Source organism: Sulfitobacter sp. M05 (genome assembly GCF_029285175.1).
Classification (GTDB): domain Bacteria; phylum Pseudomonadota; class Alphaproteobacteria; order Rhodobacterales; family Rhodobacteraceae; genus Sulfitobacter.
Genome location: NZ_JABEDH010000001.1, coordinates 399,096 through 512,818, shown reverse-complemented (window position 1 = coordinate 512,818; position 113,723 = coordinate 399,096). Strand labels below are relative to the sequence as shown.

General features: G+C 56.6%; 117 protein-coding genes and 2 tRNA genes (2 of these 119 cut by a window edge). 51 read left to right on the top strand and 68 right to left on the bottom strand.

Going from position 1 to position 113,723, the window contains the following annotated elements; all coding sequences use genetic code 11:
- From HKX44_RS02575 to HKX44_RS02565, 3 genes are all read left to right on the top strand, one after another.
- Positions 1-724 carry the 3' portion of an efflux RND transporter periplasmic adaptor subunit gene (locus HKX44_RS02575; protein WP_276149742.1) on the top strand. The gene continues 524 nt to the left of window position 1, outside the view, so only the last 724 of its 1,248 coding nucleotides appear in the window; the start codon falls outside the window, past its left edge; its stop codon occupies positions 722-724.
- A complete protein-coding gene (locus tag HKX44_RS02570; protein ID WP_276149741.1) occupies positions 721-4,599 on the top strand; it encodes an efflux RND transporter permease subunit in 3,879 nt (1,292 codons plus the stop codon). The genes HKX44_RS02575 and HKX44_RS02570 overlap by 4 nt, the downstream gene beginning before the upstream one ends.
- An 88-nt stretch (positions 4,600-4,687) precedes the next feature.
- On the top strand, positions 4,688-5,143 hold the full coding sequence (locus HKX44_RS02565) for a DUF302 domain-containing protein (RefSeq protein WP_276149740.1): 456 nt from the start codon (positions 4,688-4,690) through the stop codon (positions 5,141-5,143).
- Between the two features lie 240 nt (positions 5,144-5,383).
- Here HKX44_RS02565 and HKX44_RS02560 read toward each other — a convergent pair whose 3' ends face one another.
- Positions 5,384-7,210, bottom strand: a complete 1,827-nt coding sequence (locus HKX44_RS02560) for an ABC transporter ATP-binding protein/permease (RefSeq protein ID WP_276150783.1) — start codon at positions 7,208-7,210, stop codon at positions 5,384-5,386.
- Between the two features lie 114 nt (positions 7,211-7,324).
- Complete coding sequence (locus HKX44_RS02555) at positions 7,325-8,701, bottom strand: LysM peptidoglycan-binding domain-containing protein (protein WP_276149739.1); 1,377 nt, start codon at positions 8,699-8,701, stop codon at positions 7,325-7,327.
- Positions 8,702-8,804: 103 nt separating this feature from the next.
- On the opposite strand from HKX44_RS02555, the gene HKX44_RS02550 reads away from it, so the two are divergent.
- On the top strand, positions 8,805-9,371 hold the full coding sequence (locus HKX44_RS02550; protein ID WP_276149738.1) for a TIGR00730 family Rossman fold protein: 567 nt from the start codon (positions 8,805-8,807) through the stop codon (positions 9,369-9,371).
- Between the two features lie 224 nt (positions 9,372-9,595).
- Here HKX44_RS02550 and HKX44_RS02545 read toward each other — a convergent pair whose 3' ends face one another.
- From HKX44_RS02545 to HKX44_RS02510, 8 genes are all read right to left on the bottom strand, one after another.
- The gene (locus HKX44_RS02545) at positions 9,596-10,051 is read right to left on the bottom strand and encodes a host attachment family protein (RefSeq protein ID WP_276149737.1); all 456 of its coding nucleotides are present in this window, start codon (positions 10,049-10,051) and stop codon (positions 9,596-9,598) included.
- On the bottom strand, positions 10,048-10,257 hold the full coding sequence (locus HKX44_RS02540) for a hypothetical protein (RefSeq protein WP_276149736.1): 210 nt from the start codon (positions 10,255-10,257) through the stop codon (positions 10,048-10,050). The genes HKX44_RS02545 and HKX44_RS02540 overlap by 4 nt, the downstream gene beginning before the upstream one ends.
- 211 nt (positions 10,258-10,468) lie before the next feature.
- Positions 10,469-11,068 (bottom strand): superoxide dismutase, encoded by a 600-nt coding sequence (locus tag HKX44_RS02535; RefSeq protein ID WP_276149735.1) that lies wholly within the window; start codon positions 11,066-11,068, stop codon positions 10,469-10,471.
- 208 nt (positions 11,069-11,276) lie between these two features.
- Positions 11,277-11,687: a hypothetical protein gene (locus HKX44_RS02530; RefSeq protein WP_276149734.1), complete on the bottom strand. Its 411-nt coding sequence runs from the start codon at positions 11,685-11,687 to the stop codon at positions 11,277-11,279.
- A gap of 17 nt (positions 11,688-11,704) precedes the next feature.
- The gene (locus HKX44_RS02525; RefSeq protein WP_276149733.1) at positions 11,705-12,106 is read right to left on the bottom strand and encodes a hypothetical protein; all 402 of its coding nucleotides are present in this window, start codon (positions 12,104-12,106) and stop codon (positions 11,705-11,707) included.
- A gap of 111 nt (positions 12,107-12,217) precedes the next feature.
- A complete protein-coding gene (locus HKX44_RS02520) occupies positions 12,218-12,787 on the bottom strand; it encodes a sarcosine oxidase subunit gamma family protein (protein ID WP_276149732.1) in 570 nt (189 codons plus the stop codon).
- Positions 12,780-15,797 carry a sarcosine oxidase subunit alpha family protein gene (locus tag HKX44_RS02515; RefSeq protein ID WP_276149731.1) on the bottom strand — a complete coding sequence of 1,006 codons (3,018 nt, stop codon included), beginning with the start codon at positions 15,795-15,797 and terminating at the stop codon, positions 12,780-12,782. Before HKX44_RS02515 ends, HKX44_RS02520 begins: the two co-directional genes overlap by 8 nt.
- A gap of 64 nt (positions 15,798-15,861) precedes the next feature.
- Complete coding sequence (locus HKX44_RS02510) at positions 15,862-16,194, bottom strand: sarcosine oxidase subunit delta (RefSeq protein WP_276149730.1); 333 nt, start codon at positions 16,192-16,194, stop codon at positions 15,862-15,864.
- A gap of 50 nt (positions 16,195-16,244) precedes the next feature.
- On the opposite strand from HKX44_RS02510, the gene HKX44_RS02505 reads away from it, so the two are divergent.
- Positions 16,245-16,445, top strand: coding sequence for a hypothetical protein (locus HKX44_RS02505; protein WP_276149729.1), 201 nt, complete (start codon positions 16,245-16,247; stop codon positions 16,443-16,445).
- Between the two features lie 20 nt (positions 16,446-16,465).
- Here HKX44_RS02505 and HKX44_RS02500 read toward each other — a convergent pair whose 3' ends face one another.
- Complete coding sequence (locus tag HKX44_RS02500) at positions 16,466-17,710, bottom strand: sarcosine oxidase subunit beta family protein (protein ID WP_276149728.1); 1,245 nt, start codon at positions 17,708-17,710, stop codon at positions 16,466-16,468.
- A 259-nt stretch (positions 17,711-17,969) separates the two neighbouring features.
- Between HKX44_RS02500 and ccmI the strand changes: the two genes are divergently transcribed.
- From ccmI to HKX44_RS02485, 3 genes are read left to right on the top strand one after another with little or no spacing between them, the layout of a single operon-like run.
- Positions 17,970-19,196 carry a c-type cytochrome biogenesis protein CcmI gene (gene ccmI, locus HKX44_RS02495; RefSeq protein ID WP_276149727.1) on the top strand — a complete coding sequence of 409 codons (1,227 nt, stop codon included), beginning with the start codon at positions 17,970-17,972 and terminating at the stop codon, positions 19,194-19,196.
- Positions 19,193-19,693 (top strand): Holliday junction resolvase RuvX, encoded by a 501-nt coding sequence (ruvX, locus tag HKX44_RS02490; protein ID WP_276149726.1) that lies wholly within the window; start codon positions 19,193-19,195, stop codon positions 19,691-19,693. Before ccmI ends, ruvX begins: the two co-directional genes overlap by 4 nt.
- Positions 19,690-19,923: a DUF1289 domain-containing protein gene (locus HKX44_RS02485; protein ID WP_276149725.1), complete on the top strand. Its 234-nt coding sequence runs from the start codon at positions 19,690-19,692 to the stop codon at positions 19,921-19,923. The genes ruvX and HKX44_RS02485 overlap by 4 nt, the downstream gene beginning before the upstream one ends.
- Before the next feature lie 3 nt (positions 19,924-19,926).
- Here HKX44_RS02485 and HKX44_RS02480 read toward each other — a convergent pair whose 3' ends face one another.
- The 4 genes from HKX44_RS02480 to dusA all read right to left on the bottom strand — a co-directional run bounded on the left by HKX44_RS02480 (position 19,927) and on the right by dusA (position 22,869).
- Positions 19,927-20,163 carry a hypothetical protein gene (locus HKX44_RS02480; RefSeq protein ID WP_276149724.1) on the bottom strand — a complete coding sequence of 79 codons (237 nt, stop codon included), beginning with the start codon at positions 20,161-20,163 and terminating at the stop codon, positions 19,927-19,929.
- A gap of 102 nt (positions 20,164-20,265) precedes the next feature.
- On the bottom strand, positions 20,266-21,006 hold the full coding sequence (locus HKX44_RS02475; protein WP_276149723.1) for a hypothetical protein: 741 nt from the start codon (positions 21,004-21,006) through the stop codon (positions 20,266-20,268).
- Positions 21,006-21,824 carry a sulfite exporter TauE/SafE family protein gene (locus HKX44_RS02470; protein ID WP_276149722.1) on the bottom strand — a complete coding sequence of 273 codons (819 nt, stop codon included), beginning with the start codon at positions 21,822-21,824 and terminating at the stop codon, positions 21,006-21,008. Before HKX44_RS02470 ends, HKX44_RS02475 begins: the two co-directional genes overlap by 1 nt.
- Positions 21,825-21,852: 28 nt before the next feature.
- Entirely contained in the window at positions 21,853-22,869 is a 1,017-nt protein-coding gene (gene dusA, locus HKX44_RS02465; protein WP_346348172.1) for a tRNA dihydrouridine(20/20a) synthase DusA, read from the bottom strand.
- Positions 22,870-22,988: 119 nt separating this feature from the next.
- Between dusA and HKX44_RS02460 the strand changes: the two genes are divergently transcribed.
- On the top strand, positions 22,989-24,068 hold the full coding sequence (locus tag HKX44_RS02460) for a tyrosine-type recombinase/integrase (protein ID WP_276149720.1): 1,080 nt from the start codon (positions 22,989-22,991) through the stop codon (positions 24,066-24,068).
- 133 nt (positions 24,069-24,201) lie between these two features.
- On the opposite strand, the gene HKX44_RS02455 is transcribed toward HKX44_RS02460, so the two are convergent.
- Both HKX44_RS02455 and HKX44_RS02450 read right to left on the bottom strand, forming a co-directional pair.
- Complete coding sequence (locus HKX44_RS02455) at positions 24,202-24,702, bottom strand: hypothetical protein (RefSeq protein ID WP_276149719.1); 501 nt, start codon at positions 24,700-24,702, stop codon at positions 24,202-24,204.
- A gap of 111 nt (positions 24,703-24,813) precedes the next feature.
- The gene (locus HKX44_RS02450) at positions 24,814-25,023 is read right to left on the bottom strand and encodes a hypothetical protein (protein WP_276149718.1); all 210 of its coding nucleotides are present in this window, start codon (positions 25,021-25,023) and stop codon (positions 24,814-24,816) included.
- 214 nt (positions 25,024-25,237) lie between these two features.
- Between HKX44_RS02450 and HKX44_RS02445 the strand changes: the two genes are divergently transcribed.
- The 3 genes from HKX44_RS02445 to HKX44_RS02435 are packed head-to-tail and all read left to right on the top strand — an operon-like array spanning position 25,238 to position 27,581.
- A complete protein-coding gene (locus tag HKX44_RS02445) occupies positions 25,238-26,158 on the top strand; it encodes an IS1595 family transposase (RefSeq protein WP_276150782.1) in 921 nt (306 codons plus the stop codon).
- Positions 26,151-27,146, top strand: coding sequence for a P63C domain-containing protein (locus HKX44_RS02440; RefSeq protein WP_276149717.1), 996 nt, complete (start codon positions 26,151-26,153; stop codon positions 27,144-27,146). Before HKX44_RS02445 ends, HKX44_RS02440 begins: the two co-directional genes overlap by 8 nt.
- An 18-nt stretch (positions 27,147-27,164) precedes the next feature.
- Entirely contained in the window at positions 27,165-27,581 is a 417-nt protein-coding gene (locus tag HKX44_RS02435) for a type II toxin-antitoxin system PemK/MazF family toxin (RefSeq protein WP_276149716.1), read from the top strand.
- Between the two features lie 363 nt (positions 27,582-27,944).
- Here the strand turns inward: HKX44_RS02435 and HKX44_RS02430 are convergent, their stop codons facing one another.
- The 36 genes from HKX44_RS02430 to HKX44_RS02255 form a co-directional block, all read right to left on the bottom strand.
- A complete protein-coding gene (locus HKX44_RS02430) occupies positions 27,945-28,136 on the bottom strand; it encodes a hypothetical protein (protein WP_276149715.1) in 192 nt (63 codons plus the stop codon).
- Between the two features lie 49 nt (positions 28,137-28,185).
- Complete coding sequence (locus tag HKX44_RS02425; RefSeq protein WP_276149714.1) at positions 28,186-28,548, bottom strand: hypothetical protein; 363 nt, start codon at positions 28,546-28,548, stop codon at positions 28,186-28,188.
- Positions 28,545-28,808 carry a hypothetical protein gene (locus HKX44_RS02420; protein WP_276149713.1) on the bottom strand — a complete coding sequence of 88 codons (264 nt, stop codon included), beginning with the start codon at positions 28,806-28,808 and terminating at the stop codon, positions 28,545-28,547. The genes HKX44_RS02425 and HKX44_RS02420 overlap by 4 nt, the downstream gene beginning before the upstream one ends.
- 3 nt (positions 28,809-28,811) lie before the next feature.
- A complete protein-coding gene (locus tag HKX44_RS02415; protein WP_276149712.1) occupies positions 28,812-29,507 on the bottom strand; it encodes a peptidoglycan-binding protein in 696 nt (231 codons plus the stop codon).
- 61 nt (positions 29,508-29,568) lie between these two features.
- Entirely contained in the window at positions 29,569-30,018 is a 450-nt protein-coding gene (locus HKX44_RS02410) for a hypothetical protein (protein ID WP_276149711.1), read from the bottom strand.
- Positions 30,015-30,239: a hypothetical protein gene (locus tag HKX44_RS02405; RefSeq protein WP_276149710.1), complete on the bottom strand. Its 225-nt coding sequence runs from the start codon at positions 30,237-30,239 to the stop codon at positions 30,015-30,017. Before HKX44_RS02405 ends, HKX44_RS02410 begins: the two co-directional genes overlap by 4 nt.
- On the bottom strand, positions 30,236-30,655 hold the full coding sequence (locus HKX44_RS02400) for a DUF1353 domain-containing protein (protein ID WP_276149709.1): 420 nt from the start codon (positions 30,653-30,655) through the stop codon (positions 30,236-30,238). Before HKX44_RS02400 ends, HKX44_RS02405 begins: the two co-directional genes overlap by 4 nt.
- Positions 30,652-31,176, bottom strand: a complete 525-nt coding sequence (locus tag HKX44_RS02395) for a hypothetical protein (RefSeq protein ID WP_276149708.1) — start codon at positions 31,174-31,176, stop codon at positions 30,652-30,654. The genes HKX44_RS02400 and HKX44_RS02395 overlap by 4 nt, the downstream gene beginning before the upstream one ends.
- A gap of 1 nt (position 31,177) precedes the next feature.
- Positions 31,178-31,723 carry a hypothetical protein gene (locus HKX44_RS02390; RefSeq protein ID WP_276149707.1) on the bottom strand — a complete coding sequence of 182 codons (546 nt, stop codon included), beginning with the start codon at positions 31,721-31,723 and terminating at the stop codon, positions 31,178-31,180.
- Complete coding sequence (locus HKX44_RS02385; protein ID WP_276149706.1) at positions 31,720-33,186, bottom strand: hypothetical protein; 1,467 nt, start codon at positions 33,184-33,186, stop codon at positions 31,720-31,722. Before HKX44_RS02385 ends, HKX44_RS02390 begins: the two co-directional genes overlap by 4 nt.
- Positions 33,183-34,112, bottom strand: coding sequence for a hypothetical protein (locus tag HKX44_RS02380; protein ID WP_276153181.1), 930 nt, complete (start codon positions 34,110-34,112; stop codon positions 33,183-33,185). The genes HKX44_RS02385 and HKX44_RS02380 overlap by 4 nt, the downstream gene beginning before the upstream one ends.
- Position 34,113: 1 nt before the next feature.
- Complete coding sequence (locus HKX44_RS02375; protein WP_276149704.1) at positions 34,114-38,100, bottom strand: hypothetical protein; 3,987 nt, start codon at positions 38,098-38,100, stop codon at positions 34,114-34,116.
- Positions 38,090-38,338, bottom strand: coding sequence for a hypothetical protein (locus HKX44_RS02370; protein ID WP_276149703.1), 249 nt, complete (start codon positions 38,336-38,338; stop codon positions 38,090-38,092). Before HKX44_RS02370 ends, HKX44_RS02375 begins: the two co-directional genes overlap by 11 nt.
- A gap of 68 nt (positions 38,339-38,406) precedes the next feature.
- Positions 38,407-38,751 (bottom strand): hypothetical protein, encoded by a 345-nt coding sequence (locus HKX44_RS02365; RefSeq protein ID WP_276149702.1) that lies wholly within the window; start codon positions 38,749-38,751, stop codon positions 38,407-38,409.
- A 3-nt stretch (positions 38,752-38,754) separates the two neighbouring features.
- The gene (locus tag HKX44_RS02360; protein ID WP_276149701.1) at positions 38,755-39,201 is read right to left on the bottom strand and encodes a phage tail tube protein; all 447 of its coding nucleotides are present in this window, start codon (positions 39,199-39,201) and stop codon (positions 38,755-38,757) included.
- A 39-nt stretch (positions 39,202-39,240) separates the two neighbouring features.
- Positions 39,241-39,594, bottom strand: coding sequence for a hypothetical protein (locus HKX44_RS02355; RefSeq protein WP_276149700.1), 354 nt, complete (start codon positions 39,592-39,594; stop codon positions 39,241-39,243).
- Positions 39,594-39,845 (bottom strand): hypothetical protein, encoded by a 252-nt coding sequence (locus tag HKX44_RS02350; RefSeq protein WP_276149699.1) that lies wholly within the window; start codon positions 39,843-39,845, stop codon positions 39,594-39,596. The genes HKX44_RS02355 and HKX44_RS02350 overlap by 1 nt, the downstream gene beginning before the upstream one ends.
- 9 nt (positions 39,846-39,854) lie before the next feature.
- Positions 39,855-40,226, bottom strand: a complete 372-nt coding sequence (locus HKX44_RS02345; RefSeq protein ID WP_276149698.1) for a hypothetical protein — start codon at positions 40,224-40,226, stop codon at positions 39,855-39,857.
- Positions 40,227-40,667: 441 nt separating this feature from the next.
- A complete protein-coding gene (locus HKX44_RS02340) occupies positions 40,668-41,243 on the bottom strand; it encodes a hypothetical protein (protein ID WP_276149697.1) in 576 nt (191 codons plus the stop codon).
- Between the two features lie 26 nt (positions 41,244-41,269).
- The gene (locus HKX44_RS02335; RefSeq protein WP_276149696.1) at positions 41,270-41,743 is read right to left on the bottom strand and encodes a hypothetical protein; all 474 of its coding nucleotides are present in this window, start codon (positions 41,741-41,743) and stop codon (positions 41,270-41,272) included.
- A gap of 62 nt (positions 41,744-41,805) precedes the next feature.
- Positions 41,806-42,255 carry a hypothetical protein gene (locus HKX44_RS02330; protein WP_276149695.1) on the bottom strand — a complete coding sequence of 150 codons (450 nt, stop codon included), beginning with the start codon at positions 42,253-42,255 and terminating at the stop codon, positions 41,806-41,808.
- An 89-nt stretch (positions 42,256-42,344) separates the two neighbouring features.
- A complete protein-coding gene (locus tag HKX44_RS02325; protein ID WP_276149694.1) occupies positions 42,345-43,580 on the bottom strand; it encodes a phage major capsid protein in 1,236 nt (411 codons plus the stop codon).
- Between the two features lie 105 nt (positions 43,581-43,685).
- Positions 43,686-44,282, bottom strand: coding sequence for an HK97 family phage prohead protease (locus tag HKX44_RS02320; RefSeq protein WP_276149693.1), 597 nt, complete (start codon positions 44,280-44,282; stop codon positions 43,686-43,688).
- Positions 44,275-45,564 carry a phage portal protein gene (locus tag HKX44_RS02315; protein ID WP_276149692.1) on the bottom strand — a complete coding sequence of 430 codons (1,290 nt, stop codon included), beginning with the start codon at positions 45,562-45,564 and terminating at the stop codon, positions 44,275-44,277. Before HKX44_RS02315 ends, HKX44_RS02320 begins: the two co-directional genes overlap by 8 nt.
- Positions 45,565-45,614: 50 nt before the next feature.
- Entirely contained in the window at positions 45,615-45,794 is a 180-nt protein-coding gene (locus HKX44_RS02310; RefSeq protein WP_276149691.1) for a hypothetical protein, read from the bottom strand.
- On the bottom strand, positions 45,791-47,467 hold the full coding sequence (locus tag HKX44_RS02305) for a terminase TerL endonuclease subunit (RefSeq protein ID WP_276149690.1): 1,677 nt from the start codon (positions 47,465-47,467) through the stop codon (positions 45,791-45,793). Before HKX44_RS02305 ends, HKX44_RS02310 begins: the two co-directional genes overlap by 4 nt.
- A gap of 4 nt (positions 47,468-47,471) precedes the next feature.
- Complete coding sequence (locus tag HKX44_RS02300) at positions 47,472-47,927, bottom strand: phage terminase small subunit P27 family (RefSeq protein ID WP_276149689.1); 456 nt, start codon at positions 47,925-47,927, stop codon at positions 47,472-47,474.
- A 661-nt stretch (positions 47,928-48,588) separates the two neighbouring features.
- Positions 48,589-48,987 carry a hypothetical protein gene (locus tag HKX44_RS02295; RefSeq protein ID WP_276149687.1) on the bottom strand — a complete coding sequence of 133 codons (399 nt, stop codon included), beginning with the start codon at positions 48,985-48,987 and terminating at the stop codon, positions 48,589-48,591.
- Positions 48,988-49,264: 277 nt separating this feature from the next.
- On the bottom strand, positions 49,265-50,143 hold the full coding sequence (locus HKX44_RS02290) for a transcription termination/antitermination NusG family protein (protein ID WP_276149686.1): 879 nt from the start codon (positions 50,141-50,143) through the stop codon (positions 49,265-49,267).
- Positions 50,140-50,751 carry a hypothetical protein gene (locus HKX44_RS02285; protein ID WP_276149685.1) on the bottom strand — a complete coding sequence of 204 codons (612 nt, stop codon included), beginning with the start codon at positions 50,749-50,751 and terminating at the stop codon, positions 50,140-50,142. Before HKX44_RS02285 ends, HKX44_RS02290 begins: the two co-directional genes overlap by 4 nt.
- A 206-nt stretch (positions 50,752-50,957) precedes the next feature.
- A complete protein-coding gene (locus HKX44_RS02280) occupies positions 50,958-51,575 on the bottom strand; it encodes a hypothetical protein (protein WP_276149684.1) in 618 nt (205 codons plus the stop codon).
- The gene (locus HKX44_RS02275; RefSeq protein WP_276149683.1) at positions 51,575-51,961 is read right to left on the bottom strand and encodes a hypothetical protein; all 387 of its coding nucleotides are present in this window, start codon (positions 51,959-51,961) and stop codon (positions 51,575-51,577) included. The genes HKX44_RS02280 and HKX44_RS02275 overlap by 1 nt, the downstream gene beginning before the upstream one ends.
- On the bottom strand, positions 51,958-52,677 hold the full coding sequence (locus HKX44_RS02270; RefSeq protein WP_276149682.1) for a site-specific DNA-methyltransferase: 720 nt from the start codon (positions 52,675-52,677) through the stop codon (positions 51,958-51,960). Before HKX44_RS02270 ends, HKX44_RS02275 begins: the two co-directional genes overlap by 4 nt.
- A complete protein-coding gene (locus HKX44_RS02265) occupies positions 52,677-52,949 on the bottom strand; it encodes a hypothetical protein (RefSeq protein WP_276149681.1) in 273 nt (90 codons plus the stop codon). The genes HKX44_RS02270 and HKX44_RS02265 overlap by 1 nt, the downstream gene beginning before the upstream one ends.
- On the bottom strand, positions 52,939-53,280 hold the full coding sequence (locus HKX44_RS02260; RefSeq protein WP_276149680.1) for a hypothetical protein: 342 nt from the start codon (positions 53,278-53,280) through the stop codon (positions 52,939-52,941). Before HKX44_RS02260 ends, HKX44_RS02265 begins: the two co-directional genes overlap by 11 nt.
- Positions 53,277-53,690, bottom strand: a complete 414-nt coding sequence (locus tag HKX44_RS02255) for a hypothetical protein (protein WP_276149679.1) — start codon at positions 53,688-53,690, stop codon at positions 53,277-53,279. Before HKX44_RS02255 ends, HKX44_RS02260 begins: the two co-directional genes overlap by 4 nt.
- Positions 53,691-54,039: 349 nt before the next feature.
- On the opposite strand from HKX44_RS02255, the gene HKX44_RS02250 reads away from it, so the two are divergent.
- From HKX44_RS02250 to HKX44_RS02185, 14 genes are all read left to right on the top strand, one after another.
- A complete protein-coding gene (locus HKX44_RS02250) occupies positions 54,040-54,381 on the top strand; it encodes a helix-turn-helix transcriptional regulator (protein ID WP_276149677.1) in 342 nt (113 codons plus the stop codon).
- Positions 54,382-54,695: 314 nt separating this feature from the next.
- Positions 54,696-55,001 carry a hypothetical protein gene (locus HKX44_RS02245; RefSeq protein ID WP_276149676.1) on the top strand — a complete coding sequence of 102 codons (306 nt, stop codon included), beginning with the start codon at positions 54,696-54,698 and terminating at the stop codon, positions 54,999-55,001.
- A gap of 122 nt (positions 55,002-55,123) precedes the next feature.
- A complete protein-coding gene (locus HKX44_RS02240; protein ID WP_276149675.1) occupies positions 55,124-55,438 on the top strand; it encodes a hypothetical protein in 315 nt (104 codons plus the stop codon).
- Positions 55,435-55,614: a hypothetical protein gene (locus tag HKX44_RS02235; protein WP_276149674.1), complete on the top strand. Its 180-nt coding sequence runs from the start codon at positions 55,435-55,437 to the stop codon at positions 55,612-55,614. Before HKX44_RS02240 ends, HKX44_RS02235 begins: the two co-directional genes overlap by 4 nt.
- A 36-nt stretch (positions 55,615-55,650) precedes the next feature.
- Positions 55,651-55,866: a hypothetical protein gene (locus tag HKX44_RS02230; RefSeq protein ID WP_276149673.1), complete on the top strand. Its 216-nt coding sequence runs from the start codon at positions 55,651-55,653 to the stop codon at positions 55,864-55,866.
- Complete coding sequence (locus tag HKX44_RS02225) at positions 55,863-56,324, top strand: hypothetical protein (protein WP_276149672.1); 462 nt, start codon at positions 55,863-55,865, stop codon at positions 56,322-56,324. Before HKX44_RS02230 ends, HKX44_RS02225 begins: the two co-directional genes overlap by 4 nt.
- Positions 56,321-56,596 carry a hypothetical protein gene (locus HKX44_RS02220; protein WP_276149671.1) on the top strand — a complete coding sequence of 92 codons (276 nt, stop codon included), beginning with the start codon at positions 56,321-56,323 and terminating at the stop codon, positions 56,594-56,596. The genes HKX44_RS02225 and HKX44_RS02220 overlap by 4 nt, the downstream gene beginning before the upstream one ends.
- A 16-nt stretch (positions 56,597-56,612) precedes the next feature.
- Positions 56,613-56,948 (top strand): hypothetical protein, encoded by a 336-nt coding sequence (locus tag HKX44_RS02215; protein ID WP_276149670.1) that lies wholly within the window; start codon positions 56,613-56,615, stop codon positions 56,946-56,948.
- A 38-nt stretch (positions 56,949-56,986) separates the two neighbouring features.
- The gene (locus HKX44_RS02210; RefSeq protein ID WP_276149669.1) at positions 56,987-57,802 is read left to right on the top strand and encodes a DUF2303 family protein; all 816 of its coding nucleotides are present in this window, start codon (positions 56,987-56,989) and stop codon (positions 57,800-57,802) included.
- A 59-nt stretch (positions 57,803-57,861) separates the two neighbouring features.
- Complete coding sequence (locus HKX44_RS02205) at positions 57,862-58,122, top strand: pyocin activator PrtN family protein (RefSeq protein ID WP_276149668.1); 261 nt, start codon at positions 57,862-57,864, stop codon at positions 58,120-58,122.
- Between the two features lie 28 nt (positions 58,123-58,150).
- The gene (locus HKX44_RS02200) at positions 58,151-58,342 is read left to right on the top strand and encodes a hypothetical protein (protein WP_276149667.1); all 192 of its coding nucleotides are present in this window, start codon (positions 58,151-58,153) and stop codon (positions 58,340-58,342) included.
- A gap of 278 nt (positions 58,343-58,620) precedes the next feature.
- Entirely contained in the window at positions 58,621-59,697 is a 1,077-nt protein-coding gene (locus HKX44_RS02195) for a DNA cytosine methyltransferase (RefSeq protein WP_276153179.1), read from the top strand.
- 32 nt (positions 59,698-59,729) lie between these two features.
- Positions 59,730-60,002 carry a hypothetical protein gene (locus HKX44_RS02190; protein ID WP_276149665.1) on the top strand — a complete coding sequence of 91 codons (273 nt, stop codon included), beginning with the start codon at positions 59,730-59,732 and terminating at the stop codon, positions 60,000-60,002.
- Positions 60,003-60,015: 13 nt separating this feature from the next.
- Positions 60,016-60,258 (top strand): hypothetical protein, encoded by a 243-nt coding sequence (locus HKX44_RS02185; protein WP_276149664.1) that lies wholly within the window; start codon positions 60,016-60,018, stop codon positions 60,256-60,258.
- Between the two features lie 629 nt (positions 60,259-60,887).
- Here HKX44_RS02185 and HKX44_RS02180 read toward each other — a convergent pair.
- The 8 genes from HKX44_RS02180 to HKX44_RS02145 all read right to left on the bottom strand — a co-directional run bounded on the left by HKX44_RS02180 (position 60,888) and on the right by HKX44_RS02145 (position 68,326).
- Positions 60,888-61,625 carry an ATP-grasp domain-containing protein gene (locus tag HKX44_RS02180; protein ID WP_276149663.1) on the bottom strand — a complete coding sequence of 246 codons (738 nt, stop codon included), beginning with the start codon at positions 61,623-61,625 and terminating at the stop codon, positions 60,888-60,890.
- A gap of 2 nt (positions 61,626-61,627) precedes the next feature.
- A complete protein-coding gene (locus HKX44_RS02175; protein WP_276149662.1) occupies positions 61,628-62,146 on the bottom strand; it encodes an SMI1/KNR4 family protein in 519 nt (172 codons plus the stop codon).
- A gap of 9 nt (positions 62,147-62,155) precedes the next feature.
- Complete coding sequence (locus HKX44_RS02170; protein WP_276153178.1) at positions 62,156-63,058, bottom strand: HNH endonuclease; 903 nt, start codon at positions 63,056-63,058, stop codon at positions 62,156-62,158.
- A gap of 8 nt (positions 63,059-63,066) precedes the next feature.
- Positions 63,067-63,486, bottom strand: a complete 420-nt coding sequence (locus HKX44_RS02165) for a hypothetical protein (protein WP_276149660.1) — start codon at positions 63,484-63,486, stop codon at positions 63,067-63,069.
- Between the two features lie 406 nt (positions 63,487-63,892).
- Positions 63,893-65,056 (bottom strand): M20 aminoacylase family protein, encoded by a 1,164-nt coding sequence (locus tag HKX44_RS02160; protein ID WP_276149659.1) that lies wholly within the window; start codon positions 65,054-65,056, stop codon positions 63,893-63,895.
- A gap of 24 nt (positions 65,057-65,080) precedes the next feature.
- On the bottom strand, positions 65,081-66,481 hold the full coding sequence (locus HKX44_RS02155) for a TRAP transporter large permease (protein WP_276149658.1): 1,401 nt from the start codon (positions 66,479-66,481) through the stop codon (positions 65,081-65,083).
- A 99-nt stretch (positions 66,482-66,580) separates the two neighbouring features.
- On the bottom strand, positions 66,581-67,210 hold the full coding sequence (locus tag HKX44_RS02150) for a TRAP transporter small permease (RefSeq protein WP_276149657.1): 630 nt from the start codon (positions 67,208-67,210) through the stop codon (positions 66,581-66,583).
- 99 nt (positions 67,211-67,309) lie between these two features.
- On the bottom strand, positions 67,310-68,326 hold the full coding sequence (locus tag HKX44_RS02145) for a C4-dicarboxylate TRAP transporter substrate-binding protein (protein ID WP_276149656.1): 1,017 nt from the start codon (positions 68,324-68,326) through the stop codon (positions 67,310-67,312).
- Positions 68,327-68,801: 475 nt separating this feature from the next.
- Here HKX44_RS02145 and acs point away from each other — a divergent pair, with 475 nt between their 5' ends.
- A complete protein-coding gene (gene acs / locus HKX44_RS02140) occupies positions 68,802-70,760 on the top strand; it encodes an acetate--CoA ligase (RefSeq protein WP_276149655.1) in 1,959 nt (652 codons plus the stop codon).
- A gap of 104 nt (positions 70,761-70,864) precedes the next feature.
- Positions 70,865-71,419, top strand: coding sequence for a flavin reductase family protein (locus HKX44_RS02135; RefSeq protein ID WP_276149654.1), 555 nt, complete (start codon positions 70,865-70,867; stop codon positions 71,417-71,419).
- Positions 71,420-71,425: 6 nt separating this feature from the next.
- Here HKX44_RS02135 and HKX44_RS02130 read toward each other — a convergent pair whose 3' ends face one another.
- From HKX44_RS02130 to HKX44_RS02115, 4 genes are all read right to left on the bottom strand, one after another.
- On the bottom strand, positions 71,426-75,223 hold the full coding sequence (locus HKX44_RS02130) for a translocation/assembly module TamB domain-containing protein (RefSeq protein ID WP_276149653.1): 3,798 nt from the start codon (positions 75,221-75,223) through the stop codon (positions 71,426-71,428).
- Positions 75,223-77,022, bottom strand: a complete 1,800-nt coding sequence (locus tag HKX44_RS02125) for a BamA/TamA family outer membrane protein (protein ID WP_276149652.1) — start codon at positions 77,020-77,022, stop codon at positions 75,223-75,225. Before HKX44_RS02125 ends, HKX44_RS02130 begins: the two co-directional genes overlap by 1 nt.
- 190 nt (positions 77,023-77,212) lie before the next feature.
- Positions 77,213-77,566 carry a VOC family protein gene (locus HKX44_RS02120; RefSeq protein WP_276149651.1) on the bottom strand — a complete coding sequence of 118 codons (354 nt, stop codon included), beginning with the start codon at positions 77,564-77,566 and terminating at the stop codon, positions 77,213-77,215.
- A 24-nt stretch (positions 77,567-77,590) separates the two neighbouring features.
- Positions 77,591-78,433 (bottom strand): DMT family transporter, encoded by an 843-nt coding sequence (locus tag HKX44_RS02115; protein WP_276149650.1) that lies wholly within the window; start codon positions 78,431-78,433, stop codon positions 77,591-77,593.
- Between the two features lie 471 nt (positions 78,434-78,904).
- Here HKX44_RS02115 and HKX44_RS02110 point away from each other — a divergent pair, with 471 nt between their 5' ends.
- From HKX44_RS02110 to HKX44_RS02050, 13 genes are all read left to right on the top strand, one after another.
- A complete protein-coding gene (locus HKX44_RS02110) occupies positions 78,905-80,458 on the top strand; it encodes an alkaline phosphatase family protein (RefSeq protein ID WP_276149649.1) in 1,554 nt (517 codons plus the stop codon).
- 294 nt (positions 80,459-80,752) lie between these two features.
- Positions 80,753-82,792, top strand: coding sequence for an ABC transporter substrate-binding protein (locus tag HKX44_RS02105; protein ID WP_276149648.1), 2,040 nt, complete (start codon positions 80,753-80,755; stop codon positions 82,790-82,792).
- 109 nt (positions 82,793-82,901) lie between these two features.
- Positions 82,902-83,906 (top strand): ABC transporter permease, encoded by a 1,005-nt coding sequence (locus HKX44_RS02100; RefSeq protein ID WP_276149647.1) that lies wholly within the window; start codon positions 82,902-82,904, stop codon positions 83,904-83,906.
- Between the two features lie 4 nt (positions 83,907-83,910).
- A complete protein-coding gene (locus HKX44_RS02095) occupies positions 83,911-85,053 on the top strand; it encodes an ABC transporter permease (RefSeq protein WP_276149646.1) in 1,143 nt (380 codons plus the stop codon).
- Positions 85,050-86,051, top strand: a complete 1,002-nt coding sequence (locus HKX44_RS02090) for an ABC transporter ATP-binding protein (protein ID WP_276149645.1) — start codon at positions 85,050-85,052, stop codon at positions 86,049-86,051. Before HKX44_RS02095 ends, HKX44_RS02090 begins: the two co-directional genes overlap by 4 nt.
- Entirely contained in the window at positions 86,048-87,043 is a 996-nt protein-coding gene (locus tag HKX44_RS02085; RefSeq protein ID WP_276149644.1) for an oligopeptide/dipeptide ABC transporter ATP-binding protein, read from the top strand. Before HKX44_RS02090 ends, HKX44_RS02085 begins: the two co-directional genes overlap by 4 nt.
- 61 nt (positions 87,044-87,104) lie before the next feature.
- Entirely contained in the window at positions 87,105-88,496 is a 1,392-nt protein-coding gene (gene selA, locus HKX44_RS02080) for an L-seryl-tRNA(Sec) selenium transferase (protein ID WP_276149643.1), read from the top strand.
- A complete protein-coding gene (gene selB, locus HKX44_RS02075) occupies positions 88,493-90,397 on the top strand; it encodes a selenocysteine-specific translation elongation factor (protein WP_276149642.1) in 1,905 nt (634 codons plus the stop codon). The genes selA and selB overlap by 4 nt, the downstream gene beginning before the upstream one ends.
- 13 nt (positions 90,398-90,410) lie before the next feature.
- Positions 90,411-90,504: transfer RNA gene (locus tag HKX44_RS02070), tRNA-Sec, on the top strand.
- A gap of 369 nt (positions 90,505-90,873) precedes the next feature.
- Positions 90,874-92,436, top strand: coding sequence for a TlpA disulfide reductase family protein (locus HKX44_RS02065; RefSeq protein ID WP_276149641.1), 1,563 nt, complete (start codon positions 90,874-90,876; stop codon positions 92,434-92,436).
- Between the two features lie 24 nt (positions 92,437-92,460).
- Positions 92,461-92,982 (top strand): UGSC family (seleno)protein, encoded by a 522-nt coding sequence (locus HKX44_RS02060; protein WP_276149640.1) that lies wholly within the window; start codon positions 92,461-92,463, stop codon positions 92,980-92,982.
- Positions 92,983-93,260: 278 nt separating this feature from the next.
- Positions 93,261-96,824, top strand: a complete 3,564-nt coding sequence (locus HKX44_RS02055; protein ID WP_276149639.1) for a DUF4214 domain-containing protein — start codon at positions 93,261-93,263, stop codon at positions 96,822-96,824.
- Positions 96,825-96,960: 136 nt separating this feature from the next.
- Complete coding sequence (locus HKX44_RS02050; RefSeq protein ID WP_276149638.1) at positions 96,961-98,496, top strand: AMP-binding protein; 1,536 nt, start codon at positions 96,961-96,963, stop codon at positions 98,494-98,496.
- Between the two features lie 79 nt (positions 98,497-98,575).
- Here HKX44_RS02050 and HKX44_RS02045 read toward each other — a convergent pair whose 3' ends face one another.
- Positions 98,576-99,385, bottom strand: a complete 810-nt coding sequence (locus HKX44_RS02045; RefSeq protein ID WP_276149637.1) for an IclR family transcriptional regulator — start codon at positions 99,383-99,385, stop codon at positions 98,576-98,578.
- 146 nt (positions 99,386-99,531) lie between these two features.
- Here HKX44_RS02045 and HKX44_RS02040 point away from each other — a divergent pair, with 146 nt between their 5' ends.
- From HKX44_RS02040 to HKX44_RS02005, 8 genes are all read left to right on the top strand, one after another.
- Positions 99,532-101,046 (top strand): ABC transporter substrate-binding protein, encoded by a 1,515-nt coding sequence (locus tag HKX44_RS02040; protein WP_276149636.1) that lies wholly within the window; start codon positions 99,532-99,534, stop codon positions 101,044-101,046.
- Positions 101,047-101,136: 90 nt separating this feature from the next.
- Positions 101,137-102,054 (top strand): ABC transporter permease, encoded by a 918-nt coding sequence (locus HKX44_RS02035; protein WP_276149635.1) that lies wholly within the window; start codon positions 101,137-101,139, stop codon positions 102,052-102,054.
- 16 nt (positions 102,055-102,070) lie between these two features.
- Positions 102,071-102,967 (top strand): ABC transporter permease, encoded by an 897-nt coding sequence (locus HKX44_RS02030; RefSeq protein ID WP_276150781.1) that lies wholly within the window; start codon positions 102,071-102,073, stop codon positions 102,965-102,967.
- A complete protein-coding gene (locus HKX44_RS02025) occupies positions 102,967-103,983 on the top strand; it encodes an ABC transporter ATP-binding protein (RefSeq protein WP_276149634.1) in 1,017 nt (338 codons plus the stop codon). The genes HKX44_RS02030 and HKX44_RS02025 overlap by 1 nt, the downstream gene beginning before the upstream one ends.
- The gene (locus tag HKX44_RS02020; protein ID WP_276149633.1) at positions 103,980-104,984 is read left to right on the top strand and encodes an oligopeptide/dipeptide ABC transporter ATP-binding protein; all 1,005 of its coding nucleotides are present in this window, start codon (positions 103,980-103,982) and stop codon (positions 104,982-104,984) included. Before HKX44_RS02025 ends, HKX44_RS02020 begins: the two co-directional genes overlap by 4 nt.
- Before the next feature lie 20 nt (positions 104,985-105,004).
- Positions 105,005-106,561, top strand: a complete 1,557-nt coding sequence (locus tag HKX44_RS02015; RefSeq protein ID WP_276150780.1) for a gamma-glutamyltransferase — start codon at positions 105,005-105,007, stop codon at positions 106,559-106,561.
- Positions 106,558-107,943, top strand: a complete 1,386-nt coding sequence (locus tag HKX44_RS02010; protein ID WP_276149632.1) for a M20 family metallopeptidase — start codon at positions 106,558-106,560, stop codon at positions 107,941-107,943. Before HKX44_RS02015 ends, HKX44_RS02010 begins: the two co-directional genes overlap by 4 nt.
- Before the next feature lie 107 nt (positions 107,944-108,050).
- Positions 108,051-110,240: an NADP-dependent isocitrate dehydrogenase gene (locus HKX44_RS02005; protein ID WP_276149631.1), complete on the top strand. Its 2,190-nt coding sequence runs from the start codon at positions 108,051-108,053 to the stop codon at positions 110,238-110,240.
- A 476-nt stretch (positions 110,241-110,716) separates the two neighbouring features.
- Here the strand turns inward: HKX44_RS02005 and HKX44_RS02000 are convergent.
- Both HKX44_RS02000 and HKX44_RS01995 read right to left on the bottom strand, forming a co-directional pair.
- Positions 110,717-110,802 (bottom strand) — tRNA-Leu (locus tag HKX44_RS02000).
- Positions 110,803-110,922: 120 nt separating this feature from the next.
- The gene (locus tag HKX44_RS01995) at positions 110,923-112,239 is read right to left on the bottom strand and encodes a peptidoglycan-binding domain-containing protein (RefSeq protein WP_276149630.1); all 1,317 of its coding nucleotides are present in this window, start codon (positions 112,237-112,239) and stop codon (positions 110,923-110,925) included.
- Between the two features lie 170 nt (positions 112,240-112,409).
- Here HKX44_RS01995 and HKX44_RS01990 point away from each other — a divergent pair, with 170 nt between their 5' ends.
- Positions 112,410-113,084, top strand: coding sequence for a DsbA family oxidoreductase (locus tag HKX44_RS01990; RefSeq protein ID WP_276149629.1), 675 nt, complete (start codon positions 112,410-112,412; stop codon positions 113,082-113,084).
- A 137-nt stretch (positions 113,085-113,221) separates the two neighbouring features.
- Positions 113,222-113,723, top strand: the 5' portion of a protein-coding gene (lipB, locus tag HKX44_RS01985; protein ID WP_276149628.1) for a lipoyl(octanoyl) transferase LipB. 170 nt of this gene lie beyond the right edge of the window; 502 of the gene's 672 nt are visible here — the first part of the coding sequence; its start codon is at positions 113,222-113,224; its stop codon lies beyond the right edge, outside the window.

The window sequence follows — 113,723 nt, the reverse complement described above, 5'->3', positions numbered from 1 at the left end:
CCAGACACGCGTCGCCGGTGCAGATGCTGCAACTGCCGCCGCCAAAGCCGGTGTAACCAGCGCCACCGCCGGCCTCTCCGCTGCCCGTTCCGGCATCGAAGCAGCAACCGCTTCAGTCGCCAAAGCCGAAAAAGAAATCGAACGTCTGGTTATCGCGGCCCCCTTCAGCGGCCTGCTGGAAAGTGACACGGCAGAGTTGGGCAGCCTTTTGCAGCCCGGTGCCCTGTGTGCCACCGTGATCCAGCTTGATCCGATCAAACTGATCGGATTTGTCCCCGAAACAGAGGTAAACCGCGTCAAACTGGGCGCGCAGGCAGGGGCGCGACTGGCCGCAGGCGGGCGCGAGGTCGTTGGTGATGTGACCTTCCTGTCGCGCTCGGCTGATACGCAAACCCGCACCTTCCGCGTCGAAATCGAAGTCCCGAACGCCGATCTAAGCATCCGTGACGGACAGACCGTCGAAATCATCATCGCATCTGCCGGGGTAAAGGCGCATCTGATACCACAATCAGCCTTGACCCTGAACGATGAGGGCAACCTTGGGGTTCGGCTGGTTGATGCAGAGGCGGTCGTCGCCTTTGCACCAGTGGACATCATGCGCGACACTGCCAAGGGGGTCTGGGTCACCGGCCTGCCGGAAACAGCGGATGTGATTGTCGTCGGACAGGAATACGTCACCGCAGGGGTAACCGTAGCGCCGACATGGGCAGAGGTGTCACAGTGACTGGTATCGTTGATTGGGCCGCATCGCGGGCCCGCATGGTTGTCGCGTTTATCCTGCTCAGCCTTGTCGTTGGCGGATATGCCTATTCCACTCTGCCCAAAGAGGGCGAACCGGACATCGAAATTCCGGCTCTGTTTGTCTCGGTGCAATTCCCGGGCATTTCGGCAGCCGACAGTGAAACCCTGTTGGTCAAACCGATGGAAACAGAACTGTCCGATCTGGACGGGCTGAAAAAGATGTCCAGCACAGCCGCAGAAAACTATGCCGGTGTGGCGCTGGAGTTCGAATTCGGCTGGGACAAAACAAAAATCATGGCGGATGTGCGCGACTCGATGTCGACCGCCGAGAACCTGTTTCCCGACGGTTATGAAAAGTACTCGATCAACGAGATCAACTTTTCCGAGTTTCCCATCATCATCGTGAACCTGACCGGCCCAGTGCCAGAACGTACAATGGCACGTGTGGCGCGTGATTTGCAGGACGACCTTGAAGGGCTGGATTCCGTGCTTGAGGCCGGGCTTGCGGGGGACCGTGACGAGATGCTGGAAGTGATCATCGATCCGTTGCGGCTGGAAGCCTACAACGTCACAGCGGGCGAATTAATCAATGTTGTTCAGAACAACAACCAGCTGATCGCGGCAGGTGAAATCGAGAACTCCCAAGGGGCCTTTGCGGTGAAAATCCCGTCGTCCTTTAACGAGCCCCGCGATGTGTATGCCCTGCCGGTCAAGACCAACGGAGATCGAGTGGTGACCTTGGGTGATCTGGCCCAGATCAACCTGACCTTCGAAGACCGCAAAGGCACGGCGCGTTTTAATGGCGAAAAGACGCTCGCCCTTCAGGTGGTGAAACGCAAAGGATACAACCTGATCGATACCTCGAAACAGGTGAAAGAGATCGTCGAGGAACGCTCTGCCAATTGGCCAGACGGTTTGCAGGCGGCGGTGACCGTTGGCACGTCAAATGACCAAAGCCGGATCGTGGACTCCATGGTGCAGCAGCTGTTGGGCTCTGTCTTTACCGCCATTGCTCTGGTGATGATCGTGGTTCTGGCCGCCCTTGGTATCCGCGCCGCTTTGCTGGTCGGCTTTGCCATTCCGACATCCTTCCTGTTGTGTTTTGCCTTCCTCGCCCTGATGGGCATTTCCGTGTCCAACATTGTCATGTTCGGTCTGATTTTGGCCGTGGGCATGTTGGTTGATGGCGCGATCGTGGTGGTTGAATACGCCGATGCCCGCCAACAACAGGGTGACGGCCCGATGCAGGCCTATACAGAAGCGGCCAAGCGCATGTTCTGGCCGATTATCTCGTCCACGGCGACGACGCTTTGTGCCTTTTTGCCAATGCTGTTCTGGCCGGGTGTACCGGGGCAATTCATGGGTATGCTGCCTGTCACCCTGATCTTCGTTCTGTCGGCATCGCTGGTGGTGGCGCTGATCTATTTGCCGGTCATGGGCGGGGTCACGGGCCGGCTCGAACGCTGGATGGCTGACAACATGGAGGCGATTGCCGGTCTGCGCTGGTTCTTGCACCTGCTGCTGTTTCCAGTCGCCATTGCAATGGTCATGCTGCCGATGTCGCTGATGCCACCGCTGTTCGGTGTTATCTCGGCACAGTTTGCCGCCATGGACGGGCTGAACGTGCTGGGCTCGGTGATCCCGACGTTTGCCACTGTTTTCATTTGCGTGGTCGCATTGGCCGCCCTGATCACAACCGGTCTGGCGGGGGGGATGTTGGCCCTGTTGGCCTTTTTCGGCGTATTCACCCGGGCCGGACGTGGTGGTCGTTGGGTGACTTCGAAATTGTTCCGCACCACGCCTGACCGGATCGAGGCAGGCTATAGGCGCAACGGCTTTGGCCGGGTGATGGCCGCACTTGTCGGCAATCCCGCAATGCCATTGGTAACGGCAGGTGTGGTCTTTGTCTTTGTCGGCACGGTGATGATCTTTTTCGGCAACAACTCCAAGGGGGTTGAGTTCTTTGTGGAATCCGAACCGGAACAGGCCATTGTCTATGTCTTGGCACGTGGCAACCTGTCGCTGGACGAAAAGGATGATCTGCTGAAACAGGCCGAAGAGATCGTATTGCAACACCCCGGCATCCAGACCGCATTTGCCTTTGCTGGTGAGGGCGGCTTGGATAGTAACACCGGCGGCGCGCAATCACCAAAAGACACCATTGGACGCATTCAGCTTGAGACGATCCCGTGGGAAGATCGGCCAGAAAAAGTGACGCCATTGCTTACCGTGCCGCTGCTTGGGTTTGATATCAACCGCACCACGCAGGATCCGGCCTATGACGGTGATGTCATCATCGCAGAGCTGAGCGAACAACTCGCGGCATTGCCAGGGATCAGAACCGAAACCCTGAACCTGGCGATGGGCCCCGCTTCTGGCAAACCGGTGCACCTGCGGATCAAATCAGACAGTTTCGCCGATTTGATGTCTGCGACCGCGCAGGCACGGGCACAGTTCGAAGAGGTTCCTGGCCTGACCTTGATCGAAGACACCCGCCCCCTGCCCGGCATCGATTGGCAGATCGACGTGGATGTTGAGAAAGCGGGCCGCTACGGCGCGGATGTGATCACCGTGGGCGCAATGGTGCAATTGGTCACCCGTGGCCTGCTGCTGGACACAATGCGGGTCGATAGTTCAGACGAGGAAATCGAAATCCGCGTGCGCCTGCCCGAGGATGACCGCGTCCTCAGCACGCTGGACACGCTCAAGGTCCGCACCGCAGACGGGCTTATCCCGCTAAGCAATTTCATCACCCGCACCCCGGTCCCCAAGCTGGCCGAAATTAACCGTGTGGATCAGAAACGCTACCTCGACGTGAAAGCCGATGTGGCACCGGGGCTGATGAAGGTTGTGCAAACCACCCGTGTGGATGGTGTGGACGTGGACACGACGCTGGCCACCCTGCGCCCTGCTGGCAATGACGCGGATATCACCGCGCTTGACGGGACTGCATTCAAGATCACCCAGCAAACAGAAGACGCACGTGGGTTGGACCTTGCTGCAGGGATCAAGGACGGAACCCTGCGGATGATGCCGATCAATCCAAACGAGCGGATTGCCGAGATCACAAAATGGCTCGACGAAAAACCCCTGCCCTTTGGTGTGACAACGGAATGGACCGGCGACCAAGAGGATCAGGCCGAATCACAGGCCTTCCTCAGTTCGGCCTTTACCGCGGCACTGGGGCTGATGTTCATCATCCTGCTTGCCCAGTTCAATTCCTTCTACAACTCCATACTGGTGCTGCTTGCTGTGGTGCTGTCCACGACAGGGGTGTTGATCGGCATGTTGGTGATGGAACAAACGTTCTCGATCATCATGACAGGCACCGGGATTGTCGCCCTTGCCGGCATTGTAGTGAACAACAACATTATCCTGATCGACACCTATCAGGAATACGAACGCTATATGCCGCGGATCGAAGCGATCATTCGCACCGCACAGGCCCGGATTCGCCCGGTCTTGCTGACCACCATTACCACCATGGCAGGGCTGGCCCCGATGATGTTCGGGTTGAGCCTCGATTTTGCCGAAGGTGGCTATACCATCGACAGCCCGACCGCCCTGTGGTGGAAACAGCTGGCGACGGCAGTGGTGTTTGGACTTGGCATCGCGACTGTGCTGACCCTGTTGGTCACCCCCTCGATGCTGGCCATCCGGGTCTGGGCGACAACCTATATCCGCTGGATTGCACGGCTCTTGGCAAAGATGTCGATGGGCCGAGCCAGCAAGGCTGCCCGCGACTGGGCCCTGCAACGCGATACCCGGCGCAATAAGGCCGCAGAGATCATCTGGGACGCCGATATGTCCGCGACAACCACACGCGCTGTACCACCGTCCACTGCACCGGCTGAATAACGCTGATCAAACAGAAATGAGGGGCCTGCCCCCTCACTTCTGTCCGCGCTTTTGCTAGGGTGAGTAAACTCTATCAAAGGAACGCACCATGATCCGCAAAACCGTAATCTCAGCCATCGCAGGAGCCATAATGTCCCTCCCCGCCCATGCCGCCGATCTGATGCACAAGGTCAGCCCCCATTCCGTCACCGTGACCATTGACCGGCTTGCTGCCGCCGTGGAAGGTGCCGGCGCTACGGTATTCGCTCGCATAGATCATTCGGCGGGGGCCATGGATGTCGATCTGGTGATGCGCCCGACCGAGTTGTTGATTTTTGGCAATCCAAAGTTTGGCGCACCCGCAATGCTGGACGCGCAGACGGCAGGGCTTGATCTGCCGCTGCGGGTGCTGGCCTATGCAGATGCCGAAGGGGTGGTCCATGTCACCTACCACGCGCCTGCGGCTTTACTTGCCCCACATGGCTTGCAGGCGGATGCCCCCTATGTCCAGACAATGACCGCGGCGATGGATAAACTGACATCAAAGGCGATTGCTCAGGACTAAAGCTTATCGAGTTTAAGCTGAAACATCACGCACCCTTTTCCCATTCGAGCAAAGGGAAAAGGGTGCGAACAGGTGATTCACGTTTTACTTGAAACGCGGTCAGCGAAAACCACCCGATGCTAGGGTCCTGACCCTAGAAAACGCGCGCGCCCTCCCCTTCATCTTGCCAATAAACTCAAAAACACCCACAGCCGCGCAGGCGACGCTGGCGTCTGTGGGTCATGAAATCATCCGCCCCGGCTATACCTGATCCTCTGATTGCTGACGGTGCCACAGCTGCGCATACCGCCCGTCTTTTGCCAACAGATATTCATGGGTGCCCTGCTCAACAATCCGGCCTTGTTCCAGCACCACAATCCGGTCCGCATCCGCAATGGTGCTTAAACGGTGGGCAATGGTCAGCACTGTGCGTCCCTGCCCTGCACGGTTCAACGCATCCTGAATCTCATGTTCTGTTTCACTATCCAGTGCTGAGGTTGCCTCGTCCAGCAACAGGATTGGCGGATCTTTCAGCAAGGTGCGTGCAATGCCGACCCGCTGCTTTTCGCCCCCCGACAGCTTGAGGCCGCGCTCCCCCACCGTCGTATCATAACCATCCGGCAGACCCACAATGAAATCGTGGATTTGCGCATCCCGCGCGGCCTGCTCGATCTCGGCCTGACTGGCCCCCGCACGCCCATAGGCAATATTGTAGCCAATGGTATCATTGAACAAGACCGTGTCCTGCGGCACCACACCAATCGCCTTGTGCAGGCTGAGCTGGGTCACATCACGCAGGTCCTGACCGTCGATCTTCAACGCTCCTGCGCCGACATCATAAAACCGGAAAAGCAAACGCCCGATGGTCGATTTTCCCGATCCGGTCGAGCCCACAATCGCCACGGTCTCGCCCGGTTTCGCCTCAAGGGTCACCCCCTTCAAAATGGCCCGCTCGGCGTCATAGCCAAAATGTACATTCTCCAGCGTGACCTGACCGCCGGTCACCTCCAACTCAGACGCATCGTCTTTGTCGGAAATCTCGGCCGGTTGTTCCAGCAGGCCAAACATCTGTCCCATATCCACCAGCGCCTGACGTATTTCGCGATAGACCGTGCCAAGGAAATTCAACGGCACAGTGATCTGCACCATATAGGCGTTGACCATGACAAAATCCCCGACGCTCAGCGTGCCGTTTTGCACCCCGATCGCCGCCATGATCATCACCGCCACCAAACCGGCGGTGATGATCAGCGACTGGCCAAAATTCAGAAAAGCCAGTGACAGGCTGGTCTTGATTGCCGCGTCTTCATATCCGGCCATCGCGCGATCATAACGTGCCGCCTCACGGCCCTCTGCGCCAAAGTACTTCACGGTTTCATAATTCAACAGGCTATCGACGGCTTTTTGATTGGCATCCGTATCCGCCGCGTTCATCTGCCGGCGCTGCTTGACGCGCCATTCCGTGACCGAAAAGGTAAACCAGACATAAAGCGCAATCGTCACGGCCACGACCAAAAGGTAGGTCCAGTCAAACAAATAGGTCAGCACCGCCCCAATCATCAGCAGCTCAAGGATCAGTGGCCCGATGTTGAACAGCAAGAAACGCAGCAGAAACTCCACCCCTTTCACCCCGCGCTCAATGATCCGGCTTAACCCGCCGGTCTTGCGGGTGATGTGATAGCGCATCGAGAGGCGGTGAATATGTTCAAAGGTTTCAAGCGCCAACATGCGCAGCGCGCGCTGGCCGACACGGGCAAAAATCGCATCGCGTAGCTGCTGGAACCCCACCGTCATCAGGCGGGCAACCCCGTAAGCCACCGTCAGGCCAATTGCACCAATTGCCACCATTGGCACCCCTTCACCGGCCAACGCGTCCACCGCATCGCGGTAAAACAGCGGCGTGATCACCGATACCAGCTTGGACACAAACAGCGCCACCATGGCCCATACAACGCGCCGTTTGACCCATGGCATATCCGCCGGCCACAGATAGGGCGCGACCTTGCGCAGCACAAGAAAGCCGGACTGGCGTTCTTCCGCTTCGATGTTGGGTTTTTGTTGCGGTGGCTTGGCTGTCGCGTGAGGCATGGCTGAGGTCGTATCGCTGGGCATAGAGGTTCCTGTCTCTTTGCCCTTTACATAGGCTTAGGCGGCACCGGTTGCCAGCCGCCGTGTTGATTTCGACCAAATCATGGCCTGACCCTAGTCAGGCAGATCGAAAACCTGCCCCGGATAAATCAGATCGGGGTCGCGGATGGCCTTGGTGTTGGCCTCGAACACCCGCACATAGAGCGCCCCATCTCCATAGCGGTCGCGGGCAATGGCCCAAAGTGTTGCGCCCTCTTGCACGGTAATGGCAGAAATCGGGCTGTTGTCCTTGGGCGCAGCTGCCAAAAGTACCTCAGCGGATTCGCGTTTAAATGGCGTCTCAACGCGGCTGGTCACCTTGCCCACTTGCGAAACCTCATCCACCCGCAGCGTGTAAATGCCTGCGTCCACGTCCGGCAAGGCTCCGCGCCAGCGGCCTTTGTCATCCACCGGCAGGCTAACCACAGACCGGTTGTCCAGATAGACCCGGACCGAGGCCGTCTCGTTCTGGGCGCGCCCTGCCAGTTCCACCTCTCCTCCCTCGGAATAGCTGATGGTGTCGAGGGCAACGGTTGTCATCGCCTCAGGTTTTGGCGTGTTCAGCAATTCAACACCTGCGGCAGTGGATTTTAACACTGCCACTGTTGCCGGCTTTGTCGCATCAGTTGCGCGCGCGGTATCCGTTGTGCTGTCGACCTGCGCCGGTGCGACCCTATCGTTATCCTGGGGGGCGTCACCAGATGCTGGAGGTTTGGGGCTGTTGGTCGCCGGGTCAGAGGATGCGGTCACAATCTCTGGCGTTTTGGCATCAGCCGCTTGCGCGTTTTCAACTGCCGGTGCGTTATCTGAAGGTGCCACCTCAACCGCAGCCGTGTCCATCTCGGTCTCCGTCTCTGCCTGCGCCGAAACGGACGCGGTGCTATTGTCACCCTCCACCGCAGCCGTGTCGGATGGAGCCAGCTGTTCGGCGACCGAGGCGGACGGAAGGGTCGGTGCCAGAATAATCTCATCCGCTGAAGGGACCGCTTGCCCGTTCACCTCTGCCGTCAGGCTTAGGACATGGCCGCGCCCGTCCGGTGGAACTTTTGCAAGGGTGGCGAATTTTCCCGCGCCGTCCGCCTTGGTGCTGGCAATCACATCCCCGTTTTGCAGGATATCGACCTGAGCATCGGGCATGGCACGCCCTGCGATCACCGTCACACCGTCGCCGGCACGGCGCACCTCGTCAAAGACCGGTGCCGCAGGATCGGCCTGCGGCTCTTGCGATGCGGATATGGTTTGTGGTGTGCCTGCCTTTGCCACGGATTCTGCTGCTGTCCCTTCTGGTTCCACGGCGACCGGCAGATCGGCAATTGCAACAGTCTGCGGGGCGGTATCCACGCCGTTGCGCGCGGATTGCACGAGATAGCCCGCAACAATCAATCCGCCCGCTACCAAAGCTGCCAACGCCCCGCACGACGCGCCGCCGAACTTCGCAAAAAATTTGCCCATGTCACACCATCCCGAAAGGTTGAGCCCCGCCCACAAGCAGGCTAACAGAGATCAAAACACGTCCCGCGCTGCTGCACAATTTATTAACCGGAAGGCCCGCGTCATGTCTCAAAAATCTGTCTGCGTTTTCTGCGGTTCCCGCGCCGGTAACGACCCCGCTTATGCCCGTGATGCCGAGGAACTGGGCAAGGGTATCGCAGCCGCCGAGTTACGGCTGGTTTATGGCGCAGGGGATGTCGGGCTGATGGGCACGGTGGCGCGCAGCGTTCAAGCGGCAGGTGGAGATACCTTTGGCGTGATCCCCCAACACCTTGTCGACTGGGAGGTCGGCAAGACCGATTTGACCCGCTATGTGGTGACGGAAACCATGCATGAACGGAAAAAGGTTATGTTCATGAACTGCGACGCTGTGGTGGTTTTGCCGGGTGGCGCGGGATCACTGGACGAACTGTTTGAGGTGCTGACCTGGCGCCAGCTTGGCCTACATGCCAAGCCGATTTACGTTATTAATACAAATGGTTATTGGTCAAAGTTGATGGATACAATCACGCATGTCGTCGACAACGGATTTGCCGATGCATCACTTTTGGACTTTATCACTGTGGTCGACTCAGCGCAGGATTGCCTGTCGGGACTGCAAAAGGCCTTTACCTCGCAGCCGACCTCATAACCGAACGCATCATCGCGACAGGATGGCCCATGCGAGTGTTCGAAAAAACGGGCATTCAGGGGCGACAACACAGCCTCCCAACACCAACCTCGGCAAAGGGTCGGCGCGCCAAGAGTGAAATGCCGGGAATATTTCTAAACCGCCTCCCGCCCTGACAGAGGGGGCGAAAGGCTATTATCTTGGGATGGACCTATGTGGCAAATTCGCCACATAAATTGCCAGACTTATGCCGCCTGAAGCTCCTTCACCACGATCTTTTCGATGTCTTCAAGCGCGTGGTTGGTCAGCGTTTTGTCGATCTCGCCGATCACCTTGCCTTTAACCTCTTGGTGCAACTGCGTGCGTAACTCTCCCAAGGTGCCGGGCGGGGCGACCAGCACGATGTCATCGAAAGCGCCGGCGTGGACCTTTTTATACAGGATATCCGCCAGCTCGGCAGCGAACCGGTCTTTCGCCAATTGGTGCCAGTCGGTGTCATCAACTGCGGAGCGGTGTACAGATGGACCATCGTTAAAACGTCCGGGCCGATTGGCCGCCTGCGCGCGGTTGGGCGGGTTTTCCTGCTGTTCTTCGCGGAACACTTCCAAAAACGGATCTTCTCCGTCGGTCCGATTTTCCAGAAACAGGGCTTTCTCGCCGTCAGCGATCAAGACCCATGTGCCATTCTTCAACTTGGTCATGCGCTTTCTCCGTGGTTGCGTTTGCTTTCACCGGTGACGCGGGTAATGCCTGCGAATTGTTCGCCGGCGCGTTTTAACGCGTCCTGAGTGGCGATGTCGCGTTGCAGGTTACCCCCTGCCCGCCCTTGCTGGGATGCACCAGCCGGCCCGGATGCCAGCGCTTCGCTGTCCTTGTCGGCTTTTTCGATACCATGTGTCTTGGTCATGTCGGCCTCCTTGTTCGTCGGTTGCTTCGATAGAAAAACCGGGACAAGGCGAGGTGGTTCCAAAGAAAAACCCCACAGCGGAAATGCTGCGGGGTTCTTTGGGTTGGGACAGTGATGCCACGATGACGGGCTTGGCCCATCCCTTTGTGGTTTTAACCATCTCAGCGCGCCGCCATTAAAGACGGGGCCGATCAACCGGCCTGTTTTATAGTCACAGACGTGATGCGACGTTTTCCCAGTTCACAAGGTTGTCGAGGAAGTTCGACAGGTAGTCCGGACGCGCATTGCGGAAATCAATGTAATAGGAATGCTCCCAGACGTCACAACCCAAAAGCGTGGTCTGGCCAAAGCACAGTGGGTTCACGCCGTTTTCGGTCTTGGTGACTTTCAAACCGCCATCGGTATCTTTGACCAGCCAAGCCCAACCTGAGCCGAACTGTCCGGCACCGGCTGCTTTGAATTCGTCTTTCATCTTGTCGACGGAACCAAAGCTTTCGACGATAGCCTTTTCCAGTTCACCCGGCATGGCATTATCGCCCGGGCCCATCATCTCCCAGAACTGATTATGGTTCCACAGCTGGCTGATGTTGTTGAAAATGCCGTTCTGCGCCACGGCAGAGGCATCATAGGTGCCCTTAATGATCTCTTCGAGAGATTTTCCAGCCCATTCAGTGCCTTCAATCGCCTTGTTACCATTGGTGACATAGGCGTTGTGATGCTTGTCGTGGTGAAACTCCAGCGTCTCGGCGCTCATGCCTTTGGCAGCAAGGGCGTCGTGGGCATAGGGAAGATCGGGAAGTTCAAAAGCCATTTCTGGGCCTCCTTGAAGTTTAAATCCTTGCCCTCAAATGAAGGGCGCAAGGGGGGTTCGTCAAGGTCAGCCCGCGGGAAACCTGCCAATTAACGCAGTTCGACGGAAGCGTGATACAATGAGCTTTACCCAAGGCGTTGATATCTTTGATTTCAGCGAGTGTCAGGTGATGCAAGTTTTTCGCAACACATTGCAGCGCGGTTTCATCTTATTGTGAGCGCTTGATACAGGTGCCCACACCGCGCAGACCGGCATCAAAGGTGCGCGGCCCTGCTGTCAATTCCATTTGCCCCGAAGATTTGGCAATTGAAACGCGATAATCAAAATTTGCAAAGCTGCGCCCCGAATCCGCCCGCACATTGCGCAAGGTCCATTTCACGATCAGCCGCCGGTCATTGTCACGCAGGACCGTTCCCTGAACCGGTTCAGAGGCAAAAGTCATGGTCAGGGCATCGACAATGGTGACCCCGCCAGTTGCTGGCAGGATGATGGCGATTTTGGGAGAGACCCAGCCGCGCGCCCGTTCAATGTCATGCATGTCGCATTCATATAGATACCCCGGAGCGGACAATGCCAATGACGGCAGGCCCAGCATCAGGGCAGTCAGAAAATTTCTCATAAGAACTATGCGCCCCGTCAATCCATCAGCTGGCAGGAGCCGTTGCCGCTGATCACATTATTATATCCGTGAAGCCGTCCCTTAACTGCGAAACGTCCCGTCTCGGTGTCCAAGAGCAGGCTTTGGCTCAGCACATTGGAACCGCCCTCTTTGGTTTCCACATTGCGCAGCTTCCAGCCCAATGTGAACACTGTCGCGCTGTTTTGCTCAAGCGTTACGGCGATAGGCCCATTGTGACGTTGATTGATAAACGTATCGTAAGCAGAGGCGCTGCCGGCCTGCCGATCAATCTGGACGAAAATCTGTTCGGCAACCCATCCGCCGGAACCGCGGTCCTCGGCTGTACAGGCGTAAGTCCCGCTAAGCGCCTGAATCGGCAAGACGGCCAGCGCCATGCCGCATAAACAAAAACGTGTCATTGAAATGGCTCCACATCGTAATGTGGGCAAGCCTAGCAGGCTGCGGGTATCCGGCAAGCTACATTAGGCGGCAACGCGGGTGCAGGACCAGTTCCCCCACCCGCGAATTGATTAAAATACGCCCACTTCCGAGCCGTCCTGTGCCGCCATGTTCAACACGTCAAAGACGTATTGCGCAACGGAGCGGAAACAGATGATCTGGACCGTGTCACCGTCGGGCATCCAGAACGCCGCAGGTACCTGCGCGATCCGCGTGCGGCGGAACATGGTGCCGTTGAACTGGTCCGGGTGCATATCGACCGGTGCCAGCTTGGCGATCACCTCGCGGGCATATGGGCCGGTGACCTGAAACACCGCACGCGCGTCAGAGACGTTGACCGCCAATGCATGATGTTTGGCCAGTTTGCTGTGCAGATCGGCGATCCGGTCGGAAACTGTGGCGTAGTCGCACAGGATCAACAGTTCGTCCGGTGACATCCATGCGATGCCGCCTTTGCCTTCGGTGGCGCAATGCCCCCGTTCTGGCAGGGTCACCCCACCCGCCGCCACAGCTGCTTTGACCACAGGTTTTGCCGTCAGGTCGCCCCGCAGGGTGATCATGCCGCGCGGCCCCAATTCGGTAACCGTGGCAATGCCGGATGTATCGCTGGCCCCTTTAAGGGCGGTCATTGGCTCAGACATTCTGCTTCTCCCCGTCCGCATCATAAAAGACCGGATTCACGATCTTGGCCTTATAATCCTTTCCGTCAGTCCCCGGGAAGGTCACGACCTCTCCCATACGGTCGGGTCCGTTGTGGATCAGCCCCATCGCAATGCCTTTGCCCAGCGTCGGCGAATGATAGGTCGAGGTTACCCGCCCTTGCGTATTGCGCTGGCCATTTTCATTGGTGCCTTCGGCCACCGCATAGGCCCCGTCCGGCAAGGTTGAACCATCCACGGTTTCCAGCCCCACCAGTTTCCAGCGGTTCGGATCGGTCATATGCGAACGCTCTTGCGCACGCTTGCCCAGATAATCCTCTTTCTTTTTCGAGATCGCCCAGCCCAACCCCAGATCCTGCGGGATCACGGTGCCGTCGGTTTCGTCCCCGATCATGATAAAACCCTTCTCGGCCCGCAGAATGTGCAGACATTCAGTGCCGTAAGGCATTGCGCCCAAGTCCGCACCGACAGCCATCAGCGCATCCCAGAAGGCCCGCCCGTGGCTGGCATCAACCGCAATTTCATAGCTGAGTTCACCGGAGAACGAGATCCGGTAAATCCGCACGTTAAACCCGCCAAGGGTGCCATCGACCCATTCCATAAAGCCAAGCGCCTCTTTCGAGACATCCATGCCGCCCAGTTTTTCCAGCGCCTTGCGTGCATTCGGACCAACAACGGCAACCTGTGCGTATTGCTCGGTGACATTGGCGACATAGACCTGCCAGTCCCACCATTCGGTCTGCAACCATTCTTCCATATGGGCGTGAATGGTTTCGGCACCGCCGGTGGTGGTGTGGCACAGCCATGTGTCCTCATCGATCCGGGCAACAACACCGTCGTCGATCAGGAAACCGTTTTCATTACACATCAAACCATAGCGGCACTTTCCCGGCTTCAGCGTCGACATCATGTTGGTGTACATCATATCGAGGAACTTCCCCGCGTCCGGGCCTTTGACAATCAGCTTGCCCAAGGTCGAGGCATCCAACAGCCCCAGTTTCTCGCGGGTGTTTGTGACTTCTCGCATTACCGCGTCATGTGTGGTCTCCGAGCCACGCTTGAACGCATAGGGCCTGCGCCAATGGCCGACGGGTTCGTATTCTGCCCCGTTGGCATCATGCCAGTCCTGCAAAGGCGTACGCCGGATCGGCTGGAACACGTGATCCTTGGCTTCGCCGGCAATCGAAGCCAGCGAAATCGGGTGGTAAGGCGGGCGGAATGTGGTGGTGCCGACGGATGGAATATCCTTGTCCATGGCACCGGCCAATGTGGCCAAGCCGTTGATGTTGCTCAACTTACCCTGATCGGTCGCCATGCCAAGGGTGGTATACCGTTTGGCGTGTTCGACGCTGACGAAACCTTCTTGTGCTGCCAGACGCACATCGGAAACCTTGACGTCGTTCTGATAGTCCAGCCAGCTCTTTTCGCGCAGCTTGGCGCTTGCCCCCTGAGGCATCATCCAGACCGCCGCCATCGGCGATTCCTCGCGCCGTTCGGCGACCGGGGCGCTTACCCCCTTGGGCAGTTTCATGTCCAGACAGGTAACCACACCTTCAGCGGCCGCATGGGCATCATGCAGCACGTCATCCAGCGCAAACATACCAGAAGCCGCACCCGCAGGGGTGACAAAACCCATGCCGTCAGCGCCTTTTGGCGGGTTGTCTACGTCGGGCGAGAAACAGGCGTGGGTGGTATCCCAACGCAGCTTACCACCGCAATGAGACCACAGGTGAACAACCGGAGACCAGCCGCCCGACATCGCCACTGCGTCGCAGGCGATCTCTTCCAATACCGCGCCTTCACCGGCTTGGGCACAGATATTGACACCGGTGACACGTTTGCCCCCCTTCACAGAGGAAATGGCGTGGCCCATCATCACCCGGATGCCAAGCGCCTTGGCTTGTTCCACCAGTCCGCGGTCCTCTGGCAACACACGGGCGTCCAGAATAACCGGCACATCCAGCCCTGCATGTTTCAGGGCAATCGCCGTGAGATAGGCATTGTCGTTATTGGTCACCACGACCGTGCGGTCCCCGATGGAAACCCCGTAGTTCACCACATAATCGCGCACAGCAGAGGCCAGCATGACACCAGGAATGTCGTTGCCTGCAAAGCTAAGCGGGCGTTCAATCGCGCCGGTTGCGGTGATGATCTGCGCGGCGCGCACCCGCCACAGACGGTGACGCGGACCTGCGGCCCCGGGGGTGTGGTCGCTCAGACGCTCATAGCCAAGGGCATAGCCGTGATCATAGACCCCCGCCCCCATGATGCGCAGTCGCATTTCGACGTTGTCCATAGACTTCAACGCCGCAAGGGTTTCCTCGACGTATTGATCCACAGGGCCGCCATTGATGATGCCGCCGTCAACCGGCGCGCGCCCGCCCCAATGGTCGCTTTGTTCAAACAGGATCACCCGGGCACCGGCACGCGCAGCGGTCAGCGCCGCCTGCAATCCGGCAACACCGCCCCCCACAACCAGAACATCGCAGAAGGAATAGAAATGTTCATAGGTGTCTTCATCGCGGGCCTTGGGGGCTTTGCCCAGACCAGCGGAATGGCGGATCACCGGCTCATAGACATGCTTCCAGAAAGCGCGCGGATACATGAACATCTTGTAATAAAAGCCTGCCGGCAGGAAGCGGCTGAGGTGTTTATTGATCGCACCAACGTCGAACTCCAGCGTTGGCCAGTGGTTCTGGCTTGCCGCCGTGAGGCCCTCGAACAGCTCGGTTGTGGTGACCCGCTGGTTCGGTTCGAACCGGCCTTCCTCGCCAAGGTTCACCAACGCGTTGGGCTCTTCCGGACCAGAGGCCACGATGCCGCGCGGACGGTGGTATTTGAACGAACGCCCCACCAGCATCTGGTCATTGGCGAGCAGCGCCGAAGCCAGCGTGTCCCCCGCGTAGCCGCGCATGGTTTTGCCGTTGAAGCTGAAATTCAGCGGTTTGCTTTGGTCGGTGAGACGACCGGGTGTTGCGAGACGGGTACTCATGTTCGATTCCCTTTGCGCAGGAGGTGAGTGCAGACAGTATTTAAGGCCAAAAAGAGGGGGCAGTTCATGGTGCGGGTGCCTCTGCTGACCAATCCGGACGGCGGTGCTGGATTTTGTCGATGATGTCCTGAGGTGGCACATAGGTTTGCGCCGAGTAGCTGCCGAAAACTTCGAGGGTCATCGTGCAGCGGGCCACGTGGAACCACTTGCCGCAGCCGTTCTGGTGACGCCAGCGTTCAAAATGCACCCCTTTGGGGTTCTTGCGCATGAACAGATAGGATTCGAATTGATCGTCGGTTGACCCCGGGCCAAAGCGCTTCAGATGCGCTTCGCCATGGGCATGGAATTCGGTTTCTTCCGCGGTAACACCGCAGCATGGACAGTGGATATTCAGCATGGCAAGGCTCCGCACTTGAAAAACCGGGGGGGCTGCCCCACTTTGGGGGCATGGAATGGTTGATGTATCTGATCGGTGCCATCGCAATTGGTGGCGTGGCTTTGGCGATTTACGAGCGTTGCAAGCACCTGGCCATTGTCAAAGATGACCCCAAGGCCCCACCGCAACACAGCGATCGGCAGGCGCATAACAGGGCCGAGGCAATCCGCACTGCGCTGCATTTCGGAAACGGGCCGCATGACGGCCAGTGAGCGGCCCGGTTGAACACCCATCAATGCGCCACCCCTGCCGCAACGCTTTCGTCGATAAAGCGCCCTTCCTGAAAACGGTTCAGACCAAAGGCATCGGTCAGCGGCGACTGTCCCTTGGCCATCAGCTCGGCCATGGCCCAACCGGACCCGGGAATGGCCTTAAAACCGCCGGTGCCCCAGCCACAGTTGATAAAGATGCCATCAACCGGCGCTTTGGACAGGATCGGCGAGCGGTCGCCGGTGACATCCACAATTCCGCCCCACTGGCGCAGCATTTTCAAACGCGACAGCATCGGGAAGGTTTCGATCAGCGCGCGCACGGTTTCCTCGATGTGATGGAAAGAGCCGCGCTGGGTGTAGTTGTTATAGCCGTCGGTGCCGCCGCCAATGACCATCTCGCCTTTGTCTGATTGCGACAGATAGCCATGCACGGTGTTGGCCATCACGACAATGTCCATCGCAGGTTTGATCGGCTCGGAGACCAGCGCCTGTAGCGCAACGGATTCGATAGGCAGACGGAAACCCGCCATATCCGCAAGGTGACCGGAATGGCCGGCCACGACCATGCCCAGTTTGTCACAGGCGATATCACCCTTGTTGGTGGAAACCCCGGTGACCTTGCCACCTTCGGATTTGACACCGGTGACTTCGCATTGCTGGATTACATCCATGCCCATGTCGGAACAGGCCCGTGCGTAGCCCCATGCCACCGCGTCGTGACGTGCGGTGCCGCCGCGCGCTTGCCAGAGCCCGCCCAGAACCGGATAACGCGGCCCGTCGATGTTCATGATCGGGCAAAGCTCTTTCACCCGCTGCGGTGTGATCCATTCGGTTGGCACCCCCTGCAAGGCGTTGGCATGGGCGGTACGTTTATACCCGCGCACCTCATGTTCTGTTTGTGCCAGCATGATCACACCACGGGGGCTGAACATAACATTATAGTTCAGATCCTGCGACATGGTCTCGTAGAGCGATCGGGATTTCTCATAAATCGCCGCTGACGGATCCTGAAGATAATTCGAGCGGATGATGGTGGTGTTACGGCCTGTATTGCCGCCGCCGAGCCAACCCTTTTCAAGAATCGCAACATTTGTGATGCCGAAATTCTTGCCGAGGTAATAGGCGGTTGCCAAACCGTGCCCCCCTGCCCCGATGATGATGACATCATATTTCGCCTTGGGCTGGGCATCACGCCACGCGCGGTCCCATCCTGTGTGATGACGCATGGCCTCGCGTGCGACGGCAAAAACGGAGTATTTTTTCATAGCGAACAAATCCTTGAAAGCAGCGCAAAGGCCCGACGGGGTGCGCCAACACCCCCTTGCCTCTCTTCTGGCCGGATCAGCGAAAAAAAGGATACTGGCCACGGCATTTACTATCAATTTTACGACATACCCTGCAATAGCTGTGGCAGGGCGGTGCCTTTGTCGCAGGGGGCGGCGCATTTGCCCCCTTTTGTCGCGGGGGATCAGGGCATAGACACAAGACAACAAGGGAAAGGGCCCGCAAAATGATGGACGTGACATGATTTTCTGGATGATCTGCGCAACCATGTCGGTGCTTGTCGTGGCTTTGATCGGACGCGCGCTTTTGCGCCAGCAGAGCCTGCCCGATCGCGATACGGCAGATTTTGATCTGAGTGTTTATCGGGACCAATTGGCCGATGTTGAGCGAGACGTGGCACGTGGCGTTTTGGGGATGGATGATGCCGAACGCACCCGCGTCGAGATTTCGCGCCGCATTCTGGCCGCCGATGCAGGCCCGCGTGGCACGGTTTCAACTGGCAATGCACCGTCCCGGGCCCTTATTGTCCTGATCGCCCTATGCATGGTTGGCGGGTCACTGGCGCTTTACAAAACGCTGGGTCAGCCAGGGTATGGCGATTTGGCACTGGCGGACCGGATCGCCTTTGCCGACCGTATGCGCGAAAGCCGCCCCAATCAACAGGCCGCAGTGGACAGCCTGCCCGCATTCACACCGCCCGCAGATGTAAGCGACCAATACCGCCAGCTGATGGAACAGCTGCGTGCAACGGTTGCAGAGCGTCCGACGGACATCCAAGGCAACACGCTTTTGGCGGAAAACGAAGCACGGATTGGCAATTTTACGGCTGCGGCATCAGCGCAGCAGCAGGTTCTGCGCATCAAAAGGGATGCCGCATCGGCCCAGGACATTACCGATTATGGCGAACTGCTGGTACTGGCGGCGGGGGGCTATGTTTCGCCCGAGGCTGAAACCGCCTTTCGCGCCGCACTGGCCCGTGACGACACCGAAGAGCGTGCCCGCTACTATCTGGGGTTGATGATGGTCCAGTCAGGGCGGCCCGATATCGGGTTCCGCCTGTGGGATGCCCTGTTGCGGCGTGGCCCGGAAGATGCGCCATGGATTGCACCCATCCTGTCGCAAATCGAAGAGGTCGCTTATCTGGCCGGGGTAAAATACACCGTGCCGACCATTGGCGGCGGCACGGCGCGGGGTCCCTCCGTGGACGACATCGAGGCGGCATCAGAAATGACCACCGAAGAACGCATGGAGATGATTGGCGGCATGGTCGAGGGCCTGTCGAACCGTCTGGCCACCGAAGGCGGGCCACCGCAGGATTGGGCACGGCTGATCACATCGCTTGGCGTGATGGGCAACCCCAATCAAGCTCTTGCGGTATTCAACAACGCAATCGAGGTGTTCGAGGGCGATGCAACCGCACTTGATATCATCCGCGCTGCCGGATCACAGGCAGGAGTCGCAGAATGATCTTTGAAGAGATGAACGATTTCGCCGCCGCCCTGCCGCCGATGCGGGCACTTATCGGGTTGGACCTTGGCGAAAAAACCATCGGCGTGGCGGTAAGCGATAACTTTCTAAGCGTGGCAACCCCGTTGGAAACGGTCCGGCGCAAGAAATTCGGCGTCGATGCGGCCCGACTGATCGAGATCATCACGGCGCGTCAAATCGGTGGGCTCGTGCTTGGCTTGCCGCGCAATATGGACGGGTCCGAAGGGCCACGGTGTCAGTCCACCCGCGCTTTTGCCCGTAATTTCGAAAAGCTGTGCGCTGACCAGAAACTGTCCCTGCCCATTAGCTTTTGGGATGAGCGCCTATCGACCGTTGCGGCAGAACGTGCCCTGCTGGAGGCGGATACATCACGCAAACGTCGCGCCGAGGTGATTGATCACGTGGCCGCAGGGTATATCTTGCAAGGGGTATTGGACCGGTTGGCGGTGCTGCGCAGAGAGGATACCGCAGAATGAGCGATGACGTCTGGAAACGCGACGAGATCGAAAGCCCCTGCATCAAAATCTGTGTGATACATCCCGAGGCCCGGATTTGCACCGGTTGCTTGCGTTCAATTGATGAGATCGGAGGTTGGTCACGGATGACATCCGAAGAACGCCGCGCCATCATGGCGGAGCTGCCAACGCGAACTGGTCAGATTACCAAGCGTCGCGGCGGACGTGCGGCGCGGATGTCACGAAAATAACGCTTAACGCGCGCCCGCGATCCTAAAAAGGAAATCAACACCCGCATCCCAGGAATCGGCCCAATCAAAATTTGATGGCGCGTGGTTGCTATTCGCACCAAAGGCACTGAGGCTTGCAAAGCGTGTCAGATCAGTACGTTGAAAGATGCCGTTAAAGTCGAATGCGCGTTTCACCATAGGGCGGGATACCCCATCAAAATAGGCGATATTGCCTGCTGCGCCTGTCATAATTGCTGCCATTGTCTTCGGTCCTGTTTTGCCGCTTTTGTTGCGTTCACTATCGTTGCGCAGATGGCAACAATGGGGCAGCATAGAGGTCTTTGTGGGGAAAGCGGCTTTTTGTCAGTCGGCCAACAGCCAGCTTTTGGCGCTGAACTGCGGACGGAAATACGCGATCATCCGGCCTTCAGCAGGTGCGGTGGCTTCCGCACTCCAAGGGGCGACACCGTGCAACAAATGCCGATGCATCAGAATGGCGGCCCCCGGTTTGGCGATGACAGGCTGGGGTGTGATGCTGTCAAACACCTGCCGGCGCGCCGCCTGATACCCTTCAGTAAGGTCGACCGTCGCCGGATCCTGCGTGCCGATCATCGTGCGAAACGCCTCGCCCATGATATGATGACTATCCGGCCAAACCATCAGCGGTGCAGCATCGGAATGGTTCAACGGCAAGCCCAAAATGAACGCATGGGGCTCCAGCAAAAACCGCCGTCGCGCCGCGCCAATCGGCAGCAACCCATCCACATGTGCAGCGTGACGCGCAATCCGGTAGCGGTGGTTGGCGTCACTTTCACCGCTATCCTGCTTGGGGTAGCCGGGGTAAACGATTGAAAGTTGCGCCGGATGCCAGCTGGTCGGGGCTGTGATATGGTCCTGCCACGGACCGGCAAGCGGAACGCCCGCGATGCTGCCATCCGATGTATTGGGCAAGGCATCGACCCCGACAAACCACGTATTGCCATGGCGCATGTTTGTCGCCCTAACAACCGGATCAGCAGAGATTTTGCACGCAAGCTTATGCGCCGCTTTGGCCCAGTCTGCCACCCGCGGGTCGGCGTCAAAGACACCGAAACCACCCTGCATCACATCAGCGCCTTGCGCAGCATGTTCAACGCAACCAAGATCAGGAACACCGCAAACACCCGCTTGAGCGGCTTGGGGTCCATCATATGGGCGACTTTCACCCCAATGGGAGCGGTGATCAGGGTCATTGCGATGATGATACCAAACGCCGGCAGGTTCACCAGCCCAAGGGTATAAGGCGGCACGCTGCCCTGCATCGGTACGAACAGAAACCCGATTACGGCAGGCACTGCAATCAACATGCCGAACCCGGCGGCGGTCGCCACGGCACGGTGCATTGGCGTGTTATAAAGGGTCATCACCGGCACCCCGAAACTGCCACCGCCAATGCCCAGCAACACCGATAGAAACCCCAGCACCGGCGACATGACCGCCCGCGCCGCGCCCGTCGGCATCACCTGCCCCAGCCGCCATTCAGAACGTCCAAATCCAAGGTACAGCCCGATTGTAAGCCCCAGCACACCAAACACCATTTGCAGGGTGTCCGAACGCAGCTGCGCCACCATCAGCACGCCCAAGGCGGCCCCGACCACGATCCCCGGGGCCCAGCCGCGCAGGATGTCCCAATCGACGGCCCCTTTCTTGTTGTGGCTCAGAACCGAACGCAGAGAGGTCACAACAATCGTGGCCAGTGACGTGGCCAAACACATCTGCATCAACTGTGGCCCTTCAAATCCAAGCCCATGGAAAGAATAGAAAAAAGCGGGCACCAGCACGATACCACCACCAACCCCGAGCAGCCCTGCCAATACCCCTGCAAAAGCCCCGATGACCAGCAGGAACAGCGTCATCTGGATCAACAACATGGTTTCCGGCATGAAAGACTCCGTAAATGTTTCCCGACAGCTACAGGGCTTCTTGCGCCTCTGCCAGTGTTTCAATACTTGCCAGCGCTTCCAGCACCAGCTCCGGCCCCGCGCCGGGTTTTGACGCGTTTTCCGACAGCATACGTCGCCAGATCCGCGCGCCCGGACGGCCCGTGAACAGGCCCATCATATGGCGGGTGATCTGGTTCAACCTGCCGCCCGCGCTCAAATGCGCCTCGATATAGGGCAGCATGGCACGCACCGCGTCCTCGGCGGTGGTATCTTCGCCCTGCCCGTAAATGCGCCGGTCTGCTGTACTCAGGATGTCGCCCGCTTGATGATAGGCCGCACGCCCGATCATCACCCCGTCCAACCCACTGTCCAACAGCGCAACCGCCTGATCCAATGAGGTGATACCACCGTTGATCGAAATATGCAGGTTTGGAAAATACTGTTTCATCCGCTGCACCAGCGGGTAATCCAATGGCGGGATGTCGCGGTTTTCCTTGGGCGACAGCCCTTTGAGCCAAGCCTTTCGGGCATGGATTTGAACACGAGTACAGCCGGTTGCGATGACCTGTGCCAGAAACTCGGGCAGCACCTCTTCAGGGTCTTGTTCGTCCACGCCAATGCGGCATTTCACCGTCACCTCAACATCGACTGCCGCGCGCATCTCTGCCACGCATTCCGCCACCAGCGCCGGGCGTTCCATCAGCACCGCGCCGAAACAACCCGATTGCACTCGATCCGAAGGGCAGCCAACATTCAGGTTGATTTCGTCATAGCCCGCATCCGCACCCAGCTTGGCCGCCTTGGCCAATTCAACCGGATCAGAACCACCCAATTGCAGGGCAACAGGATGTTCAGAAACGTCGTGATCCAGCAAATGCAGCGCCCCGCCCCGCACAAGAGCCGGTGACGTGACCATTTCGGTATACAGCAGCGTGTTGCGGCTCAGCAGCCGGTGCAGATAGCGACAATGACGGTCAGTCCAGTCCATCATAGGTGCAATTGACAGGCGCGAATGCCAGCAAGTATTTGATTTTGTTAAGTTAATATCCACAACCTCACCCGACACATAGCGCTTATTATATGCTCATTTAACCTTATTTTTGCCTATTCTTTACTATCTGAACAATGCATGTTGTTCAAAATGACCTAAAATGTTGTTCAGGTATGACCCAGATAGTAGAACGCAAACGAAAAGATGGCTCGACGGCCTATGTCGCACAAATCAATGTCAGACGAAATGGCAAATGGGCACACCGCGAATCCAGAACCTTCGACAAACGTGCATCCGCCGCCGCTTGGTACAAGAAACGGATGAAGGAAATCGGCGATGCCGGTGATGACCTGTCAAACATCAAAAGCAAAGGCCGCACGCTCAGCACAGCGATAGATCGGTATATCACCGAAAGTGTCAAAGACATAGGCCGGACCAAAGCCCAGGTTCTACGATCAATCCGAGAATATGACATTGCCGAAATGGCCTGCAATGACATCAAGAGTCACGACATCGTCCAGTTTGCCAAAGACCTTGGCACGACACGAACGCCCGCGACGGTCGGGAACTATTTGTCACACCTTAGCGCAATATTTGCCATCGCCCGACCAGCTTGGGGTATTCCGCTGGACCAACAAGCAATGAAGGACGCATTCGTTGTCTGTAACCGGCTTGGCATCACAGGCAAAGGAGTAAAACGCGGTCGACGACCTACCCTAGACGAGCTAGACGCACTCCTTACCATATTCGAGGACAAGCACCACCGCCGCCCAAATTCAGCACCCTTGCACCGAATTGTCGGCTTCGCCCTCTTTTCCACCCGGCGACAAGAGGAGATCACCAGGGTGTCATGGGAAGGTCTAGACCAAAAGCACAGCAGAGTATTCATCAAGGACATGAAACATCCGGGCGACAAGGTTGGAAATGACGTTTGGTGCGATCTACCAAGTCCCGCCTTGAAAATCGCACTCTCGATGCCAAAACAAGGGGAGTTGGTTTTCCCATACAACAGCAGCTCGATCAGCGCTGCATTTACCCGCACCTGCAAGGTGCTGGGGATTGAGGATCTACGTTTTCACGACCTCAGGCACGAAGGTGTGACGCGCCTATTCGAGATTGGCGAAACGATTCCGCAAGTTGCCGCCGTTTCTGGGCACCGATCCTGGTCTTCTTTGCAGAGATATACCCACATCAAGCAAACCGGCGATAAGTATGAGGGCTGGGAGTGGCTTGAACGCCTTTCGCGGAACTGACGCGAAATCACTCGCTCGCCTCTATTGTCAGCCAGAGAAATAGCCATTGGCGACAAGTACAGCGACAATGATCCCTACCGCTACCGCCGTCCATGTTCCTGCGTTCATTTCATTGCCTCCTTTTTGTCGCACCTCATTGGTGCGGAATTCCGCTGCACAAGTTCTGCTCAATAGGCCCACCGAACAAGATATGGACATCAGAGTGAAAGCCCAACAGAGCGAAAACCCCGATTCCGAAAGGAAGGCCAAAGTTCAAGCTAAACGCTAACCATGAATTCAGCTCTCGGTACTTGGAAAACCTTCTTTCGATATATTCATCAAGACTGGATCGGACATGTTGTTCGAATTCACCCAGTTTGACGAATTCATCTTCTGGGTCGATCTTAGAAAGTTCGTCCCATAAACCAGAGATTCGAAAGCGTACCGCTTGTAAGAAGAACACAACAATCAAATAGAAAAGCGTAACGCGTCCAGCCAATTCGAGTGCAAGCTTTGATACCGCAATCTTCAAAGAGAACACATCGATATGATCAGAGCATAATTCAACAAAATGAAGAGCCATGACAACAGTTGCAGTGATTATCACAGCCCTCCGAGTCTTATCAAAAGTTTCATGATCAAATAAAACTGACACCGGTCACTCCCTTTTGTAGCACCCTACCCGTCCAACTACTTGACGGAAAGAGTCGGATGACGGCTTTGAGCCCTGAGCGGCCGCCATCGAGCTGCGAACAGACTAAGGTTTTTAGAAATTCATACCTGTGAAGTTAGCCCCGCGACCTTCCATTACGCTACGGGCGATAGCAGCGGAGTCATTTCCAGAGTTTGGACTGTGTGGCTGATGTGTTTGTACAGGCTTTTTCTTCTTTGCTCGCAACAACTTGATGATCACAATCACAAAAGCGGCGAATATTAGCATCGGCACCAAGAACGAAGTGATTTGGTTAATTGTCATTGTTTACTCCATTGCCGGATAACTTAGCACACAGACCGTGAGTACTTGCAGAGGATGTCATAATTTTGACGGGTAACAAAGTCCGCACAGCCGACCTTCACGCCTCCTTTTTGTCGTGTCTTAGCTTTGGCACCCATATATCTAACTAGCCAAAAATCACTTGACATCACGAGCCACCTTGGCTAGCTTAATATCAACAAGAGAGATTAGGACCATGTCAGATACACTTAGCACATTCGAATTCTTCCAAAAATTCCCAAACGAAGAAGCGGCCCGCCTCTTTTTCGAAAAGCGCCGCTGGAATGGCGAGCCTGTTTGCGGTCACTGTGGTTGCGTCGATGTATCCGAGTGCAAAGACCACAAGCCAATGGCCTATCGCTGCAAGGGTTGCCGCAAGCATTTCAGCGTTCGCACAGGCACAGTGTTGGCCGAGAGCCGCTTGCCCCTACAAAAGTGGCTTTTGGCTATCTTTATGCTCACAAGCGCTCGCAAGGGCATCCCAAGCACTCAGATGGCACGCGAGTTGGGCGTCACTCAGAAAACCGCATGGTTTCTTGCGCAGCGCATCCGTGAAACTTGGATGGGTGGCGGTTCCGACAAGATGGACGGCCAAGTTCAGGTGGACGAAACTTACGTGGGCGGCAAGGAAAAGAACAAACACGCTGACAAGAAGCTGAAAGCGGGCCGTGGCGCAGTTGGCAAGTTCGCAGTTGTTGGTATGCGTGATGAAAGCGGTCAGGTTCGCGCCATGCCCGCCAAACGCAACGATGCGGCAACGCTTGTTGATTTTGTAGAGGATAACGCCCCAGAGGGTGGCGAGGTCATGACAGACGAATTCCGCGCCTACAACGGTCTTGAGGCCAAAGGCTTCACACACAAAACAGTTCGTCACTCAGCAGGCGAGTATGTTCGTGACATGGCCCATACCAACGGCATCGAAAGCTTTTGGTCACTGCTTAAGCGTGGCTATATCGACGTCTATCACTACATGAGCGAAAAGCATCTGCACCGCCACATCACCGAATACTCATACCACCACAACACGTCCAAGGCTGGCACGATGGACTTCATTCAAATGACAATCGCCCGCATGGACAACAAGCGTCTGACATACAAGGAACTGATCAATGGCTAAGAAGCCAGAAACCACTATACAGCCGATCACAGATGGCACATTTGACGAGGTGGCAGATTCCTTCTTTGATATTCCGGCACCGAAACCCGCTGTTGCGAATATCCTTGCGGGGTCGCCAGAAACGCCACTTGAAATAGGCGGAGTACGAATCGACTGCTACGTTCTGGATGATGAAACGCGAGTTCTTAGCCAGCGTGGAATGTTTAAAGGCTTGGGCATCAAACGTGGTGGTCCACGTAGTGATAAAGAGCCTTCTAACACTGGCGCCGAAATACCCCGTTTTGCGTCCCAAAAGTGGCTTAAACCGTTTATTGACAGCGACTTAGAGTCGGCGCTGAAATCGCCCATTTTGTTCCAGCCCCCAAGCGGCCATCAAGGATATGGATACCCCGCCGAAGTGCTAGTTGATGTTTGTGACGCGATTATTGAGGCACAAAAACAAGGCGCAACTGGCTTACCGCAAGCTAACATGGTTGAGCATGCATGGGCGTTAATCAGGGGTTTTGCCAAAGTCGGTATTATCGCCCTTGTAGACGAAGCGACCGGTTATCAGGAATTGCGCGCAAAGACCGCTCTTGCTGACATACTTGAGGGGTTTCTATCCGATTACCGTCAGCAGTGGACAAAGACGTTCCCAGACGAATTTTACAAACAGATCTATCGTCTAAGGGGCTGGGATTGGGATGGTTCAGCGAAAAGGCCGGGTGCCATCGGCGGCTGGACCAACAACTTTGTGTATGACCGATTGGCCCCAGAACTGACAAAAGAACTACAAGAGCGCAACCCAACTAACAGCAATGGTGAACGCCTTTCCAAACATCATCAATGGTTCAATCCTGAATACGGTCATCCACAGCTAAAAGAGCACATATCAGGCGTGATCGCTCTTATGAGGGCATCGTCTTCATGGGAGGGCTTCATGCGGGCGCTGGATCGCGCATACCCTCGCTATGGGGATACGATTGAAATGCAATTGGACGACATGTAAAAAGAAACGAGCAGCAATTTGGCTATTTCCTACCACCCTCCTCGGGGGGCTATCGTATGCGCTAACTTTGACCAAGGCTTCAAGGTGCCGGAAATGGTTAAGCGCAGGCTATGTGTTGTCATGTCCCCGCCGATTGAAGCTAGGTCAGGCCTTTGCACAGTAGTCCCATTGAGCACAACGGAACCTGAGGCGGTTCAGGCATACCACTACAGGTTCGAAATACCTTTCCAGATGCCTAGAAACTGGGGCAATCAACCGCGTTGGGCGAAATGCGACATGATATGTGCAGTCGGCTTTCATCGGCTTGACCTTTTGCGTCTGGGAAAGAATGCGCAGGGGGTGCGACAATATCAACTTAACCCTTTATCCAGCATACATTTACGTCAAATTAGCAACTGTGTTCTAGCTGGTTTGGGGCTTCCCCCTTTGACATAATCGCAGTCCGCGACTATCTTACCAGTGTGGCGGCGCTGCTTCGGCATCCGCGTTAAGACCCTACCAAGGGCCACTGGCCGATGAAGCGAAAGCAAGTTTCAGGTCAGTGCTGTGAGGCCCCATTGGCGCAAGCCCTTGGGGCTTTTGCTTTTTATGGCTAGTTAGGTATATAGGCCCCAATGCTAGAATACGTAGATGGTCCTCATCGATGTCCGCTATCATTTCAGCCAATCTACTCAGGCCCCTTAGTAATTATCCGAGCGGCATCAACATAAAGGACCGCAGCCTGTGTGAAAACGTAGCTGCGTGGTGTCGGTGTTAGTAGCACCGTCACCCCCGCCAAACGGGGGGGGCGTCGTATGGTTATTGTGCGCCAACCGCCAAGCCGGCTTTCAGATCGTCATACCACCCCGCGCAACTGTCTGTTTGCGCGTGATGCCAAGAAAGCGCCGCGTCTGTGCGCAACAGGGCTGTATCCGCCCTGTCCCCCAAGGCGACGCCACTACGGCGCTTCTCGCGGCAGGTTGGCGGCAAATCCGGCAACTTCACACCCACCGCCACACGCCCCTTGCGCTCAGACGCCTGCTTGAGGCTGGCAAGCGGGCTAGTTTCCCCGCAGCCGACCAAAGATATTGCGACCAACAACGCCGCCCCGGTTGGGATTTTGTGTTTCATAATCCACGATCTCCTGTTCTCGCGCTGCCATATCGGCCTCAACCTCGACGATCCGCCGCGCAAATTGTTTCGCAGCTGCGTCAGCCGCCGCCTGTTGCCGCTTGATTTCCTGAAGTTCTGCCTGTGCGGCGCTCAGTTCGGCCTTGGCGACGTATCCGACAACGGCACTTCGCACGGCGCTGGTCTTATCCAGCGTGTGCCAACCGAACAAAAGGACACCCAGAATCGCGACGGCAGAAAGGCCAGAAGTGAACCGGTTTTTGAACATCGTTCCGACGATGAAAGCTATCATTCGACATCACCATAGTTATCTGGCGGTGCCCACTTACTCTGCGTGCTGGTCCATTCCATGCCGTGTGCAATGGCAAGATTGGCGACGACCAGCGGCAGAGCCAGAGATAGAACCGACGTCGTATTGGGTAGGTCGACCCCCTGCACTTCCCGATGCATCATCCAGCCGAAAGCAACGGCCCAGAGAACAAACAACGCCCACGCCTGTTCTCGTTTACCGGATCTACCGCCGATCACGTAGCGGCCAAATAGTTTCAACATGGTTCAGGCCTCGTTTGTTGTGACTGGCACACCATTGGCATTGAGCAGCACTCGGCGTTTGGTTTGCTTGATGGCCGGATGCCAGCGCGCGCCCAAGAAACGCTTCTTAGAAATCCGCGCAACGTTGACCGTATTTGACTGGTTGCCGCCCAGAATATGGTAGTGGGTCCGATCTTCGCCCCAGTAGAATCCAACGTGGCCCTTCCAGCCTCTTGGACTGCCCCGCCAGAACACCATGACGGCCCCGTACTGAGGCCCGCACTCCGCACCGAATTTCAGCCAATTGCGCGCGCCCAATGGATTGCCAGGCAAATCAATGGATTCATCCCATTGCAGGAAACTGTTACCTACGAATGCACCGCACCACGCAATCGAACGCCAATCATGACGACCAAACGATGCATCAATCCATCGCGCAAGGCGGGGAAGGTCGCGAACCTCATGAATGCCTTTCACCGCGATTGCCTCAGCCATCCACGGCACCAGTGCTTTCTGCTGACCGATCTTGTCACCAAACAGGGCGCGGCGGGTAAGTGGCCCAAGATATGGCCTTGGGCGAAGTCCGATGCTCCGCTTAAATGCGACAATTGCGGCTTCGGTACGGGGGCCTTTCAACCCATCAATCGGACCGGGATCAAAACCAAGTTGAGCAAGGCGTTTCTGAACATTGGTCCAGTCGACGGTGATGTCCATTTTCATAGCGGTATCCAATGCAAAAAAACCGCCCAAAGGCGGCAAGTGTTTCAAAAAGTGGTGTGGGTTAGTGGGTGACGGTGAAATGCACCGGCGGGTACGGAATGCGGGGCGGGCTTATCCGCTGCATCCAATTGCAACGTGGTCGCTCCGTCGCTTGGTAGATTGCTGGACCCTCAGGCATCCCCGCCGGAGTCTCGACAGTCAACGGAAACTCCCTGTGCCCAAGTTGCTTGGGGGAAAGCGCTGGCAACGGCGGTGACGATTGCAGCGTGACAACCACGCCTTCGCTCGTGATGATCTGTCGATCAATAACGATGGGGCATGATTTGAGAATGTCACCAGACCAGATGTATTTCAGGTCAGGACTGTCGATGTACGGCTCGGAGACAAGCCGCACATGGGCATTTTCGAATGTGCCAGACTGATACCACCCCCAGAGAAGGTAGGCGGCGATAGGTAACCAACCCAGCGGAAGGATGACCCAGTTCAGTGCTTTGGAAAGCAAGCGTTTCACTTTTTCGCCCCCAGTATCCAGTCAGCCATGCCGGATCGAAAAGCCGCGATAGCCGTAATGATGATCAAGAGCGCCTGCGCCAATTTACTGAACCGGCCCAGTCTGGAAAAGGCGTTCTTCCAGAACAGCCGGTCTTTGGCTTGGTCAATCATTGCGCTACGAACGTCCGAAGGTAAATCGGCCCAATGCTCAGGCGGTTCAATCGCTTCATTCTTAGTCATTTCTGGCTACTTCCTTCACCCGTTTCATGCGCGATTGCGCTTCTAAATTTCGCCTGCTGAATCGGGTACTTGAACACCGACACGGCCAGCCACATGCAGATTGCAGCGAAAGGCCCAGCCCCCCCTGCCCGCAACGCGTCGTGGAACTCGCCCCCTGCCCGCATCCGCGTCCAGTGGTGGACGTGCAGCAGCTCGTCGTGGATCAGGCCAGCTATTCGGTATTTGGGATTATGAGGGTCAATCAGCCAACGCAGGCCACGTGGGACAGACACGTCAAACGTCTGCCCCGGTTCGATCTTGATGCGAAGCCCCGACAGAGGCGTTCCTACGCCCCAATCTATAGGCTGTGTCAGCCGGTATTTGATCCCGCCCGCAGGCGCGGACCAATCAGCCGGCGTCTTGTAGTCGAGGGTCATTTCGCCGGGCCCTGTTCTCGCAACGCCACGGCCTCAGGTGACAGGTAAATATCGCGCACAAGATCAAGCGTGCTGTTGCCTTCGCCACCCGCGTCCAGACGTTCCTGATAGTGCTGGAACCCGCCAACGTCAGAATCCCGCTGCAAGATGTCCTCGTAGCACATTTCCACCAGACCCTTCTGAGGAGCCGGATCGGGCGCGGTGTCCAGCGCCTCGGCCATGCGGCGCATGATGTATCTGGTTGGGGCCTCTGTCTCCCATTCGGCAGATCGGCCCCTGAAGTTCTCAGGCGTCAATGGGATCGACATTGCGGCGATTTGCGCCTCTGTGGTGCTTGACCGATGCCATTGAAACTTCGCCCGGCAACCGTCCAGTGACGCCCCTGTTGCCGCGCTGACGTGAATGTACAGGATGCCCCGTTCGCCTGCCCATTTGGTCAATTCCTTTGGCGCTGTGAGTTGTTTGGCCGCCGCGATGATCTCTTGGCGGATAGTTTCGATAAGGTTGGCTGATTTGGTCATGTTACACCTCCAATCCGTAGGCCGCTGCCAAAGGTGCCGCCTGCGCCTGCGCCGTCGCGAAAATCGCCGGGTATTCCCTCGGGCTTGACGCATCCGAAAGCGCCTTGTCGGTTGCCAAGAACAGCTTGTTCACCTGATCGGCAATGCCGTGGAAGCGATCCGCGTTAACGATAATGGCGTCAGCGTGTTCAATTGCTGTCCTACCCTTGGCCGCACCCTCTTCAGTCACAATCTGAGTTTGGTAGGCGTCAGCGGTTCCCGCCTTTACCGCCCGCGCCGCCTCCTCTTCAATCGCCCAACGTTTTTGCACCGCGTCAGGGTAGAGGCTAATAGTTTGCGACGTTAGCCCGTTGATCCACTGGACCACAGCCAGCCGCGCTTCGGTGTAACTACTCCAAGGCAGAGGATCAGGAACACGAACAACGGAATATCCAAAATGCTCAGCGAGTTTTTGACTAGGGGCTGCCCCTGAAAATACCACCTCGGGGTGCCGTGCCTTGAATTGTCCAACGGTAACTTGGACGCCGTCCTTTTCGTATTTGATCATAGCACCGCTCCTTCGTAGGTCACACCCTCGTCAACAGTGATCACATCCAGCATCACTGTTGCCCCCATACTTGGGGGCACAAAATTGGGTACGTTGAGATTTACAGGCAAAGCAATTGAGACAACGGCGGTAGAGTAACGGTAAACCTCATCGGATTGTTGATCGACAAGGAACATGTCCCCGCCCCCCGGTGAGAAATCAATCCCATTAGGCTGCCCGATGCCATCGACAGACACGTCGTAAAACACCCCGTTGTATTCCAAGGTCAAAATGTCCTCTGGGGTGGTGAGGTCCAATTCGATCACGCGGTTTAACGTGTCTGAAATTATAAACAGCTTTGAATAGTCCTCATTGAAACAATGGTCATGCACGTACCCGCTCGCAACAATGGCCGACAAATCAAATGTCTTGGTTTTTGACGAGGTGGACGTGTCACCAGCAACCGCCATGGTGAACTCATGAATTTCAGAACCGTCATAGCGGATTAGCCAGTATTTCGTCTCATCGTCGTTGACCCGAATACCGTGACAATTGTTGTTGTGGGAATTCACCGAAAATGATGACGCGTGACTTGGGTTTGCCGTTTCGCTGTCAAAAGGGGCCGAAACAGCATGGCGTCGTACATACCGTTGCCCCGACTGATACCGAACTGTATAGATCGACGTTCCTGCCCGGTTGTAATCAAAACCAATAAGCTGTCCAAGTGCGCCATAGCCCGTATATTCTTTGGTTGTGACATCGTGAGGTGTTGAAAGGGCGTACTGTCGAAGCCTTTGCCCGCTATATTCATTGATGGTCATCATCGTGCCATCGGGGGACAGCCGAATACCATAAGGGACCGGTGCCTGCGCAGATATGTCGCTTTGCGAAAGCAACGCTGCCCCCGCCACGTCATAGCCTGCCACGCTGTTTTTAATAATCACCCGCATTTTATCGACGGGGTTCGGATCAGAAAAAGAGACCGTGACGATAGGCACATCCGCATCAATCGTATGGATGTCCGCCGCGCCAAAATCCACCACCTGAACGGCCCCCGACGTTGACGCCGCGCTTAACGTTGCATCCGCAAAATCGAACCCGTCCTCCGCACTGTTCACGCGCAGCCCCCTACCGGCCATGCCGGAAAGGTCTAGGCCCGCCGCTGCGCCTGCAAGAGCTGCAAAAACCTGCGCCGCGTCCCTTGCGCCGCCTGCCAGCACGGCCTTTTCACCGGCGGTCACCGCCGCCGCCGCCGCCTCCCCCGCCTTCAGGACCGCCTGCGCACGCCCCGCCTCTGTCGCCATGGCGTCAGCGTCGACCGCAGCAGCAACCAGATCAACATAGTCGTTTGAGTCCGCCATGAACTGGACCGCCAATGGTGTGAATTCCACCCAAGCGAATGTCTTAGAGCTGAACAGCTGAGCATCCGCTGCATCGTCAAGCGTCGGGCCATCAACCGCCGCCGGTTTTGTCGGTTTTGTCATTTTACACCTCTGGTCTGAAGATCAAGAATTGCCCCGCCCAAACGACGGCCTGTTGCCTCATCCCACATCACCGTTTCTCGAAAACGCCAGTCGGAGACGTATCCAAAGGTCACTAGATCAAGGACAAATTCATTGGGAATAAACGCACACCGCGCACCTGTATTTTCAGCCAAGACGCGTTCGGCGGCTGGCACGTCTGTTGAATCCATGTTGATCAGGAAACGCCGTTCAGGCACACCAGCTCTCTGGGTAATGTCGACCTCGCCAAAAGCATTTGCCTCATAGGTGCTATTGTCGATGTAACGGCGGTCGACTTCGGGGGATGTCTCGCCAATCACCCGATTGCGACCAATAATAATTTCAGCAACGCGAGCAACACCACCTGTAGGTGTGATTGTGACTTCGACATCACCGATCAGAGGGATCAAAGGCCCGAACCCAAACGACGCGCGAACCTCCCATGGCGCGAACAGCACGTTCCAAGGTGTATTGTGCCCAGCAAAATCCATCACAACCGGGCTAGACGTCCGCTTCACATTGTCAGCCGCATCCAAGTGCCTGAATGTTACCGACGCACCAACCACTCCAGTGATGTAAGCAGACGTGAAAAACGGCCCAGGTGTCACCCGAAACACAAGATCACCGCCATCCGTCCGCTCAGCATAGGTTCCTGCACGACCATCAAACGGAGCCATCTTGTTGGATGGTCCAATCAGAACCCACTGAATAGGTGCAAGCCCGACGCCTATGAGCGGATCACTGGTAACGCCGTCCGCCTGACACTCATAAACCTTTTGCTGCCGGACAACCCTATCCTCGAAATTATAAGCTCCCGCCACCCAGTCAGGATGTAATTCGGGCGGAGCCGTGGTGACCTGAGCCGCACTGATAGGCATGGCCGGCAGAATTTGGAAACCCAGTGTCATATCAAGCCAATCCCTGCTTATTCACCGAAAGCAATCTGGTCAGCACGTCCTCAATATCAGCGTATTTTCTAACAGCCTCATTGTGATATTCGCGCATTTCCCGTGCCGTCATCGGGTCATCTTCGACCCGACGAATACTTGCATGCGCACGAGCTAGGAGATGTCCGGTTTGCGCCCGCGCACGATCAAACTCCAAGCGCGACTGAAACCTTGAAGCGTCAATGTCTTTCAGCGAATCTAATGCCGGCATGAACGTCGCCTCCCACGCCTTGCCCGTCGTGATCGCGAGGGCAACGATGCGCGCCGATGCTTGCCGCGAAACGTCATTCACCTTGGTTGCAGTCTTGCTGATATCTGCGATGGTCGAGGTCAGCTTGTCGCGCAGCGTATCCAATGCGCTAACTGTACTACCAACCGATTTGGTTACCCGAACCGATGCTGACTGACGCTTGCGATCAAGGGCTGCCGCTCGTTCCGCCGCAGCCTTGGCTGCGCGTTCCGCCGCCGCAAGACGCTCCTGATTGGCCTTGTCTTGAAGATCGTAGACCCTTTTTGCCTCATCAGCCAACTCGATGATTGCCAACTGCTGCGCCTTGGCACGCTCCAGTTCGGCCAAGGAGGCCTTGCCCTGCGCCACCATGTCGAGGATGCGCTGCACATCCGCCGCCGCCTTTTGAGCCGCTGATTGAAATGCCGCCGCAGTCTGCGGCATTTCAATTCCAGCCGCCAAAAACGCCAACTTAGCCCGCTCTGAATAATGCTCCAGCTGTTGCGAAGTGCTGTAGAAATTCTGAACGATGAAATCCATACCCGCCGCAAACCGGGTGCTGATCTCAGCAGTAACTTCGGAAAGCCGCGCCGCCATCTCAGCTGCCGCAATCGCCGCTTGACTAGTGACCTGAGCCTGCTCTTTTAAATAGTCGATGTATTCAGCCAGTGCTGGCGTGATTTGAATGATCCGTGCGGCAACATCTGTGGTACCAACCTCCATCAAACCATCAACAATCTCCCTAATCTGTTCTCGCGTCTGAGGCAGGTCCGCATACCCCATCTCCCCAAACATTCGCGAAAGCTCACGACCAACATTACCCATCCGCTCAGCTTCAGAATAAACAGCTTGGTAGTAGGCATCCGCAGATTTGGCGAACCCCTCGACCCCCCCAAACAAATCAGTGAATCGGCGCGCTGCATCGGCACCCATCACCGATACATCTTTCAGCCGGAAACCAAGGTTTTTGAATGTGCCGTTCACCACCTCGATTGCGACAGCAAGTGCGTTCAATGTGGCCTGAGCGGTCTCGCCCTCGCGGATCACTTCAAAGGCCCCCAGACCAGCAAGGCTCAAGTCCTCTGCAATCGTCTGAAACATTTCCTGAATTTTCGCACTGGCCGCCGCTTCATCCAGTCCCTTTAGGGACACCTTGATGTCAGATGCCCAACTCGAGAATTTCTCAGCCGTCAGACCAATGCGCGCACCAGCAGCCAATACAGATTCCCTGATTTCGGCAATCGCCTTGGAGATCGGGCCAGCTACCTCATCGTCAGCTTCGGATTCTTCCTCGCGGGTCTTTTTGCTCAGCCCCCAGAACCTCTTGATCTGGATTTTCTCGAACTCTTTCACGAGGGTATTTGTGCTGTTTGCGGCAACCCGCAAGCCGGTATCCAAAACCTTGATCTTCTTTTTGAAAAACGAAAATGCCGCTGTAACGATCAATACAGGAACGGCCAGCGCACCGACGGCACCGGAAATCGCAGTCAAAGACCCCGTTGTAGCAGCAGCAGCCTGCGCCCCGATACTACCAAACATCGCACCAAGACCACCCCCAGCGCCAAAAAGCGAGCCAAGCGCATTGACAAATCCGCCATATGCAGCTGAACCAAGGGCCGCCAGCCCCCCCATGCCTCCAGACAGCACCCCGCCGCCGCCCGGCACGGCACCACCCCCACCTGCAGCGCCTAGTGCTGTGTTGCCTGACAACCCCATGCTGAACATGATTTTGTTCTTCGCCGCTGTGGCAATCATCTGAGACAGCGCTTGCTTGAAGGTGTCCTTGATACCATCAATAAAGCCGCTGAAATCCTTGAACCCGCGCGCAACGAAGTCACCAAAATGCTGCGATGCGCCGCTGATTAATGGGGCCAAGGTATCATTTACACCCTGACCAACATCGCTGGCCAGCTGGCCAGCCCGATCAATCGCCTCGCGTGACCGCTCATCAAAACCAACAATCAGGCCGTCGATGGCAAATTGACCGATTTCTGCGAAGACACGAGAAGGTGAATGAATCTCCCATTTCTTGCGAATCCATTCAGGAAGCAAATCCGTCAGACTGCTCAGGTAGGCAGTCAATTCATTCCACTTGTTTTTGATCCCTTGTTTTATCCCAGCGACAATTTGTGCCCCAATGTCCAGCGCCGCTTCAAACAGGTTGGCAGCCATTTGCACCAGTTCGGCGGCAATATCTTTGGCGAGATCAGAGATTTCCCTGATCACTACAGGGAACCCTTTGGCAAAATTTACCACAAACTCCTCCGCCGCCCTTGTTGCTGCCGGGAATTTCTTGGACAATTTGGAAGCCATATCGGAGATTGCGCCTCCGATTTTCTCCCCAATAGCTGACGCCATTTTTCCTGCCTTGGTCGTGGCGAACCAATCTCCAAATTCTTCCAATTGATCCAAGACACCAGACCAATTTCCTTCAAACGCCGCGGCAATCACGCCGGTGACCGTTTCGAGGCCGCGAGCAAACAACTCCAGACCGGCGGCAATGCTCTGAAAAGCGATCCCAGCCAAATTCCCCAGCGCTGTATTTAGGTCCAAAAGGCCCGATTTCGAGCTTGTGAATTCAGTACCGCCAAACATGGCGAAGAGTGAGCCGAACGCTTCCACGAGATTACCAAACGCGCCTTTGATGTTGTCCCATGCGGCACCAAGGCCATCCAATGCTGGCGCGATGTATCCCTGAATGCCCTCTGAAAACTGCACCCATGCCAACTTTACGGCCTCGACGATGGCGGTAATTGCCCCCCACCTTTGTTCAAGGTATGCGCCAGCAGCGGCAACAGCGGCTAGGCCTCCGACGACAAGAACAACAGGGGCAGAAACCGCAGCCAGTCCGGTCGCAAGAAACCCTATCGCAATCAATGCAGGGCCAAGTGCAGCTGCAACAGCCGTCGCAATCCCGGCAAACCGCTTCACCTCGGGAGACAGCTTTGAAAACCACTCCCCTACATCTGCGATGCGTTCAGCAATGGCTTGCAATGTTGGCGCAAGCGCGACGGTGATCTGATTGGCCAACCCCTTTGTGACCAAACCCAAGCCCGAAATTGCATCATTTGCAGATTCAATCTTGTCTGCGTCCACATCAGAAACGCCGACACCAAATCGCTTAATTTGATCTGTCGCAGCTTTAATTGTCTCAGGGTCGAGACGCGATGCCACCAACCCTGCTCGATCACCGAACAGCTTGGCCGCCGTAGCAGCCCTCTGGGCCGCTGGTACTGTATCTTCGATGGCTTGATTAATTACAGCAATGCGCTGATCAAGCGGCATCTGAGATAAGTTTTCAGCAGACAGACCCAAGCTGTCCAGCGCCGCTGCAGCTGGGCCACCACCAGCTGCAGCCTGACTGAGACGCTTGGTCAGCTGCAAGGACACCTGCTCAAGTTCACCAGTAGACACACCTGCAAGATCGGCGGCTCTGCCCAGAACCTGCATGGATTCGACCGTCGTACCCAATGACTGAGCCATTTTGGCCTGACTGTCGATCATGCTCAGAGATGATTTTACCGCCAACCCAGCAGCAGCAACAATTGGCAGGCTGACCCGTTTGGTAAGGCTCTTACCAAACTTGTCAAAACGCTTGCCAACCTTCTGCAACCGCGCCTGTATTTTACCCATGTGCGCGGTCGCGCGCTTTGCGCCCCGCTCAAATGCCGCCGTGTCCAAAGACAACAGCGCGCGCAGGGCACCAACTTCAACGGCCATGTTTCATCGCTTTCCGTGTGTCATTTTCAAGTTTTACCCGCCGTCGAATTGCCTGAACCTCTGCGCCCACAATCGGATTTTCCGACTGCGACACGTTGAGTTCAGGGTATTTCGGGTAATCTTTCGGGGCGTGATGCGCAGCCATGACATATTGCCCAATCATCCAGGCGTTGACTTGGCTGCTATGCGCTGCACCTCGCATGATATGGGCGATCTCGCGAAAACAGAGATCGCCCATATCCATTGCATTCAGGCCATGAGAGACCCATTCTTCCAGAAGACTTCCAAAATCAAAGCGCGATGGCTTTATTTCTTGGCGGGCTTCCGGCTGCGTCCGTTTCCCCCAGCGCCCTTTTTGGCTTCAGGAAACGCCTTTTCAGCAGCATCAGCCAAGGCACCCCCAGCCGCTTCGATGCCAACATTATCAATCAAATCGTAGGCCTCATCCTCGCCACCACCCTTCCCCGCATTCATCAACGGGCAAAGCAGCTGAACAAGTTTCTGGATGCGGAAACTACCCTCACCGCTCAGGGTCTGCATAGCCTCACCAAAGGGCATATCGTAGATCTCTTCGATAGTGGCCATTGCGCGCGCAGACAGCTTGATGATGTGCTGGCCGCCTTCCCATTTCAGTATATGTTCACCAATCATGGGTTATGCCGCCACTGCTGGGGTGAATGCCGAAACACCGGTGCGCTTGATTGTGCCAGAGGCTTCGGTGATCCCCTCAACCTCGCGCGTACCGCCGCTCAGTTCGACAAAGCCCTTGTATTCATAGATTGCGCCCGTTGCTTCGCCATCATCGGGTGACAGCGAGTGCCGCCATTCTGCGACGGTACCAGCAACTTCCAACGCATACAGCGCTGCATAGTCATCGCTGTTGAAGTTGAACGTAAAGTTCACATCGTTGACATCCTTCAATCCGGGCGCGTATTCCTTGGTCCGCCCAGGGGACCCCATATGAGTACGATCCTTTTTCTCAACTGAGTGTGTCGGCAGGTCTGCGGTTTTAAACTCTTTGACCCCCGCCCACGTCGATCCGCCATCGGTGGACCATTCAAGAACGTCCCCATAGCCAATGGTGCTGACAGATTCTGTCATTTTCTTTCTCCAGTTTTGATGATGCGGAGAGACCCGCGATTAGTCCCGGTAAGTAACCGAGAATGTCAGAGACACCCGCTGCAAGATGCTGGTGTCTCCCTCTATCCCGTCGCGGATCGCCTTCAGGAACACGCCCTGAACCGGTCCACCCCGGTATCCTTCAAGGAGGCCGCTTATGGCCTTACTGGCATCAAGCGCTTGCGGGTAATCCTCGCCATAGCAGTCAATTTGCAACCGCGCTTGCATGAGCCCCTTGCCACCCATGTGCATGTCGCGCTGACCACTGACCCGATAGATTGCAGCCCGCGGTAAGCTGGCTCCTTTTCCGAGGCTCCCCCATGCAATCGGAAAATCCAAGCCAGCAGTCAGCACACCATCCAAATGGTCTTCCATCAGCCAGAAACCATGTCGAAAATTGCCTGCAATTCAGACCCAACGACAACACTAAATGTAATCTGGCCATCCTCGAACTCGCTATCCACGCGGAACAAATCGCCTGCATCAACTTCGCACAACTTATCCAAACGGCCTTTGATCGGATCATCTTCGTGTGCTGTCTCAAGGTAGCACTCAAGCTCCAAAAGCCTGCTTTGGAATTCCATGAAATCGGTCGTAATCGTGAGATTTTGTATAATGTTCGCCATCAACTCCCCCTACTTGGCTGCACGGCGCGCCAGCGATTTTTGAATTTCCTCGAACAAGTCTGCGCCCAACGCTCGAAGCATCGTTCCACGGTTCGCTTCCCAAGCTGGTTGCAACATCGGGGATGCTGACACCGCCCCAACATACTTGCCTGACTCGTGGTATCGCGGCCCAGTCCCAAACTCGATCAGGTGCGCTTCAGGCGTACCTAAAGCACCACCCGGCGCACCAACGAACATGTTCAAAGTGCCACTGTCACGCTGCATGTGGCTGTCAGCAATTTGTCCACGGCTCACGCGCGAAGTAATCCTGAACACATCATCAGAGCTACCCGGCCAAAGCGCGTTGGCAAAATCCGCGACAGGTTTCAGTCGCTTTTTCATAACCCGCCGCCCAACACTCTTTGCCGTTGCTGTTGGAAGTTGCGCCAACAGCTGCTCCAACTCTTTGCCACCAGTCATTTTGAGCGACCTAGACATTAACCGCCTCGGGACTTAGCGGACCTTCGACAGTCAGGAATACGTTCCCACGCTGAGTGAAAGTATCAACCAATCGGACCTGATAGACCTCCGATGAGGCGATAATCGTCATCAAAAACTCTGGACGGATCGCCCGAGTTTTCAAGGTGGCGACCAACCGAACACGTAGGCTTTGACGTCCTGCGACCCGCCCGCCGTCCTTTGCAACATCACCTCGCTGATGGATAAGCTCCACCCATTCAGTACAGTGAAGAGACAACGGCGTTTTGGTCGACCCAAGCCGTCCACGCACTCCAGGCGTCTTGTCCTCGAAGGTAACCTTATGCCCGCGCTTACCCGCCCCCATCAGAAGTGCGGCCTTGTGTATGGGCGAAGGTCACCTGCAACACCGCGCGGAAGGTCAGATGCTGTTGTCCCAACAAGAACCGCTTCAACATTTACGTAACGATGGGCGACAAGATCAAGGATCGCCAACCGGATCGCACCCGGCACGTCGGAAGGCTCATTACCATATCCGGCACGGTAGGTGATAGAAACCGCGTCATCGCGATCAAAGGTTTTCGGCCAAGCATAGCCAGCCGCAAGCCTGATGTATGATCCTGACGCATCCGCATGAAGTGAATATGCGTCATTCGCTAGGGTTCGCAGTTGATTGTTTTCGTCATAATAGGTGACTGCAAGAACCAATTGGACAGGGTCCAACACCAACCGAATCCGCTCAATTGTCGCAAAACCACCAGACACATCGGCCCAGTCTTGAGAAATCAAAGCACGGCCCAGAATACCATCGACACCATCAAGGTGCGAAACAACCGATTCAATGAGCATTTCGATTTGGTCATTGTCGTCATCTTCAAATTGCCGAACTCTGTGCTTAGCAGCAGCCAAATCAACGGGAGTGCGAACAGGTTTTTCGATCAATACAGAGCGCATGGGTTCAAACAGACTTAAGGCGCACTGGACCGAACGCTGCTAGCGGGTGCCAGATCAGGGTTCGGTGCTTGAACAGCGGGCGGAGTTGGGTTCACAACAGGTCGGATGAATTCGGGGAATAAATCGTCCAATTCTGCTCGCGTCAGATCAGCAGCACCGGTTAGCTCTTTGACCCGATCCATCGCGGGCTTACCTGATGCGGTCCAATCGTCATCCGCTTCTGTAGACAGCTGATCCAGTGCCTTCTTGATCGCGTCTGGCGTCTTTTTCGCGGCATCCTCCTGAGACTTCCGAAGAGCTGCGGCGCGCTCATCGACTTCGACCTGACGCGGATCAATCGATGTGTTTTCACGGGCGGCCGGGCCAACGCGCTCTGCATCGCCCGCCGCGATCAAAGCCTCACCCAGCTTGTTGTCGACTGAGACTGTTTCTCCCGCGTCTGCACAGAGTTGCGCGTTAGCGATGATGGTTTTCAATTTAATGTCCATGTTGGATACCCTCTCAAATGGGGATGGGGTCAGACTGGCATGTTCACCAGCCTGAGGAGTAATCAAACTTCAGCGGGTGATCGCACTACCGTAGCTACACCAGCCCCTGCCACATCGATCGGCACCTTGCGCGCACCGTAGCGGATGGCAATTACACTGCCGAAAGCAATGTTGGCCGTGTTTGAGGCACGGTTGACACGGAGATAGCGCTCCGTTGGCCGGAACACATCCACGGCCAAGAACTGCGCGTTTAGATCATCATCAACAGCGCTTGTCAGCGTTGCGACAGCACCGACAAGATCGACCATTCCGCCACCCGCATTCGCAGCGCTTTGCTGCACCTTGATTTCTGCGACTGCGGTTGCCGCGCTATCGTCAATGCTAGCCATAAACACGACACCTTCAAATCCTGCCATATCAATGATCGCGGTATCATCATCAGTGTTTGAGGCGGCAGCAATTGCATTGCCCAGCACAAGCGGTGCGAGGTTATTCAAAAGATTGGGATTCATGTCAGAATTCCTTGTTTGGGGTCACATAAAAAGTGAGGGCAAGCGCTGCCCTCACCACAAAACCATCAGGCTCGAATTACCTTTGAAGGTTAGGCAGCCGCCAATTTCACGCGGGCAAACGCTTCGGCCAAAACCGGCGCGCCGTCGCCCTCATAGCGACCAATGAAGCCGACCTGATTGGTTTCGGCATAGAGTTCGGTAAGGCGTTGAATTTGCATAACCAGACTGTCCAGAATCCAATAATGCGAAAAGTCACCCAACAACCCGACGTAATTGCCGGCACCGATAGTATTTGGGACGAATTCTGACATGCGCGACGGACGCCCAAGCAGACGATCTGGCTCCCCATCCCGCATGCTTTCCCGCCAAATGAATTGGCCATCTGCATCGGTCAGTTTCGCAATTTGCTTCATTGTGTCGCGATGGAACAGCCAATTGGAATTCGCCCAATACCCAGCTTTCAGAGAGTATTTTGCAGAGATCAAGCCCTTTGCGGTGACCTCGGTGGTCGTGTTGTCTTCAGACACATCCCGACTGGCGGGAATGCCATCCTTGGAAGCCACAAAACAGCCCAACGGCTTCTTATCGCCGTTGCCGATCATATAGGATTTCTCTTGTGTGATCCCAAACTTGTATCCAAGGCGCTGCCGCACCAAGGTTTCAGGCGCAAGCGCTGCCGTCCGCAAAAGCTGCTGAGAGATTTTGATCCGCTTTGCCATGGGGTGCGGCATCATCACACGCTTACCAAAGCCCATGCCACTGTCATTCCCGCCCGTCGACAGTTCAGTGGTCCAGTCCGCGTCCTCAGGGTCCGCGTCCAATGTCGGAATGCCAATTGACGCCGCTTGCGTCATCGGAATTACGTTGGCCAGTTTACGAATGACAACTTCGTCATCCATCGCTTTTATCAACAGGTTCACGAAGGTTTCCGGCATCACCAAGAAACCACCTTCAGTGTTAACGCCAGCCGACAGATCCCGGAATTCCTGCGCCCCCTCACCGCTCACCTGACCAGTTGTAAGAAATGAGCGCAGTGTATCCAGAAGTTTATCCGCGCGGTCACGGCGCTCACCGCCATCCCCACCAGCAGAACCATTGCGTTCTTCCTCTGCTTCCGCCGCCTCCGACAACTCGCGCTCGACTTCCCGTTGCCGTTGCTCACGTTCGATGGTCTGACGCAACTCATCCGCTTCTGCGAACATTTTGTCATACTGCGTCGTTTCATCATCGGTCATTGACCGCTTTTCATCTTTGGCTGTCGTCAATAGCGACCGCGCATCTTTGATCAACTTGGCGCGTTTTTCGATCATTTCCTTAAGTGTCATGGTAGTCCTCTCGCTTGTTCAGGTGACGACACGCCACCAGTTTAGGCCCCGTAAAGAGGCTCTAGGGATTGAATTTTCAGGGGATGACTAAGCCGTTGGTCGCCTTTACAGGCCGATCAAATCCAGCCGTCGCAGTTCGTCGTCGTAATTTGGCACATTACGCATTTTGCGCTCTGTGTCCCACGCGCCCATTGAGCGCAGTGCGAGTTCAGTTTGTGGATAGGCTGGGAACGTCACCGGAGAAACGTCAAACAACTCAACCTCAATCAAGGTCCGCACGATGGCACCATCGACTTCGTCCCAGCTGTCCTTCTTTGTTCGAAAACCGAAAGACATTTGATCGACATTACCAAGTCGAACACTTTCCCGCAGATCGCGCGCGGTATTGGTGTCTGGCAATGTAATCTCACATCGCAACCCGCGCTGATCTTCCAACAAACGCAAAGTGTTTGCTTTTGTTCGGCCAAGGATCAGGTTTGTGTCATGATTGAACAGTGCCCGAATATCCCCGCCAATGGTGTTTGCAAAAGCACCTTGAGCGATGCGCTCGCGAAACCCACCCAAATCTTCTGAGGTTTCATCAAACAACGCCGCATACCCCATCAGAACAGCTGGTTCATCGTCACCTTCTGCACGAACTTCCATCCCCTGTGCTTGGAAATATCGACGTTCAATTTTGCTATCTGGATCAACCTTAGGCATGTTGTTGCGCCCTCCTTTGTTCTGTTTCCAGTGCCTTTTGCACCGCTTGATCAATCATTTCTTGGACAGTGCCATCAATGCCTGGCACATTTTCCAGCCCGCCAAGACTGTCAATTGGAACCGTCGCACCCTGCACAAAGAAATCATTCCCGCCATCGTACGGATTCATGTCTTCCGCTTGACGAATTTCATTCGGGTTCATCGCACCGATGTAAAACATTGCTCGATAGAAAGCTGAACGCGCAGAGGCATCGCCACGTAACAGCCCCTTCATATCCAGACCAACCGAAACACCTGACGCCCGATCTGCTGCCGACAACAAATATGAATTGAACCGCATCTCAATGCGACGCACCCAACGCAAAATCGTATCTACGACAAACTCAATGGCCTGATGCTCAATATTTGAGAATGTCGCAGCGCCCATTTCTCCAACCTTATGGGGCGGCACAAGGAAGATACGTGCAATGTCGCCAACGCTGAACTTTTGCAGTTCAAGATACTGCGCGTCATCCATCGTCATGCCGATCTGTTCCCACGTCATACCACCATCAAAGACCGCTATCTTGCCTGCATTCTCCGGCCCCTTGTGCCTTTTGTTCCAACTATCACGCAATGCTGCCACCGCATCCGGGCTAAGCGCCTCAGGCACCATCAACGCCCCCTTTGGTTGCGCCGAGTTTTGATAGAATGACCGCAGAAACCGATTTGCCGACAGCGCATTACCGATGGTCTGGCGGTGTGTTGCGATAGGTGACAAGCTGCGCACGCCGTCCAACATCTTATGCGGGATGCGCAACACCTCATCATCGAACAGAACCCGCACCGGCCCGGCACCATCTTCCCACCAACGGTATTGTAGTCGACCATTACGATTGCGAAACGGTTCAATATGATCCGGCAATATTGGGGGCAGTTCACGCACCCGCCCATCGCGCCCCAACACAATCCGGGCGTAACTGTCACCGCGTAGGGCCGTGTGACTGATCTGCATTTCACGCCACTCAAATGACGTCATGCCCGCCACCGGCATGTCATGTAGAACACCGTAAAGCGGATGATCCACCATCTTCGATTGCGATGTCCCGCCGGTTGCCGTCACAGACTTCTTGTAGACATGGAGCGGTAGCGCCGCGATGGTTTCTGAAATCAACGCCACACAAGCATAGACCGCCGTCACCCGCATTGCCGATTGCGCATTAACTGCCACGCCGTCAGGATCGCCAAACATCTGCGCCAGCATCGGGTCACGCGGATGTTTCGGGTCAACCAGTTCTCTCACTTCCCCAGGTTCAATCACGCTGGATGCGATAGAATTCAAGAACCCTACCATCAGGACTTCACCCCAAAGATAGCAATGCCCGTCAGGATCACACCTGGGCCAATAAAACCGGCAGGCGGATAGACCAGCCATGCGCCATATCCAATCAGCGACACTCCCAAGACAGCCAATGCATCACGCATATAGCCACTTGAATTGGGAACAACTGGTTGGTTTTTGTCTTCAATCATATCAGGCCCCCACGCGCCAAAATTCTTTCACTTGTCAGCTTGTCACCATCGCCTTCGTCCTTCGAGGCAACGCCAATGGCATTAACCAAGGCCGCTATCCCGTCGATACGTTGAATCGACTTGGCCTTTGTCGGCTTGATGTTCCCAGCCGCATCCGTCTCGACGGCGACAACCTTTGCATGCCGGTCCAGCACTGGATTGTTTCCATGATACAGCGCATTCGACATTACCAACCGCTCCAGTTCTTTAGACGGCGGCGACATTGACACAAACCCTTGCTGAAAATACTCAATCGGCAAGCCTTCTTGACCAATCTCAATGGTCACTTGCGTAGCGTTGTAACGGTCAACGCCGATGTTCTGAATCTCGAACCGCTCAGCATCTTCAAACAACGCCTTTTTTATGAACGCGTAATCCACCACGTTGCCTGATGTCGCAGTGATAGCGCCCTCTTTGACCCATCGGTCATAGGGAAGCCGGTCCCTTTTTGAATGTTCTTCGATCAGATCTTCGGGTTTAAAAAACCGAGCAACAACTGTAGGCACATCAAGCCCATCCTGCACCGGAAACCAATGAACAAACGACGATAAATCACTTACGGCTGACAGGTCGATACCGCTGAAACAGCGCAAGCCAGTCAACCGACCGTCCAATTCTTTCCAATCAACAGGTCCAGCGCAATACTTCCATCCAAATCGCCGTCCCTTGTCGTCGGACATGTCGATGGGCAACCAACGCACGGCCTGCTCTGACCAGATATTGAGGTGATACGCCTTAAATGCGTTTTCCAACCGCGGAGAACTTAACGCCCTTTTTGCATCGGCTCTCATTGTATCCAGTTTTTTCGAAACCCCGAGGTTTGGATTGGCGCGAAACCACGTTTCTTCTTTGGTCCAATCGTCTTGTTCAGGGTGCGCAGCATAGACCACCACAAGAGTCTCTGGATCGTCCAGTGTGCCATCAAGGATTTTCTCGCATTCGTCCCAGACTTCGGCTCCATAACCACCTTTCTTGCCAGCAGTCGAAATCAAAAACTCCAACGGTTGCCGCCTGTTTCCTTGGCTATCATGCATGAACTGATATAGATCAGGGCCGGGCCATTCGTGAATTTCATCCCCGATCAATCCACTGGCTGCCATCCCGTGCTTCCCTTTTCCTGTACCAGACAACGGCTTGAACGACGCATTCAACGTGCTGCAGTAAATAGCGGTTTTCAAACACACCAACGTATCTTGAAGAGGGTCAGATTTCCCGACCATGGTCGACGCCTTGCTGAACACAATCGCCGCCTGATCTTTGTCGGCAGCGATGGAATATACTTCACCCCCTTCTTCCGCGTCTCCAAGCAACATCAACAACGCGATGCCTGCTGCCATTTCTGTCTTGCCGTTCTTCCGAGGTATCCAGACGTAGCATCGGCGAAAACGCCGGGTACCATCGGGACGTTTCCAGCCAAACAGCGGGCGAACGATGTCATCTTGCTGCCAATCCTCAAGAACAAATGGACGGCCCGCCCATTCGCCCGAGGTAAATCGCAAGTACTTTGGGAAGAAACCAACAGCTGCATCTGCAGCCTTTTCATCAAACCAAAAATCACCGTCGACCCAAAGTTGCCGATCGTGATCAAACTTGGCCCTCTTTCCAACGCCGCGCGGCCTGCATTCAACAGCCACGAGATTAGTTCAACATACCGACAGGTGAAGACTTCGGCTCACTCTCATTGTCAGTGTCAGACTGATTAAATAAATCCGGTGCCACCGAGGCGGCAGCTTTTGCCGCAAACAACCTTTGCCGATCTGCGGGGTTCAACGCAAAGCTGGCTTCCGCGGCTTGCAAGTCCCGATCCAACCGCTGCGACATCGGTACAGCTGGGTGGGGCCGAATGTAGTTTCCATGATCGCTCTCGGGTTTGTAGGTCATCCCCTCTGATTCGATCATTTTGGAAAGAGTGACCCACCGACCAAAGTTCTCGCAGTAGCGCCCAAATGTCAGTGTATCGATCCGTTGCAGGATGCGCATCGCGCTCAGTTTTGGGGCCAGATATTCCCAAACTTTCTGGCCTTCTTCATTGAGCCAATCAGGCGGCACCATCTCTCCTGAGGCACCACCAACTTGCTCGACAAGTTCTTCCATCTTCTGTGTCTTGATTGGGCGACGACCAGAATTCCCCTTGGCTTTCTTGACAGCCGCAGGTTCCGGTGCTGGCCCCCTACGCTTACCAGCCATGGCCTATTACCTCATTTCCCAAAAAAAAGTTTCCCCAAAACCTGCGCGCATATTTGTTTCGTTTGCTGCCGGTCCCAGTTTGTTAAGGTTCTGGAGATTGACATACCCCCTCCCCTCAGACACGCAGACGCGCCGCCAAATCCAGCGCCACGCGACTTGTCAGTGATAAATCTGATCGGCTGATTGCCCCAGCAAGATATTCCCGCTCCAACATTTGCTTAACCACATCATGATGCCAACGACAGCACGCTTGCCAGTTGGTGCGGTCCCAAAACAACGCCTTATCGCCCTTGTGAGGCACAATATGGTCTGTAACCTCAGTCCGCTGGTCAAAACCAGCCAACTCGCAAGCCAAGCAAATGCGATGTTTTCCCAAGAACGCCCGCGACGCCTTGTCCCACTTGGTTGTGTATCCCCGCTCACGTGATGAACCACGCCGCTTGTCATACTCTTTCACCTGTTCGGAGCGAGACGGTGCATGGGGCGCACGAAAGGTATTTGGCATAGTTGGCATTTGACAAATAGGGCCAAGCGTTCTCGCCGGCCCTATTCTATGACAGTCAGTAATCTAACCAAAGACCATCTCGTTAGGCCGGTAGTGACTGCCATATAGCCGAACAAGCACCCCCAGTTTCGCACCCGGTCCACCCACATCACTCAGCGCAGACAGCCGCCCTGACAACGGCCAACCAAATTCCGCACCCTGAACCAATGGGACGGCTTTGTCGGGGGACGCAGTGCTTACATAATTTGCCACATCGCTGCATCCAATCTGCATGTTGGGCACCCCAGCGGTTAGCACCTGCACATCACCACCTTCGAGGCCATCGACAGCAACGATGCTCAGGCCATCGTCAACAGCCAGGTCAATCACGGGAGGTGCATCGATTTCATTGATGTTAACGGATGCCGTCGCAAAGAGCGTCGACGCGAGAAGGGCCATACCTGCAAGGATTAGTGTTTTCATGATTGTCTCCAATTGAGTTTAAGAGGCGCAACCGCGCACCACATACAAAAATGGCCCGCGCTTTACAGCCGGGCCTTTGTGTTCTTCCATTGCGTCGCACTTGCTAATCTCGGGTTTGGCTATCGCCTAGTCCCAGATACTCGGGTCCACGGTGTTGCCCTTCCAAGCTATCGCTTGTGTTACCTCTTTGGCAGGGACCGCTTTGGATCGTCCTGATTCGCTCCTAGCACCGTCAATTTGCACAGGTCAAGAACTTTGTTGGCGTCATGAATTCCGATCACAGACGCCGCACTCGCTCCTTCCAAACAGCCAAAGCCCTTTCTTTACTGGACGAAAACAACGCGCCACGAGCATCACATTCACAGCATTTCAGGTGGTGCTTTTTTTGCTCATCATGTGCCGCGACCATCTCACAGCCACACCGCAAACATGCCGGCGCACCAGATGACAACTCGCCAACAAGTGCGACACCGGTCGCGGCAGCGCCCTCGCTACGATTGACCACTGCCATTTCATCAAACAGCAATGCCACAGGCGTTTCGCGCCCAAATAGGTTTATCGCAACACGCGCACCCTCTCCCTCAACATCGATAACCAACCCGTCAAAATCTACAAATGGACCAGCTGTAACGCTCACTGTGTCACCCGCTGCAACACGCTCCGCTTCCCTCCGAACGGCAGGCAATACGCCGTCTCCCCAGCGCTTCATCAGCCTTGCAACAACCTTGGAACAAACCCGAACTGGCTTACCGCCCGAACCCATCACACCTGAAATAACGCGCAGCGACGTCAATTCATGCCAGCGCGCCTGCCCTTCAGGCCAACCGACAAACATCCAATCTGCCACAAGCGGAAAGGAAACCAACTCCTGCTCCGATGTGAACCTATGTCTCTTGCGCCACCTTTTCTTGACCGGCAAGAACACCGAGAACCCCGCTTTCTTGAGGATATGTTCCGGCACAAACACACGATCACCCGTGCCCGGCTTTCGGCGCTTAACCACGTGGCCTGACCTTGTTCGCACGTCCCGACGATCCCCACCCAACATAGCCGAGCGACGATGACCATTGGTTGGCGCAACCATGCGAACGGCATACCACTGCAACACATCCAATCGCGCTGCGCCTTCGAGATGTTTTGGTTTGATGTGCATCATGCGGCACCCCCGCTTTCTGCCAGCCAGCCCCGCAACATGGCTTCGGTTTCCTCGAACCTCGCAAGCCAATGTATATCGCCCGGATCAGACAGCGCCCCGCGACCCCGGCGTTCCACCAACCGCGCAGCCTTTGGCCCGATCTCGGATGCCCGCGACGCAACCAACCGCTTATGCGTTTCTGCGTATGGCGGGTGCTTGTGTCTTGTCCAAAACTCGAACTCAGCAACCAACCGACCCTCTACCAACGCCGCCTCGCGACCAGCTGCGCTGATGAACCAATCCTTGAGCCTTGGCAGATCAGCAATCGGGCGCGGATGAACGCTTTCGGCAAAGCCTAAGATGCTGACACGACCGGGCCAGAAAGTCTTTTTCGTGCCATCGCCCTTGGACCGCATGCACAATCGCAAACGCCCCAACTCGACATCGCTCAAGTGCGTCAGATCATCAGCCATTTGGTTCAGCCGCTTAACCTGAACCTCCTCCGATGTGCCCCGCTCAAAGCGCATCCCCTCAGCCGCCAAGGGCGCGATGAACAACCTGCGCACCCGATCCCTCTTTGTCTCCGGTTGCACCTGATCAACCGTCTGCTGGTGTTCTGTTGCCTGCATTTCCCCATGCCCCTTTTCTCAGCAATTCCAAGTTATCCACAGGCCAAGCCGCTCAAAGTTTGGCGCTGCCAGTAATGTCTTTTCATTTCATTTCTTCTCTTTTCCTTTCAGCCGCGCGATTTTTGGAAGAAATGAAAACCTCCAAAAACAGGAAATTTCCTTCCAATTTTTTTTTAAAATCTTCCTGCGGAAGGTTTTGGGAAGTTTTAGAGACGTGATGACAAGTCACTTACGGCCTCCTTCACGCGCCTAAGCGTCGCACTGCCACCAGGATAGTGCCGAGCAATCCAGTCGCTTATGTCATTCACCATGTCATCGCTACTGGCGAGGTGCTTCATGCTCACTTGGCCCTTTAGGTGACCAACAATCGTTCCCAACCGCTTGCGCATTCTATCATCGGCATTTTTTGCAGCATTCGCTTGACTGCCCTTGAGCGCATCAAGAACAAATTCCCTAACAACCGGGTGCGCCCACCGCATTTCCCCGTTGTCGCATCGCGTAAGATACCAGTTTCGAAGCGGCGATAACTCACGCCTCAACAAGCTTTGAAACTTGTCGGTTGACATGTGCAGCATGAAGGCCAAATCGGATTCATCAGTTGGCAAAGTACCAATCGGCGTTTCGTCCTGAGACTTGAAGAACAACTCCATTGCGTAAAACCCGACCTCAGGGTCTTTGTAAGCTTTCTTTCGCGTGTCACTCCCCCGCCACCGCTTCAGATGCCAAGGCAGAAAATAATGAGCATCCAGACGGTCAGAAGATGAAATCGGATAATCATCGATTTCATCGGAATCGACCAGTTTGACGGATGGCGTAATGCTCATCACTGCCCCCTTTCGGCTGCGCGGGCCTGCCGGTCCGACAACCAGGCCGACTGCACATGACTTACGTGCCGCCGCGCCGCGCGCGTCAGATCGCGGATACCCGCATCCTTCTTTTCGTATTTCCCAATGCGCCAGATCAAACTGGACAGGGCCATGCGATGACCCCACTTGCGCAATTCCGCCGTGCCCGCCCGTTCGCAGCGGGTGCAGCAATAAATCTGCCAACTGCGGCGCGGCTCAAATTCCAAACCGCAATCTGGATTAAAACAGATGCCGGCCCGCCACGGCGTTGCCCCTGAAAGCTCGACATGCGCGAAACTGCGGAAGTCTTCTGGTTCATTATGCCGTGTCACGGCATTTACAGGGCCGGGCATTAGCAAGGTCATTCCGCCACCTTGGCAAGATGGGCCGCTGTGACGGACTTTACAGCCCCTTCAAAATGGCGAGGCTCTTTCTCAATACCGATGCCAGCGCGGCCCGTTTCGATGCACGATAGCATTGTGGTTCCTGACCCCATGAACGGATCAAGAACCAAATCGCCCTGATTTGACGAATTCAGCACGTAGTGAGAAAACAAAGGCACCGGCTTTTCTGTCTCATGATCACCACGCTTCGGCGCGTTCAGTGTAAAGAGTTGCTTGGAACCGCAGTCGTTTATCCCCTTGGGATCGGCGAGACCCTTCCACAGGTACAGGGTGAATTCGAGGTTTTTCATATACCAGCGATTGCGCGTGGCCCTCACCTTGTCCCACACCAGCAGGTTATGAAACTGCCACCCAGCGCCTAGGAACGCCCCACCCGCCGCAAAGATGTTCTTGTCGTTGGACATCACATAGCAGTCAGCATTGGCCGCGCAGGCACGGAACAACGGTCCGCCCATTTCGTGCCAAGGCATGACATCCATTAAGGCCCCGTCATTGGCGTATTTTTCATGTGCAAACATGCCGCCCATTGACTGTTCAACCGTGCCGCCACTGGTCAACAGATATGGCGGGTCGGTAACAATAAGGTCCGCCTTCGCGTCCAGCAACGGAAGCACTTCACGCATATCGCCCAAAATCAGGCGGCAATTGCCTATCGTGACTTCGCGCTGGATACCCATCACGCAAGCCCCACTTCCGCCAAGCGACTGCGTACACCGGCCAGCACCCAGCCCCCGTCAAACCCCGCAATCGCGCAAACTTCGAAAAAATCACGCGAACCGAACCAAGCCAGCGCCCGTCGTGTATCAATTTTCGGGCCCAGTAGCGTCGGGTTATGCTTGAGCGCCAAACGCAATTGCTCTTCGATCACAGCACACCAAAGCGCACGGCAGGCGCGCGGGCAGACGTTGTGACCTTTGATCTGGTTGGTATTGGGAGCCTCAAGCATCATGCCGACGCCCCACATTATCCATCAACGCACACCAAGTGACGAAAAATCCAAAGAACCAGGTGGCAAAATCCCAAATACTATCGAATATGACCAATGGGGCGTACCCACCGTTAGGCATGTCGAAATAGAATTCCTTAAACAGGATCAGCGCCGCGCCAACCCAGAACAACCAAAGAGGCCAATCACGCAGAACAATCCAAACCGTGAGCGGTGAAATTATTCCGATGTGAGCCAGCGTGTCGGAAACGAACCCGATGTATTGCCCGCGAATTACGTCAGCTCCAGCCGTTGAAAGACTGGAATGCAACAGCGTTTCGAACTCCCCCATCATCTTTGGCCTATCCTCGTCATGACTTCTGCGCGGGTATCTTCCCCAACAAAAATGGCGGCGGTTTGAAAAATACCATGGGTAGAGCCAACGATTACCAAGTCTGTCAGTGAAGGCGTGGTGGCCCCGGAAAGCCAGTTCTGTACAGTGCGCTCAGATACGGAAATGCGAGGTGCCCACAATGACGCAAGCTCACGGTCAGACGCATCCGGATACGGTTGACGTAACAGCCGGTTGAATCGCTCCTGAGCATATTCCGCCGCCTCAACCCGATTTGCCGTGAAAGACCTTTCGCGCCGCCCAAAAAGAAACTTGAAGCCAGACCACACAAAATCACGCTTTCTAAGCTCTCGCTTTGAGAAAGATATTTCCGCTTTGGCGCTGCTATCATTGTTTTGAAAGTGAGGTTCCATTCTATGCCCGCCCAAATGAAAGAAGACATCTACAATGCAAATAAGTCACTCTGCATCGCCTTTACTCCCTGCCTCGGTTGGGGCTGGGTTTGCAGCGATGTGAGCCCGTATGCGGTCAATGGTATCCGCCCTTGGAAATGACTGACCTGACGCCCATTTTTCCCAAGTTGTGCCGCTTAGCCCAACCATTTTTTGAATTACCGTGCCCGGCTGTCGTCCGCAGCGCTCAGCGTATTCACGAACTTCTTCAAGAAACTTATCCATGTGACAGAACTAGGTTTAAAAACCTACTCAGTCAAGGGGTTTTAAACCTAGTGCTGAATGCCGCACAATGTGGGATCAAAAACCCATGACCAGCCCAACCTTCACTGAGCGCCTTAGAGCCAAAATCGACGCGGACCCCAACCTCACGGAAGCAGGGTTAGCAAAAAAAGCGAATTTGGACACAAGTACCATTCGACAAATGCTTGCCAAAAACCGCTCGCCGAGAATGAACACTGCAGAGAAAATCTGTCGCGCACTTGGCACAACAGTCGAAGAATTCATGCTCGACAGCGATTCCAAAGAAGAGAGAGATATTGCTCTCCTAGTATCTCGGCTATCACTCGATCTCCGCCAGAAGCTCTTAAGTTACGGAGAAGGACTTCTTGACGCTCAAGATCATACTCCTGAAGAATCTGACGAAGAATAGCAATTACCTCTATACGGCCCATACACCCCTATTTCCTCAAATTTTTACTACCGCCCCGAAAGGCAAAAAAAAGGGGTGGTCGCTGCAAGGCCACGCCGAGCGATTCTCATCTACAACATTAAGCTATGAGAACATTAGGGGAACGTCTAGACGGCAGATTTACTGCCGCCTACCACCACTTCCACTAGTGGTTGTAGGGCAATCATAGAAGTGCCATTGTGGCTTAATCGGGCATAGGGCCGCCGCCTCCTACAGAAGTAGCTATTTCAACGGCAGCCAACCACGAACCAAATTGCATTACGAGGATTTCTCAAATGAACGAACCGAAATCAGACCTAGTCACATCCGCAATGGCAGACCAAGCAGAAAAGCGCCAATTGACTGCAACCTTTGACGAAAGCACAGGTCTCTCTTGGCTCTGGGCGTTTCTGTTTGGGCCGCTGTATTTCTGGGTTCACGGCTTCGTAGCGAGAGGCTTTGTGCTCCTTTTGATCTGTATTTGCACCTTGGGTTTCGGAATACTTATCTCCCCTTTCATCGTTTATCCCGCATGGCGAAAAAGAGCGGAGCGCAAAGCCGATGACATGGTAACCATCGCAAACGCCCGCGGATCAAGATAACCAAGACAACAGCCACTCTTACTAACTGATTCGAACTGGAGTGGGTTTTAAAACCCATTTATAATTGACTTAGGTTTAAAAACCTATAAACCATGCATCCATACCCACAGGAGATTGGATGCATGAACGTTAATCAAATCATTATCACTTCCGCGCCAGCGCAACCAATCACCCCCGGTGAATTGGTCAGCGACGACATGCTGCGCACTCTGGCCCGCATCGACGAAAACCGCGCGGTTGGCGAAATCAGCGCCGAAGATCAAAGCATCTTGGCGATGTACCTGCCCGACATCTGCGGCGAACTGATTGCCCGCCGTGCCATCATGCGGACCGAAGACGGCGGCGCACCCTTTACGGATCCGCACAACCACGCTGAAGAAATTGCCAATGCCCGCGCCGGATTCTACACCCCACCGAAAGACGGGGTGCCGGTATGACCACGGATGATGAAACGCGGCTGGCAGATGCCCGCGCCATTTTGGCCGACATCGCCCATCACGACGATTTCACGGCACAACGCGCAGCTTCCACCGTCTGTGCATTGAGCGACGATGCCAAAGAGGTGAAAGACGCCCGCCGGTTGGGCAAACGTGTTGAGGAGGCTTTAGGATGACAGCCCCCACCCCTAACTCCTGCGGGAGGTGCTGAGATGCCCGAGCTACCGCAATCAGCCCGCTTCTGGATGATCTGCCGCAGGCCCGCTGGACCAAACTCAAAGACAGAACCGCGACAGCGCTATTCCAGTTTCGCCGATGCAGAGCGCGCCGCTGAAAAGCTGGCCGCACAGAATGACGCAGAATTCACCATACTGGAGACCGTCGCCGTCGCGCGGCCCACAGATCAGAGCTTTGGATCACTGCTATGACCCTGCACCAGCTTCACAACACCCTAGCCGCCTTCCTGTCACGGATCGAAAGCAAAGCGGGCACCGACCTGCATGATGCTTTTGTAGGTGAAGTCATAGAGACCGGCGGCACTTTTGTGGACCTGCCCAACGATGCCACCAGCCACCTGTTTGAAGTAAGTCTACACAACGTGGTTGGTCGCGGCGCATCCGATCAGGAGGCATTTACAAGCTGGCAACGGGCTGCACAGCGCATCGTTGACTTCGCACCGAACACCGCCCGCGCTGCAAATGCAGCCGCCCAACTTGCCGGAGGTGGGCAATGCGCCGCCTCCGGCACCTTTAGTGGACAGCGTGATGTCGGTGAAGCCCGTGACCTACCCACATTCCAATGCGCCCTTTGGCCCGAATGCGCCTGCCCCGGTGGAACCACACGCCCGGAATGCCCCGGCCAGAAAAGCTGTGTGGGCGCGCAATGAACACCCCGGCGCGCCAAAAGTTTGACGATCTGAACCCCGCCGAGCAGGCAGGGATCATCTGCAACGATGCCCGCTTTCAGAAGTTTGCCGCGACCCGCAGCGGCTTGCCCGGTGAACAGTTCAACGCCACAGCCGCCGCCGAGTACCTGCGCACCGTTTGCCAGATCACCAGCCGCCGCCAATTGAACCATCGCGGCCACGCTTACTGCCGCTTCATGGCCCTGCGTACCGAATTCGACGCATGGACCGGAAAAATCGCAACCCCACGATAGGGAAGGAACCACATCAATGAAGATCGATCACTCAATCAATTTTCTCGAATTCATCCAAAGCTTTCGGCGCGGCGAACTGCTGCGCGAAGGCGATCAGCAATTGACCAAAGTCATTGAGGCCATGCACGAAACGGGCGGTGACGGCGAAATTGCACTCAAACTGTCGTTCAAACGGAACAAGGCGGGGCAGATCGAATGCACTCCGAAAATGACCCCCAAAATCCCTGCCCGTCCGATGGGAACAGGAATTTACTTTTCCGATGATGATGGCCGCCTGACCCGCCGTGATCCCAATCAATTCGACATTGAAGACGAGATCGAGCGCCGCCGCACGGCGGACGCAGCCGAGTGAACCAACCACCTAAACTCTCAAACCAAGAGGAACCAACGATGGACGATCCAAACCAAAACCTGCCTGAGAATGCCCTCAAGACAGGTATCCTTGCAGCTGCACTGGCCAAGCCCCTGATGGAACACAGCGACGGGCGCAAGCATGCGCTTGTGCCACAGGGCTACACCCTTCAAGAGGTTACAGACCCAAACCACCTGCCGCCACACATCAAGCAGTCAATCACAGTCGATGACCGCGCATCACTGACCGCCTACGCAAACCGGTTCAGCGACAATCGCAGCATCATTATCGCTGACTACGATAGCGGCCAGATCGCGGCCAACTTGGATTGGCACACAAACAACGACCAAGAACTGTTGCCACAACAGGCGGCACACAGCGTGACATTGGTCCTGCGCGATTCCGAGGAATACAAACGCTGGGCCAAGATGGAGGGGGAATTCCACTCACAACAGGAATTCGCGTTCTTCATTGAAGAAAACGTGGCGGACGTTGTTGATCCTGACGCCTCTACCCTGCTCGAAATCTGCCGTGAACTGGAAGCCACACAAGGTTCATCCTTCAAGAGCGGCACACGTTTGGACAACGGGGACCGCACGTTCATCTACGAAAACGAAACCCACGTGAAAAATGATCTGGTCGTACCCACTGAGATCAAGCTGGCAATCCCACTTTATCAGGGTGAGGAGCCAACCGAGATCAAAGCCAAATTCCGGTTCCGTGTCCGGCCTGATGGCCTGCTTTTGGGGTTCAATTGGCACCGTGTTGAATATCAGCGCCAAGCCAAATTCACCGAATTGGCTACTGTCGCCGCCGACGAAACGGGCCTGCCGGTCTTTTTCGGGCGCTCCTGATTTCTCTTTCTGGCCCTTGGCAACAGGGGCCAGCGACGGAAACCAGAAGAGTACCGGAAATGAACACAGCCTTCTTACTTATGGCCCAATACGATGGCCAAGCGGTGATACCGGCGGACAGGGTGCGCGCAGACTATTTCTCGCACCTGACCCTTCCTAAATTCCTTCGCAAGATTAGCGAAGGCCAGCTGGCCCTGCCCATTGTGCGCATGGAGACCAGCCAGAAATCCGCCAAGGGTGTCCACCTTCAAGATTTGGCTGACTATCTGGACGCCCGCCGGGCGGTCGGTCAGCGCGAATTCAAGCAGATGTATGGTTGAATTTCCACCCACTGAAAGGATCACCATTATGCCAGACAACAGCATCGAAGCTGACGCGATCCGCTACCGCCACCTGCGCGGAAAAGACGTGTACACTATTTGTCAGGGCGGCGTTTTTGCAGGCCAGACACCTGAGAACGTCGTGTTGAGCGAAGAGGACCTTGATGAGGCAATTGACTTAGAAATCGCGGTTGCTGCCGCAATATCACAAAGGGACTGATCAATTGCCAGAAATCAAAGAGCCAGTCTTTGCCCAAAGAATGGATGCCAATCCAGACGCACCCATTTGGACGTGCGCCAGCCCCGTTGGTGTTTTCAACTACGGCACAGACAATACAGGACAACATTATTGGCAAGGACCGGGCGAACGCATTTTGGGCGTTGACGTCCCATCGCTTGAAACCGCCGCGATGTGCGCGCGAAACGCATACTTCAAAGCTGTCGCGACACACCCCGTCACGGCGTTACTCAAATAACAACGAGAAGAGACCGCCCAGAGTGTCTGTGTATTACAATGAGGTCGAACCATATGCCGCTCAAACCCTTCGCAACCTCATTGCAGCAGGCGAAATCCCAGCCGGAGACGTGGACGAAAGAGATATCCGAGATGTCAAACCGTCAAACTTGGATGGCTACACGCAATGCCATTTCTTTGCAGGCGTGGGCATCTGGGCCATGGCGCTGCGCGCTGCCGGATGGCGCGACGATCAACCCATCTGGACAGGATCATGTCCCTGCCAACCTCTCAGCGCGGCAGGCAAGGGCCTTGGGTTTGATGACGAGCGGCACCTTTGGCCCGACTGGTATTGGCTCATCGAACAGTGTCGCCCTCAAGCGATCCTTGGAGAACAGGTTGCGAGCAATGACGGCCTCAAGTGGGCGGACCTTGTACAAGCTGACTTGGAAGCGGCGGACTACGCCTTCGGGCCTGTCGATACCTGCGCTGCGGGCTTCGGCGGGTACCACATCCGTCAACGACTTTATTTCGCATCGATCGACAACCTGTTGGCCGACACCTCTGGTCAGCACCGGAGACTGGCAGAAGGACGCGAATGGCAACAGGTGCTTGAAGATATCTGGCGCGGCGCAGATGACAGGCTGGGCGACCACAAGTGCGCGGGACTGGAAAGATACAGCCGGAATGGCCACCAGCGGGCAAAACCCAGACGGCAGCATACGAACACGGACCGATCAATTGCCCCGACAAGTCATTCTGACGGGATGGCCGACGCCTCGGGCAGCGGACGACCAAGCGGGGCCAGACTACCAGACCAAGACGCGCGGTGCGGGCGGCATGAGCCTGCCGACGACTGCAGCGATCACCGGTCCAGCGCGATTGAAATGCACGGGGCAGCTGCTGACTGGCTGCACGGCAGGGATGGAAAGTGGCGGCCAGTTAGACCCGGATCATTCCCGCTGGCTGATGCGTCTCCCGGTCGCGCTGGCCAGCTGCATGCCATCGGAAACGGCCTTGACCTTGCGCAAGCTACCGCAGCCTGCCGTGCCTTCATGGAACGAAACGTGGACCAGCTAGACGCTGCGCCGGCGCACGATCTTTTCGAGTGGTCAGCCTGACCAAAACAACCACCAGAAAAAAGGACGGACAAATGACACCAAAACAGCGAGACCTTGCGCGCCATGCACTAGGGCTGCCCAACAATGACAAACAGTCATACCGCAACAGGTTCGTTACCAACTCAGGTTGTCCCGATCACAAAGAATGGATGCAGATGGTTGCGAAAGGTCATGCTTGGCGTCGCGCAGGCTCCGAGCTTACTGGCAGTGATGATTTGTTCGGTATGACGCTGAATGGCGCGCGCGCAGCACTGGAACGTCGTGAGACGCTATGCCCCGAAGACTTCCCGAAACAGACAACGTAGAAAGACATCAAACATGACCGAGCAAACTACACCAAAGAGCCCATTGGACACTGACGAAGCCAAAACAAGATTTGCAGAAGACCTTGAACAATTAAGGGATAACCTCGAATCTCGATTTCACCAGCACCTTGAAGATGGCCAACCCGTCGCCGCAATGGAAGCTAGGCTGTTAGCAAGATTGATCGAAACACGGGAGTTTGAAGCTGCGAAGCGATGGGCCGTAGAGTACCAGGGCAGCTTGGATGACGGGCATTAGTACCCGTTTTCCATAAAATCAGAACAACAATCCGAACAACACATTTTGTAAATTCTATTCACCTCATTGTTTTTAAAGGTAAATTTATTTACATCCCTCCAGTCCATCATAGGGGCCACGGACATGCGCGAATGCCAGCAAACATCTGACTTTGTTGTATTTATCACCACAAACCCACCTTGCACGCAGCGCTCGTTATATGCTTTTCAGCCCTATTTTTGCTCGTTCTGTCCTAACTGAACAATACCTGTCGTCCAATATGGTCCAGTGAGTAGAACGCAAAAATGGTTCGACGGCCTATGTCGCACAGATCAATGTCGGGCGAAATGGCAAATGGGCACACCGCAAAAGCAGAACCTTCGGCAAACCACATACGACGCGTGGTGAAAAAACGGATGAAGGAAATCGGCGATGCCCATGACGCTCTGTCAGCCATCAAAAGCTACGATATCGTCCGGTTTGCCAAAGACCACGGGGCGACACCATGGCCTGTCAAAGTCGGAAACGACTTGTCGCACCTTAGCGCAATCCTTGTCATCGCTCCCCGGCAGGACCCATTAACCCTGTATCGCCCTGCGGGTTTGATGGATTTTTCAAGACGCGGCATAAGAGGCATGTACATTGCTATTTTAGCTTACAAATCGGAACGACCCGTCAAAATCGCCCCCATTGTCCCAACTGAACAGGCAGGCATCTGCACGCCGTATAAACGGATTTAGCTCAATCAATGAGGTGGCTCCGATGCCGCCCGTGCCTGTCTGAACAGATACATCGACAATGACCGTTGGCAAATGCAGCTTGGGCAAAAGTACATTCAGGAACGCAAGGATGCTGGCGCGAATGGCCTCATGGTGTTGATGAATTTCGGGAAAGGATTTGTCCCACCAATACTGTGACAAGCCCACCAAGACACCATCACGGATGAACAGGCGAAATTCGCTCCACTTTGGGATATCAACCCACGGGGAAACCACCAGCGACAACGGATATCCCTCTTCGATCGCATCGGTGAAAAAGGCGGCGACCCGTTCATTCGGCGAACACATCACATTCATCGCATCTTCAATATCAAAGCAGGGCGTCTGGGCGACTTCGGGCTTTTTGAAACTGACACTGCTCAGCCGCAAAAACGCACCTTGGGGTAATGTGTCGCCAATCATGGTTTCAAGTGCAGGTAGAAACGCAGGCGTGTCTTTAATAAACCCAGCAAGATCATAACGGCCGCAGAAACTCGGGGTCGCACTGCCCAAGAGCAGCATATCATCATGGCCAAGCGCAATCAGATCTGCGGGTGGGGCAAACTCGACCAGCGCGTCAGGCCAGGCATCGCGATAGGTCGCTTGCCATTTTTTCGAGAGTTGAAGCACCGCTACAGGTTGTCCCAGTCATCAAGATTGTAGAGAAACCCGAACAACGTATCCGCGCAGCGGGCCAGACCCTGAGTGTTGTTGCCTGTCCCCCAAGGGTCACTGGCCGTTTCCCAAAGGTATACGGCATTGTCCGTTGGGTCGGTGCCATTGGCCAACAGGTTGGTGTGACCCGCGTCTGCCGTGCCGATAAACACCATATCATGAGGAAAGCGGTCGGGGAATTCACGGCCTTTTCGAAATATCTCAAAGTTGTCGATAACAGATTGCAACGGTTGGAACGGCACCTGTAATTCATGTTTGGTCTGTGCGCCGTCCGGCCAAGTCGCCAGAAAGTAATAGCCAAAGCCATGTTCAAATTCGCCAGCCGTTTCCAACAGCTCTTTATACTGGGTGGGCAGACGGCAACCCGTAGTTTCTAGCAGCTTTGCGAAATGCGCCTTGTTCCAATACAGGGTAGCAGGTGCATAATCGGGGTCCTCTTTGAAACGGGACAAAGCCATATCGAGTGTGATTTCCATGTGATCGCCTTAATAGAGTGGGCTTCGGACCATACTTGCACCACCAGAGTGCGGAACGCCACCTGTTGCAATGCGCGTACCACTTCCGGGTGGTGTGTAGACCGTATTATGAATGCGTTGGTCGACCAAATACATGCGTTGCCCATCTGGGCCATGGTGCCAGGTGCGGCCGGTTTCCATGGAGCGCGACCAGGTGCCACCGTTGCGCACGCGGGCCGCCTCACGGGCTTGATGGTAATCGCCCCCCGGAGAGGAACTGTGATTGCCTTGCATATTGGGAATTCGCACCCGCGAGTTTGAAAAAGGCGCAAAGTTCGGGTGACCGTTTCGATACCGTACGCCACTCAGCGGGCTTTGCCCGTTTGCGGCGCGCGTTGCATTGGTGTCCTGTAGGGCCTGATACGCAGGCGTGCCGCGATCCGGTGTCCATTTGCTGTTGCCCGGTTCTCCCGACCATGTGCCGCCCCGCGGCGTTCGAGTGCCCCATTGTTGGCGCGCCCTGTCCCGACGGCATTGCTGGCTGTCGCAATTTTCTAATGCCTCACTATACCCACGCTGCGCTTGTTCGCGCCGTTGCGCCCAATATTCGTTGGCTGCCGCCCGTCTAACCTGCGTTTGATACGCCCTTTCCGCCGCACTTGCGCGTTCCCATTCATTCAACATCGCCTCGGAACGCAGGATCGGGGTAAGACCTTCCAAAGCGGCACCGAAGCCCCCGCCAGAGCCACCGCGGTTCAAGCGGCTAAGCCCATTTACAATACGGCTTCGCGAGGTGCTGCCAGGACGGGGGCCAATGCCAAAATGCGCATTACGCACCGTGTTAAAGCGGTTCACAGCCAGATCACGCGCATTGCGGGACGCGGTCAGCATCGAACTCATGCGCGCGTTGGGGTTTCGGACAAGATTACCCATGCTTCGACCTATTCGATACCCAAAGGATGTGGTGAAATCTGGTGCGGGAACCAATAGAGGGAGTCTTGCCCGAACAGGGCATCAGAGAACTGGTCGCCGGTCACCGTTTCATAGATCAGCGAAATGCGCTGTTTCGGAGATAGATCATTGCGTTCGATTGCTTGCTTGAACCCATCGAAGCGCCAAAAATCCGGGCCTACATCATTCATCAGGGCCAGAAACTGGCCTTGGTCTTCGCGCGTTTCAAACCCAAAGTGGCGGGCATATTTCAACCCGTTTATGTGCATCTGGTAAAGAGCGCGGCGCGACACGCCATTGAACGCCTCGGGAAAGTGTTCGGGCAGAAAATCATCAACAAACCAAGTGACAAAACTCTCATCGGTTTGCCCCTCTTTCATCTGTGCGCGCGTCAATTTAGGAGCGGTCAAACCAGATCTGCCTTTGGTATTCACAGGGTTGCATTTTACTGGGTATTTCCCAAGTAATCTCGGGTAATTATGAGTTTGACCGGTTTCGAGGGCGTTTTCAACTCTGACGGTGATGTTGCCTGCAAAATTATCTTATTTGGTGTTCTGCCTGGGCGTGGCGCGCGTCAAAGTGCGCAAGAGACCAGCAGCGAAGATAGAACTCCAGCACTTAGCCACCGTACTTCAGAAACAGGACAACAAGCCAAAGCCCCCCACACGACAGACTTCTTTATGTAGGGTCCTGCCTCTGGGATTTATATGGGAAAACTAATACCACCCCGATCCATCACGGGGTCAAAGACAAACAGGCGTGTTGATCAACCAGTCTGTCAGGTCTTTGCATTCGGGGCGACAGTAGAGCCCCTCTTTATGCTACCAGCCGGCGTTCCACGATCCGCGCCATAATCGACGCCCCTACCGGCAGCAATTCGGGATCCAGGAAAAAGCTGGGATTGTGCAACCCTGTGGTGCCAGAGTGGCCGACGCGGCAATACGCCCCCGGAATAACCTTGAGCATATCGGCAAAATCTTCGGAGCCAGTGGCGGGTTCATCTGTGTCACTGATGTTTTCACGCCCGACGATATCGGCGGCAGCGTCCATATAGGCATCCGACAGGCCGCTGTCGTTCATCAGCACGTCAAAGACATTGCGCAGTTCAATATTGATCGTGACGCCGTAAGCCACCGCAAAACCGGCACAAAGTTCGCGCATACGGGTTTCGACAAGCGCGCAGACCTCGTCTTTGAAATAGCGGATTGTGCCAGCCAATGTGGCCGTGTCGGGCACCACGTTATAGGCGGCACCGGCATGTAGCTGCGTCACCGATAAGACGCAGGTGTCCAAGGGGGCCACGTTGCGCGACAGGATCGTTTGCAGACTGCCCACCAGATCCGCGGCGATCACCAACGGGTCGCGTGACTGTTGCGGCGCAGCGGCATGACTCCCCTTGCCCTGAACCGAGATGTCGAAAAACGACGCCCCCGCCATCGCAGCACCTTTGCAGATGCCAACGGTGCCCGGTTTGCCGTTGGGGGAATTGTGCATTCCGTAAACTTCGTCACAGGGAAAGCGGTCAAACAGCCCGTCCTTGATCATGGTGCGCGCGCCGCCAAGCCCCTCTTCGGCAGGTTGGAAAATCATCACGGCTGTCCCGGCAAAATCGCGGGTTGCGGCCAGATGTTTCGCCGCCCCCAGCAACATAGTTGTATGGCTGTCATGGCCACATGCATGCATCACACCGGGATTGGTCGAGGTATAGGCAAGGTTGGTTTCCTCGGTGATCGGCAGTGCGTCCATATCGGCACGCACGCCAATGCGGCGCGCCCCTTCGCGGTTACCTTTGATGATCCCGACAACGCCGGTCTGGCCGACGCCGCTATGCACCTCGTCAACGCCATATTCACGCAGCTTATCAGCAACAATGCCGGCTGTACGGGTCTCGGTGAACCCGATTTCGGGATGGGCGTGCAGGTCTTTGAAAATCGTCGTCAGCTCGTCCGTACTGGCGTCGATGATGGGCAGAACAGCCATGGTGTATCTCCTATAGTCGGGGCATCAGCCCACCAGTGAAGGCAGCCACAAAACAATGCCTGGAAAGGCGACCAGCAGTGCAATGGTCACACCATCAGCCAGAAAGAACGGTGTGACCCCTTTGAACACGTCCTGAACCGTCAGGTCATCACGCACCCCGGCAACAACAAAACAGTTCAGACCAATCGGCGGGGTGATCAGACAGAATTCAGCCATTTTGACCACCAGAATGCCAAACCAGATGGCGCACATCTGCCCTGACATGCCAAAGGCCGAGTCAGCCGCCAGAACGGTTTCGCCACCGTTCAGCGCCATCACCGCCGGATAAACCACAGGTAAGGTCAGCAGCAACATGCCGATCGCATCCATGAACATGCCCAGCACCGCATAGGCCAGCAAGATACAGATCAGAATGGTTAGCGGAGCCATATCAAGCGACGTGATCCAAGCAGCAAAAGCGTCCGGCAATTCCGCAAAGCCGAGAAAGCGCACGTAGATCAACACGCCCCAGATGATGGTGAATATCATCACCGTCAACTTGGCCGTGTCCAACAGCGCCTCGCGCAGCTGGGTCCAGCGCATGCCTTTCCACAGGGCCATCAGGAACACGATAAACGCGCCCACTGCCCCGCCTTCGGTCGGGGTGCCCCATGCGTCACCAAAGGGGTTGTAAACAAAGAAGATGATAATGATCACCACCGCAAAAATCGGCGAGGCTGGTGGAATGGACTCGAACCGCTCGCGCCATGAATAGCCGGTCACCGGCGGGCCGACGTTTTTCCAGATCATCGCGATGCCAATGATCAGCGCAGCATAGACCACAGCGGAAAAAGCGCCGGGAACAAAACCGGCCAGCAGCAGTTTACCAACATCTTGCTCCACGATGATCGCATAGATCACAAGGATTGCCGACGGCGGGATCAGCGAGGCAAGCGTGCCCCCAGCCGCCACCACACCGGCGGCGAATTGTTTGTTGTACCCGATCTTTAGCATCTCGGGGATGGCGATACGCGCAAACACTGCGGCCGTGGCCACCGATGCGCCAGAAACAGCGGCGAAACCGGCAGTGGCAAATACGGTCGACACCGCAAGCCCGCCCGGCACCCATGCAAACCAACGTTTGCAGGCTTCAAACAGGGCCGTGGTAAGCTTGGCGTAATATGCCAGATACCCGATCATGATGAAAACCGGAATCAGCGACAACACCTGCGCCGAGACTTTGGAATGTGGCGTAAGGCCGGCAATCTTTACACTGATTTCAACCGCCTTCCAAAACCGGTCGGGATCATAGTCAAACCCGTTCCAACGCAACCAAACCAGCCCGACAAACCCTGCCAGACCGGCGGCAAAAGCCACCCGCATACCAAGGACCACAAAAACCAGCATCCCAGCGGATACCCATATACCAATCTCAATAGGTTCCATCAGGATGTTCCTAGTTCTAATTGCATCGGCTGGCCCAATCTTTCGTTCTGGACGAAGGGGCCTGTCGATTGGTTGTTTTTAATCTTTCTTGGAAACATCCTAGTCAGCTCCTTCCAGCGCGTCGGCCTCAAGCATGGCCTGTTCAGCAACGGACAGGTTCAACGGCACCGCCACCGGGTTCTCCAAACCCAGCACCAGCGCACGGCCATAGCCCCAAGTTTGTAGCAACAAGCGCAGCACCAGCACCGCAAAGGCCACCGGCACCACCAGTTTGCTGGGCCATATCGGCAGCCCCACATCAATAGAGCTGTCTCGGCTGCACAACGGGCGCGCGCAATCAAAAGAGCGGCCAAAATGTTCCCATGCGCCATAGGTCAGCGCAACAACCAGAACCAAAATCAACACCACCGAAATCAGTTCGAACAGCCACAATACGCGACCCCTCAGCGCCGAAACCAGCATATCCATACGGATATGGGTGCCGTCGCGCTGGACATAAGACACCCCCATGATGGCAATGATCGGCATCGCCGCTTCAATGTAGTCCACATAACCCATCATCGGCGCGCCAAAGAACTTGCGCGACGTCACGGAATAGGCTGCAAGGAACATCAAGGAAAAAATCGCAAGACCGGACAACAGAGCGCAAAAACGCTCGATCGGCAGCAACATTCGGTCAAGTTTACTGAGGAGGCTGGAATCTTCCAGCACTGCGGCGGATCCAGCCATAGCGCTATCCTTTGTTGTGGAGGGTGTAGCGGGGGTCACCCCGCCCTAGGGCATATTGCGCCCCAGGGCGGGACTGTTCTTGTCAATCACATGGCCGGATCAGTTACCGGCTTTGGCGTCCGCCAGTGTCTTGACCACCAGATCATAGAGTTCCTGACCGGGCAGGCCCTGCGCTTCCATATCGGCGATCCATGCATCCCGTGCGGGGGCAGCCGCCGCTGCGCGGAACTCTTCGATCACTTCCGGTGCGATCTCGACTTTCTTGACGCCCTTCTCTTCCAGAACGGAATCCCACTTTTTCAACAACTCGCCATAGTTGGCCAGATAGTGATCCAGTGACTCCTCTACGGATGAATCAAGCGCTTCGCGTTCCTTGTCGGAAAGCGATTCATAGGCGTCTACGTTCACCACAACCGGGCAGTTCACCGTGCCGGGATTCAGGTTCGCCGTCCACCAATCCGCCTGATTGATCGTACCAAAGGACAGGTGCGCGTGCTGGGCGAAGGCCACCGTATCAACAACACCGGATTCCATTGCCTGATAAGCTTCGGTCGCGGTGACCGATGTCGGCACAGCGCCAACTGCCTCGAATGCACGGCCCAGGCCGCCAGTCGCACGGACACGCATCCCCTTGAAATCCTCAAGTGTCATACGCGGATCACCGGTGCCAACAATGTTGTACTGTGGCATGGGCGAGGTCATCAGCAGCTTTGCGTTCCACTGTGCCATTTCATCCGCCGCGGCGGGGTGTGAATAGACCGCCTTGGAAACTGCACGCTCCTGTTCGAGGTTTTCAACCCCCAAGAATGGCAACTCAAGCACGGTAACAACACGGTTTTTGTCGGCGTGGTACCCGGCACAGAACTGCGCCATTTCAAAAGCGCCGATTGAAATCCCGTCAAGGTTTTCGCGGTTCTTGGACAGGCCGCCATAGCTGATGTTCATGGTGAACGCGCCGTCGGTTTTCTCGCTGACCAGCTCGGCCAGTTTTTCAACATGCTCGGTAAACGCACGGCGCTTGCCCCAGACGGAAACATTCCATTCCGTGGCCGCAGCCTGTGATGCAAACGCGAAAGAGATGGCGCAGACAGCGGCGCCGCTCAGAAACTTGGTCATTGGTATTCTCCCGTTGATGCGCGCCCTCTTCGGCCCGCTTGCAAAGACGCTATCCTGAGGCAAGGGCGCTGCCAACCCCCGCCGCATCTGCCTGTTCCTTCTTTCATGGATTTCGCCCTGTGTTCCCCATGCCCTCCTCCGAAGCGGGAGAGACAACCGGCGTTCGCACCCCGAAAGGCAGAAGAATGGCGTATGTTTGACAGGCCTTTAGTCGCAACCTGCCTTACAACAGCGTCAGGCGACCGTCGGAAACGTTGACAAGAAACAGGGTGAAAAGTCGGAAAATAAGAATTTTCCCGCTCGAATATTTACAAATAGAGGGCCATTCGGTGAAAATATTTTACAGATAAATCCCCCCTTTCCAGATACTTATTCCCTTCCGTTCACAGCCCGTTATGATCGCGACAAGGAGCGGGACTGCGGCATGACTGGTTTCATGGGCTGCCCCGAAAGACTGCCAAGGGAGGGATCTATAATGTCTGAAACAGCTGGAAAAACATATCCGCCGTCACAAGCAATGGCCAAAGGCGCGCATGTCAACGCTGAGAGCTATGCAAACATGTACGCCGCATCGGTCAATGACCCTGACGGTTTTTGGCGCGAACAGGGTGCGCGGGTAGACTGGATCAAACCGTTCACGCAGGTCAAAGATGTCGATTACACGCTGGGGAATGTCCATATCAACTGGTACGCGGACGGTGCGTTGAATGTTTCGGCCAATTGTATTGACCGCCATCTTGAAACCCGTGGTGACCAAACGGCAATCATTTGGGAGCCGGACAACCCTGACGACAGCGCGCTGCATATTTCCTATAAGGAACTTCATGCCAACACCTGTAAAATGGCCAATGTCCTGCGCGACCTTGGTGTCGGCAAAGGCGACCGTGTGATCCTTTACCTGCCGATGATCCCTGAAGCGGCATATGCCATGTTGGCCTGTGCCCGGATCGGCGCAATCCATTCCATTGTTTTTGCCGGTTTCTCGCCGGACGCATTGGCCGCGCGGATCAACGGGTCCGACGCCAAAGTTGTCATCACCGCCGACGAAGCACCGCGGGGCGGGCGCAATACCGCGCTGAAAACCAATGCCGATCAGGCATTATTGCATTGCAAGGACACCGTGAAATGTCTGGTGGTCAAACGCACCGGCGGTCAGACAACATGGGTCGAAGGCCGCGACATCGACTATAACGCCTCGGCTGCTGAGGCAGAGGCCACCTGCGAACCCGAAGTGATGAACGCCGAAGATCCGCTGTTTATCCTGTATACATCTGGTTCAACCGGCCAGCCCAAAGGCGTGGTGCATACCACAGGCGGTTATCTGGTCTATGCAGCCATGACCCATGAGATCAGTTTTGATTACCATGACGGCGACGTTTACTGGTGTACTGCGGATGTCGGTTGGGTCACCGGACACAGTTATATCGTCTATGGTCCGCTGGCCAATGGGGCCACCACGGTGATGTTTGAAGGCGTTCCGACCTACCCGGATGCCAGCCGCTTTTGGCAGGTTTGTGAAAAGCACAAGGTCAACCAGTTCTACACCGCGCCAACAGCTTTGCGTGCATTGATGGGCAAAGGCGATGATTTTGTAAAAAGTGCCGACCTGAGCAGCCTCAAGGTGCTGGGCACCGTTGGTGAACCAATCAATCCCGAAGCGTGGAAATGGTACAACGAAGTGATCGGCGGCAACCGGTGCCCAATTGTAGATACCTGGTGGCAGACCGAAACCGGCGGCCACTTGATGACGCCCCTGCCCGGTGCCCATGCAATGAAACCGGGGGCAGCGATGAAACCGTTCTTCGGGATTAAACCCGTCGTGCTGGAGCCAACGACAGCGCAAGAGTTGCAGGGAAACCCGGTTGAGGGCGTGCTGTGTATCGCCGACAGCTGGCCGGGTCAGATGCGCACCATCTGGGGCGATCATGAGCGTTTCGAGAAAACCTATTTCTCGGATTACCCGGGTTATTACTTTACCGGTGACGGCTGCAAACGTGACGAAGATGGCGATTACTGGATTACCGGACGTGTGGACGATGTGATCAATGTCTCCGGCCATCGCATGGGCACCGCCGAAGTCGAAAGCGCGCTGGTCGCCCATGGCAAGGTCGCTGAGGCGGCTGTGGTTGGCTATCCGCACGACATCAAAGGTCAGGGCATTTACTGCTATGTCACCCTGATGGGCGGCGAGGAACCCAGCGAAGAGCTGCGCGCGGAACTGCGCAACTGGGTGCGCACGGAAATCGGCCCGATTGCGTCCCCTGATCTGATCCAATGGGCCCCCGGATTGCCCAAGACCCGCTCGGGCAAGATCATGCGGCGTATTCTGCGTAAAATTGCCGAAGATGATTTTGGCACGCTGGGGGATACATCGACCTTGGCCGAACCTGCGGTAGTGGACGATCTGATTGATAACCGGATGAACCGCAGCTAGGCCGCATTTGCGCATAAAATCGCCGCGATCCCGACCTGTTATTGTCGGGGTCGCGGTTTACGTTTGATCCACCGCGCCTCCCGCGCATCAAAGAGGATCATACGATGGGCATCTCTGGACAAATCATTGCCGCCGTGTCACCGCAGGCCCCGATGGACCGCGATATGACCCCTTTTACCCCGACAGACGGACAGGCCCTGCGTAACGCTTTCGGGCGGTTTGGCACCGGCGTGACCGTGATCACCACACAGACCGCCCAAGGGCCGCTGGGCATGACGGCAAACTCTTTTTCCTCGGTGTCCCTTGCCCCCCCGCTGGTCCTGTGGTCCGCCGCCCTGCAATCAAAGCGCCACGACGCCTTTGCGCAGGCCGACCAGTATTGCATCCATATTCTGGCTGCCAGCCAGCAGGCGCTGGCCAGCCATTTTGCCGGACAGGGGCATGATTTCTCCGGTTTTGACTGGACCGTCGGGCCGCAGGGCGCACCACAGCTTGCCGGCTGTCTGGCCGCGTTCCACTGTACCCGCTTTGCCGTCCATCCGGCGGGAGATCATTCGATCATCGTCGGTGAAATCACCGACGCCGCAGCCTGTGACGGTCAAGGCGCAGGATTGCTTTTTGATCAGGGACGGTTTGGCAGTTTTGCGCCGCAAGGCTGATCCGCCTCAATAGTCCTTTTCGAAAAAGATACCGATGCTTGAATTGCCATCCGACCCCAGCGTCGCCTTGCCCTTGAGATGCGAGCTGATGTCAAGGTTCAGGGACACCTCGCCGGTGCCGTCAGAGGCTGCCGTGACATCGGTATAGACGTTTTCAGAGATATACTTCCCAGCCCGCACAGCGGTCGCCCCGCTGTCGGTTGTCGTGACATCCAGATCGTCCAGCCCAAAGCCTGCCCGAAGTTGGGTGATCACCCCCTTGCCGCCACGACCGGCCAGAACCGCCACAGCATTGGCCAGTTGCAGCGCCTGCAACGGCGAGATTTCCGACAGGTTCCGGCCAAAGAGCAGCTGTGCCAGCACCTCGTCTTGCGGGGCCTCGGGGGAGGATTCAAATGTCACGTCCGGCGCATTCGCCGCCCCCTGCACGACCACCCGCACCTCGCCGGTATCGGTCGGCGTGACCGACACAAAGCGAATATAGGGGATCAGGTCACCACGGAACTGGATTGAACCTTCGACCAGATCAAACCGTTTGCCCAGAATATCCAATCGACCGCGCAACAAATCAAAGCGACCCGCAGAAATCATCCGGCTCGTGGTGCCCGTAACCGTCAACGCGCCGCCCAGCTCCGCATCAAGGCCACGCCCGCGCACGAAAATTCGGTTCGGGGCATTGACCTGCACATTCAGGCCAAAACCCGCACCGGCCTCGGCTGTCGGGTCCACACCCGCGTCGGTGTTTTCAAGTCCCGCCTTGCGCCGCGTGGCGATCACCGGACGGGTGGCACCGATATGGTCGATCGGTGGAATATCACCAATGCTGGTCAACCCTGTCGACGGGACGCTCACCTCGGTTTCACCGATATTCACCTGACCTGATATACGAGCCCCCCCGGTCAAGGGTCCTGCCAGACGCAATGCGCCACTGACCGAACTGCGGTAGAGCTTTGGGTCAACCAACACGACATCCTGCACCCTGATGGCCAAATCCGCCGGCAGCGCCCCTGTCAGAACCACAGAGCCATTGACGTTAAGGCTGCCGCCATTCGAGGCCTGCCCCGTCATGTCAATCTGGGCGCGGTTATTGGCCAACCGGATGTCTGCCGCAATGTCTTGTACGGCCACCCGCAGGTTCGGTGCGGTAAAGGTGGCATTCGTGGTCTGGATTGTACCCGAGACAGATGACAATGCCGGACGTCCGTTCACCGCCAGATCAAACCGCGCCTGCCCTTGCAGGTTGCGCGGTGCGAGGAAAGGTCGGCTCAGCCCCAGCGGTGCGGTGCCGGTCATGTCCATGTTCAAGGTGCCATCAGCGTTGACGCGCCCGGTCAGGCGCGCCTGCGTGCCTGCCGGTCCGTCAGCATCAGTTTCCACCGCCCACGCCGTGCCCTGCTTGCGGGCTGACCCGCGCAGGTTCAACGGCCCGTTCACACGCTCTACAAACGCGCCGATGTCAGGCATGGAAAAAGTGAAATCTACATTGGCCTGCGGCCCTGTCACCGTACCGCGCACTGATGCGCGCGCCGCACGGGGGCCGCTGGCCTGCGTGTCGATCTTCAAACCACGGTCGGTCTGACGCAACGTGCCGCGCGCCGCCAAAGGCCCGTTCATCCCCGGAACCAATGGCGCGACATTTGGAACCGATGCCTCGAATGTTACATCAAGGGCCGGCGACACCTGCCCCTGTACACTGGCGCGGCTTTGGTAAGGGCCGCTGGCATCGGTGCTGATTTGCCACCCCTGAGGCCCATTGCGCAGCGTGCCTTTGGCCGTTACCGGGCCGTCGATCTGGCCTGCAAAGGGCTTCACATTCGGCACATCCGCGGTGAAATCCAGCGCGGCTTGCGGCCCCGTGGCCAAGCCTTTGGCGGTCAGGGTCGCGCCGTAAGGGCCATCGGTTTTTGCGTCAATGTTCCAGCCGCGACGATCCTGTCGGGCCGTGGCGCTGACACGAACCGGTCCGCCATATTGCGGCACCACCAAAGCGATGTCATTCAGTGTAAAATCGGCCTGCGCGCTGCTGTCATCACTGCGCAACTGCGCCGCCCCTGTCAGGCTCAGCGCGTCATTCTCCAACACCACTCCCCGCAGGAAGGTACCGTTCTCGTCGCGTTTCGCCGCCGCACGCAGGGTGGTTTGCCCTGCCAGAACTGCATCGGCCTGTGCGATACCCAGCGCCAGATCGGTGGTGCTGCCGCGCAGCGCAAGGTCGAACTGCCCGCTCAGCAAGCCAATTTCACCCTCCAGTGCCAGCTGGGTCTGCCCGTCCAGCTCGCGCCCGGCGAGGGCCGAAAAGCGGCTAAGGTCGGTGGCATCAAGCTGGGCATCCAACTGTGTCAACAAACCTGTTTCAAGGCCGGAAATCCGCGCCCCCCCGGTCAGCCCGTAGTCTGTGCCGGTCAAGGAAAGATCGGCAAGTTGCAAAGGTTGGTCTTCGACATAGAGGATATTGGCACGGCCCTGAATGGCGCGGCCAAGCGCCTCTGCCAGAGCGGCGTCGCGTGGACTTAGCCCGGCCACATCAAAGGTGACATCGCCCTCAAACCGCCCAATCCGCCCCGCATCAGCCGCAAGGGTGCCGTCCAGCGCAAGGGTGGTGGTGTCGATATTCAGATCAGTCAGTGACAAGCCTGTGATGCCAAAGCGGGCTGCAATATGGTCGCCCTGTGCCGCGTCGTAATCCACACGCAGATCAACGGTGTTCACGGATGTCCCGTCCCCACCAAGCGGCAGCAGAACGGGCCCGCCGTCACGCTGTGCAACCTGCCCTGAAATATCGATCAGCGTGGGCCAGTTGTCAGCATTCAACGCCAGCCTACCCGCCAAATTTGCCGCCTCAGCGCGCAGGGCAAAATCGGACACTTCGACGGCACCATCCGACTGTAACAATGCGTCAATCTTTAGCCCGACGTCCGTGCCAAAGAAGGCGCGATATCGCGGGGCCAACACGGCGGTAATGTCACCACCGATATCCGCGCGCACACGCCGATCCGGCGTTGCAGCGGCGCGGCGCGGTGTTTGCGCGCTGAGGGTGATCTGCCCCGCCAGCCGCTCCTGCGCATCTGTTGCCATCTTGATGTCAGCGGTGAAATCATCCAGCGGCCCCGCCCCCGCAACGCTGAGGTCAATAGAAGGCTGGCCCGGAATATTCAGCAGCTTGGATGCAATGCCTTCTTTGCCCTCGCTCAGCGTCAGCAACAGATCCAGCAAGCTGTCGCTGCGGTTGAAATCCGCCTTGACTTCGAATGTGCCGCGCCGGGCATCCGTCCGGTTGGCCTGCAAATCTACCTTGCCTTCGGCATCGTTCAACGTCGCACTTGCCTTCACCCGCAGCTGTGCCGCCTCTCCCAGAATCGGGGCACCAAGGTTGATCTGTTCGATCGAAAACTGCTCCAGCAAGATCGAGACCGGCAGATCGGGCAAGCGGAACGGGGCCGCTTCCGCATCAGGCAATGCGTCGTCCTGCGCATTGGGCAAACGCGGCAGATCCAGCTTGCTGGCGCTCAGCTGCTCGACCTCCAGCCGGCCTCGCAAAAGTGCCGAACGGTTCCAGTCCAGCACCACATTCTCCAATGTCAGCCAAACGCCATCCGCATCCGCGATGGTCATCCGGTCAAAACTGGCCTCAGAGCTGAGTGCCCCACGAAAGCCGTCGATACTGACCGTGCGCCCCCCGCCGCTTAGCGCGTCTTGTATGGTGCGGGTCAAAAAGCTCTTGTCGTCACTCTGCGCAACGGCAGGAATGGCGGTGCCAAATGCCAGCAGGAAAACAACAGCGAGGTAGGTGAGAATATACCGCATTAGAACGACTGCCCGATGCCGATGTAAACCTGATAGTTATCTTTCGCTTCGGGGCCTGAGGTCGGTACGGCCACATCCACCCGAATGGGCCCGATACCCGTGTTATAGCGCAGCCCCAAACCCGCACCGGAATGCCATTCACCGGTGCCGTCATAAAATTCCTCGGCACCGACATAGCCGCCATCGACAAATCCGACGACAGAAAAACTGTCACTAACCGCCACCCGGGCCTCGGCGGAAACCGCAACGAAACTGCGCCCACCTGTGACATTGCCCCCGCCCAAATCAACGCCCAGCGCCTGATAGGCCTGTCCGCGCACGGTACCGCCGCCACCCGAATAAAACAGATAGTCCGCCGGTGCCTTGCTCAGATCGGGGCCATAGACCGACCCCAATTGCCCGCGCAGCGCAAATGTAACCGGACGCGCAGTGCCGAAAGTCCGGTAGGCCCGGGCATCAACCGACGTACGCAGGCCGTTGTCCGCGCCGCTGATGGCCAGAAACGGGGTAACGCCCGCTTTGATATAGAACCCGTCGGTGGCATTCAGTGGGTTATCGCGGTAATCAAACTCGGCGCTTAACGGCAAGGTCAACAGCGTATAGCGGTTTTCGCCAAAGGCATCCCGCGTCTTGGCCCGGCGCAGCCCAAGGCCCAGCGTATAGGTGCGTTCTTCGGAAGCGATCCGTTCAATGCCGGCTTCCAGATCCAGCTGGCGGGAAAAGAAGTTCACCTCATCAAGCTGTTCGATCTTGGCCAGCGCATAGAAATCGGTGTCTTCGTTAAAGGTCGCGGGACGTTCAAAGCGGGCGGAAAGGGAATAATCCTCGCCGCCGGAATCGCCCCCAATGCCAGAAATCTCGCCCGCGATGCGCAGACGTTCCGCGCCACCAAAGAAATTGCGATGCAACCAAAATGCGCTTAGGGTCAGCCCTTCCTGCGTGCCAAGTTCGGCCCCATAGCCAAACCTGCGCGGCAGGCTTTCTGTAACTTGGGCGGTCACGGGCAAAGTATCATCCGGCCCGATCTGCTCGGCCTCTGTCAGCGCCACGGCGTTAAATGCACCGGTGCGACGCAAACGGCCTGCTGCCAGCCGCAGCTCCTCTGGGGAATAAACCTCTCCGACCGGCAGACCGGCAATATCCACAATCCGCTGTGTGCGTACAGCCTTGTTGCCCGCAACCTGCAAGCCGCCAAAGCGCAGCTTTGGTCCCGGCGCAAGCCGCAGATCGGCACTAACGGTTCGGTCTGGGTGATTTGCAGACAGGTTTTGCGCGGCCAGCGTTGCCTTGGCATGGCCCTGCGCACGCCACCCATCAACGCCCGCGGTCACGGTATCTTTCAGGACGCTCAGGCTGGCAGTCTTGCCACGTGCAAAACCTTCGGGAATGTCAGTGCCCGCCGCAACAGGTGTTAGCCTGGCCTTATCGAAACGAAACTGCGGGCCGGTATCGACAGTAATTTGCGCATGGGCAATTTGGCGCGGGGCCTGCACCGCCGGAATGGCAGCAGCATCTATTCCATCCAGCCGGATCGTGATCACCGGTCCGAAATATCCCGCATCATAAAGCACGGCCAGCAGCCGCCCGTAATCAGCCTGTGCGGCAGCCACGATTTCCTGACTTGTGGCGGCATTTTCGGCGCTGGATTGCTCGATCAGCAAGGACCCACCCGCCAGGGTTTGATAAAGATCACCGCCCACAGGGACCCCTTTCAGAGTCACTTCGGCCGCAGACAGGAAACCGGCCGCAGAAACAAACAGCCCCGCCGCCCCTGCCCTGATCAAGATTTTCAGACGCATTTGCTCAACCACATTTTTCACACCGCATGCCCGTTGATTTCATCCACCAGCCGCACAATGGCGCAGGCCAGTCTGGTATTCGGGTCTATTGCTTATCCACAAGGGTCTAGCGTGAAGCTGTGGTCAAGCGCAAATAATCAATATGTGAATGGCGGCTTTCCCCGCTTTTCACCGTAAAACCTATGTAGATTCAGCCGGTGTGCATCAACACATTCAGCAATTTTCCCGCCGGGTCATAGAGGTAGAAACGGCGCAGGTTCCACGGTTCGTCTGTCAGGGGATATTGCACCTGATGGCCCAGTGATCTGGCGCGGGCGTATACCGCATCGACATCATCCACTTCGATCGACAGGTCAGGCACAGGCGTGCCGGAACCGCCTTCGCTGGCAAAACTAATCTGCACCGGAGCCACTTCGCCCGAGCTTAAGGTTGCGATCCACCCCATATCCATCACCACTTCAAGGTCAAACAGGTCAGCGTAAAACCGCTGAACCTCTTGGACCGACGGGGTGGCGACATTGGCGACAATGCGTTTCACGGTCATATACAGCGCTCCTCTGGTTCTGGCCTAGCCAGCGTTCAATCCGATCATGGCAATGCCCAGCGCCATCAGCATGGCCGCCGTCAACCGCCGTGCCAGATTGCCTTCCTTTAACAGAAAATACCCGATCAACGTGGCAAAGATAACCGAGGTTTCGCGCAAGGCGGAAACCGCACCCAGCGGTGCAAAATTTTTGGCATAAAGCACCAAACCATAGGCAATCATCGAGACAGCCCCCCCCGCAAGCCCAATGATCCAGACCTTGATCGGCAGGTCCGCCAATCCATCGCGCCCGTTCCAACCTGCAAAACCGGCGATGAATAGATGCAGGAACGCCCCCCACGCCCAATAGGAAAGCGTGTCACCGGACAAACGCACGCCGATGCCGTCGACCACCGAATAGACCGAGATGCACAGCCCCGTACAAAGCGACAGGTTTAGGGCAGTCGCCCCGACACCAGAACGAAGCGCACGCCAGTTGCTGAGAATAATGCCGGTGACAATCAGCGCGATGCCCCCCCAAACGGCTGCGGGCAGGACCTCGCCCAGCAGCAGGAACGCCCAGAGCGACACCAGCGCAGGCACAACGCCACGTGCGATCGGATAGACCACGCCAAGATCCCCATGGGCATAGGCGCGGCCCAGAAAATAGTAATACCCCCAATGCACGACGGTCGATATCACGATGTAGGGCATACTTTGCATATTCGGCAAAGGCAGCAGCACAATCATTACCGCAGCCGGCAGCACCTGCCCCAAGGCGACCAACCCCAACATGGTGGTGCGGTCGGCAGCGGTTTTGACAATGGCGTTCCAGACTGCATGCAGCAGGGCGGCGCTCAGGATTACAGCGATGATGGGCGCAGACATCGGCACCTTTCTGGATCAAGGGCCGCAAAACTGGCCCGTCAGGGTCGGGACCCCGTAAATTCACCCCACCCTAGGGTCAGGCCCCATTAAGCCTTTATCGTCAGCGGCAATTCCACGAAATTTCAATGGTTTGGGCCGCGCCGTCAATAGTGTCTATTTGTAAGCGATCCGAGACGCTGAAATGAAGTGAAATTGCCGCCCTGCGGGTCTGCCGGATTTTGCCGCTTCCCATTGCCCGACAGGGCATTGCGCAGCAGTGTCCCGAGAGGGGATTTCTGCACAGATATTCCTTGTTAGCGAAAAAATCGGGCAAACTGACGGCACAGGCTTAAGGGGTCCTGACCCTAGGCCGATTGTCCGGTTTCGTCATCGCGCCATCTGTATAGCGGGGCGGGTTTATCGACATGGCCCTTTTCAGAACCCCTGTTTTGGGCGTTACCTGAAACCCTGTCGTCTGAAAGGATTCGCCCCATGTCCCGCGCCAAGAACGTCTTGTTCATTGTCATTGACCAACTGCGGGCCGATTGCATCTTTGGTGCGCTCGCGGATCACGTACAAACGCCAAATCTAACGGCACTGATGGCAGACGCTGTTACCTTCACACGGCATTTTTCCGTGGTGAACCCCTGCGGCCCGTCGCGGGCATCCCTGCTGACCGGGCAATATGCGATGAACCACCGGTCAGTGCGCAATGGCACACCACTACGCCATGACACCCTCAATGTGGCGACCCAAATGCGCAAGGCCGGTTACCTGCCGATGCTGTTCGGCTATACAGACACGGCGCAAGACCCGCGTGCTTATCACCCTGATGACCCGGCTCTGCGCAGCTATGAATACCCGATGAACGGCTTTCACGAAGTGGTCGAAATGCGTTTTGAGATGTCATTTCCCTGGCGCTCGCACCTGATCAATCAAGGCTATGATTTTGACACCTATGCGGAGGTCTATAAACCTGTGGCCCCCGAAGGACGCAGCCCCCGCACCAATGACCCCGCACTATATCGGGCCGAGGACAGCGACACCGCCTTTCTGACCAACCGCTTTCTTGAGGTGATGCCCGCCTACAGCGCGGCCAGCTGGTTTGCACATCTGACCTATATCAGGCCGCACCCGCCGCTTGTCGCCCCCGCGCCCTATAACGACATGTATGATCCCGACACCCTGCCCCTGCCAACGCGGCTGGCAACACCGGAAGAGGAAACAGCAAACCATCCGTTCTTTGGTCCGACAATTGCCGCGAAAACCCCAGCAGGAAATGTTGTCGGCTTTGACGGTCTGGCGACAACGGACACGAATATCCAGACGCTGCGGGCGCTTTATCTGGGGTTAATCACCGAAGTGGACCACCACATCGGACGGGTTGTGCAGTTCCTCAAGGACAGCGGACAATATGACGACACCCTGCTGATCGTAACGGCGGATCATGGGGAAATGCTGGGGGATCACCATAGCTGGAGCAAGTTCACCGTACATGATGCGGCGTTTCACACGCCCCTGATTATCCGCCAGCCGGATAACGCCGCCCGCGCCGGTGCGGTGGTGAAGCAGCCGGTAGAGACCATCGACATCACCCCCACGATCCTTGACTGGGTTGGTCAGGAGGTGCCCAATTCAATGGATGGCCGGTCTTTGTTGTCGCTGCTGGCGGGTGATGTCCCCGAAGACTGGCGCGACGCGTCTTTCTCGGAACTGGACTTTTCAGAACCTCTGTCGCCAACCCTCTGGGAACGCTCTCTGAAGACAGGCCCCGTCGATTCATCCCTGTGCATTCTAAGAGAAGACCGGTTCACGCTGGTTGAGTTTGCCGCCGACCTGCCACCGATCCTTTATGACCATGAGGGCGACGGCGAAGCGCGCAATGTCGCCAGCCATCCCACCTATCAAACCGAGTTGAACCGCCTTGGCCGCAAGATGCTTCGCCATCGAATGAGAAATGCGGATCAGACCCTGGCCCTGCATAGTATCACACCGGATGGTCCCCAAATCCTGCCCCGGCACCCCCGCAAATCACGTGAAAAATAGAATCCGTTGACTTCATTCTGATAATATTAACTACTGTTTCCATCTACTGGGGAAATTCATATCACACTTTGCGCGAACATCTGGCAACGGGTGTCTTAGCCGCAATGACTGCATTTGCGATGCGGCACGTCCCGCGTTCAAGCGGCGGTCTGACCGTGAAATTTACGTCACAAAACCATTACACCTCCCCGTTAGCTCCATCCTGCCATCCCCGTTTCGGAGGATGATGCACAAGGGCACAAAGCCCAAAGACCCAGTCACGCGCACAGCGTGATGTCCAACAAGGAGACACCGATGAGGAAGATACTTTTATCCAGCGCGGCTTTGATGGCGATGGGGGGCACTGCGATGGCCTCTTGTCCGGCTGTCACCGTGGCAGACCCGATGGGCGTTGCCGCTGGCGCATTCCCACAGCAATACGAGCTGGCCGAGTTCCAGAGTGCTGCCAATTGCACGATGGAAATGTCGCAAAACCCCGACATCGCCGCGATGAATGCCAAAATCCGTGGCAATCCCGAGATGCCCGCCCTGGCGGATCGTCTGCCCAGTGAACCGCTGGTTGTTGCCCCTTACGAGATGATTGGCAAGTACGGTGGCATGTTCAATGCCCTGTCCAATGCCACAGAGGCCGGCACCTCCGACTTTATGTCGGTGCGCCATGTAAACCTCGTGCGCTATGCGGACGATCTGACCACCATCGTGCCGAATGTCGCCAAAAGCTGGTCATGGAATGACGACTTCACACAGCTGACCTTTGTGCTGCGCGAAGGGCATAAATGGTCCGATGGCCAGCCCTTCACTGCTGAAGATGTTGAATTCTGGTATGAAAACCTTGCGTTGGACCCCAAGGTCATCGAAAGCCCCAAGGATTACGTTCTGGCGGGCGGTGAACCGATGACGGTTGACGTGATTGACCCGCTGACCGTGCGGTTCAACATGCCTGTGCCCAAGCCCGGCTTCCTTGCACATTTTGCAAACCACTATGCCCAAGGCTTCCAGCCCAAACACTTCATTGGCCAATACCACCCCGCCATCAACCCTGATGCAGACACCCTTGCACAGTCACTGGGTTTTGAAGACGGCTATGCGCTGGTCAAAGCCTATTACGGCAGCTCTGACTGGATGGATACGCCAACCCCGATGCTGGCCCATCCTGACAAGGTTGGCGACTTACCCCTTGACGCGGCACCAACTCTGGAAAGCCACATCGTCACCTCCGAGACCACCGAGGGGCGCACATTTGTCGCCAACCCCTATTACTTCAAGGTCGACACCGCAGGGAACCAGCTGCCCTATATCAACGAGATGGACGAGATTTTCGTTGGCGAAAGCGAAGTGCGCCTGCTGAAACTGGTCAACGGTGAAGTGGACTACAAGGCACAGGCTTTGCAGATCGACTATGTGCCGCTTTTGATGGAAAATCAGGAAAAGGCCGGCTTTGTTGTTGATCTGAAACCCGACATCACTATGCCGACCTTCGCCTTTAACGTAACCTCGGAAGACCTTGAGAAACGTAAGGTTTTTGGTGATCTGAAGTTCCGTCAGGCAATGTCGGTTGCGATGAACCGCGATGAAATCAACGAGGTTGCGATGTTTGGCCTGGGCACCCCCCAGCAATATGTCGGCTTTTCACCCACCCCTGATTTTGTAGATCCCAAATGGGAACAGCATTTCGCACAATATGATCCAGAGCTGGCGAAATCCCTGTTGGATGAAATCGGCGTTGTCGACAAAGACGGCGACGGTATGCGCGAATTGCCAAACGGTGATCCGCTGGTCCTGAACCTGCAAGTTGCCACGCAGGGCATCTCGATCAAGATCGTTGAACTGGTTGGTCAGACATGGCGCGACGTGGGCATCAACAACACGGTGAAAGAGGTAACATCAGATGAATACCGTTCGTCGCAATCCTCAAACCAGCTGGACGTAACCCTGTGGGAAAAATCCGTACCACTGGCGGTTGTTCTGGGCAACGGTGAAATCTTTATCCCGCCCTATGACAACTACTTCAACATGCGCACCGCGATGCTTTGGGGGGAATGGGTCGACAGCAACGGTGCATCCGGTGTTGAGCCACCAGCCTATGCCAAGCAGATGATGGATGACATCAAGGTGTTTCAGGCGGCACAGGTCGGCACACCCGAATCCGACGCCGCCGGTCAGAAGCTGGTCGAAACCATGACCAGCAATCTGTTGTTCATCGGCACGGTAAAAGAGCAAAAGCCGATCTACCGCAATGCGGCCCTCAAGAACGTACCACAGTTCAAAACCGCGTCTTACGCCTATTACCGGACCTATCCTTACCGTCCGGCCCAGTGGTTCTTGGACGAATAAACGCCGCTGCGCGTGACGAATGCGTTGCGGGCTGGATTACCGGCCCGCAACACACCAACAAAAAGCGGGCCCGAAACGGGCCGCATCTGCTGCGGGGGGCGCAGAACGCATGGTTCAGTTTCTAAGATTTGCCGGCATTCGCGCGGTCCTTGCCTTTTTCACGCTTTGCCTTGTTTCCTTTATCGTATTTTCACTGATGGAGCTGGTGCCCGGCGATTGCGCCGAACGCTACCTTGCCTTTAAGAACTCGCAGGGTGCGCAGATTTCCGTTGCCGATATCGAAGCCGAACGCATCCGCCTTGGCCTTGACCGCCCGTTTTTTGAACGCTGGGTGAAATGGATCTTCGGGGCCTTTCAGGGCGAGTTTGGCGACAGTTGTATCCTGCGCCTGAACATCAACCAATTGTTGGGCCAGAAAGTATGGTTGAGCATTGGCATCTGCCTTGGCTCCCTGCTTCTTGCCTATCTCATCGCGATCCCGGTCGGCATCATCGCCGCCACATCGCGCAATCCGTTTCTGAACAATGGCCTGCGGCTGGTCAGCTATCTTGGCCTCGCGCTGCCGAACTTTCTGCTGGCGCTGATGATCATGCTGTTTTCAACGGTGTTCTTTGGCAACAGCCTGACCGGTCTGTTTTCGCCGGAGTTTCGGGATGCTCCGTGGGACTGGCCCAGGATCAAGGATTTTCTCAGCCATGTCTGGCTGCCGGTGTTTATCCTTGGCTGGTCAGCAACCGCCTTTGCAATACAGACGGTGCGCGCCCTGATGTCGGATGAAATCAGCAAGCTTTATGTCACCGCCGCCGCCGCGCGCGGGGTCTCGGGGCGGCGGCTGTTGCTGCGCTATCCCGCCCGCCATGCGCTGAGCCCGATCATCAATTCGCTTGGATTTGATCTGAACCGCATTTTCAATGAACTGCCCATCGTTGCCCTGATCCTGACCTTGACCGAAGCGGGTTCCCTGTTGATCGAGGCCCTTGCGCGGTCCAATGACCAACAGTTGGCCGGCGCGATCATCTTTTTCCTGACCGCCAGCATCGTGGCCATCAATTTTATCACCGACATCACGCTGGCCCTTGTCGACCCCCGCATCCGCCGCAGCATATTGGGATAAAGAGATGACAGAGACAAATATCTACGACGCTGCCGTCGACCAATCTGCCAAGGACGCCTATTTCACCGCGGGTCAGGGACAGCTGATCTGGGCGCGTTTCAAGAAACAAAAAGCCGCAATGGTTGGGGCATGGGTCTTAGTGATCCTGATCCTATCGGGCATCTTTGCCCCTTTCCTGACGCCCTATGACCCGACAATTGCAGGGCGCGACAAGGACTATCTGAATGGTGCCCCGACCGTCCCGAAATTTTGCGATGACAACGGGTGTTCACTGCGCCCCTTCCTTTATGCCGTAGAGCGGGAACGCTCTATCGCGACGAATTTCCGCTGGGTGACCAAGGTCAATACAGATGAACGCCGATATGTGCAGTTCTTCGTGGAAGGGTCTGAATACGAGTTGTTTTTCATGACCTTTGACACGCATCTGTTCGGGTTGGACGAGGGCTATATCCATCTGTTTGGCACGGATTCCACCGGCAAGGACATTTTTTCGCGCACCTTTCATGCCATCAACACGTCGCTGGCAGTAGGGACGATTGGCGTGTTGATTGCCTTTGTGCTGGCACTGATCATTGGCGGGATATCGGGATTTTACGGCGGCTGGATCGACTCCTTTATACAAATGGTGACCGACGCGGTGCGCACCATTCCCGCGATCCCGTTATTTATGGCGCTGGCCGCCTTCATCCCAGACACCTGGAGCGCCGAGGAAAGGTTCTTCTTCATCTCGGTTATCCTAGGCTTCATCGGCTGGCCCACCCTTGCCCGGCGGGTACGCACGCATCTGCTGACCGAACGCAATCAGGAATACGTGCTGGCCGCACAGCTTTGCGGGGCGTCGTCAGGCCATGTGATCCGCAAACACCTGTTACCCAGTTTCACCAGCTATATCATCGTCGATCTGGTGATTTCCTTTCCCTATATGGTGCTGTCCGAAACCGCGCTTAGCTTTATCGGCCTGGGCCTCAAAGACCCGGTGAACTCCCTCGGCGTGATGCTGCAAAACGTGACCAGCGCGGATGTCCTGCTGAATTATCAATGGTATTTCATTCCTGTGATTTTCTTCATCGTGCTTGTGATGGCCTTTGTTTTTGTCGGCGACGGGCTGCGCGACGCTGCTGACCCCTACGGAGACACCAAGAAATGAGCCGCTTGATTGATGTTGAGAACCTGACCCTGCAATTTGATACCGACGAAGGGCGCATCACCGCGGTGGACAATGTATCTTTCAGCCTTGAAGCCGGTGAGGTGATGGGGTTGGTCGGGGAGTCCGGGTCGGGCAAATCCGTGACCGCGAAATCGCTGATGAAGCTGAACCCGCGCAATGCGGTCTATGGGCCGGATACCAAAATCACCCTGCATCTGGATGACGGGCCAATCGATGTGATGTCGCTGCAAAACGACACCGAGATGAAGATAGTGCGCGGCGGGGCAATTTCGCTGATTTTTCAAGAGCCAATGGCAAGCTTTGCGCCCGCGATTTCGATCGGGGAACAAATGGTCGAACAGCTGATGATCCACACCAATTTCTCCAAGGCGCAAGCCAAAGAAGTATCCGTCGAAATGTTGGATCGTGTCGGCATTTCAGATCCGTCCACACGTTTCGGGCAATATGCCTTTGAACTTTCGGGCGGTATGCGGCAACGCGCGATGATCGCCATGGCTCTGTCCACCAAACCGAGGTTGCTGATTGCCGATGAACCGACAACAGCGCTGGATGTCACCATTCAGGCGCAGGTCATCGACCTGATGAAAGACCTTGTCAGCGAATTTGGCATGGGCATTATCTTTATCACCCACGACCTTGGGGTGATCGCGCAGACCGCGGATAAAGTGGCGGTGATGTATCTGGGCAAACTGGTCGAACAAGGCACGGTGCGCGATGTGATCCGTCGCCCCGCCCATCCCTATACCCGTGGCTTGCTGGCCGCCCTGCCGACACTGGATGACATTGATGCGCCGCTGACGCCAATCCCCGGAGATATCCCTTCGCCGCTCGAACGCCCTTCTGGCTGTGTCTACAACACCCGCTGTCAGGAGGTGCTGGGCCCACGCTGTTCAGCCGAGGCGCCAAGGTTCAGCCAAGTTGACACTGACCACGCTGCCGCCTGCCATTTGCATGATCCACAAGGGGGCGGCGCATGAGTGACAACCCCCTGATCACGGCGCAGAACCTATCTGTGCATTACCCGCTGCGCGGCGGGCTTATCGGGCCCAAACCCTATGTCGGGGCGGTTGAAAACGTCAGCATCGAAGTGGCCCCGGGCAGTTTCTTTGGCCTTGTCGGGGAATCCGGTTCGGGCAAGACCACCTTGGGCCGTGCCATGCTGCGCGCCGCACCGATTTCCAAAGGCGATGTGTTGTTTGACGATGGCGAGGTCGCCTATTCCCTGAAAAACCTCGGCAAGAAAGAGCTGAAGGATTACCGGTCGCGGGCGCAACTGATCTTTCAGGACCCCTACGCTGCGCTCAGCCCGCGCATGACTGTGCGCGATATCATTGCCGAACCGCTTGAGGTGATGGGGCTGACCAAAACACGTGCGGAAACCGATGAGCGTGTCCGTGAAATTGCCGCCAAATGCCGCCTGAACGTGGAACACCTGCGCCGTTTTCCACATGCGTTTTCCGGTGGCCAGCGCCAGCGGATTTCGATTGCCCGCGCCCTTGTTTCGGCACCAAAATTCATCGTGGCGGACGAAAGTGTTGCCGCCCTTGACGTGTCGATTCAGGCCGACGTGCTGAACCTGCTCAAGGCGATCCAGCAGGACATGGGCCTGACCTTTCTGTTCATCAGTCACGATCTGAGCGTCGTTGCCCATGTCTGTGACCATGTGGCGGTGATGTATCTGGGCCGCTTGGTAGAGACCGCCCCCACACGCGCGCTGTTTTCCGCCCCACGCCATCCCTATACCCAAGCCCTGCTGTCGGCGATCCCGTCACTGGATCCAGATGATCGAGGCAAGGCACAGAAGCTTGAGGGTGAAATCCCCTCGCCGACCAACCCGCCCCCGGGATGCAAATTCCAGACCCGCTGTCCTATGGCGATTGATCGTTGTCGGGTTGAGGAGCCGCTGCTGGAAACTGCCGGCCCCGAACACAATGTCGCCTGCCACCGCTGGAAAGAACTTGCCATGTGACGCCGCGCGCGGGCCCGTCCCTTTCGGTTGCACGCCGGCGGTGCCCATATAAAGATGGGCTATGCAAAAAGACCTTTCCAAGCTGCCGCAAATTCAGACCCTTCTGGAACAGCCTGCCATTTCCGAGGTGATGGCGCGCTATAGCCACGAGGAAACCGTCACAGCCTTGCGCGGGGTCATTGCGGATTTGCGTGCGGGTCTGCTGGCGGGCCACACGGTCACCTTTCCCGATTTTGCCAGCGCCGGTTTTGCAGCACACCTGTCAGCGCAGATAGAGGCCGAACGATCCTCTTCGCTGCACCCGGTCATTAATGCCACCGGCATCCTGATCCACACCAATCTGGGCCGCGCGCGCATGGCCCCGCAAGCGGTAGCAGCGATGCAGGCGGTTGGCGCGACCCCGTCAAACCTTGAGCTGGACCTTGAGACAGGCAAACGCGGTTCACGCCATGCCCATGTGGAAACGCTGATTTGCGAATTGACAGGCGCAGAGGCCGCGGTGGTCGTTAACAACTGTGCCGCTGCGGTGTTGCTTGGCCTGATGGCCACAGCGGGCGGGCGCAGTGTGGTTGCATCGCGCGGCGAGTTGATCGAGATCGGCGGATCCTTCCGCCTGCCCGATGTGATTGCACAAAGCGGGGCAACCCTGCGCGAGGTGGGCACCACTAATAAAACAAGGGTAGATGATTACGCCAATGCGATCGACGGCGACACCGCTGTCCTGCTGAAAAGCCATACCAGCAATTTCAAGATCGTGGGTTTTACCGCTGCCCCCGAGCGGCGTGACCTTGCCAGACTGGCGAAAGAGCGTGACGTGATCCTGATCGAAGACCTTGGTAGCGGTGTGTTGATTGATCTGTCCCCCTACGGTCTGCCGGACGAACCCGTGGTGGCGGATATCCTTAAGGCGGGCGTCAATCTGGTGATGTTCTCTGGCGACAAGCTGCTGGGGGGCCCACAAGCCGGGATCATTGCCGGACGTTCTGATATAGTTGCGCAACTCAAGGGGCACCCTTTGATGCGGGCTTTGCGTGTGGACAAGCTGTCGCTGGCCGCGCTTGAGGCAACCTTGCGCCTGTACCGTCCGCCGCATGACCCGCTAACCTCGGTCCCTGTCTTGCAAATGTTGTCGGCCCCGCTGGACCAGATCGAGACCCGCGCAAGGGCGTTAGAGCAATCCCTTGGCAGCATTGATGGGGCACGGGTCGCGGTGCATGAAACTGCGGCTTATGTCGGCGGGGGCAGCCTGCCGGATCAGGCGCTGGCCAGTTTTGCCGTCTCACTGCGCCTGCACGGATTATCTGCGGAAAAGCTGGCCGCGGCCTTGCGACAGCACGAAACACCAGTGATTGGCCGGATCGAACAGGATCAGGTGATGCTGGACATGCGCACGGTCTGGGACGGGGAACTGGCGACGATTGCGCAAACGGTACAACGGATCGCCGCCAGATGAACACCTGCTGCATGGTGGTGATCGGCCATGTGGATCATGGCAAAACCGCCCTTGTTCAAGCGCTGACCGGTACCGACACCGATCGCCTGCCCGAAGAAAAAATCCGCGGCCTGTCGATCACTGCCGGCTTTGCCCATCACCGCTATCCCGCAGGCGTGGTGGATTTTGTCGACACCCCGGGACATGCAGATTTCATTCAGGCGATGATCACCGGCGCAAGCGGGGCACAGGCCGCCCTCTTGGTGATTTCGGCAACCGACGGCGTCGCGGCACAGACCTTGGAGCATTTGAAAATCGCAGCGCTGCTTGGTGTAGCGCAGGGCATCATCGCGGTGACAAAATCCGATATGCTGTCAGCATCACAGCTGGCCACCCGGGTGGAGGGGATACGGCGTGATCTGTCACAGACGGTTTTTGCACAGGCCCCGCTGGTGGCATGTTCTGTGCGCTCAGATGCGGGAATATCTACGCTGCACGCAGAGATCGAAGCCCTGTTGCAAAAGTGCCGCCCCACAACCAACGCACCTTTGCAGAGCTACTTGCCAATCGACCGGGTGTTTTCCCTGTCCGGCCTCGGCACTGTGGTCACGGGCACCTTGCTGGGGGGCGCGCTAAACCTTCACGACAAGCTTTGGCTGCACCCCGCAGAGCGCCCCATCACCCTGCGCAGCCTTCAAAGCCGGGGCAAGACACGCGGGCGCATCCATGCTGGCGAACGTACGGCGGCGGGCCTGCGGGGGCTGGCGGTTGCCGATGTCACACGAGGATCGGTGCTTTGTGCGCAAGGCGCGCAGCGGGCCACCACTTGCATTGACGTGCGTTTGAACCTGCTGGCCGATATCACCGCGCCACTTAAACACATGCAAGACCTGCGGGTATTCTTCGGGACCACCAGCCATGTGGCCAGTTTGCGGCTGTTTGGCGGTGGCCAGCTTGGCGCGGGGCATTCCGGTTTCGCCCAGCTGCGTTTCAAAAATCCCGTGGTCGGATATGCCGGGCAACACGCGGTGCTGCGCCGCCTGTCCCCTGCTGAAACGGTCTCAGGGGCGGTTTTTCTTGATCCGCAAGCAACACCGACAAAATCACGTGAAGGGATGCGAATGACCGTTCTGGAGGCGGCCCATCGCCAAGACATCCCTGCGATTGCCGCCGCCCTTTGCGCGGCCAATCGGGGTGTCTGTACCATTACGGATGTTGCCCGCCTGTCGCGACGTGACCCTGACAAGTTGCCCCCGGAAATGTTGCCCGGATTTGTCCAGATCACGGCGCAAGAGATGTGCCCTCGGGAACAAATCGACATCTGCACAAAGTACATTTTGGCCGCCCTGCACACCTATCATGCGCAATTCCCCTTGCGCCACTTTGCAGCAAAACCGTCAATTGTCCCCCCCTCTGTCGCACCGGTTCTCTTGCAGCATGTGGAAAGCACGATGATCGCCAAGGGGCTTTTGCATCAGAAAGACGGCAAGCTGGCGGCCTTTGGCCATGACCCGATGGCCAATTTGGACAACAGACAGCGCAGCAGAATGGCGGAGATTGAAACCGCGTTCCGGGAGGCCGGACTGGCGGCTTCACCGCCACAGATCACCGAAGAAAGCGACACGGATCTACTGGTCCTGCTGGCGGATACCGGCGCGGTGCTGGTCCTTACGAATGTTGCTTTAAAACAACGCCTTATGTTCCATAAGGACGCCCTGCACATGGCGGCAGCCAGCCTGCGAAAATCCTTTCCAGCCCCGCAATTCTTCACCACCAGCGCCGCGCGCAGCGCCCTGCATACCAGCCGCAGGATCATTGTGCCGGTGCTGGAATACTTCGACGAAACCGGCGTGACAGAACGTACCGGAAATTTGCGCCGGATGCGCGCAAATCCGGTTCCCCCGCCGTCCGCGCAACGATAGGCTTGCCCCATCTGGAGGTGACCGGAGTCTGGTGGCTTCCCTGGTCTTCAACACCATGGACACGCCTTGCGGCGTGTGGTGGGTTCGATTCCCATCCACCTCCGCCAGACCCCTGAACTGGACATTCCTCATAATTCGCCAGGGCCAGGACCCATTAATCCTGTGCCGTCAGTTTGCCCGATTTTTTCGCTAACAAGGAACATCTGTGCAGGAATAGCGATTCTATTTCAAATAGATGTGACGCCCCCTCTCGGGATCATCCTTTGGATGACCCTGCCGGGCAATGGGAAGCGGGAAAATCCGGCAAACCCGCAGGGCAGTAATTTCACTTCATTTCAGCGTCTTGGACCGCTTGCCAATAGAAACACTATTGACCGCGCGGCCCAAACCATTGAAATTTCGTGAAATTGCCGCTGACGATACAGGATTAATGGGTCCTGACCCTAACACTGCGGATCAAATTGTGAGGGAAAAACATGATCACAGCCGGCTTGACCATAACGCTGGATGATTTGGCGGGAGAGCGGCACAGCTTTGCTGCCGGGCGCGCCCGTCTGATTTGTTTTGTCAAAGAGGATTGCGAAACCTGCAACACCGCCGCCCCCGTGCTTGAAGCGCTTCACAAGGCCTATGGCCACGCAATCGACGTGGCGCTTGTTGCGCAATCCGGCCTGCAGAACGCCACTTTTGCCCAACGCCACAGCCTGACGATGCCGGTGCTGGATGACACCGCCTGTAAAGCGGCCTATGATTGGGAAATCGAAAGCGTGCCTTCGGTCTTCTGGATCGACGAAAACGGCGAAAAACGGGCCCAATTCGAAGGGTTTATCCGCTCAGATTGGGAAACCCTTGCCGCTGACCTGAGTACGCATACCGCCCTGCCAGCGGTGCAAATCGACTGGTCCGGCCTGCCCGCTTGGCGCCCTGGCTGCGGCTCAAAACACCTTGATCCTTCGGTATTTGACCGGCTGAAAGCAGAGGCCGAGAACAGCCCGATCCGCGCAAGGCGCATTGACGTGGCAAGCGGCGACGATGTGGCGGAATTTATGTTCGATCAGGGGTTTTCCGATGGTTTGCCGCTGGTGCCGCCGACCCCTGAACGGGTGATGCGTATGCTGTCAGGCACCCGCCGCAACGCCCAAGATGTGGTCGCAACGGTGGCACCCAATATGGGCGAAGCCACAGTTGAAAAAATCGCCATCAACGCGGTCATGGCTGGGTGCAAACCTGAATACCTGCCCGTGGTTATCGCCGCAGTCGAGGCGATTTGTACCGATGAATTCAACATCCATGGCGTAACGGCGACGACCATGGGCGCGGCCCCTGTCATGGTGGTAAATGGCCCGATCCGCGAAAAAATTGGCATGAATATGAAGCTGGGTGCCTTGGGGGCCGGCAACCGGGCCAACGCCACCATTGGCCGCGCGGTCCGGCTGGTGGTGCGCAATATCGGGGGGGCGTCATCGGGGGGTGTTGAACGCTCGACCCTTGGCAATCCGATGAAATTCACCATGTGTTTCGCCGAATACGAGGAACGCGCAGGCTGGCCCGCCCTTCATGTGGAGCGCGGGTTTGAACCAGAGGATTCTGTGGTCACCGTCTTTGCCATGACCGGCGGGCCGGTGCATATCGTTGATCAAACCTCGCGCGGACCGGATCAGATTGCAGACTCTTTGGGGCTTGGCCTTGAAGGGGTATTTTCACCTAAAATGAAGAACCTGCCCGTCGATGCCCTGCTGGTAGTTTGCCCTGAACATATCGATACCCTGATGCGCGAAGGCCTGTATTCCAAAGATCGGTTGCGGGAGCGTATTCAGGCGGTGACGGCCACCCCTGCGGCTGGAATACGCAATGACGCCACCCTTGCGCTGCCTGCTGATGGCCCTGCCGATACAATCGTTTCAAAATTCGCCAGCACAGATTTTATCCATATCGTAGTGGCAGGATCGGAAGCCGGAAAATTCTCTTCTGCGTTTCATGGCTGGGTAAGTGGGGAAACCGGATCACTCTCCGTTTCCAAAAAGATCGATCTCGGCTAGGCTGGGTTAGAAAGGAGAAATAGCATGGTAACAATTCTTGATCCGACAGACGAACGCACACCGGTTGCACGCCAGATCACCGCACGATCCGGCACGCTTTCCGGTGTTATCGGCCTGTTGGACATCAGCAAGCCGCGCGGTGACGTGATGTTGGACGAGCTTGAGAAACTGCTGGCAGAAAGGGCACCTGACGTCAGCCTGCGCCGTTTCAAAAAGCCTACGTTTACAAAACCCTGCCCTGACATTTTGCGTCACGAAATACGTGAAACCTGTGATTTGGTGCTGGAAGCATTGGCTGACTGAGGTTCCTGTACGACGTGCAGTATGCACGATACAGTCTGGTTTGAAATCCAGGGAATCCCAACAGTCTTCCTCGCCTCCAGCGAGTTTGGTGAAGCCGCCGAAGCGCAGAAAGCCGCGCTTGGCATGGACGATGCACGTTATATTCTGGTGCCACATCCAATACAGGATGCGACCGACGATGAAATGCGGGCCAAAGCCGGCGATGCGCTGGAGCAGATCATCGACGCCTTGACCAAAAATTAGGCCTTGGCCAATAACGAGCGTTCAAGCGCGGCAGTGACCACCACATTGCCGCGCTTCTTTGTGGGCGCATGGCACGCCAATAGGCAACCTAAAAACTCACACAATTTTAGACAGTTATGACGCTTGGCCCAAATCCCCGCACGCCCCTCGACAATTGGAACAAAAAAAGAACAAATTTAGGTTTCACTTAACCTTCGATTAAACCTGCAGGCCTATGAATTCCCTGCCCCTACTGTCCAACAGGACGGTGTCGGGCGCTGCATATCAAGGGGATTATCATGCCGGGTAAGGCGCTTTTCATTGGCCACAGTTTGGTCGGGCCGGTCATGCCCGACATGTTCAACAATTTTATGGCGGATCAAGGGTTTGCCATGCGGGCCGACTATCAGGTTATCAATGGCGCGCCGCTGATCTGGAACTGGAACAACGGGCATACCGCCGAGGGCGTGAATGCACGGGATGTTTTGCCCGGCGGTAGCTATGATGCGGTGATCGTGACTGAGGCCATTCCGCTTGATGATCAAATCCTGTGGAACGACAGCGAAGGCTACGCCAAACGCTATTACGACCTCGCTCAGAGCGCAAATCCCGGAACGCAGTTCTATGTCTATGAGACATGGCATGAAATCGGCGCAAGTACCGCCGCGTGGCGGGCGCAAATCGCCAGCGACCTGCCCAAATGGGAGAGTATTGCCAATCATATCAATGACAATGCCCCAAATGGCGCTGCCGAGGCGTTGATTATCCCCGCCGGTCAGGCCTTTGGGAACCTGCATGACGCGATTGAGGCCGGTCAGGTGCCCGGTTTAAGCAGCATTCGAGATCTGTTTTCCGACAATATTCATCTCAACGAAACCGGCATCTGGTTTGTCGCCGCCTTGCATGCAGAGGTGGTGGCCGGGGCCGATGCGGCAACGCTGCCGCTGGATACGGTTTCTGTCTGGGGCAGCCCCTATGGTGGCCCCGACGCCGCACTGGCCCAAGCCATGAATAGCGTGATTGACCAAACCTTGGACGCTTATGACCGGGACGGTACCGGCGGTAATTCTGGCGGCACCCCCACGCCGGCACCGGTGCCGCAACCGATGCCCGCACCAGAGCCACAACCGGAACCTGAACCGCAGCCAGTGCCCCCCCCTGAACCGCAACCCGCGCCAGCGCCGTCACCGGCCCCTGTGCCCCAGCCCCCCGTGTCGGGCGGTGGCGCTGACACGGACATTCCTGTCGGGCTTGGCTTTGGGTTAAGCCATATTGCCGATTATGCGCCCGCCTCGCCTTTTCTCGATGTCTTCAAATCCTCACGCCCGTTCTTTGGCCATCGCAGTGGCCAATGGGGCGGCATGGAAAACGAAGATCTCGAAGCGCGCGGCCTTTTGGACAGCAACGGCTGGCCAACCGGAATTCCCGCAGGTCTCGACAAAATCGGAACCCTGATCCTGACAGAGTTTCCTGCCGAAATGACTGAAGCGGCGGGCCGGTACCGTGTCACTTGGCAAGGCGACGGAGCGCTGGAAATTGGCCTTGCCGCCTATGATGTCACTTACGGCGAGAACGAGGCGTGGTTCTCATATGCGCCTGACGGCAGCGGCCTTGTCACAATCGACATCCTATCCACCGACCCTGCAAACAATGGCAATTATATTCGTGATATTTCCGTTGTACATCAAGATCATACCACTGCATTTGACGCAGGCGCAATATTCAATCCGAAATGGCTCGACGTCATCGATGACGCCCATGCTTTGCGCTTCATGGATTGGATGAACACAAATAATTCAACGGTCGCGTCCCCGCGCGACATGCCTCAAAGCGCGGATGCTTCTTGGGCCGAGGATGGCGCGCCACTGGAGGTGATGATCCGCCTCGCGAATGAAACCGACACTGATCCGTGGTTCACCCTACCGCATCTTGCCTCTCCACAATACATCCGGGCCTTTGTCAGCGAAGTGCATGACACCCTCAAGGCCGGGCTGACGCCCTATTTCGAATTCTCGAACGAGGTCTGGAATTGGCAGTTTCAACAGGCGCTGGCCGCTGATGCAGAAGGTCAGGCCCGTTTTCCCGGTGTCGGATCGGCATGGGTGCAAAACTATGCCGGCGACGCTGTAGAGATGGCCCAGATCATCGATGAGATCTATGGCGCGGACAATCCCAATGTGATCAAGGTGATCACCACACAGACCGGTTGGCTGGGTTTGGAAAGTGATATTCTGAATGCACCGGATTGGGTTGCTGAAGATCCGGCAGGACGAGTTGCCCCCTCCAACCACTTTGATGCTTATGCCATCACCGGTTATTTCGACGGCGGTCTGGGACGTGGGGAAAAAGGCGGCATGGTGCTGAACTGGCTCGACGAAAGCCTGTCGCGCGCGCGCGCCGATGCCGCGGCACAAGGGTTGTCTGGTCAGGCCCGCGACGCCTATATCAACGACCACCGTTATGATTATGCCACCGGACTGGCGATCCGCGAACTGCGTGACGGATCGGTCAGCGGCGATCCGCAAGGGTCACTCGCTGATCTGGCCCGGCTCTTTGCCTATCACAAGGAACAGGCCGATGCCGCTGGGCTTGAACTTGTCATGTATGAGGGTGGCACCCATGTTGTCGGGGTCGGCAGTTGGCAAGGCAATGACGCTTTGACCGATTTCTTTTCCCACCTGAATTACACGTCCGGAATGGGCCGTCTGTATCAGGAACTACTTCAGACCTGGGTCGATGCGGGTGGCACCCTGTTTAACGCCTATACGGCAGTTGACCGCGCCACGATACATGGCAGCTGGGGGCATCTGCGCCACCTAGATGACAACAATCCACGCATGGATGCGGTGCAGGATTTTCTTGAAATCTTTGCCAAGGGTGAACCATCCAGCCAGGGGTACGTCCCGCCGCCCCCAGACGGGTCTGTTGGTGAAACCTTGAACGGGGACAACGACGACAACACGCTGGACGGTGCCGAAACAGTCGACCAGATATTCGGATTTTCCGGCAATGACATCCTGCGGGGCAATGGTGGCAATGACAGGCTGGACGGCGGCGGCGGCTGGGACTGGGCGCAGTTCTCGGGGTCACAGGAATACTACACTCTCCGACTGTCGCCGAACGGCATCGAAATCGAGGATCGTCGCGCCAGTGGTGACGGCACTGACGTGTTGATCAATATCGAAGAACTGCTGTTCCAAAACCCGGCACAAAACAATGGTGTTACCCGCTTTGATATGTCCGAAATTACCGGTGCCCAAGGTTTGAATACAGCGCAGATGGAAAGCTTCATTGAACTCTACATCGCCTATTTCAACCGTGCACCCGACGCAGTCGGCCTCAACTTCTGGGGCACGGCCTTTGCGAATGGCACAAGCCTGGAGGACATCGCAGAGATGTTCACAGATCAACAGGAAACCCGACAAATCTATCCGGATACGATGAGCGTGGAGGACTTTGCGACAGCTGTTTACAACAACGTGCTGGGACGCAGCGCCGACAGCGAGGGCTTCAACTTCTGGACCGACGCACTTGAAAACGGCACGGTGGCGCGTGGGCAATTCATCCTTGCACTTCTGGATGGTACCAAGACCCCGCCGCAGGGGCAGATGTCGGACAGATTTCAAGCACAGCAGATGGAAGATCAGCAGTTTCTGGCTGATAAAACCGACATCGGGGCCTATTTCTCTGTCCACCGGGGGATGTCGGATGTTTCAAATGCCCAAACTGCCATGGCGTTGTTTGACGGCACAGCCGCAGGATTTGATCGGGCCATCGGCATGGTTGACGACCTTGCCCGCGACGGCACCGACGAGTTCCTGATGCCGCTGGTGGGCGTGTTGGAGGAACCCGCATGGTGGTAACCCGGCTGATCCAGACTGGTGGCCCCCCACCCTTTTGACGTCGCGTCTTTCGACCTGACGGATCAACCCAGCGGCGGGCCCCTTTACTTTCTATCGGCGGGCAGGGTTTCTTGCAGGGACAGCCGAAAGGAAGAACATGACAAAGGCAACGGTCGCGGATTTTGATCAGCAACACCCCCGGGGACAATTGGAAGAGCAAGCCGCACGGGGTGCCAGCGCGCTTTGTGCCTTGGGCGGAGGAGCTGATGTTCCGGTTGCCGTGATCATGCGCAATGACGTCACACAGCTGGAAATCATGCGAGCGGCGGCGCAGGCCGGCACGGTCATTGTGGCCCTGAACTGGCATGGCGAAGCTGATGAAGTCGCAGCAATCTGCGATGACAGCGGTGCCCAGATCGTGATCATTCACCGCGATTTGATCAAGGCCGTCCGCCCCGCGTTGCAAGGGCGCAAAGTTATCGGGGTGACGCCCGGCCCTGCCCTTTGCGCAGCGTACAATATCTCTCCACAAGCGGCAGCAACCGATCCGGACAGCCCGGAATGGAGCGACCTTGTTTTGGCACATGACCCTTTGTCACCTCGCGAAGTGATGCGCCCGCTGATGCGCTATACCTCTGGTTCGACGGGCCGTCCCAAGGGGGTGCGGCGATCAAGTGGTGGTCCGCGCAAGGATTTTGAGGTGGTGTTGACCCGGATTGCAACAGAGATGATGCGCCTTAGACCGGGTGCGCGATACTTTACCGCAGCACCAATCTATCATTCTGCCCCCTCGACACTGACCAGCGCGGCGCTGGTCTCTGAGGCGGTTTCTACCGTCATCGCGCCAAAGTTTGAGCCAGAGAGCTTTCTGGCGACAATCGAGGCACAGAAAATCACCCATGTGTATCTGGTGCCAACAATGATGAGCCGGTTGTTAAAACTGCCCGATGAGGTGAAAGCACGTTACGATTTGTCTTCTATCGAGTTTTGCATTTCAACCGGATCGCCCTGGCCGCATGAATTGAAAACAGCGATGATCGACTGGTGGGGACCAGTGTTCTGGGAAAGTTACGGTGCAACAGAAATCGGGTTTATGACCATCGTTTCTTCTGAGGAAGCTTTGGCAAAACCGGGCACAGCGGGACGGCCGCAAATGGGCTGCACGATCTTGATCCTTGATGAAGCGGGCAGCGTTTTGCCTGCAGGTGAAACCGGTGAAATCTATGCGCGCATGGACGCGTTTGGCAGCTTTGACTATTCGAACGATCCCGAAAGCAGGCAGGCCGCAGAAAAACACGGGCATTGCTCGATCGGGGACATGGGATGGCTGGATGAGGACGGATTTCTATTTATCACAGATCGCAAGAAGGACATGATCATTTCCGGTGGGGCAAATATCTTTCCCGCAGAAATCGAGGCGGTACTGATGCAGGCTCCCTTCGTGCGGGATGTGGCGGTATTTGGCGCACCGGACGCCGAGTTCGGTGAGAAAATTGTTGCCGCCATTGAACCCGTTGACGGATCGCAGCCGAGCAAGGAAGAGGTCGCAGCCTTTCTTGAGGGCAAGCTGGCGCGGTTCAAACACCCCCGGATCATTGATTTTCATACCTCCCTGCCACGTGAGGACAGTGGCAAAATCTTTAAGCCCCGATTACGCGCGCCCTATTGGGAAGGGGAAGGTCGCAAAATCTGACTTCTTTTGCACGGTGGCGTCCCGGTTCGCCCCGTTCCCCGGAACAGACCACATCGCGGGCGCCCCCTTGCTGTCGCGGTCAGACCTGCAAACGCCCAACCTCGTCAGTGTAGCGGCCCGGGCGTACCTGCGGAGCAATGGCATTTGCCGCCTCTAGAATATGAGGAAGTGCTTCTTCCTGAATGCGCGCGGCGGGCCAGGTCCGGGACGGGAAGGAACATTGAACAGCGGCAAAGGCCACATTGTCCGGCCCCACGACCGGCGCGGAAACACCAGTATGCCCAAGCATCGCCTGCCCTTGGGTTTCTGCGTAGCCCTGATCCGCCACCTGATCAATGGCACGGCCAATCTCGTCGCGGTCCAGCGTTGTTTGAGATGTTATCTGTTCAACCGTCCACGTCGCAACAGCCTGCGCGCGATCCGTGGCCGGCCAGGTAGACAGAATCGCCCGCCCCGCGGCAGTCGTCAACGCTGGCAGCCTCCGCCCCACAATCGTACTTGCGAAATGGCTTGTTTTGCCCGGAATGCGGCTGACGTATAAAATGTGATCACCCGAAATTTCAGCCAGATTGGCGGTCGCGCCAAGGTGTTGGGACAGTTCAATCAGTCTTGGCATGGCAAGTTGGATCAACGGGTTCGACCAGAAATAAGTATAGGCCATGCGCAGCCATGCATGCGACGGCCTGAAGCGTTTCGTTTTCGGATCTTTGTCTAACATTCCCTCGACAAACAACGTGTTGGCCAACCGTTGAGTAGCACTTTTATCAAGGCCCGTACGCGCCGCAAGTTCGGTTAGCGACAACTCGGTCGCGGTCTTATCAAAGGCCCGCAAAACAAGCAGCCCTTTGGCCAATGCCCCAACGTAAAGTGTGTTCTGTTTCTCTGCCAAATGCGCTCTCCCCGCTCAATGAAAATTATTTGCCTTGACTCAGACATAGTCTGGCAAGGTATGATTATTAACAATTAGTACCTAGTATCATAATATAATACAAAGACGCAAGGTAAACGTCCATTAAGGACAGAACGGGAGAAGACATGAAACGACATCTATTCAAATCATCCGTGGCAGCAATGGCCGTGACCATGGCGGGCGCGGCCTATGCGGATAAGGCAAGCGATACGCTGTCCGTGGGCTTTACCAAAGAGCTGGAAAACGTCGACAGCTACTTCAACTCGTCACGTGAAGGCGTGGTGATGCAGCGCGCAATCTGGGACGGCCTGATCTATCGCGACCCCGCGACCAATGAATACATCGGCAACCTCGCTACGTCTTGGGAATGGATCGACGATGTCACTCTGGAATTGAAGCTGCGTGAAGGGGTGACGTTCCACAACGGCGAAGCCTTCAATGCTGATGACGTGGTCTATACCGTTAACTTTGTTTCAAAGAAAGAAAACGGTGTCAAAACCCAGCGCAATGTCGACTGGATGAAATCCGCCGACAAGATCGACGACTATACCGTTCGCATCAACCTCAAGGCCCCTTTCCCGGCAGCAATCGAATTCCTGTCCGGTCCGGTGTCGATGTATCCCAACGAATATTACGCCGAAGTTGGCCCAACCGGCATGGGCCTGAAGCCTGTGGGCACCGGCCCCTACAAGGCCGCATCGGTGGTCCCCGGCCAGCATTTTGTGCTGGAGAAAAACGAGAACTATCACGACAGCCCAAAAGGCCAGCCCACCGTCGGCAAAATCGACATCCGCACCATTCCGGATGTGAACACGCAATTGGCCGAAATGTTCACTGGCACACTTGATCTGATTTGGCAGGTGCCGGCTGATCAGGCCGAAAAACTGGGCCAGATGGACCAGTTCACGGTGGTCAATGAAAGCACCATGCGCATCGGTTACCTGACGCTGGATGCTGCGGGCCGCACCGGTGAGGACAACCCGTTCACCAAGCTGAAAGTGCGTCAGGCCGTGGCCCATGCCATCGACAGCCAGACCCTGATCGACGCCCTGCTCAAGGGCAAAAGCAAGGTTGTGCATTCCGCCTGTTTCCCCAGCCAGTTCGGATGTGAACAGGACGTGAAAGCCTATGAATACGATCCTGAAAAGGCCAAGGCACTGCTGGCCGAAGCGGGGTATCCGGACGGGTTCACAACCTCGTTCTACGCCTATCGCGACCGCGATTACGCGGAGGCAATTTCAAGCTATATGAATGCAGTCGGCATCAAGACCGAGTTCAACATGTTGAAATATTCAGCACTGCGCGAGTTGCGGGCCTCCAAGGGGACACCGGTTTCGTTCCAGACCTGGGGCTCCTATTCCATCAACGACACCTCGGCGATCACCAGCCAGTTCTTTAAATTTGGCGATCTGGACGATGCACGCGACGGCGAAGTGCGCGATTGGCTCGATGTTGCCGACAGCTCAACCGATCCTGAAATGCGCAAGGAATATTATTCCAAAGCATTAAAGAAGATTGCCGACGAAGCTTACTGGGTGCCGATGTTCTCTTACAACACCAACTATGTGTTCGGGAACGAGGTCTCTTATACGCCAACTCCGGACGAGGTTCTGCGCTTTACCACAATGACGTGGAACTAATCTGAACCGGGACGGCCGGACAGCATCCCCTGTCCGGCCGTCCTGTTTGTGCGCGCGCGAAAATGATGCGCCTAGAGAGAGATAGCCAACTTGCTAAAATTCATCCTAAAACGTCTGGGCCTCGCCTTTCTGGTCGCGCTCACCGTGTCCTTTATCAGTTTCATCCTGTTGTTCCTGTCGGGCGATCCGGCGGCCGCGCTTGCCGGTGAAGGGGCAACAGATCAAGACGTCCATGCCATCCGCGCCCTCTACGGGTTTGACCGGCCAGTGCTGGTGCAATACGCAAGCTGGCTGTTGAATGCGATTTCCGGCGATTTTGGGGAAAGCTATTACTTCAGAATTCCGGTCGCCAGCCTGTTGGCGGAACGTCTGTCCATCACCATGTTGCTGGGCCTGTGCGGCATCAGCTTCGCCTTGCTGACAGCGGTGCCCCTTGGGGTGATGGCGGCGATCCGGCCAAACTCCCTGATTGACCGGTTTGCCCTGTTTCTGTCGGTTGCAGGACAAGCCCTGCCCTCGTTCTGGTTCGGCCTGATCCTGATCGTGGTTTTTGCGATCAAACTGCAATGGTTGCCGGTTTCCGGCTCGGGCAGTTGGCAGCATTTCATAATGCCGACAATTGTTCTGGGCTATTACGCGATGCCGGCGATCATGCGCTTGACCCGCGCCGGCATGCTTGAAGTGTTGTCATCGGATTACATCCGCACCGCCCGTGCCAAGGGGGCCCCCGAGGGCGTGGTGATGTTCAAACACGCCCTGCGCAATGCGATCATCCCCGTGGTCAGCCTTGCCGCGGTGCAGATGGGGTTCATGTTGGGGGGCTCGATCGTGGTTGAATCCATCTTTGCGCTGCACGGCGCTGGCTACCTCGCGTGGGAAAGCATCTCGCGCAATGACCTACCCACGGTTCAGGCGCTTATCCTGTTGTTTTCCATGTTTTATATTGTGTTCACGTTTCTTGCGGATGTGCTGAACGCTTGGCTTGATCCGCGTATGAGAAGCAGTTGAGGCGCATATGACAAACCTGACAAACTCCCCCGACGCGCTGTTGCAAGAGATCGTCGGCCCGACACCGGGCCAACGCCTGCGCAGTCGCATATTTGGCCACAAGGGCCTGTTGTTTGGCGCCGCCGTTCTTGGTGTGCTGCTGGTGGTTGCGATCTTTGCACCTGTTCTGGCCCCACATGATCCTTACGCCCAAGAGTTGATGGCCCGGATGAGGCCGCCGGTGTTTCTGGGCGGCACTTGGGAACATCCGCTTGGCACTGACCATCTGGGCCGCGACTATCTGTCCCGGCTGATCTATGGGGCGCGTGTCTCCCTTATGATCGGCGGTGTCGCAGCACTGATTTCCGGCGTGATCGGAACCGCCATGGGCGTGGCTGCGGGCTATTTCGGCGGGCGCGTTGATGCCGTCGTCACCTTTCTAATCAACGTCCGTCTGGCGATGCCGGTTGTTCTGGTCGCGCTGGCGGTTGTTGCCATCATGGGCGGGTCGCTTGAGGTGGTGATTGTTGTGCTGGGCTTGCTGCTCTGGGACCGGTTCGCGGTTGTGATGCGGGCCTCGACGCTCCAGGTTCGTGGGCGTGATTATGTCACGGCAGCACAGGCCATCGGGGCCTCTACCCCGCGCATTCTGATGTCGGAAATCATGCCTAACATCGCGAACAATCTGATTGTGGTTGTAACCCTTGAAATGGCCCATGCCATTCTGCTTGAGGCGGTTCTGTCCTTTCTCGGACTGGGTGTTCAGCCTCCCACACCCTCCTGGGGGCTTATGGTCTCTGAGGGCAAGAACATGATGCTGTTTGAACCCTGGCTGGTGATGATCCCCGGTGCGGTACTTTTTGTGCTGGTGCTGGCGATCAACCTGATGGGTGACGGCCTGCGTGACGTGACAGCACCGGAAGGAAGAAACTGATGACACAAGACGGCGCTATTCTCACGGTTGAGAACCTGAGCATTGATATTCCGACAGAGACCGGTACGCTACATGCGGTCCGCAACATCGGATTTGACCTAAAGCCGGGCGAGACCCTGTGTATTGTCGGCGAGAGCGGGTCGGGCAAATCGCTAACCTCGCTGGCGTTGATGGGGCTGCTGGGCAGTTCGATCAAGACCAAGGCAAACCGCATGTCATTCGATGGCATCGACCTGATCCGTGCCGGCAAACGCCAGATGCGCAGCCTGCGCGGGGCACGGATGTCGATGATCTTTCAGGAACCGATGACCTCATTGAACCCTGCGTTCACTATCGGGGATCAATTGATCGAGGCCATGACCCTGCATGTAAAGGGGCCCAAGTCAGACGCTCGCAACCGCGCAATCGATCTGTTGCAAAAGGTCGGGATCACCTCGGCAGAAAGCCGGATGTCACAATATCCGCATCAGCTTTCCGGTGGGTTGCGCCAGCGGGTGATGATCGCCATGGCTTTGATGTGCGGTCCCGAACTGATCATCGCGGATGAACCGACAACCGCCTTGGATGTGACAATTCAGGCCCAGATCCTGCGCCTGTTGAAAGATCTGCAACAGGAATTCGGCATGGCGATGATCCTGATTACCCATGACCTTGGCGTGGTGGCGCGAGTCGCGGATCAGGTGGCGGTGATGTATGCGGGCGAATTGGTCGAAACCGGCCCGACCGCCGAGATATTTGCCTGCCCATCTCATCCCTACACCCGTGGTTTGCTGCGGTGTATTCCCCAACCGGGGAAAACCGAACGCGGCACCCGTTTGGGCACAATTCCCGGCATCGTGCCATCGCTTGTCGGCGACGTCAGCGGTTGCGCCTTTCGCACCAGATGCGCCCATGCACGCGACATTTGCCGTAGTGACATTCCCGAACAAACCGCACCGGGCGAGACACACTCGTTCCGCTGCATCGCTCCTGACGGATTTGCCGGCATGGATGAAACCGAAGAGGCCCGCGCATGACCGGTACAGAAACACCTTTCCTTGAACTGCGAAACGTCACCAAAACCTACAAGATCAAACAGGGTCTATTTGGAGAAACCAAATCACTGGATGCGCTCAAGGACCTGTCGCTGAAACTAAGCAAGGGCGACGTGCTGGGCCTTGTCGGAGAAAGCGGATGCGGTAAATCCACGCTCGCCAAGATATTGCTGGGGCTGGAGGCCCCGACTTCGGGTCAGGTGCTGGTGGACGGCACGCCGATTGGCGGCCACGACCGTCTGGCGCTGGCGCGGCGGATTCAGCCGATTTTTCAGGATCCCTATTCCTCGCTGAACCCGCGCAAGACCATTCAGGATCTGATCGCCCTGCCCCTGCGTGTGCATAATGTCGGGGATGAGGCCAGTCGCACCAAAGCGGTGCGCGAAATTTTGGATGTTGTCGGTCTGCCGTCCCGGGTACTGACCAACTACCCCAGCCAGATGTCCGGCGGTCAGCGCCAGCGTGTGGCGATTGCCCGCGCCTTGGTGATGCGGCCACAGATCGTGATCTGCGACGAACCGACATCGGCGCTTGATGTCTCGGTCCAAAGCCAGATTTTAAATCTGTTGGGCGATTTGCGCAGCGAATTCGGCCTGACATATCTGTTCATCAGCCACGATCTGGCGGTGGTCGAGCATCTGGCGACGCAGGTGGCGGTGATGTATCTGGGGCGGATCGTCGAGGAAACCGATGCCGCTGCGCTGTTTGACAACGCCCGCCATCCCTATTCTCAGGCCCTGCTGAAATCTGTTCTGACGCCTGATCCAGCGATGGAGGTGCCCGACACCCAGCTGGGCATGGCCTATCCCAACCCGATTGACCCGCCGTCGGGCTGTCATTTTCACCCGCGTTGTCCGCGGGTCACGTCGCTTTGCAAAACCCAGACGCCGCGGCCGGTTGTGGACACACAGGGGTTGGTGGAATGCCACCTGCATGATCCTCAGGCCAATATGACACCGGCACGTCAGGAGGCCCTGACGTGAGCCGCAACCTGTCAACCTCTATGCAGGTTTCAAAAACCGTTATCGAAACCGAATTCGGTGTGGTCGCAGCCCAACACCGTGTCGCCGCAGAAGCAGGTGCTGCCGTCTTGGCCGCAGGTGGGGATGCTGTAGATGCAGCGATTGCCACATCTTTTGCCATCGGGGTTGTTGAACCCTGGATGAGTGGCCCTGCCGGTGGTGGCGGGCTGATGCTGTGGCGTGCGGATGAAGGGCGCGCCCATGCGCTGAACTATGGAATGCGCTCGCCCGCAGCACTTGATCCCAAAGATTTCCCCCTTAGCAGCGATGGCACGTCCGACGACCTGTTCCCGTGGGATGCCGTCGAAGGGGAGCGCAATGTGCAGGGGGCCACAGCCGTTGCCGTTCCCGGTCTTGTCGACGGTATGGGCAAGATGCACGCGCGCTTTGGCACAATGCCCTGGGCCGATTTGCTGGCCCCTGCCATCAGGCTTGCGCGCGAAGGTCTGCTGGTAGACTGGTTTGCTGCCCTGAACATTGCCTCTTCTACCCGCGTTCTGGCACAAGACCCTGATGCTGCCGCCCTGTTCCTTGAGGACGGGCAATGGCCCACGGTATCGGGTTGGACCGCACTGGCTGACAAACGGCTGGACATGTCCGCCATGGCCCGCAGCCTGCAAGAAATTGCAGATCAGGGCGCGCGGGCAATGTATGATGGCGATCTGGCGCGGATGCTGGCGCAGGATGTGCAGGCCAAAGGCGGGTCGCTGTCTGCTGATGATCTGCACAGTTACCACGCCTTTTTCAGTGATCCCCTATCGTTTGAGTATCGCGGCACGCAGTTTGATGTACTGCCCGGGCTGACCGCAGGCCCAACGATGCGCGACGCACTGGCTGTAATGGCGACCCGCGACCTTGGTGATACCCCTGATGGTGCCGCTTATGGTGCCTATGCCGACGGGCTGAACGCGGCCTATGCCGCACGTCTTTCAACCATGGGTCATGACGGCGAAACCCGCGGCAACGAAGGCTGCACCACGCATTTCTCCGTTGTCGATAAACAGGGCAATATGGTCAGCCAGACGCAAACCCTGCTGTCGATTTTTGGCAGTCGCGTGGTCTCTCCCTCGACCGGTTTCCTACTGAACAACGGGATCATGTGGTTTGATCCAGTGCAAGGGCGGCCCAATTCGCTGGCCCCGGACAAACCCTGTTTGATGAATGTCTGCCCGGCCTTGGGATCAAAGGGCGAGAACCGGTTTGCCTTTGGCGCCTCCGGTGGGCGCAAGATCGTCTCGGCTGTGACACAGCTTGCCAGCTTTGTCGCTGATTTCGACATGGATCTGGCCGATACCTTTCACCAACCCCGCATTGACGTATCAGGCGGTGACACCATTGTCGCGGATGAGACCCTGCCCGACACAGTGATCAACGCTTTGCGCGACAAGCAACCGGTCGTCACCACCAAACGCACTATTTTCCCCTATGCCTTTGCCTGCCCTGCCGGGGTAATGCGCAGGGCCGGCAAGAACTCGGGTTGCACCGAAATCATGTCACCTTGGGGGGACGCCATTATGGAAAACAAGGAACCAGCATGAGCCGCAAAGACGCGATTGAACACGCCATTGATTACTTTGAAACAGGTCAATTGCAGACCGACCTTAGCCGGCTTGTCGCCTTTGAAACCGAAAGCCAGAATCCGGAAAACCGACCTGAACTGCGCCGTTACCTTGACGAGGCCATGATCCCGCGTCTGAACGCCCTTGGCTTTGACTGTGCGATACATAAAAACCCCGACCCCAATGGCGGACCGCTGTTGGTGGGTACCCGTATCGAAGACCCCGCGTTTACAACTGTCCTGACCTACGGGCACGGCGATGTAATCCGCGCCCAGACCGACGCATGGCGCGAAGGGCTTGCCCCCTTTACGCTGGTGGAGGAAGATGACCGCCTTTATGGCCGCGGCACGGCGGACAACAAAGTTCAGCATCTGATCAACATTGCCGCCTTAGAAAGCGTCGTGGCCACGCGCGGCAGTCTTGGCTTTAACGTCAAAATCGTACTGGAAACCAGCGAGGAGATCGGCTCTCCCGGGTTGGCCGCGTTCATGGAGGCCAATAAGGAAGTGCTGGCCGCGGATGTTTTGATCGCCTCGGACGGCCCCCGGTTGCGGCCAGAGCGGCCAACAATGTTCATGGGCGCAAGGGGCGGAACCTCCTTCGACCTTTGTGTCGATCTGCGCGACGGGGCCCATCACTCGGGCAATTTCGGCGGGCTGCTGGCCGATCCTGCGATGATTTTGTCCCATGCCATCGCCAGCATCACCGATGCGCGCGGCCAAATCCAGATTCCCGAATGGCGCCCCGACAGCCTGACCCAATCGGTCCGCGATGCGTTGAAAGACCTGCCAATCACCGAAGGCAGTTCCCCAAAGGTAGATGAAGACTGGGGCGAAACCGGGCTGACCCCTGCCGAACGCGCCTATGGCTGGAATTCATTCGCGGTTCTGGCGATGAAAAGCGGCGTGCCCGAGGCCCCTGTGAACGCGATTTCCGGCCATGCCCGCGCCACCTGCCAGCTGCGCTATGTTGTGGGTACGGACCCTGCCGACATCATCCCCGCGCTGCGCCGCCATCTGGACGCACTGGGGTTTGATGCGGTCCGTATTGAACAGCACGACCGCGGGTTCTTTCCCGCCACACGGCTTGATCCAAGCGACCCTTGGGTCACCTATGTGCGCGACTCGTTGATTGAAACCACCGGGCAAACGCCGCACATCCTGCCCAACCTCGCCGGCTCCCTGCCGAACGATTGCTTTGCAGATATCATGGGCCTGCCAACCGTCTGGATTCCACACAGCTATCTTGGATGCAGCCAACATGCACCGGATGAACATGTGTTGAAACCGGTCTGCCGCAGCGCCATGTCCGTGATGGCCGGTCTGTTCTGGGATATCGGCATGGGATCACCACAGCACTAAAGAGGCGCGGTTTTCGCTCTGCATACTACAGTATACTATCGACCTTCCCCCTTGGGTACGCTATGGACGGCGCAACCGTCATTCACGCCATACTCAAGGGGTTTTCCATGTCAGATATTATCTACACCAAAGTCGACGAAGCACCGGAGCTTGCATCGGCCTCGTTCCTGCCAATCATCCAAAAGTTTGCAGCAGCGGCCGGTGTCTCTGTCGGCACAAAGGACATCAGCCTTGCGGGCCGTATCCTCGCAACCTTCCCCGAACATCTGAGCGAAGAGCAGCGCCAGTCTGACGATCTGGCCGAGCTGGGCCGTCTGGTAAAGACACCCGACGCCAATGTCATCAAACTGCCCAATATCTCAGCCTCTGTGCCGCAGCTGGTGGCCGCGATCAAGGAACTGCAATCGCAGGGCTTCGCCCTGCCCGACTATCCCGAAGCACCCAGCACAGATGCGGAAAAGGCCGTGCGTGCGAAATATGACGGCATCAAAGGCTCGGCTGTGAACCCTGTTTTGCGCGAAGGCAACTCTGACCGACGCGCCGCCAAAGCGGTCAAGAGCTTTGCCCAGAACAACCCGCACCGCATGGGCGACTGGGTTGCTGACAGCAAAACCCGCGTTTCCTCCATGTCGGAGGGCGATTTCTTTTCCAACGAAACTTCTGCCACGCTGGACGCCGAAGCCACAGTAAAGATTGTTCTGGAAACAGAAGGCGGCGAAACCGTTCTGAAAGAGGGCATCACCTATCCTGCCGGCACCGTGGTGGACGCAACCTTCATGAGCGCGGCGGCCCTGCAAGACTTCCTTGCTGAACAAATCGAACAGACCAAAGCCGACGGCACACTGTTCTCGCTGCACATGAAAGCCACGATGATGAAGGTCTCGGACCCGATCATCTTTGGCCATGCGGTCAAGGCATTTCTGGCACCCGTATTTGAAAAACATGGTGCCGCGATGGCCGATCTGGGCGTGAACCCGAATTCGGGCCTTGGTGATCTTCTGGCCCGTGTCAAAGACAACGCCGCCATCATGGCGGATATCGAGGCCTGCATGGCGGCGCGTCCACCGATGTATATGGTTGATTCCGACAAGGGCATCACCAACCTGCATGTCTCGTCCGACGTCATCATCGACGCGTCGATGCCGGCGCTGATCCGCGCAGGTGGCAAAGGTTGGGGACCAACGGGCGAAGAATCCGACGCCAATTGTGTGATCCCTGACAACTCCTATGCGCCGGTCTATGACGAGACGATCAAGTTCTTCAAAGAAAACGGTAAAATGAACCCTGCCACAGCGGGCACCGTTCAGAACATCGGCCTGATGGCGCAAAAAGCCGAGGAATACGGTTCCCACCCCACCACCTTTGAGATTGCCGAAGCCGGCACCGTCAAGATGATCCTCGAGGACGGCACCGTGCTGCACAGCCACAAGGTTGAGGCTGGCGACATCTGGCGCTCTGCCTCTGCGCGCAAGGCCCCGATCGAAGACTGGGTAAACCTTGCCATTGACCGCCAGAAAGCCGAAGGCTGCCGCGCGATTTTCTGGCTGGACGCGGACCGCGCCCATGATGCAGAGCTGATCAAATACGTCGAACCGATTTTGCAGGCCAAAGGTGTTGCAGATAAGTTCGAGATCATGGCTCCGCGCGCGGCCACCCGCGCCTCTTTCGAAACCATCACCGAAGGTAAGAACACAATCGCCATCACCGGTAACGTGCTGCGCGATTACCTGACCGATCTGTTCCCGATCCTCGAACTGGCCACTTCTGCCAAAATGCTGTCGATTGTGAAGCTGATGAATGGCGGCGGGTTGTTTGAAACCGGTGCCGGCGGATCAGCCCCCAAGCACGTGCAACAATTGCAGGAAGAAAACCATCTGCGCTGGGACAGCCTTGGCGAGTTCTGTGCGCTTGGCGAAAGCCTGACCTTCCTTGCCGACGCTAAGGGCAACGAGAAAGCCCGCGTATTGGGACAGGCGGTTGATGCCGCAACACAGGGCATTCTGGATCACGGTCACTCGCCATCGCGCAAGGTGGGCGAGCCTGACAACCGCAACAGCCACTATTGGTTTGCACGCTATTGGGCCGAAGCACTGGCGCGCCAGAACAGCGATGCCGAACTTGCCGCGCATTTCGCACCGATTGCCGAAGCCCTGGCAAGCGGGGAAGAGCAAATCTTGTCCGAGCTGGCCGCAGTGCAGGGCCCAGCGGTTGATCTGGGTGGGTATTACCACGGTGACGCGACCAAAACCGCAGCGGTCATGCGCCCCTCTGCGACGCTGAACAACATCATCGGGTAATCCCATTGACCTAAAATCAAAGGGCCGCGCATTTCCCCGAATGCGCGGCCCTTTTTACTGTTGGCTCTATGCACCCATTTGCGTTTCAAAAAGGCGGGCTGCTTCAGGCTCAGGAGCCATTAACAGTGCCCCGTCATCGTTAATTTCGCTGCTGTCTGCGGCACATCTGCTTGGGAAAAAACACTATTTCCGCATAGAGGTTTCTTGCGCGCAAATAAATCTAATGAACTGGCGGTGCAGAGTTAAGCCGCTGGTGTGGGGCGGATTCATAAGTCGCCCTTATAAAATCGTAGTTCGTGAAGGGGATACCGGATGATCAAAGCTGAAGAAATCAAGGTGACGAAATTCGGCACCGCAACGCGGATTCACCGCAGTCAGATCGCACCGCAAGTGCAATCAGCTTCGACGGTCAATTCGAGGGTCGAAGTTTGACCACTTCACAAAACCCCTTATTTACATGAAAGAAAGGAGTTAATTGGTGCGGTCGGAGAGACTCGAACTCTCACGGGTGTTACCCCACAGCGACCTCAACGCTGCGCGTCTACCATTCCGCCACGACCGCAAGCCATGGTATGCGCGGGGTTTAGCGGGGAATGCGGGCCTTGTGAAGAGCAAAAAGTCACGAAAAATCCCCGCAGCCTTTCAGCCACGGGGACAAGCGTGAAACCCGGTCTCGATCCGGCTATTCGCTGATCGAAAATGTCGGCAATCCCGTGCTGGACGCAGCCTGCGGCTGTGGGAACGTGGGAACCGAGGCGGCACCGGTGATGCGCTGGGATGCCGCGCGGATCAACTCTGTCCGCTCGGGCTGGCCCGGTACAAAGACCGTGGCTGCACCCGAATCTGCCGCTGCGAGCCCGGCCTTATACCAATCCACGGCTTTGTCCGCCCGCTTGGCCGTGCCGAACCCCTGACTGAGGTGGTGGCCCATCAACTCGCCGTAGACCCCCTCGCCCATTGTATAGAGCAGCAGGGCAGACCCGACCGCCACCTCCATGTTGTCGGTGCGGTATCCGACCCCCATGCAGATCCGCGCAGTTCCGGCCAGCTGTGCCGGCGACATACCAGTGGTCAGGACAAAGGACGAAACGTCGGCCACAACCGCATCACGCGATTTGAGCGACAGCGACGAGACGTAATCTTTCATCGCGGGACCGAATCCCGCGCATTGCTGAGCGATTTGATCTGGTGTGAACCCCGGAATTTTTCCAACCAGCTCTTCGGACCGGGCGATGGCATAGGTCCGGGCCAGACAGAACTGTTCGTTGATGGCGACGTTCGGGTCGGACATGCTGGCCAAAGTTGTAAAGCCGCCATTGGTATTGGTGATCAAAGAAACAGTATTGCAATGCGACGCAAGCGAGGCCTGTGAGGCGGCCCCCATAAAGCTGGGCAATGCGGTCGCCGATGCAGCCGCGGCGGCGATCACCGGCGTGGTCGGGGCCGGCTGTGGCACGGCCTGAGGTGCCACCACAATAGTTGTTTGGGCGGCTCCATTGCCAGCAGGGGACTGGCCGGCCATCTCGGCGCGGTAGGTTTTCAGCAATCCACGGGTGCCGTCCGGCGTGGCAGCGACCTGTTGCTGCACGGCGTATCCCCCTGCCTGTGCGCGGTTATAACTGGACACCAACAGGTTGTTTTCAAAAGCAGACAGCTGGCCGGTGACGGGATAGCCCAAATAGGCCTGATATTGTGAGACCGCGTTACGGGTTTTTTGGCCCAGCTGGCCGTCAACAGTACCTGCGTTGAAACCAAAATAATTTAGCGAAGCCTGAATGTTGCGCCCCTCCTGCGTGGATGGCAGGCGAGAGCGATAGGTCTTCTTTTTGTACCGCTTTTGTGTGGTACGTGTTGTGCGTTGCTTCTTGGCATTGGCCCCGACAATCCCGCCGATGATCGCACCGGCGATAAAGTCGCCAGCGTCGGCTTGTGCCGTCTGGGCAGGTACAAAGGCCAGAGACGCCCCAAGCAGGGCTCCGGTGAAGGTTTTAAAATTCATAAGAAAGGCTCCGACTAAAATGACTCGTTGTTGTCGCTGGAATTTTAGCACAGCTGCGCCCATCACCAAAGGTTGTTTGCGAAATTTCACGCAACCATGGGCAGAGCGCGCCTTGAAACCACCAAAAAAAGTGTCACCTTGTGAGCGTAGGCACGAAAGGAGAAAGCGATATGTTGGAAACACCGCAACACGGTGATGCACCCGTGGTTCAGGTTGATATCGTGTCCGATGTCATGTGCCCGTGGTGTATTGTCGGTTACAAACAGCTTGAGCAGGCATTGGGCATGGTTGGTGTTGGTGCCTATGTGCGCTGGCATCCGTTTGAGTTGAATCCGGCCATGCCGCCAGAGGGTCAGAACCTCACCGAACACATCACAGAGAAATACGGCAGCACAGCCGAACAATCAGCCCAGAACCGCGCCCATCTAGAGCGTGTCGGGCAGGATTTGGGGTTTGTGTTCAATTTCAGCCCAGACAGCCGCATCGTAAACAGCTTTGCCGCCCATCAACTGCTGGGCTGGGCGCAAAAACAGGGGTTGCAACATCCGCTGAAACTGGCGCTGTTCTCGGCCCATTTCACAGAGGGTAAAGATGTGTCTGATATCCCGACCCTATTAGATTGCGCAGAAACCGTGGGATTGGACCGTACCGCTGCTGAGGAAATGCTGACCAGCCAGAGCATGGCAGAAGAAACCCGTGCCCATCAGCAATTCTGGACCGAACGCGGTGTCTCCGGTGTCCCCTCGATGGTGTTCGACGGGCGGTATATGCTGACGGGCGCGCAAGGGGCCGAGACCTATGCCCAAATGCTACGCAAGGTATTGAGCGAGAAAGAAGCCGCATAGGATCTTACGGACAGGACCAGATGGCGATCTGTGTCTTGTCCGTGTCCCCTGATGAGGTGCCCATCTGCCAAGACTTTCCCGCTCTCTTTTTGGGCTCCCCTCTTCACCCGCCGCGCCAGACCGGATAAAGACCCCCAATGGTGGAATGGATAACAACCGACGGCTTGACCGACTACCGCGCCGCTGAGGCGTGGATGGAAAACCGTGTCGCAGAAATTGCCGCGGGCACCGCACCGGAATGCATCTGGCTGGTGGAACACCCCCCGCTTTACACTGCGGGCACCTCGGCCAAGGTGGCAGACCTGACAGATCCGGACCGGTTTCCGGTCTATGACACCAAACGCGGCGGGCAATACACCTATCACGGGCCGGGCCAACGGGTCGCCTATGTGTTGCTGGACGTGGGCAAGCGGGGCCGCGATGTCCGTTGTTTTGTGCGCGATCTGGAGGCCTGGGTGATCGACACGCTGGACCAGTTCAACCTGCGCGGGGAGATCCGTGCCGGGCGCGTCGGCGTCTGGGTGCAAAGACCCGAAAAACCGCCCCAGGCAGACGGCTCCCCCGCTGAGGACAAGATTGCCGCCATTGGCATCCGTCTGCGCAAATGGATCAGCTTTCACGGGATCAGCATCAATGTGG

Excerpts from the sequence above, each read along its gene's own strand:
- HKX44_RS02095 (WP_276149646.1), top strand. The coding sequence starts at position 83,911 with ATGACAGAGACAAATATCTACGACGCTGCCGTCGACCAATCTGCCAAG.
- HKX44_RS01990 (WP_276149629.1), top strand. The coding sequence starts at position 112,410 with ATGTTGGAAACACCGCAACACGGTGATGCACCCGTGGTTCAGGTTGAT.
- HKX44_RS02160 (WP_276149659.1), bottom strand. The coding sequence starts at position 65,056 with ATGGCTGTTCTGCCCATCATCGACGCCAGTACGGACGAGCTGACGACG.
- HKX44_RS02190 (WP_276149665.1), top strand. The coding sequence starts at position 59,730 with ATGACACCAAAACAGCGAGACCTTGCGCGCCATGCACTAGGGCTGCCC.
- ccmI (WP_276149727.1), top strand. The coding sequence starts at position 17,970 with ATGATTTTCTGGATGATCTGCGCAACCATGTCGGTGCTTGTCGTGGCT.
- HKX44_RS02300 (WP_276149689.1), bottom strand. The coding sequence starts at position 47,927 with ATGGAAGAACTTGTCGAGCAAGTTGGTGGTGCCTCAGGAGAGATGGTG.
- HKX44_RS02270 (WP_276149682.1), bottom strand. The coding sequence starts at position 52,677 with ATGGGTATCCAGCGCGAAGTCACGATAGGCAATTGCCGCCTGATTTTG.
- HKX44_RS02085 (WP_276149644.1), top strand. The coding sequence starts at position 86,048 with ATGAGTGACAACCCCCTGATCACGGCGCAGAACCTATCTGTGCATTAC.
- HKX44_RS02475 (WP_276149723.1), bottom strand. The coding sequence starts at position 21,006 with ATGCAGGGTGGTTTCGGTGTCTTTGACGCCGACCCGCGGGTGGCAGAC.
- HKX44_RS02540 (WP_276149736.1), bottom strand. The coding sequence starts at position 10,257 with ATGACCAAGACACATGGTATCGAAAAAGCCGACAAGGACAGCGAAGCG.
- HKX44_RS02245 (WP_276149676.1), top strand. The coding sequence starts at position 54,696 with ATGAACGAACCGAAATCAGACCTAGTCACATCCGCAATGGCAGACCAA.
- HKX44_RS02480 (WP_276149724.1), bottom strand. The coding sequence starts at position 20,163 with ATGGCAGCAATTATGACAGGCGCAGCAGGCAATATCGCCTATTTTGAT.
- HKX44_RS02225 (WP_276149672.1), top strand. The coding sequence starts at position 55,863 with ATGACCCTGCACCAGCTTCACAACACCCTAGCCGCCTTCCTGTCACGG.
- HKX44_RS02365 (WP_276149702.1), bottom strand. The coding sequence starts at position 38,751 with ATGATTGGTGAACATATACTGAAATGGGAAGGCGGCCAGCACATCATC.
- ruvX (WP_276149726.1), top strand. The coding sequence starts at position 19,193 with ATGATCTTTGAAGAGATGAACGATTTCGCCGCCGCCCTGCCGCCGATG.
- HKX44_RS02255 (WP_276149679.1), bottom strand. The coding sequence starts at position 53,690 with ATGGAACCTCACTTTCAAAACAATGATAGCAGCGCCAAAGCGGAAATA.
- HKX44_RS02025 (WP_276149634.1), top strand. The coding sequence starts at position 102,967 with ATGACACAAGACGGCGCTATTCTCACGGTTGAGAACCTGAGCATTGAT.
- HKX44_RS02370 (WP_276149703.1), bottom strand. The coding sequence starts at position 38,338 with ATGGGCGATCTCTGTTTTCGCGAGATCGCCCATATCATGCGAGGTGCA.
- HKX44_RS02545 (WP_276149737.1), bottom strand. The coding sequence starts at position 10,051 with ATGACCAAGTTGAAGAATGGCACATGGGTCTTGATCGCTGACGGCGAG.
- HKX44_RS02415 (WP_276149712.1), bottom strand. The coding sequence starts at position 29,507 with ATGAAAATGGACATCACCGTCGACTGGACCAATGTTCAGAAACGCCTT.
- HKX44_RS02240 (WP_276149675.1), top strand. The coding sequence starts at position 55,124 with ATGAACGTTAATCAAATCATTATCACTTCCGCGCCAGCGCAACCAATC.
- HKX44_RS02135 (WP_276149654.1), top strand. The coding sequence starts at position 70,865 with ATGGGCATCTCTGGACAAATCATTGCCGCCGTGTCACCGCAGGCCCCG.
- selA (WP_276149643.1), top strand. The coding sequence starts at position 87,105 with ATGCAAAAAGACCTTTCCAAGCTGCCGCAAATTCAGACCCTTCTGGAA.
- HKX44_RS02015 (WP_276150780.1), top strand. The coding sequence starts at position 105,005 with ATGCAGGTTTCAAAAACCGTTATCGAAACCGAATTCGGTGTGGTCGCA.
- HKX44_RS02185 (WP_276149664.1), top strand. The coding sequence starts at position 60,016 with ATGACCGAGCAAACTACACCAAAGAGCCCATTGGACACTGACGAAGCC.
- HKX44_RS02555 (WP_276149739.1), bottom strand. The coding sequence starts at position 8,701 with ATGGGCAAATTTTTTGCGAAGTTCGGCGGCGCGTCGTGCGGGGCGTTG.
- HKX44_RS02390 (WP_276149707.1), bottom strand. The coding sequence starts at position 31,723 with ATGATCAAATACGAAAAGGACGGCGTCCAAGTTACCGTTGGACAATTC.
- HKX44_RS02020 (WP_276149633.1), top strand. The coding sequence starts at position 103,980 with ATGACCGGTACAGAAACACCTTTCCTTGAACTGCGAAACGTCACCAAA.
- HKX44_RS02450 (WP_276149718.1), bottom strand. The coding sequence starts at position 25,023 with ATGACAATTAACCAAATCACTTCGTTCTTGGTGCCGATGCTAATATTC.
- HKX44_RS02235 (WP_276149674.1), top strand. The coding sequence starts at position 55,435 with ATGACCACGGATGATGAAACGCGGCTGGCAGATGCCCGCGCCATTTTG.
- HKX44_RS02560 (WP_276150783.1), bottom strand. The coding sequence starts at position 7,210 with ATGCCTCACGCGACAGCCAAGCCACCGCAACAAAAACCCAACATCGAA.
- HKX44_RS02295 (WP_276149687.1), bottom strand. The coding sequence starts at position 48,987 with ATGAAAACACTAATCCTTGCAGGTATGGCCCTTCTCGCGTCGACGCTC.
- HKX44_RS02355 (WP_276149700.1), bottom strand. The coding sequence starts at position 39,594 with ATGGAAGACCATTTGGATGGTGTGCTGACTGCTGGCTTGGATTTTCCG.
- HKX44_RS02275 (WP_276149683.1), bottom strand. The coding sequence starts at position 51,961 with ATGACCTTGCTAATGCCCGGCCCTGTAAATGCCGTGACACGGCATAAT.
- HKX44_RS02320 (WP_276149693.1), bottom strand. The coding sequence starts at position 44,282 with ATGCCTAAGGTTGATCCAGATAGCAAAATTGAACGTCGATATTTCCAA.
- HKX44_RS02525 (WP_276149733.1), bottom strand. The coding sequence starts at position 12,106 with ATGACACGTTTTTGTTTATGCGGCATGGCGCTGGCCGTCTTGCCGATT.
- HKX44_RS02100 (WP_276149647.1), top strand. The coding sequence starts at position 82,902 with ATGGTTCAGTTTCTAAGATTTGCCGGCATTCGCGCGGTCCTTGCCTTT.
- HKX44_RS02050 (WP_276149638.1), top strand. The coding sequence starts at position 96,961 with ATGACAAAGGCAACGGTCGCGGATTTTGATCAGCAACACCCCCGGGGA.
- HKX44_RS02230 (WP_276149673.1), top strand. The coding sequence starts at position 55,651 with ATGCCCGAGCTACCGCAATCAGCCCGCTTCTGGATGATCTGCCGCAGG.
- HKX44_RS01995 (WP_276149630.1), bottom strand. The coding sequence starts at position 112,239 with ATGAATTTTAAAACCTTCACCGGAGCCCTGCTTGGGGCGTCTCTGGCC.
- HKX44_RS02065 (WP_276149641.1), top strand. The coding sequence starts at position 90,874 with ATGATCACAGCCGGCTTGACCATAACGCTGGATGATTTGGCGGGAGAG.
- HKX44_RS02150 (WP_276149657.1), bottom strand. The coding sequence starts at position 67,210 with ATGGCTGGATCCGCCGCAGTGCTGGAAGATTCCAGCCTCCTCAGTAAA.
- HKX44_RS02040 (WP_276149636.1), top strand. The coding sequence starts at position 99,532 with ATGAAACGACATCTATTCAAATCATCCGTGGCAGCAATGGCCGTGACC.
- HKX44_RS02510 (WP_276149730.1), bottom strand. The coding sequence starts at position 16,194 with ATGCTGAATATCCACTGTCCATGCTGCGGTGTTACCGCGGAAGAAACC.
- HKX44_RS02110 (WP_276149649.1), top strand. The coding sequence starts at position 78,905 with ATGTCCCGCGCCAAGAACGTCTTGTTCATTGTCATTGACCAACTGCGG.
- HKX44_RS02425 (WP_276149714.1), bottom strand. The coding sequence starts at position 28,548 with ATGATAGCTTTCATCGTCGGAACGATGTTCAAAAACCGGTTCACTTCT.
- HKX44_RS02260 (WP_276149680.1), bottom strand. The coding sequence starts at position 53,280 with ATGATGGGGGAGTTCGAAACGCTGTTGCATTCCAGTCTTTCAACGGCT.
- HKX44_RS02310 (WP_276149691.1), bottom strand. The coding sequence starts at position 45,794 with ATGATTGAAGACAAAAACCAACCAGTTGTTCCCAATTCAAGTGGCTAT.
- HKX44_RS02175 (WP_276149662.1), bottom strand. The coding sequence starts at position 62,146 with ATGGAAATCACACTCGATATGGCTTTGTCCCGTTTCAAAGAGGACCCC.
- HKX44_RS02120 (WP_276149651.1), bottom strand. The coding sequence starts at position 77,566 with ATGACCGTGAAACGCATTGTCGCCAATGTCGCCACCCCGTCGGTCCAA.
- HKX44_RS02090 (WP_276149645.1), top strand. The coding sequence starts at position 85,050 with ATGAGCCGCTTGATTGATGTTGAGAACCTGACCCTGCAATTTGATACC.
- HKX44_RS02500 (WP_276149728.1), bottom strand. The coding sequence starts at position 17,710 with ATGAAAAAATACTCCGTTTTTGCCGTCGCACGCGAGGCCATGCGTCAT.
- HKX44_RS02010 (WP_276149632.1), top strand. The coding sequence starts at position 106,558 with ATGAGCCGCAAAGACGCGATTGAACACGCCATTGATTACTTTGAAACA.
- HKX44_RS02200 (WP_276149667.1), top strand. The coding sequence starts at position 58,151 with ATGCCAGACAACAGCATCGAAGCTGACGCGATCCGCTACCGCCACCTG.
- HKX44_RS02115 (WP_276149650.1), bottom strand. The coding sequence starts at position 78,433 with ATGTCTGCGCCCATCATCGCTGTAATCCTGAGCGCCGCCCTGCTGCAT.
- HKX44_RS02400 (WP_276149709.1), bottom strand. The coding sequence starts at position 30,655 with ATGACCCTCGACTACAAGACGCCGGCTGATTGGTCCGCGCCTGCGGGC.
- HKX44_RS02530 (WP_276149734.1), bottom strand. The coding sequence starts at position 11,687 with ATGAGAAATTTTCTGACTGCCCTGATGCTGGGCCTGCCGTCATTGGCA.
- HKX44_RS02105 (WP_276149648.1), top strand. The coding sequence starts at position 80,753 with ATGAGGAAGATACTTTTATCCAGCGCGGCTTTGATGGCGATGGGGGGC.
- HKX44_RS02345 (WP_276149698.1), bottom strand. The coding sequence starts at position 40,226 with ATGAAAAAGCGACTGAAACCTGTCGCGGATTTTGCCAACGCGCTTTGG.
- HKX44_RS02565 (WP_276149740.1), top strand. The coding sequence starts at position 4,688 with ATGATCCGCAAAACCGTAATCTCAGCCATCGCAGGAGCCATAATGTCC.
- HKX44_RS02395 (WP_276149708.1), bottom strand. The coding sequence starts at position 31,176 with ATGACCAAATCAGCCAACCTTATCGAAACTATCCGCCAAGAGATCATC.
- HKX44_RS02445 (WP_276150782.1), top strand. The coding sequence starts at position 25,238 with ATGTCAGATACACTTAGCACATTCGAATTCTTCCAAAAATTCCCAAAC.
- HKX44_RS02325 (WP_276149694.1), bottom strand. The coding sequence starts at position 43,580 with ATGACACTTAAGGAAATGATCGAAAAACGCGCCAAGTTGATCAAAGAT.
- HKX44_RS02265 (WP_276149681.1), bottom strand. The coding sequence starts at position 52,949 with ATGATGCTTGAGGCTCCCAATACCAACCAGATCAAAGGTCACAACGTC.
- acs (WP_276149655.1), top strand. The coding sequence starts at position 68,802 with ATGTCTGAAACAGCTGGAAAAACATATCCGCCGTCACAAGCAATGGCC.
- HKX44_RS02460 (WP_276149720.1), top strand. The coding sequence starts at position 22,989 with ATGACCCAGATAGTAGAACGCAAACGAAAAGATGGCTCGACGGCCTAT.
- HKX44_RS02375 (WP_276149704.1), bottom strand. The coding sequence starts at position 38,100 with ATGGCCGTTGAAGTTGGTGCCCTGCGCGCGCTGTTGTCTTTGGACACG.
- HKX44_RS02380 (WP_276153181.1), bottom strand. The coding sequence starts at position 34,112 with ATGACACTGGGTTTCCAAATTCTGCCGGCCATGCCTATCAGTGCGGCT.
- HKX44_RS02330 (WP_276149695.1), bottom strand. The coding sequence starts at position 42,255 with ATGAATCCCAATCTTTTGAATAACCTCGCACCGCTTGTGCTGGGCAAT.
- HKX44_RS02130 (WP_276149653.1), bottom strand. The coding sequence starts at position 75,223 with ATGCGGTATATTCTCACCTACCTCGCTGTTGTTTTCCTGCTGGCATTT.
- HKX44_RS02215 (WP_276149670.1), top strand. The coding sequence starts at position 56,613 with ATGAAGATCGATCACTCAATCAATTTTCTCGAATTCATCCAAAGCTTT.
- HKX44_RS02055 (WP_276149639.1), top strand. The coding sequence starts at position 93,261 with ATGCCGGGTAAGGCGCTTTTCATTGGCCACAGTTTGGTCGGGCCGGTC.
- HKX44_RS02515 (WP_276149731.1), bottom strand. The coding sequence starts at position 15,797 with ATGAGTACCCGTCTCGCAACACCCGGTCGTCTCACCGACCAAAGCAAA.
- HKX44_RS02420 (WP_276149713.1), bottom strand. The coding sequence starts at position 28,808 with ATGTTGAAACTATTTGGCCGCTACGTGATCGGCGGTAGATCCGGTAAA.
- HKX44_RS02360 (WP_276149701.1), bottom strand. The coding sequence starts at position 39,201 with ATGACAGAATCTGTCAGCACCATTGGCTATGGGGACGTTCTTGAATGG.
- HKX44_RS02145 (WP_276149656.1), bottom strand. The coding sequence starts at position 68,326 with ATGACCAAGTTTCTGAGCGGCGCCGCTGTCTGCGCCATCTCTTTCGCG.
- HKX44_RS02220 (WP_276149671.1), top strand. The coding sequence starts at position 56,321 with ATGAACACCCCGGCGCGCCAAAAGTTTGACGATCTGAACCCCGCCGAG.
- HKX44_RS02170 (WP_276153178.1), bottom strand. The coding sequence starts at position 63,058 with ATGGGTAATCTTGTCCGAAACCCCAACGCGCGCATGAGTTCGATGCTG.
- HKX44_RS02505 (WP_276149729.1), top strand. The coding sequence starts at position 16,245 with ATGGAATGGTTGATGTATCTGATCGGTGCCATCGCAATTGGTGGCGTG.
- HKX44_RS02485 (WP_276149725.1), top strand. The coding sequence starts at position 19,690 with ATGAGCGATGACGTCTGGAAACGCGACGAGATCGAAAGCCCCTGCATC.
- HKX44_RS02280 (WP_276149684.1), bottom strand. The coding sequence starts at position 51,575 with ATGAGCATTACGCCATCCGTCAAACTGGTCGATTCCGATGAAATCGAT.
- HKX44_RS02350 (WP_276149699.1), bottom strand. The coding sequence starts at position 39,845 with ATGGCGAACATTATACAAAATCTCACGATTACGACCGATTTCATGGAA.
- HKX44_RS02205 (WP_276149668.1), top strand. The coding sequence starts at position 57,862 with ATGAACACAGCCTTCTTACTTATGGCCCAATACGATGGCCAAGCGGTG.
- HKX44_RS02125 (WP_276149652.1), bottom strand. The coding sequence starts at position 77,022 with ATGCGTCTGAAAATCTTGATCAGGGCAGGGGCGGCGGGGCTGTTTGTT.
- HKX44_RS02290 (WP_276149686.1), bottom strand. The coding sequence starts at position 50,143 with ATGATGCACATCAAACCAAAACATCTCGAAGGCGCAGCGCGATTGGAT.
- HKX44_RS02520 (WP_276149732.1), bottom strand. The coding sequence starts at position 12,787 with ATGTCTGAGCCAATGACCGCCCTTAAAGGGGCCAGCGATACATCCGGC.
- HKX44_RS02535 (WP_276149735.1), bottom strand. The coding sequence starts at position 11,068 with ATGGCTTTTGAACTTCCCGATCTTCCCTATGCCCACGACGCCCTTGCT.
- HKX44_RS02405 (WP_276149710.1), bottom strand. The coding sequence starts at position 30,239 with ATGACTAAGAATGAAGCGATTGAACCGCCTGAGCATTGGGCCGATTTA.
- HKX44_RS02335 (WP_276149696.1), bottom strand. The coding sequence starts at position 41,743 with ATGGACATTAAATTGAAAACCATCATCGCTAACGCGCAACTCTGTGCA.
- selB (WP_276149642.1), top strand. The coding sequence starts at position 88,493 with ATGAACACCTGCTGCATGGTGGTGATCGGCCATGTGGATCATGGCAAA.
- HKX44_RS02250 (WP_276149677.1), top strand. The coding sequence starts at position 54,040 with ATGACCAGCCCAACCTTCACTGAGCGCCTTAGAGCCAAAATCGACGCG.
- HKX44_RS02385 (WP_276149706.1), bottom strand. The coding sequence starts at position 33,186 with ATGACAAAACCGACAAAACCGGCGGCGGTTGATGGCCCGACGCTTGAC.
- HKX44_RS02440 (WP_276149717.1), top strand. The coding sequence starts at position 26,151 with ATGGCTAAGAAGCCAGAAACCACTATACAGCCGATCACAGATGGCACA.
- HKX44_RS02210 (WP_276149669.1), top strand. The coding sequence starts at position 56,987 with ATGGACGATCCAAACCAAAACCTGCCTGAGAATGCCCTCAAGACAGGT.
- HKX44_RS02550 (WP_276149738.1), top strand. The coding sequence starts at position 8,805 with ATGTCTCAAAAATCTGTCTGCGTTTTCTGCGGTTCCCGCGCCGGTAAC.
- HKX44_RS02005 (WP_276149631.1), top strand. The coding sequence starts at position 108,051 with ATGTCAGATATTATCTACACCAAAGTCGACGAAGCACCGGAGCTTGCA.
- HKX44_RS02285 (WP_276149685.1), bottom strand. The coding sequence starts at position 50,751 with ATGCAGGCAACAGAACACCAGCAGACGGTTGATCAGGTGCAACCGGAG.
- HKX44_RS02155 (WP_276149658.1), bottom strand. The coding sequence starts at position 66,481 with ATGGAACCTATTGAGATTGGTATATGGGTATCCGCTGGGATGCTGGTT.
- HKX44_RS02470 (WP_276149722.1), bottom strand. The coding sequence starts at position 21,824 with ATGCCGGAAACCATGTTGTTGATCCAGATGACGCTGTTCCTGCTGGTC.